The following is an 84,601-nucleotide window of genomic DNA, read 5'->3' as shown; positions in this document are numbered from 1 at the left end:
ATCGGCACTGTCGTCGCCGGGGCAACTTTCCGCTAAGGCCAGCAAACGCTCGCGCATCAGGGTCAGTTCCTGGATATGTGACTCAATTTCCGCCACTTTTTGCAGGGTTCTGGCCTTCACATCGGCGCTGTGACGTTGAGGGTTATTGAACAGCGTCACCATCTCGCCACACTCTTCCAGATTAAAGCCCACCTGCCGGGCCTGTCGCAGCAGCGTCAGCTCTTCAAGGTGTTTAGCGGTATAGCTGCGGTAGCCGTTTTCGCTGCGCAGTGGCGCAGTTACCAGACCTTTCTCTTCATAAAATCGAATCGCCTTGCTGGTCAGCCCGGTTTTTTTTGCCACATCGCTGATATTCATCTTCTCCCCCTTGACCTTCCCCTTGATGGAAGGTTTAACCTTCATTACTACTGTAAAACCCCATTGGGGTCAAACCGGATAACCAGGAGCTTACACTATGTCACAGACCACTATTTTGGCGCTGGAGGGCTTAACCTGCGGCCACTGTGTGAAAAGAGTCAAAGAGACGCTGGAGCAACGTGCAGACGTTGAACAGGCAGAAGTGTCCCTCACTGAAGCCCGTATCAGCAGCAGCGCTGAAGCCAGCGAGCTGATCGCCGCGGTAGAACAGGCCGGTTATCATGCCAGCCTGGCGCAGGATGCCAACTTCCCAAAGGCTGAACCGCTGACAGAATCAGGAACCCAGCCGGAAGCGCTGACAGCGGACTCTCATCAGCTTCCGGCAAAACAGGCTGATAAGGTCGCCAATGTTGAGGCCGTTCAGCCTGCAGAAACGAGGGTAAGCGCTGAGCCACTGACGGCCTCAGAAGCGCCCTCAGCAGAGAGTTTTCACCTGCTGATTGATGGCATGAGTTGTGCCAGCTGCGTCAGCCGGGTGCAGACTGCGCTGCAACAGGTAACAGGTGTAAGTCAGGCGCGAGTTAATCTTGCCGAGCGCAGCGCGCTGGTGATGGGTGATGCTGCGCCAGCTGCGCTGATCGATGCGGTGAAAAATGCCGGTTATGCGGCAGAAATCATTGAGGATGAGGGTGAGCGTCGTGAGAAACAGCAGCAAACTGCCCGCCAGGCCGTGCGCCGTTTTCGCTGGCAGGCCGCCCTCGCCCTGACCTTAGGCATTCCATTGATGCTGTGGGGCATGGTCGGCGACAATATGATGCTGACCGACAGCAATCGCAGCGGCTGGCTTGCCGTTGGAATAGTCACTTTGCTGGTGATGATTTTGGCCGGTGGCCATTTTTACCGCAGCGCCTGGCGCAGTCTTATGAAAGGCACCGCGACCATGGATACGCTGGTCGCGCTGGGCACCGCAGCAGCCTGGCTCTATTCGATTTCAGTCAATCTGTGGCCTGATTTTTTCCCTCATGAGGCCCGTCATCTCTATTACGAAGCCAGCGCGATGATTATCGGGCTGATCAATCTTGGCCATATGCTGGAGCAACGCGCCCGCCAGCGTTCCTCAAAAGCGCTGGAAAAATTGCTGGATCTGACGCCGCCAACGGCCAGAGTCGTCACCGAATCCGGCGAAAAAGTGCTGCCGTTAAGTGAAGTGCAGGCCGGTATGACTCTGCGCCTGACCACTGGCGACCGTGTGCCGGTAGATGGCAGGCTGACGCAGGGTGAAGCCTGGCTGGATGAAGCGATGCTGACCGGCGAAGCCATGCCTCAGCAGAAAGTGACAGGCGATGAGATTCACGCAGGTACAGTGATGCAGGACGGCAGCGTACTGTTTGAGGCCAGCGCAGTAGGCAAGAACACCACCCTCTCGCGAATTATAAATAGCGTGCGCCAGGCCCAGAGCAGCAAACCAGAGATCGGTAAGCTGGCTGACCGCATCTCGGCGGTATTTGTGCCTGCGGTGGTAGCGATTGCCTTGATCAGCGCCGCCATCTGGTACTTTGCAGGCCCGGCACCTCAGGTGGTTTACACGCTGGTGATTGCCACTACCGTTCTGATTATCGCCTGTCCGTGCGCCCTGGGTCTGGCAACGCCGATGTCGATTATTGCCGGTGTAGGCCGTGCTGCCGAATTTGGCGTACTGGTGCGCGATGCCGATGCACTGCAACGCGCCAGTACCCTTTCCACGCTGGTGTTTGATAAAACAGGCACGCTGACTGAAGGTGCTCCGCGCGTGGTGGACATCATGGTGTTTAACGGTGCCGATGAGCAGCAGGTCATCAGCTGGGCAGCCGCTCTTGAGCAGGGCTCGTCACATCCGCTGGCCCGCGCGCTTGTTGCAAAAGCGGGTGATCAAACGCTGCCTGCCATTGAACAATTCCGCACCCTTCCGGGTAAAGGTGTCAGCGGAAAGCTCACCAGCATCGAACTGTTGCTGGGTAACGCCGCGCTAATGACGGAGCAACAAATCGCCACGGAGAATCTGCAGGAGCAGATAAATAGCCAGGCCGCCAAAGGGATTACTCCGGTGCTGTTAGCCGCTGACGGCAAGGTTGTCGCTTTGTTCTCTGTACGCGATCCGCTGCGCAAAGAGAGCGTATCGGCCCTTAAACGCCTGCGTGAACGCGGCTATCAACTGGTGATGTTGACCGGCGATAACGACATTACCGCTCAGGCTATCGCTAAAGAAGCGGGACTGGATAAAGTCATTGCAGGGGTGTTACCGGAAGGCAAAGCTGACGCTATTCGTACTTTGCAGCAGCAGGGCCAGCTTGTGGCGATGATTGGCGATGGCATCAACGATGCGCCTGCTTTAGCTCAGGCGGATGTGGGGATTGCGATGGGCAGCGGCAGCGATGTGGCTATCGAAACGGCAGGCATTACCCTGATGCGCCACGACCTGAACGCGGTAGTCGATGCGTTGGCTATCGCCAAAGCCACACTGCGCAATATGAAGCAGAATCTGCTGGGGGCTTTTGTCTACAACGCCCTCGGGATCCCGATTGCTGCAGGTGTGCTGTATCCCCTGACCGGCACCCTACTGAGCCCGGTAGTTGCCGGGGCCGCAATGGCCTTATCCTCTATCACCGTGGTCAGTAATGCCAACCGGCTGATCCGCTATCAGCCCCCGACGGAATAACGGATTTTTCGCAGACGAAAGCCCCGTTTTTTACCTGTTACTCAGCCAGTTAAAGCGTTAGCATGGCTGGCTAACTGACAAGGCGGAAAGTATGGGAAAACTAATGCGTAAGGCGGCATCCCTCTGGCGAGTACTGTCGCCAGTGCGTTACGCCTACCCGGCACAGGATGTCACCACAGGTCAAAGTCAGCTGCATCTGGTAGGCAGTATTCATATGGGCACCCAAAATATGATGCCCCTGCCCGCGGCGCTTCAGGCACAGCTGGAGCGTGCGGATGCGCTGATTGTAGAAGCTGACATTACCGGCAGCGCCTCCCCCTTCAGTGAAAGCGAAACCTGCCTGCCGCTGGCAGAACGGTTGACGTCAGAAGAACTTGCCCGCCTGCATCGCCTTTGTGAAGAAGTGGCCATCAGCCCTGAAGCTATCGACACGCTGCCGGCCTGGCAGGTGGCGCTGATGCTCCAGGCGCAGCAGGCTCAGCGCCTGGGTTTACGGGCTGATTACGGCATCGATTTCCAGCTGCTGAAAGCGGCAAGAGCCCTACAAAAACCGGTTATTGAGCTGGAAGGCCCGGAAACTCAACTGGCGCTGCTGAGAGCCCTGCCGGATAACGGCCTGACGCTGCTGCAAGACACCCTGATCCACTGGCACACCAATGCCCGGCTGCTGCAAACCATGATCAGCTGGTGGCTGGAAAATCCGCCGGGCCAGAAGCAGGCCGCGCTGCCCAGCACCTTTAACAGTGCGCTGAACGATGTTCTGATGCTGCAGAGGAACCAGCGTTGGGTGCAAACATTACGGGATTTGCCGAAGGGCAGGTACGTGGTAGCGGTTGGCGCGCTGCACCTTTATGGCGAAGGCAATCTGCCTGATTTGCTTAAGAGCAGATAAAAAAAAGGCCAATATTGCTATCGGCCCGTCAAAGAGGAATTTTTTTATGATTTTAGTTATCCACCAGCAATCAGGTTGCTGACGGGGGGCAGATTGTCGCTCAAAGCCTGGAATTTCGCCACTATTATTGTTGATTAACGGTCCAGCCAGACGCAGACAGAAGGACGTGAAGTATGACACCCGCAGTAAAACTTCTCGAAAAACAAAAGGTCAGCTTTCAGCTGCATGCCTACGAGCATGACAGCAATGACACCCATTTTGGTGACGAAGCGGTGCGTAAACTCAATCAAAATGCGGAACAGGTGTATAAAACCCTGCTGGTTGCGTTGAACGGCGATGGCAAAACGCTGGCGGTTGCCGTTACGCCAGTTGCCAGCCAGCTGGATCTAAAAAACGTGGCGAAAGCGCTGGGAGCGAAAAAGGTCGAAATGGCCGATCCGCAGATTGCTCAACGCATTACCGGTTATCTGCTGGGCGGTATCAGCCCGCTGGGGCAGAAGAAACGTCTGCCGACGGTAGTCGATAGCCAGGCACAGCACTTCCCGACGATTTTTGTCTCCGGCGGTAAGCGAGGGTTAGAGATTGAACTCGCTCCTCAGGATCTGGCTCACCTGCTGAGTGCAAAGTTCGCCGATATCGCCAAACGCGAGTGACGGGCTGTTAATCAGAGGTCTGGGCCAGCAGTTGGTCAATCATCCATTGCCCAGCAGGGCCGGGAGGCGAACGGCGTGACCAGACCACATCCACCGAGATTTTTTGCGGCCAGCCGGTGACAGGCACTTCGCATAATACCTGATGGCCAAACTGCTCCACCAACCAACGCGGCAGAATACTCCAGCCAAATCCCTGCTCAGCCATCTCCAGCAGCAGCAGATACGAAGGCGCAGACCAAATCCCCTTCCCCCCTTGATAACGTTCGTTTTCAACCCAAGTATTCAGGCACAGCTGGCGCACGTTTTTCAGCTCAGCTTCTGTGACCGTTGGCTTCGTCACCAGCGGATGATCCTGATGCAGGTAGATCGCCATCTGCGCTTCAACCTGCAAGCGAGAAGTGGCGATCTCTTGCGGGTAATCGGGCTGAACGCGGATCACGCCTATATGGGCCCTGCCTGCCTGCAGCAGGTCGATCACGTCAGCATCCTCGGCAATCATGCACTCAAACTCAATGTCCGGATAACGGGCATCAAAGCGTTTGAGCAGGGATTCGTGGTAGTCCGCCTGCCAGAAGTCCGATATCGCCAGACTCAGGCAAGGTTCGACCTCGCCCGCCAGCCGCACGGCCAGTTCATCTAGCTGCGCGCTGGCATTGAGGATCTCTCTGACCTGCGCCAGCGCCCGCCGTCCATTTTCCGTCAACACCGGAGAACGGGCATCGCGGCTGAACAGTGAAAACCCCAAATCGGTTTCCAGATTCGCTACGGCGGTGCTGATGGTCGACTGGCTTTTGCGCAACGCCCGCGCCGCAGCAGAAAACGAGCCACTTTCTACTGTCTGCACAAAGGCTTGCAAGGATTCCGGTGAATAACGCATAGAAGTATCGATTTTCTAGATAGGTAGTCATTTTATCTTAGCAAAGAAAACGGGGAAAATAGCGTCCGGTATCAACTAAGGAGCATTTATGCGTACCAGAACACTGAAAGAACGTTTTTATCATGCCGCAGGCTTTGAGGTGCTGGCGATCCTGCTGGTGTCCCCTCTTGCCGCCTGGATCATGGAGAAGCCGCTGTTTCAGATGGGTGCGTTAGCCATCATGCTGTCCACCGTGGCAATGGGCTGGAACATCATTTATAACGCCGGTTTTGACCGACTGGTGCCGCCAACTAAGAAGCGCGGACTGCTGCTGCGCGTCCTTCATGCGTTAGGCTTTGAGGGGGGCTTTATCGGAATAGGGTTGCCGATCGCGGCCTGGATGCTGGGGAGTGGTCTCTGGCAGGCATTCCTGCTGGAAGTCTCTTTCTTCCTGTTCTTCCTGCCGTATACCGTGGTTTATAACTGGATTTACGACACTCTACGCGCCAGACTGATTCAGCGCAGGCAATGTCAGGTTTGACCTGCAGAGCGATAAAAAACGGCACCGCTATTCAGGGGTGCCGTTTTTTTTGCCTAGCGCTGAGCGGTTTCTATTTTAAATAACTTCCATACCCTCGGCAGCAGAGGTTGATCCTCTTCGGGCTTTTTCACTTCAGGCGCTTCTTTCTGATAGACGATCTCGCCTTTCGGCGCGAAAGCCTCAGCATCAAGCGGGGAATGGTTCTGGATGTACTGTTTCAATACTTCCGCATCGACAAAGCCAGTATTCACGTAGCTGGGTAACTGATTCACCGGCGGATAGCCATCGCCACCGGTTGCATTGAAGCTCAGCGTGGCCATGCGATACATTTTATCCGCCTGCAACGGCTCGCCTTTGATTTTAATGTCGCTGACACCGGTGCCATAAGCCACCAGGCTGACGTTAGCAAACTGCGCGTAGGCGCCAGAATCCACCTGCTTGTTCGCCACTACCGCGAGGTATTTCTCAACGTCGCTGCCTTTCATCTCGACATAGGTCAACGTGTTGCCAAACGGCTGAACCTTCAGCACGTCTTTGTAGGTAATGGTGCCGGACTCAATCGAATCACGCACGCCGCCGCCGCTCATCACGGCAAAGTCAGCTTTGGTACGCTCCATCTGCGAAGCCAGGATCACTCTGGCAAGGTTAGTCTGGACAAAACGCACCTTGCTGCGGTCGCCTTCAAGATGCCCGTTCACGCTGCCGATTTTTACGCCCAGTTGCGCCTCGCCTTTTTTCTGGAAAGGCGTCAGTAACTTCATCATCGCCGGGTTTTTCGCAATCTCCTGGGTGTAGTTAATCCAGCTGACGCTGCCGTCGGCATTGGTCACTTTATGGCGCAGGTTGATCGGCACCAGTTCGTAATGTTCCAGAGTCAGTTTGCCGTTCAGGAAGGTGAAGTCGGCACGGCCAATATACTTGCCCCACTCATGCGCCTGCACGATCCAGGTGCCATTTTGCTGATCAGGTATACAAGGTGTGCCCGGCACGTAATCCTTCTGGCTGACGTTCTCTTTCGCCATACAGACCGGATCCTGCGAATGGCCGCCGACAATCATATTCAGATAGCCCGCAGGCAGTTCACGCGCCATTTCCACATCGCCTGGCGCGTTAGAGCCGTGGTTACCGTTGTCGTAATGGCCCATATGCGTAGCCGCGATGATCACATCCGGCTTCTCATTCTTTCTCAGCCCTTCGATAACTTCTTTGGCTTCGGTCGCTGGTTTATGGAACGCCATATCGGTGAAGTATTCCGGATTGCCAATTTTAGCGGTGTCGTCCGTAGTCAGACCGATTACCGCTATTTTCAGGCCCATACGGTTAAATAACGCGTAAGGCTGGAACAGCCGTTTACCGGTGCTTTTCTGATAGATATTGGCCGAGAGCAGCGGGAACTTCGCCCATTTCTGCTGCTGGCGAAGCACCGACAACGGGTTATCGAATTCATGGTTGCCAATCGCCATCGCGTCATAGCCCACCAGATTCATCCCGCGAAAATCAGGCTCGGCATCCTGTAAGTCGGATTCCGGTACGCCGGTGTTGATATCTCCTCCAGAGAGGATCAACACCTGTCCGCCGTGCGCCTGCACATCATAACGAATTTGATCCATCATGGTTTTCTGCGCGGCAAGCCCATACTCATCGTGCTCGTTCGGCCAGAAGTGTCCATGATGATCGTTGGTGTGTAAGACGGTGAATTTATACACCCGGTCTTTGACGTAAGCCTGCGCCACCAGCGGCAGGCTCAGCATCAGTAATGTCAGGGCAGGCACCAGCCTTTTTTTCAATGAAAGCACAACGAATCTCCTTGTTATGAACCGGTCACGCGGTTTTGTGTAAACTGAATGTCAAAATTTACGGCTGTTATGTCATTTTTTTGTGACTATCTGTCGATTATGTCGCAGGATAACGGAGCGCGATACTGAGTAGTCTCACCGATCCTCCAACGCTCTGAACGAACAGGTTTTCTAATGGCAAGCCAACAAGTCCTCCCTTCATCTTCTGCCCCAGCCAAAACGTCCTTTGGCATACTGGGCGCCATCAGCGTGGCCCATCTGCTGAATGATATGATCCAGTCGCTGATCCTGGCGATCTACCCGCTATTACAAACGGAGTTTACCCTCAGCTTTGTGCAGGTAGGCCTAATCACACTGACCTTCCAGGTGACCGCTTCCCTGCTGCAGCCGATTATCGGTTACTACACCGATAAACATCCGCAGCCCTGGTCGCTGCCGATTGGCATGGGCTTTACCCTGGGCGGCCTGATCCTGCTGGCACTGGCAACGAACTTTCCCACAATTCTGCTTGCCGCGGCACTTGTTGGTACTGGCTCCTCGGTATTCCATCCCGAATCTTCCCGCGTGGCGCGTATGGCTTCCGGCGGTCGGCATGGCCTGGCACAATCCCTGTTCCAGGTAGGCGGCAACTTTGGCAGTTCGCTCGGCCCTTTACTGGCAGCGCTGATCATCGCCCCCTACGGCAGAGGCAATGTTGCCTGGTTCACCCTGGCTGCGCTGCTGGCGATGGTGGTGCTGCTACAAATCAGCCGCTGGTATCAGGCTCAGCATCGGGTAGCAAAAAGTAAGGCGATGCCAAAAGAAGTGACAACCTTACCACGCAAGAAAGTGGCCTTCGCTATCTCAATCTTGTTGGTGCTGATCTTCTCTAAATACTTTTACCTCACCAGCCTGAGCAGCTATTACACCTTCTACCTGATGCAGAAATTTGGCCTCTCGGTGCAGAATGCCCAGTTCCACCTGTTTGCCTTTTTATTTGCCGTTGCCGCCGGAACCGTCATTGGCGGGCCAATTGGTGACAAAGTTGGCCGTAAGCGAGTGATCTGGGTGTCGATTTTAGGCGTTGCCCCGTTCACCCTGCTGCTTCCTCATGTTTCGTTAGCGTGGACCGGCGTGCTGTCAGCCATTATCGGTTTTGTGCTCGCTTCTGCCTTCTCTGCGATTCTGGTCTATGCCCAGGAGCTAATGCCAGGCCGGATTGGCATGGTTTCAGGCCTGTTCTTCGGCTTCGCCTTTGGCATGGGCGGGCTGGGCGCAGCAGTGCTCGGCGTGGTGGCCGACCGCAGCAGTATCGATACTGTCTATCAAATCTGTGCTTACCTGCCACTTCTCGGCATTCTGACCATATTCCTGCCTGATAACAGGGCTAAATAACCCTTCCCGGCGCAGATAATTGCGATCCGCGCCGCTTAATTTCTGCAACAAATCAAGCCTCCTTCCCGATAAGTCACACAAATCACACTTCTGTGCCATACCGGCTAATTAATTGCAGTTTTTTGCCGTTTTAACGCTTTATATCAGGCAGCGTGATCGATTATGTTATAGGCTTAAAATTACAACCGGACACATTTTCACACAAAGGAGAGAGGCATGCACCACACCACACCGCTTATCACCACCATTGTGGGAGGGCTCGTACTCGCCTTCCTCTTTGGCATGCTGGCTAACCGCCTGCGCATCTCTCCTCTGGTCGGCTATCTGTTAGCAGGTGTGCTGGCTGGCCCTTTCACCCCGGGCTTTGTTGCCGATACCAACCTGGCACCAGAGCTGGCTGAACTGGGCGTTATCCTGCTGATGTTTGGGGTTGGCCTGCATTTCTCAATGAAGGATTTGATGGCGGTAAAGGCCATTGCCATTCCCGGCGCGATTGCACAGATTGCCGTAGCAACGCTGCTGGGAATGGGGCTTTCCTGGGCGATGGGCTGGCCGTGGTTGACCGGCCTGGTGTTCGGTCTTTGTCTTTCAACGGCCAGTACCGTGGTGCTGCTGCGCGCGTTGGAAGAACGCCAGTTAATTGACAGCCAGCGTGGGCAAATCGCCATTGGCTGGCTGATTGTAGAAGATTTAGTGATGGTGCTGGCGCTGGTGCTGCTACCCGCCATTGCCGGAATGTTTGAAGAAGGTAACGCCAGCATCAGCATGGTGTTGTTAGACCTGCTGATCACCATCGGTAAAGTGGTGGCCTTTATGGTGCTGATGATGGTGGTGGGCCGTCGTGTGGTGCCGTGGATCCTCGCCCGCAGCGCGGCAACAGGTTCCCGCGAGCTGTTTACCCTTGCGGTACTCGCTTTGGCGCTGGGGATTGCCTTAGGTGCCGTGGAATTCTTTGATGTCTCCTTTGCGTTGGGGGCCTTCTTCGCTGGCATGGTGCTGAATGAATCTGAGCTCAGCCACCGTGCAGCCCATGACACGCTGCCATTGCGTGATGCATTTGCCGTGCTGTTCTTTGTCTCCGTCGGGATGTTGTTTGACCCGATGATCCTGCTTAAAGAGCCGCTGGCGGTGCTTGGCGTGCTGGCAATTATTGTGCTGGGGAAATCCGTCGCGGCTTTGGTGCTGGTGAGGATGTTTGGCCATTCGCGCCGGACAGCCTTAACGATTTCCGTCAGCCTTGCCCAGATCGGTGAGTTCGCCTTTATCCTTGCCGGACTGGGGATCTCTCTTAACCTGCTGACTGAAGAGGGCCGGAATCTGGTGCTGGCAGGCGCAATCCTGTCAATCATGCTTAATCCAATCCTCTTTACCCTGTTGCAGGGATACCTCAATAAAGCCGAAACACTGGACGATCAGATCCTGGAAGAAGCCAGTGAGGAAGAGAAGCAGATCCCGGTCGATCTCTGTGACCACGCTATCGTGGTCGGTTTTGGCCGCGTGGGCAGCCTGCTGGGCAAAAAGTTGATTGAGGAAGGCGTGCCGATGGTGGTAGTTGAAAACAGTCGCCCAAGAGTTGAAGCGCTGAGAGCGCAAGGGATCAGCGCTGTGCTGGGCAATGCTGCGCGGACTGACACCATGGAACTGGCGCGACTGGACTGCGCACGCTGGCTGTTGCTGACCATTCCAAACGGTTATGAAGCGGGAGAGGTTGTGACGGCAGCACGCGAGAAGCGACCTAATATCGAGATCATTGCCCGCGCGCATTACGACGATGAGGTGAACTACATTCTCGAGCGTGGAGCCGATCAGGTGGTGATGGGAGAGCGGGAAATTGCCAACAGTATGCATACGTTGATGCACACGAATTTGAGCGAGTTACCAAGAGAATGCCCGGTCTGAAGTGCCTCCCCGCCGGGCTGATATTCGCTGGCGGGGAACACAGTTACCTTTCCCAGTAAGACTCTTCCAGGCTGTCTTCACGCTCTGGTAAACCGCGAGAAAGACGGGGGGAATGCTGATTAAGCACCTGATAACTGACGCGGTTGGCATATTTACACACCTGCGCCAGTGAAGAGTAAGTCAGGTAGCTTCGAGCATGTTTACTGGAGTTAGGAACATTGAGGCGGTGATAATTATTGGCGGTGATATCGTGTAGCATCGCCGCCAGCGCACCGTCCCCTGCTCCATTGGTGTTCATGATCTTCTCCGGCCCGCCCATATAAGGCGCAATGTGCGAGAAAATCTTTAACGGCTGCTCACAGTCCTGATGGCGCATTGCGCGGCTGAACTCGTACTGGTTAAACTCCGGGATCGTCCCCGGCAGTAAAGGATGCTGCGTAACACGTTTCCCCTCTTCTTCCGTGAACCCGGCCATAAACAAGCCGTTCGGGCCCGCCGTACACAGCACCAAATCAACCCAATCCAGCGCCATATTCGAGGCCATCAAGGGATCGTTCAACCCGGTCAGCGCTTCCGCTTCGTCTTCATTCATCGCCAGTATTGACACGTGTTCACGCAGGAATTGCTGCCAGAAAGCCGGATTGTCGCCAATCACATATTTCGTGCCAAGCGTCAGCACCACCGGAACGTTATGCTTTTTGGCAAAGCCAATCGCTTCCATGGTCGCTTCAGGCATCGGTTCACCGGGCGCACAGCGGACTAAATACGACGTTAAAACCAGCGCAGAAGCTCCGGCAATCACTTCTTCCGGGATGCTCTCTTTCTTCAGCTGATTCATCAGGCCAGGGCTGATGGCAAAGGTACGTTCGCCATTTTCCCCGATTAACGTAAAGCAGCGGCCAATTGCGCCCTCTACGCCCTGCAGATAGTTGAGATCGGTGCGGCTGGAGGTGTTGCAAAGATAGCGGTAGGCATAGCTGCCAATCTGCACATTGCTGCACATCACGCCCAGCAAAACTGAGCGATCGTCTGCCAGCACCGAATAGTTGTGTAATGTGTTGCCGATGGTGCCACCCGCAAACTGATGGGTGATCAGGTTTTCCCGGTTTAGCTCTTCATACAGCGCTTCCGCCACGTCATCGGCTATCACCAGCGAGTGCCCACTGCTCAGGCCATAACGCTTTACAAAGTCATCATCCACTTTGGCTTCAATATCGACCAGCGTCTGATCGATCCCGACGATCCAGCTGCCCGTGACCTCCTGCTCAGGTTGAGCCTGCTGCAACAAAGGATCGCGCGCGCTGACCGGGAAGTAGTGTTTAGATTTACGCTTACCGGGAAATTTCATTCGGCTATCTCCGCCCGTTGACCAGCTCAACCATCATATCGATGTGCAATTCATCATCGTTCAGGGCAGGAATATATTCAAATTTGCTGCCGCCAGCATGCATAAAGAACTCGCGGTTTTCCTCACTGATCTCTTCCAGCGTCTCCAGGCAGTCTGATGAGAAGCCCGGACTCATAATCTGCACATGTTTGATGCCTTTCGCCGGGAGTGACTTCATCGTCTCATCGGTGTACGGCATCAGCCAGGGCTCACGGCCAAAGCGGGACTGGAAAGTAAGCATCGCGTTCTGGCTGGTCAGGCCCAGAGAGGCCATCAGCGCATTGCCAGTGTCGTGGCAGCGTACAGGATAGTCATCGCCTTCATCGGCAAAGCGCTGAGGAATGCCATGGAAAGACATCACCAGCAGATCGGGTTTGCCATGGGTGGCGAAAGAGCGTTCAACCGAGGCTTTCAGCGCCGCAATGTAGGCCGGATGCTCGGCGTAGTCGCGGATAAACTCGACGGACGGCAGGCTGCGATAGCCAGCGAACACGCTGGTGATGCCATCCCAGACGGCAGCAACCGTTGAGCAGGAGAACTGCGGATAAAGAGGCAGCACGATCAGGCGATTCACCCCTTGCGCCATCAGACTGTCCAGCGCGGTTTTCAGGCTTGGGTTGCCGTAACTCATGCCCAGTTCCACTGGCATATCCAGACGGGCTGCCAGCGCATTACGCTGCCGCTTGCTGTAAACCATCAGCGGGGAACCTTCGTCCATCCATACCGAGGCATAAAGCTTAGAAACCCGCGGTGAGCGGAACGGCAGGATCACGCCGTTCAGGATCGGCCACCATAACCAACGCGGCGTATCAACCACTCGCGGGTCGCTGAGGAATTGTTTCAGGTAGCGTTTTACAGCAGGCGTGGTGGGCGCATCAGGTGTGCCTAAGTTCACCAACAGCACGCCGGGTTTATCTTGCCGCATTATTCTTCCTTATCTGGGCATCTTGGGTGATCAAAACGAGACTTATTCTAGCGGAAAATGGCGGGGGGAAAACCAATTGCTGTAGTAGGGGCCAGACAAGGTCTGGCCCCTGGACGTTAACCGAGGATTTTAGCCAGCTCAGCGCTGACTTCAGGCACTTTACGGGTGCCGTCGATTTTGTGATAAGCGGTGTTACCTTCTGCGGCTTCTTTGCTGTAGTAAGCAATCAGCGGTGCAGTCATCTGATGGTATTCCACCAGACGTTTACGCACGGTCTCTTCCTGATCGTCTTTACGTGTGGTCAGCTCTTCGCCGGTCACGTCATCTTTGCCTTCCACTTTAGGTGGATTGAAGTTGACGTGATACACGCGACCAGAAGGGGCATGGACGCGACGACCTACGATACGCTCAACAATCAGTTCGTCTGGTACAGCAAATTCCAGCACGTTATCGACTTTGATCCCCGCTTCCTTCATGGCATCAGCCTGAGGAATAGTCCGTGGGAAGCCGTCTAACAGGAAACCGTTACGGCAGTCTTCCTGAGCGATACGCTCTTTGACCAGCGCAATAACCAGATCGTCGGTGACCAGTTTGCCAGCATCCATGATTTCTTTGGCTTGTTTACCCAGTTCGCTGCCTGCTTTCACTGCTGCACGCAACATGTCGCCAGTGGAGATTTGCGGAATACCGTATTTCTCCATAATGAACTGAGCCTGAGTCCCCTTACCTGCACCCGGTGCACCGAGCAGAATAATACGCATTGCGTAAATCCCCTTGCGAATCGCTTAAATGATCTATTTATCCAAGCCTGGAACCATACCATTATGGCCCTTTATCCACAAGGAACGCAGCGTCTAACCTGCATCGGCATAACGGGCGTGCGCCACCTGACGACGGGCCCAGATAGTTTGGGAAATCACCGCAGTTACAATCACTGCGCCGCCAATAACCGCATGAATTGTCGGCATTTCACCCAGGAATAACGCCATCCACAACGGGGCCAGCGCGGTTTCCAGCAACAGGAAAAGACCGGCATTAGCGGGGGAAACGTAACGGGTTGATAACGTGATCAAACCCATAGCCAACGGCATGATCAGCGCCCCTTCGGCCAGCGACCAGCCATATTGCGCAAAAGTCAGCGTTTTCAGACTAGCACTCAGTTCCGGTCCCATCCAAAGTGCAATCAGAATTGACGCCAGTAATCCCCCTAATGATGGGAGTCCAACCGTGCCGCCTTTTACCCTTGAAGTGAAGATAAAGGCCAGCGCCATAGACACCGCCGTGGCAAGCGCATACACATTGGCGAGAGCATGATTGCCCGCTGCATGGCCAGACATCACGATGATCACCCCTACAATGCCCGCCAGCGCGGCGATCATCACGCTACGATCGCTTTTGATCTTAAAGAACAACCGGCAGATCAAAGCCGAGATAAACGGCGTTGAGGAGATAATCACCAGCACCGTCGCGACATTTCCCCGGTTCAACGCATTCACAAAGCAGGCTGAAGCGATGCAGAAAAACAGCGTTGATAACACATTATCTTTGGTTAACCAAGGCTGACCAAGAGTGCTGCGGCTTTTGCCCCACAACGCCCAAACCAGCAAACAGATCCCCCACATGAAAACGCCCCGAAGCGCGACAATCGTCCATGAGTCGGCAATGTTCATCATGCGGATAAAGACGGAATCGGTGCTGAGGATGATCCCCCCCAGAATGCCGATCATATTGCCGTTCAGCGGTTGAGTCTGTTTCATATTATGGCTGCTCCCAAAGATGAGTCAGATCCCGTTCAACCTGCCGGCTCATATCGACCGATTTTTTGCCATCTCCCCTTTCCCAGCAAGAGAGGCGCAGGGTTTGAGAATGGGCGAAGTAGCTCGCACCGGCGGCTTTGACCTGCTTTTGCAGCGCTTCGCTCAATGGCGGTACGTTGAAGCAGCTGAACGGCAGCCCCGGATGGCTAATTGAAGTGAAGTCCATCCCCGCAATATCCTTTAACGCGATCTTCATCACTTTTGCCACGTTATACGGCTGCCAGCTGGCACTGCGAATATTGCCGATCGCTTCTTCCAGCGGTTTAGCCGAAGCGGTGGACTCTTCAAACAGGCGCAATTCGCTGCGCATCAACGTACTGAAATGCTCCGGACGCAGAGCGATGATCGCCAGGCCGACCGTCAACGAAGCGTGTTTGTGCATCGGCGCAACAAAGATAGAGCTGTGCTCAATCAGCTCGCTGTGCAGGTTGGTAGCGAAACTGTGTGAGGCATCAACCACGCCCTTTCCTTTGCTGTCGCCCAGGCTGTTAACCACGCCAGTATAAGGATTGACGTGGGTAATGATTGGCACGTTGCCAGGCCCGGTAAACTGCGAGGCAGGATGATGGAACAGCTCGCTTACCGGCTGATAATGCGCGTGTTTAGCCAGGCAGAGCGTGGTCTCCTGCTTATGGAACAGGTGAGAAAGGATCACCAGTCCAACCCGTACTGACTGGACGAAGAAAATATCGTAATCCTGCAGTTTATACAGGCGGGAAAGCTCTTCCCTTAATTCATCTCTCTGCATACGTGCTCGCTTAAAAAATTGCTCGCCGTGAACCGTCTGTAACTGGGGAGATAAGGAGGATGCGTCCATTAGTTAATCAACTCTTGCTGATAAAGCAGTGGCATGACGTTATCGCGAAAGATCGAACCCACCGCGATTTCACAAGGCGGCCTGCGGTAATTGACCCAGGCAATTTCTTCAATTTCAGATCCAGCTCGAGGCTGACCGGCGATCTCTACGTGATAAACGTGGTTCTCAATGGCCGTTGCCTCAAACTCTGCCAGACCGTGAAACAGGCCAAAAGGCCGGAAAACTTTAACCTGTACACCCAGCTCTTCGTGCAGCTCTCGCTTCAGGCAGGCCAGATGGTCTTCCCCCGCCAGCGGTTTGCCGCCAGGAGAAATAAAAATGGAGGTACCGCGTTTGCGGGTCAGCAGCAATGACCGCTGCCAGATAATGATGGCCGCACATTTCACGATGATTTTCATATCAGGCTCCGAAAAAGGACGTAACCCGAAGGTTACGTCGCGTAAAGAAACCGTCTCAGGCTGCGGCACTGGTGGTTTTACCCGTCAAGTGAGTGGTCAGGGTTTCGCCCGACAGGAAACGCACAATGTTGAGGGCCAGCGGGGTTTTGTCTTTCAGATAAGCGAGGATCACTTCGTCACTCGGCGTGGAGAAGCTGTCAGCAAAGATACTGATGCCTTCCAGCGATTTGGTGGAAATCCCGAGCTGCAGCAGGCGATATTTCACATCGTCCGCTGACTGAGCGAATTCATAGATTGGCGACTGATAGTTGATATCAAATTGCGCCATCATCTCCATCAAAAACGACTTCGCTACCTGCCGCTGCTCCGGGAACTCCATCTGATAATGGGTGATGCCATCGTTAATTGTGTTGATATCGTTGCGGCGGCAAAAATCCACCAGATGCGCGTGGATAGCCAGTTTCTCCCCCAACAACACCAGATTTTTCCGGTACTTGAGAATGTCTTCTTCCAGATGCTCAATGGCGATCGAACGGAACGCGCCGCTGATATCCGCCACGGTGTGGTCAACGACCAACTCACCAAAGCGGTTTTTCAGTTCATCAACACGGTGAGATAAAATGCCACGATGCAGTGAACATCCACTGTTTCCTGACCAGAGATGCACAGGGATACCCTGTAACATCAGATAACACGCTGCCAGTGTGCTATCACGTCCACCGGTAAACATTACAAGCTGTGTTTTTACGGAATGCTGAGTAGTCATTTTCCTTTCCTTCACGTCGCTGTTGAATGTAATCGTGGGCTAATCCGGGAAGAGATGGCCGTCTCATAAGCAATAACTGAAAAATTACCGCTTCGCTTTCGGACAGACTTCCCTGTCTTCAGCATCAGAGTAGGTAAAACAGGCTGGACTTTAAAATGATATAAACAGACACTTGCTGTTAGTTTTTCTAACAGAGATCTCTCATGTCAGGACTTCCCTCACTGCGCGCCCTGCGCTATTTTCACCAGGCCGCACTGCATCAGAACTTCAGCCAGGCCGCCCAGTCGCTGAACGTGACGCACAGTGCAGTCAGTCACCAGATAAAACTGCTGGAGGAGTGGTTAGGGAAGCCGTTGTTTTTGCGGGCAAATGGACGGGTGCAGCTGACTTCTGACGGCGAGCGCCTGAAGGTGTGCTGTATGCAAACCTTTCGCGAGATTGAAACCACCTGCGAGAAAATCCGGGCAAGGAATTTAAATAGCCTGACCGTCTCCTGTGCGCCCAGTTTTCTTGCGCAGTGGCTGATCCCGAGGATCAGTCGCTTTACCGAGCGCCATAAAGATATTGCGCTGACTTTCCAGACGCATGTCGACATCGAGCGGGTACGCAACGAACAGTCCGACGTGCTGATCCTCAGCCATGAACAACCGGTTCAGGACGATATTGCCGCCACGCTGATCACCGTCGATTACATCGGCCCGGTGTGCGCGCCCTCTTTCAGCAACCGGTTCACTTACGAAACGGACTTTTCCACCCTGCCGCTGCTGCATGCGGATACCAAGCTGCACGCCTGGGCTGAATGGGCAAAGAAAACAGGTGCGAGGGGGGATTTCTGGGCTGGGAAACACTTCGACAATCTGACGCTGGCGATTCAGGCCGCGAGGAATGGTTTGGGAATTATTATGACGCCGCAGATCCTGGTGAAAAAAGAGATCCGTGAGGGATCGCTGATAGCTCCACTGGGCTTTGCCGAGGTGGACAGGGCAACCTGGATGATGGTGAAGGCGTCACGCAAGGAGGAGATGGAGATAGAACTGTTTCGCCGCTGGCTGCTGGAAGAAGCCGCTATGGCGGGATAAGCCTGTTCAGAGAATAAAAAAAGGGGCGAATTTCTTCGCCCCTTTTTGTTGCCTTACGCCAGCAGCAGCTGGTTCATGCGGCGGATAAACTGGTTAGGATCTTCCAACGTGCCGCGTTCGGCCAGCATCGCCTGATCCAGCAGCAGCTCGACCCACTCAGCAAAGTGCGTATCGTCCTGCGTGTCCGCAGTGCGTTTCACCAGCGCGTGGTCCGGGTTCAGTTCAAACAGGTATTTCACCTCCGGCACGTCCTGGCCCGCAGCGGCAAACAACTTCGCCATCTGAGTGCTCATGTCGTTGGCTTCGGTGGTCACGATGGCTGGCGTGTCGGTCAGACGGTGCGTCAGACGCACTTCCTTCACACGATCGCCCAGCAGGGTTTTCACGCGCTCAACAAACGGCTCAAGCGCCTTTTCGGCTTCTTTCTGCTCTTCGCTCTCTTCGTCAGCCAGCTTGCTCAGATCCTGATCGTCTTTGCTGACAGACTGGAACTGCTTGCCGTCGAACTCGGTCAGATAGCTCATCATCCACTCATCGATACGATCGGAGAGCAGCAGCACTTCGATGCCTTTTTTGCGGAACAGCTCCAGGTGCGGGCTGCTCTTCGCGGCGGCATAGCTGTCGGCAGTGATGTAGTAAATCTTGTCCTGACCTTCCACCATGCGGCTGACGTAGTCTTCCAGCGACACTTTCTGGGCGGAACCTTCGCTGCTGGTGCTGGCGAAGCGCAGCAGTTTAGCGATAGTTTCGGCGTTGCTGCTGTCTTCTGCCGGGCCTTCTTTCAACACCAGACCGAACTGCTGCCAGAACTGCAGATATTTCTCTTCGTCGTCCCTGGCCACTTTCTCCAGCATCTGCAGCGCACGCTTGCTCAGCGCATTGCGCAGGCTCTGGGTAATGCGGCTGTCCTGCAGGATTTCACGGGAGACGTTCAGCGGCAGATCGCTCGAATCTATCAGCCCGCGCACAAAGCGCAGGTAGTTCGGCATGAACTGCTCAGCGTCATCCATGATGAAAACGCGCTGCACGTACAGCTTCAGGCCATGCTTGTGGTCGCGATTCCACATATCAAACGGAGCCTGGGTCGGGATATACAGCAGGCTGGTGTATTCCTGCTTCCCTTCCACGCGGTTGTGGCTCCAGGTCAGCGGATCGGCGAAGTCATGGGAAACGTGTTTGTAGAACTCTTTGTACTCATCTTCGCTGATATCAGACTTGTTACGCGTCCACAGCGCCTGGGCTTTGTTGATCTTTTCCCAGCTGGTGGTGTCGTCTTCTTCGTTGTGGCTTTCAATTTCTACCGGCAACGCGATGTGATCGGAATATTTGCTGATGATGCTGCGCACACGCCAGGCATCGAGAAACTCATCTTCCCCTTCACGCAGGTGAAGGGTGATTTCGGTGCCGCGATCTTCTTTAGTGATGTCAGCAAGGGTGTATTCGCCTTCACCGGCAGATTCCCAGAACACACCCTCTTCAGCCGTTGCGCCAGCTGCACGAGTGCGGACGGTCACTTTGTCCGCCACGATAAAGGCAGAGTAGAAACCCACACCAAACTGACCGATCAGCTGGCTGTCTTTCGCCTGGTCGGAACCCAGCGATTCGAGGAAAGATTTTGTGCCTGATTTGGCAATGGTGCCCAGGTTATCAATGACTTCATCACGCGTCATACCGATGCCGTTATCGCTCAGCGTCAGCGTGCGGTTGTCCTTATCAACAGAAACCCTTACGCGTAAGTCGCCATCGCCCTGATAAAGATCGGGTGTGGAAAGCGCGCGGAAGCGCAGCTTGTCAGCAGCATCAGAAGCGTTGGAGATCAGCTCGCGCAGGAAGATTTCTTTATTTGAATAGAGGGAATGGATCATCAGGTGCAGAAGCTGTTTTACCTCTGACTGGAAGCCACGCGTCTCTTGTCCTTTCATGGTCATTGCTACCTCAACTAATATGATGGATATACGTTGAGAAGTAGAGTGGGGGCAAAAGAGAGGATTTCAAGCAGGCACGACGGATCGTGCCGTTGAATGGTCAGAATATAATCTTGTGGCGTCCGGCCAGAGAGTGCGACAGCGTGGTGCCATCGACCATTTCCAGCTCACCACCAACCGGCACACCGTGCGCGATGCGGCTGGCGTCAACGCCATACTGTCCGCACATTTCAGCAATGTAGTTGGCGGTTGCCTCCCCTTCCACCGTGGGATTGGTGGCGAGGATAACTTCCTGAAGAGATTCTTTTTCCAGCCGTTGCTCCAGCCGATCCAGACCAATGTCATTGGGACCAATGCCATCAAGCGGTGAAAGGTGGCCCATCAGCACAAAGTAGCGGCCGGCAAATTGCCCGGTCTGCTCAATGGCATGAATGTCGGCCGGGCTTTCCACGATACAAATCAGGCCATTTTGCTGGCGACGTGGATTAGCGCAGATGGTGCAGATTTCCTGCTCGGTAAAGGTCCGGCAGTCCGAACAATGACCGATTTCTGACATCGCACGCGTCAACGCCTGAGCCAGACGCATACCGCCGCTGCGATCGCGCTGCAACAGCTGAAAAGCCATACGTTGGGCCGATTTCGGCCCAACGCCTGGCAGGCAGCGCAGCGACTCCATCAAACTTTCAAGGAGCGGGCTGGTCTGCATCAGAACGGCATCTTGAAGCCAGGTGGCAGCTGCATACCGTTGGACACACCAGCCATCTTCTCTTTCTGCACTTCAGCAATGCGGCGAGCAGCATCGTTGAAGGCTGCAGCAACCAGATCTTCCAGCATGTCTTTGTCATCTTCGAACAGGCTAGGATCAACTTCAACACGACGGCAGTTGTGTGCACCGTTGATGGTGACTTTCACCAGGCCAGCGCCTGATTCACCGGTGACTTCCATTGCCGCGATCTCTTCCTGAACCTGGCCCATTTTGTCCTGCATTTGCTGGGCCTGTTTCATCAGGTTACCCAGTCCGCCTTTTCCAAACATAGTTTTTCTCTCTCAGATCGGGCCGCATACCGCCGAAGCGATGCTGCAGCGTTTCAAAGGGGGCGAATGCTCTCTTCATCCACGTCTGCATCGAAGAACCGACGCAGCGTCTGAATATGATTATCCGCAATAATCGACTGACGCGCCTGCGCCAGTTTCTCTTCGTAAATTGCCTGACGCCATTCCAGCGGCGTTAATACTGCTGGATTATCATCTTCTACCAGTGTCAGTTCAACCGGCTGACCGGTGACGGCACTCAATGCCTCAGCCAGGACTTTCTGCGCTGAAGGCGAATTCAGGTGACGCTGGCTGGAGCGAAGGTGCAGACAAATGCCGCTTTCCGTCTGCTCTTTCCACGCGTTAAGGGCCAGTTGCTGAACCAGCTTGGGTAACGTCAGCTGGGCAATTTCTGCCGCCCAGGCGTCCCTTAACAGCGATTCCGCCGCCAGCTTGGCCATCAGCTCTGGGGTTTTCTCATGCTCCAGCGCCGTGCGCAAGGCTTTTGGCGTGGCTACCGGCTCAGGAATGACATCCTCCTGAGTCTGCGCCTTCCAGCGATAAGCCTCTTGTTTTACCGGCACAGCAGGTTCAGCGGCAGTCTGCCGCTTCTGGCCGCGCTCGGTAACTGAAGCCAATCGCTCCAGCGCCGAACTTGCCGGCCGCGCACTTTGCGCCGCCGGCTCACCCTTTTTTGGTTTGGTCGCTCCCTGTTGACGCATTAACTGTGTTCGCGCCATCAGTAGCTGGTTAGTGGTTCCGGGCATATTCCCGGGCGCTTCCGCTTCCTGCACCGTATGAGCAGGTGTGGTAGCCGCCGGAGGAGTAGCCGCCGCCGCTTGCGGTGCTGCAGGTTGTGCCTGCGGCATCATTGAAGGACGAGCAACGGGCTCTGCTATCACCTGTTTAGGGTGAAAAGCCAGCGCACGCAGCAGCGTCATTTCCACGCCCATGCGGCGATCCGGAGCCAGCGGCAGCTCTTTGCGACCCACCAGCAAGGTTTGATAATAGAGTTGTACATCAACCGGAGGCAGCACGCGGGCCAGCTCACGCAGACGTTGTTCAACAGCGGCGTAATCGTCACCCAATGCAGAAGGAAGTAGCTGGATCATCGCCACGCGGTGCAGCAAGGTCAGCATTTCAACCAGCAGCGCTTCCCACTCCACGCCCCGTGAAGCCGCCTGGTTCAGCAGCGACATCACCTGCTCACCTTCCGCATTGACCAGCGCTTCGATCAACGCCAGCGGCTGCTCATCATCAAGCGTACCGAGCATGGCATTCACCGTCTCGGTGGTGACCTGCCCTTGCCCCATCGCAATAGCCTGATCGGCCAGGCTCAGCGCATCACGCATGCTGCCATCGGCCGCACGGGCCAGCAGTTGCAGCGAACGTGGCTCAGATTCAATTTTTTCTTCCTGCAGCACATGCTGAAGCTGCCCCCGGATCTGTTCAACATCCAGCGCTTTCAGATGGAATTGCAGACAGCGCGACAGGATCGTGACCGGCAGCTTTTGCGGATCGGTGGTCGCCAGCAGGAATTTAACGTGCTCAGGCGGCTCTTCCAGCGTCTTTAACAGCGCATTGAAGCTGTGACGGGAGAGCATGTGCACTTCATCAATAAGGTAAACTTTGAAGCGGCCACGCGCAGGGGCGTACTGAACGTTGTCCAGCAGATCTCGCGTGTCTTCTACTTTGGTGCGTGAGGCGGCATCGATCTCGATCAGATCGACAAAACGCCCCTGCTCGATTTCACGACAGTTATCACACTGACCGCACGGGGTAGCCGTAATGCCTGTTTCGCAATTCAGTCCTTTCGCCAACAGGCGGGCAATAGTGGTCTTTCCCACACCTCGGGTGCCGGAAAACAGATAAGCGTGATGGATGCGGCCGAGCGACAGGCCATTAGCCAGCGCTGTCAGGACATGCTCCTGACCGACGACATCAGTAAACGCTTGTGGACGCCACTTGCGGGCCAGTACCTGATAGCTCATTAATTCGCGGGATGTGTTGAGTGAACCGGAGGGTAATGCTAACACAGCCCCACCTTTACGGCGAGGCTGAAGGTTGCGGGATCAGTGCCCAGGGAAGTTGACGAGGCTGAAAGAGTCGATGCCCTGTGCCTTCAGACGGGCTTCACCGTTCAGGTCGAACAGATTGATAATGAAGGCCGCGTCTTTTACTTCACCACCGGCACGGCGGATCAGTTTCACAGTAGCTTCGATGGTGCCACCGGTGGCTAACAGATCGTCCACCATCAATACCGTATCGCCAGGGCCGATCGCGTCGCAATGCAGTTCCAGCCGATCGGTGCCGTATTCCAACTCATAGGTTTCAGCGAAGGTTTTACGTGGCAGTTTGCCCGGCTTACGCACAGGAACAAAGCCCACACCCAGGCCTAAAGCCACCGGTGCGCCGAATAAGAAGCCACGTGCTTCCGTACCGACCACTTTCGTGATCCCCATATCACGATAACGTTCCACTAACAGTTCAATGCTGAGTGCAAACGCTTTAGGGTCTTCCAGCAGGCTGGTCACGTCACGAAACAGAATGCCCGGCTTAGGGTAATCCGGGATGCTTTTGATACTGTTTTTAATGAATTCAAGCTGCTGAGCAGTCGCGGTCATAGTGTTATGCCTGGTAAATACAAATCTGACTCGCGCAGCTTCGTCAGCACTGACACTCTGTAGCAGGGCAAAATGAGAACGTCAGGGGGAAGCTACGCACGAAAACGACCAAATCTATGCAAACCGTCGGGCAATTGCAACCATACACCGTAAAATCACGGCTTTTCTTGCGGATCCTCTACCACGGGTAGCCTGAGCATAAAGAGGATCAGAATGCCGAGCAGACAGACTAACAATAGACGTACCCAAAGGATTTTGACCAGCCATAAAGAAACGGCAAAGGTGATCACCGTAAACGCCAGCATACGCCCTTTAGCTTTGGGCGGCAGCGCACGGTGCTTTAGCCAGTGGCGTAAATAGGGCCCAAACACCGAGCGATGCAAGAGCCAGTGATGAAAGCGAGGAGAAGAGCGGGCAAAGCACCAGGCCGCTAATAAAAGAAAAGGCGTGGTCGGCAGCAACGGTAAAATTACGCCAAGTGTCGCCAGGGCCATCGCTAACCAGCCAATAATCAGTAGAATGATACGCTTCATTGCTCTAAATCCCTCTCCCGCACGGGATGAGACTAGCATAATCAGGGCAATGCCTGGAGACCGAAGATGAAAAGTGCCCTTCTGCTGCAGCAGTTAGCAACCCGGCTGGAGCAACTGGCTGAAGCCGTTGAGCCTCACAGCAATAAACGGACCCCCAAAGCGCGTTTTGATGCTCAGCTGTTCCATTCTCACAGCACCCGACTGGGGGATTATCTGCTGGAGATCAGGGAAAGCCTGAACATGCTCAATCAGAGCGTTGCTGGCCAACGGACTGAACGTGTAGCCTGGCTGGCTGAGCGTGTAGTCCTGCAAATGAGCGCCCTGCAGCGCGAGCTGGCAACCCAAAAGTTGCGTAAAGGTGAAGCCGTTGCGGAACCGGTTAGCGAGAACCTTTACGAAAAGTTAGCTAAACATCAGGATTACGACCGACGCCTGCGGGAGATGATTGCGGATCGTGAGAGCCAGTTAGCGCGCTGCGAAACGCTGGTTCAGCAGCAAAATCTGCAGCGGGAAATTGCCGCATTGGAAGGACGCCTGCAACGGTGCCTGCAAGCCACCAGGCGCATTGAACGCGCCATTGAAAAACGCGAACACTAGCTATACTTGGATGAAAATTGACTCTGGGGATAAATAATGGGACTTCTCTCGTGGATTATCATCGGCTTGCTGATAGGCTTTTTAACCCGGCGTTTCTTTCCTGGGCGACCTGGCGGGCTGATCCCAACCCTGGTGTTGACGGTAGTCGGTGCGCTGATTGGCGGGTATATCGGGGTGTTCTTTAATTACGGTACGCTGTCTGAAATGGAGCCCAGAGCCCTGCTTATCGCCGTTGCTGGCGCGCTGTTGATGGTTTTGCTGGTAAAAAAACTGCGTATTTAACGGCGCATGGCGCTATCAGAGGAATTTACTATGTCACTGGAAAACGCGCCTGAAGAGGTTAAGCTGGCCGTGGATCTGATCATGCTGCTGGAAGAGAACAGTCTCTCTCCACAAACCGTGTTGGCCGCGCTGGCTATAGTGCAGAAAGATTTTGAAGCGAAAATCGCCAAAGAAAAACAGGGCTAAGTAACCTTAAACAGCCCCTGCCCTCAACGCCGGGCTGTGGTGCAGCATATCAATTAACACCTCGACTAACTCTGGCGCATCTGCTGCTAAATCAAAGCTTTCCGGCATGAAAAGCCAATTTTCCATAATCCCGGTGATGTAAGCTCGCATCACTACAGCGGCTCTTCGCGTGTCGATATTGCCTGGAAGTTGGCCGGCCTGAATGCATTCCCGGAGCACCTCTTCAATCTTCTCGTAACACTCAAGATACAGAGTTTGTTGCATCAGCTGTAAAGTGGCCATTTCACCTACAAACTCACACTTATGAAAAATTATTTCCAGAAGTGAACGTCTGCGCTGGTCCCTTGCAGTGGCTTCAAGGACATAGGTTATCATCGCACGCATAACAGAGAGTGGATCGGAAGGGTATTTTAATTGATACTCAAGCTCTAAGTCATCCAGTCCGGATTCGGACTGTGCCCAGATTTCATTTAGCAAGTCAGCTTTGTTTTTGAAATGCCAGTAAATTGCACCGCGCGTCACGCCTGCCGCAGTCGCGATATCAGCCAGTGACGTTTTAGATACGCCATGTTCGGAAAATCGGCCAATCGCCGCATCAATGATGTGATTTCGCGTTTCTAATGCCTGTTGTTTGGTTTTTCGTGCCATAGGGTGATTTTTACAAAAGGGTGGACTTACATACATTAGCGAATGTATGTAACATACCACGACCATAATTTAAACGCAGCAATGGGTTTATGGGTTTGTGATCCATTGAACAATCGATATCGGACACTCGAGGTTTATTTATGAACAAAAACAGAGGGTTAACGCCTCTGGCGGCCGTTCTGATGCTTTCAGGCAGCATTATGCTGACAGGATGTGATAATAAAGAAGCGCAGCAGGCCGGACAGCAACAGGCACCCGAAGTGGGTGTTGTAACGCTTAAAAACGCGCCATTGCAGATCACCACCGACCTTCCAGGTCGCACCTCTTCATTCCGTATTGCAGAAGTTCGCCCACAGGTTTCGGGCATTATTTTGAAACGTAATTTCGTGGAAGGGAGCGACATCAAGGCAGGGCAATCTCTTTACCAGATCGACCCCGCGACCTATCAGGCAGCGTATGACAGTGCCAAAGGTGATTTAGCGCAGGCAGTAGCCAACGCGCAGATCGCTGCTGTAACCGTCAAACGTTACCAGCCTCTGTTGGGGACTAAATACATTAGTCAGCAGGATTACGACACCGCGAAAGCGACCGCCAGTCAGACTGCAGCTGCTGTTCAGGCGGCTAAAGCCAACGTTGAAACGGCTCGTATTAACCTGGCCTACACCAAGGTGACCTCCCCTATCAGTGGTCGCATTGGCAAATCTTCCGTTACGGAAGGGGCTCTGGTTCAGAGCGCACAAACGACGGCACTGGCTACTGTGCAACAGCTTGATCCTATCTATGTAGACGTCACCCAGTCGAGCGAAGACTTTATGCGCCTGCGTGATGAACTGAACTCCGGCAAGCTGCAACAGGCTAACGGCAAGGCTCAGGTCAAACTTCTTCTGCAAAATGGTAGCGAATACGCTCAGGGCGGAACATTGGAATTCTCTGATGTCACCGTTGACGAGACGACAGGTTCTATCACGCTGCGTGCCGTGTTCCCTAATCCGGACCACTCGCTGCTGCCTGGAATGTTTGTCCGTGCCCGTCTGGAAGAGGGAACCAACCCAAGCGCTCTGTTAGTGCCACAGCAGGCGGTAACCCGCACGCCAACTGGTCAGGCAACCGCGATGGTGGTAGGGGCAGATAACAAAGTAGAAGTCCGCAGCCTGACAGCTGATCAGGCTATCGGCGATAAATGGCTGGTAACCAGTGGTCTGAAAGAAGGCGACAAAGTGATTACTGTAGGTATTCAGCGTGCCAAACCTGGTGTTCAGGTCACGCCACAGGAAGTCACTCCAGATGAAGCCAAACAGGCTGGTTCTGAACAACCTAAGTCTTAAACAGGAGCCGCTGATACATGGCTAAGTTCTTTATCGATCGCCCCATTTTTGCGTGGGTTATCGCCATCATCATCATGCTGATGGGCGTGCTGTCGATTCTAAAACTGCCGATTGAGCAATATCCTAATGTTGCTCCGCCGGCCGTTCAGATTCGCGCTGTTTACCCTGGTGCCGATGCGAAAACACTGCAGGACTCCGTCACGCAGGTTATTGAACAAAACATGAATGGTATCGATGGCCTGATGTACATGTCATCGAACAGTGATTCTTCCGGTACGTTGCAGTTGACGCTGACTTTCCAGTCAGGCACTGACCCGGATATCGCACAGGTTCAGGTGCAGAACAAACTGCAGCTGGCCACACCATTACTGCCACAAGAAGTGCAGCAGCAGGGGATTCAGGTTCAGAAATCCTCCAGCAGCTTCCTGATGGTGGCCGGTTTTGTCAGTAAAGATGGCAGCATGACGCAGAATGATATTTCTGACTATGTGGCCTCTAACATCAAGGATCCGATCAGTCGTACTCTTGGTGTCGGCGATACGCAGATCTTCGGTGCGCAGTATGCGATGCGTATCTGGATGGATCCTCACAAGCTGAATAACTATCAGTTGACCCCGGTAGATGTGATTAGCGCTATTGACTCACAGAACTCCCAGGTTGCAGCTGGTCAGTTAGGTGGCTCTCCGCCTATGCCTGGTCAACAGCTGAACGCCTCGATCATTGCTCAGACCCGTCTGACCTCGACCGATGAGTTTGGCAAGATCCTGCTGAAAGTGAATGCTGATGGTTCGCGTGTTCTGCTGAAAGACGTGGCGAAAATTGAACTCGGCGGTGAAAACTACGAGATCATTGCGCGCTACAACGGCAAACCGGCTTCCGGTATCGGTATTAAACTGGCTACGGGGGCTAACGCCCTGGATACCGCTGCGGCGGTAAAAGCAGAGCTGGCGAAACTGGAACCGTTCTTCCCTTCCGGGATGGAAACTGTCTATCCGTACGACACCACGCCGTTTGTTAAAATCTCGATCATTGAAGTGGTGAAAACCCTGATCGAGGCGATTGTGCTGGTGTTCATCGTGATGTATCTGTTCCTGCAGAACTTCCGTGCCACGCTGATCCCGACTATCGCGGTTCCTGTCGTGCTGTTGGGGACTTTCGCCATTATCAGTGCCTTCGGGTATTCGATAAACACCCTGACGATGTTTGGGATGGTGTTGGCGATAGGCCTGTTGGTGGATGATGCCATCGTCGTGGTCGAGAACGTCGAACGCGTGATGGTTGAAGAAGGCCTACCGCCGAAAGAAGCAACCAAGAAGTCGATGGAGCAGATTCAGGGCGCCCTGGTGGGTATTGCACTGGTTCTGTCTGCGGTATTTATCCCGATGGCCTTCTTTGGTGGCTCGACCGGGGTTATTTACCGTCAGTTCTCAATCACCATCGTTTCGGCAATGGTGCTGTCGGTCATTGTGGCTCTGGTCCTGACGCCAGCACTGTGCGCAACCATGCTGAAGCCGGTTAAAAAAGGCGATCATGGTAAAACCACCGGGTTCTTCGGCTGGTTTAACCGCATGTTCGAGAAGAGTACCGACCACTATACCAATAGCGTAGGTCACATCATCCGCAGCACGGGTCGCTACCTGGTGATTTACCTGGTGATCGTGGTGGGCATGGCGTACCTGTTCGTCAAGCTGCCAACCTCCTTCCTGCCGGAAGAAGATCAGGGTCTCCTGTTGGCACAGGCACAGTTACCAGCGGGTGCCACTCAGGAACGTACTGAGAAAGTGCTCGACCAGGTGACTGACTACTTCCTGACCAAAGAAAAAGACAACGTTAAATCCGTCTTTACCGTTAACGGCTTTGGTTTTGCAGGACGTGGACAGAACACCGGTATTGCCTTCGTCAGTATGAAACCGTGGGATGAGCGCTCAGGCGCGGAAAACAAGGTTGACGGGATTGCCGGACGTGCCATGAAGGCGTTTGGTTCAATCAAAGATGCCATGGTTATTCCGTTTAACCTGCCAGCGATTATCGAACTGGGTAATGCTACCGGCTTCGACTTTGAACTGATTGACCAGGGTAACCTTGGACATGAAGCGCTGACGCAAGCCCGTAACCAGCTGTTGGGCATGGTTGCCAAACATCCTGATGTTCTGGCTGGTGTGCGACCGAACGGTTTGGAAGATACACCGCAGTACAAGCTGATGATTGACCAGGAAAAAGCTGAAGCCCTTGGCGTCTCTATTTCCGACATCAACACCACGCTAGGCGCGGCCTGGGGCGGCTCTTACGTCAACGACTTCATCGACCGTGGTCGTGTGAAGAAGGTGTACGTGATGGGCGTAGCGGATTCCCGCATGTTGCCAGATGATATCAATAAATGGTTCGTCCGTAACAGCAGCGGAACCATGGTGCCGTTCTCTGCGTTCTCTACGGCTAAATGGCAGTACGGTTCGCCACGTCTGGAACGTTATAACGGTCTGCCATCGATGGAAATCCTTGGTCAGGCTGTACCAGGCAAGAGTTCGGGTGAAGCAATGGGCCTGATGGAACAGCTGGCTTCTCAGCTACCAACAGGAATTGGCTACGACTGGACGGGAATGTCTTATCAGGAACGTCTGTCTGGTAACCAGGCTCCGGCGCTGTACGCCATCTCGTTGATTGTGGTCTTCCTCTGTCTGGCCGCCTTGTACGAGAGCTGGTCAATACCGTTCTCGGTGATGCTTGTGGTCCCACTTGGGGTTATCGGCGCCCTGATCTTTACCACCCTTCGCGGCCTCAGCAATGACGTCTACTTTGTGGTGGGCCTGCTGACAACCATTGGCCTGTCGGCGAAGAATGCGATATTAATCGTAGAATTCGCCAAAGATCTGATGGAGAAAGAAGGGAAAGGTCTGGTTGAATCGACGCTTGAAGCCGTTCGTATGCGTCTGCGTCCAATCCTGATGACCTCGCTGGCCTTTATCCTTGGCGTATTGCCGCTGACTATCAGTACCGGTGCAGGTTCCGGTGCGCAGAATGCGGTGGGTACCGGGGTAATGGGCGGCATGGTGACCGCGACAATCCTGGCTATCTTCTTCGTGCCGGTGTTCTTTGTGGTGGTTCGCCGCCGCTTCGGCAAGAACAAAGAAGAGCTGGAACAGGGTCACCCTGTAGAGCACAACCAGCACTAATCAGCATCTGATTGCTGTACTGAGAGGCCGCTTATGCGGCCTCTTTTTTTTTGTCCCTCCCCCCCCCTGCCCACTTTTCCAGTTGCAATCCGTTCTCAGCACGCGCATAATTATTGTTATGTTATAACATTACTTATTTGAGTGAGGATTTATGAAACAGGGTATACATCCGGCTTACCGTACCGTGGCCTTCCACGATACCAGCGCAGACACGTACTTCGTCGTCGGCTCAACCATCAAAACCGATCGCACCATTGAACTGGAAGGCAACGTTCTGCCTTACGTGCCGCTGGACGTCTCTTCCGCCTCGCATGCTTATTACACCGGCAAGCAGAAAGATTTTGCTAAAGAAGGCAGCGCGCACCGTTTCAATCAACGCTTTGGTCGTTTCTTCACTTCACCTTCGGATAAATAAGGAGTCCGTATGCAGGTTTTAAGCTCTCTGGCTTCCGCCAAAAAACGCCACAAGGACTGCAAAGTGGTCCGTCGTCATGGTCGGGTCTATGTGATTTGCAAAAGCAACCCACGCTTTAAAGCGGTTCAGGGTGGGAAGAAGAAGCGCTGATTAATCAACGGTGAAAAAGCGGGCCTTTGGTAAAATGGCCCGCTTTTTTTATGCCCGAAATGGACGGCCAGCAAGCTGGCCGTGGCATCACTATTTCATGCTGGCTATCATTGCCTCGACGTTATGTTTGAAGGCAGCAACATAGGTATCCGCTGCGCCTCCTTTTTTAGTCAACGCTTCCGGGTAGAGTTCACCGCCTGACTTAGCCTCTGAAGCTGAAGCAATCTGTTTCACCAGACGGGGATCGGTCTGGTTTTCAATAAAGTAGCGGTGAATATGCTCGGTTTTTAGCTGGGTGATCAATTTTGCCACGTCAGAAGCACTGGCTTCGGACTCGGTAGAGAAGCCCACCGGCGACAGAAAACTGACGCCATAACGCTGGCCGAAATAGCCAAACGCATCATGGCTGGTCAAGACTTTACGTTTGGCCTGTGGGATAGCAGCAAAGCTTTCCGCTGCCCACCTGTCCAGCTTGTTTAACTGAGCAATATAGGCTGCACCGTGCTGGCGAAAGTACGCGGCGTCGTCTGGATCTGCGGCAATCAACGCATTCATCACGTTGTTGGCATAGACCACGCCATTCTTCATGCTGTTCCACGCATGCGGATCGGTGAGGGTTTTGCCCTCTTCTTCCATCGAACGGGTCTCAATTCCCTGTGAAGAAACGATCACTTTGCCTTTGTATTCAGACGCACTAATCAGGCGGTCCATCCACCCTTCCAGCCCCAGGCCGCTGACAAATACCACATCTGCTTTAGCCAGCGCCTGACTGTCTTGCGGAGTAGGTTCAAAGCTGTGCGGGTCTCCATCCGGGCCAACCAGACTTTTCACCTTAACGTGTTCACCGCCCACTTCTTTTACGATGTCTGCCAAAACAGAGAAGCTGGCCACGGTGTTCACCGTTTTTGCCATCGCCATTGGGGTAAGTAACACCCCAGCCAGTGCCAGCGCTACAGGTAACTTCTTCATACTTTCTCCTTACCAACAGAAAACGGACGCTGACGAAAAATTCCGCCGCACGGCCCCACTAAAATCGAGATAAAAAACAAAATAGCGGCACTCAGCACCACCGCCGGTCCGGCAGGCAGTGAGAGACAGAAGGAGGCAATCAGCCCGCTAAAGCTGGCAATAAGGGCGAGGAGCATTGCTGAAGCAATCATTCCCGGCAGACCTTTCCCCCAAAAACGGGCCGCAGCGGCGGGAAGCATCATCAGGCCTACGCACATCAGGGTGCCCAGAACCTGGAATCCAGCCACCAGATTGGTCACCACCAGGATCAGAAACAGACCATGAACCAGGGGAGCAACCCAGCGGTTCTGCGCACGTAAAAAGCCGGGATCAAAAGCATCGATAACAAGGGGGCGATAAATCAGGGCCAGCACCAGCAGAGAGACCGCTGAAATCACGCTAACTAACAGAATTGAGGGATTATCGACGGCCAGCAACGATCCGAATAACACATGCAACAGATCCACACTCGAGCCTCGCAAAGAGACCAGCGTTACCCCAAGCGCCAGCGAACCAAGGTAAAAACCGGCAAAACTGGCGTCCTCTTTCAGCGGCGTATAACGACTGACTGCACCAGAGAGCAGTGCAACAGAAAGACCGGCGATGATTCCGCCGGTTCCCATAGCGACAAGCGATAAACCAGAAATAAGGTAACCAATAGCCGCACCGGGAAGCACGGCGTGTGAAAGCGCGTCTCCTACCAGACTCATTCTGCGTAACAGCAGAAAGACGCCTAATGGCGTGGCGCTGAGGGAAAGCGCTATGCAGGCAACCAGCGCGCGGCGCATAAAGCCGAACTCGATAAAGGGATGTAATACCGTCAGCATCAGGATGCTCCCGGGTTACGGTTAAAATTAAGCTGAGTAACGGGGGAGCCAGAGCCAGACCATTCGGCATGCCTGCTCTTAAGACGAAGCGTTTGCGGGAAGTATTTTTCGACGGTCGCCATATCATGCAGCACGACAATGAGCGTGCAGCCAGCCTGATGCCGTTCCTGAAGCAACTTAAGCAACAGTTCGGTTGTCTCGCTGTCGACACCGGCAAAAGGTTCGTCCAGCATCAGCAAGTTGGCATCCTGAACTAACAGGCGGGCAAACAGAACGCGCTGTAATTGTCCGCCAGATAAGGTTTCTGGCTGGGCGGTAGTAAACTCCAGCATCCCCACCTTATCCAGCGCTGTCATAACTTGCTGCCGCAGGGTGCGATTGATCGCGCCAAACCAGCCACACTTTTGCCAGCAGCCCATCGCCACCAAATCAAAGACGTGGATCGGAAAGGTCTTCTCTATTTCTGATTGCTGTGGCATCCAGCCAAGGTTGGCGCGAGGAAGTGGCAAACTTAATGAACCGCTCACCGGTCTTAATAAACCGGCCAGCGTTTTAAGCAGCGTGGACTTACCGGAGCCATTAGCCCCAACCAGCGCAGTCATCGATCCACGAGTAAACTCCCCTTGCAGCGCTGGAGTTACCGCCCGGCCCCGATACCCTACGGTCAGTTGATTAAGGGTTATCATCCGGTAACGGCCCAGTAGGTTAGCGCTGCCAGTAGAAGTATTACTGCAGCAGATAACAGCAGGCGCACCAGCGCTGAATGGGTAAGTAAGGTGCCGTAGCGGAGAAAGACTAAAGGAGAGGACATCGGTTGCGACCATCATTATGTTATAACATAACAATATCATACAATCTCTTGCTCCGGGTGGAACGGACAAAGTGTATCTAATTATTACTTAATTAATGCCATTCATTACCCAGGGTTATATAAAATTTTTTCAACTTCTTTGCTTTTACTGTCGCGGGATAGGGTTTTATCAACTAAGATAATTAAGAGATAAATCATTAAGATAGTTAAGAGAACATTAAACGCCCTTGCTTATTTTGTTCGGCAGACCAATTATCTCTATAAGCGCTAATTAACACTGTGGGGGAAAAATGCGCAAAACCATTCCCTTTTCTTACTCAGGCAATGAAGACAATCTGTTAACGCTATCAGATAACCTTCAGCGGATTATTCCCAAAATAGAAGTAGAGTTAACGGGTTCGCTGTTATGGTATTCACAGAATGCGCAATATGTTCCCGCAAGTACTAAAATTATTTCTATAGAATATTCAGGTGAATCGCGTTATAAGATGACTTACAGCTTTCGCTGGAACGTATTCAACGCCTGTCTTGATATAGACGCAGACCAGACCACAACGGAAACGGTCAATTTTGAATGGCATCCCGGCCAACTCACGTTTGATTTTATAGACAACCAGCAGACCAGTACGGCAGATGAATTGTAATATTGCGTAATAGCATTACAAATACAGCTTTATTACGTTATATTTATTAATATATTTAGGGTAAAGTTAATTATCGCTCCTGGCACACCACTCGCTGAAAGCCCGCGCTAACGGCATCTTTCACTCGCTATGGAGGGGAAAAAGATGGACGAATACTCACCAAAAAGGCATGATATCGCCCAGCTGAAATTCTTGTGTGAAAATTTGTACGATGAAAGCCTCGCCACTTTAGGCGACAGCCATCACGGCTGGGTCAACGATCCGACTGCAGCGGTCAATTTACAGCTCAATGATTTGATTGAGCATATAGCTGCCTTCACCATGAATTACAAAATCAAACATATCGAAGACAGTGATCTGATTAGTCAGATCGATGAATATCTCGATGATACGTTTATGCTCTTTAGTAATTACGGCATTAATGTTCAGGATTTGCAGCGCTGGCAAAAATCAGCAAAACGCTTGTTTAACATTTTCGCAGAGGAATGCGCTCTCGTGCCCATACAGACGAGCCATTCATTTTAGCAACCCATTATTTTTTCAACGGTTTAACAATGACAGATAAACTTCTTACTAAAACTGATTATCTGATGCGTTTAAGACGGTGTCGGTCAATCGACACCCTCGAGCGCGTAATCGAAAAAAACAAATACGAATTATCTGATAATGAACTGGCTGTGTTTTATTCTGCGGCTGATCATCGTCTGGCGGAACTGACGATGAATAAACTCTACGATAAAATCCCGGTAGCTGTCTGGAAGTTTGTTCGATAAGTTTGTGTTTGAAAGGACGAATGGAGTGGCTGGCATACTAAAGCAGAATTGGGTGGGGGCCCTGCCAGCTACATCCCGGCACACGCGTCATCTGCTACGGCTGCTTCCTTCCGGATCTGACCGAGTTCACAAATTAGCATTGCGGGAGAACCAACAGGGCCCCCATTGAGTGCTCCATCAGATGGAGCGAGGGCATTATCAATGAACCCCCAGGCAATTGCAAGCCTGCGCCTGATGACCGTTGCTTTCTTGTTCAAGTCCGTTAAAAAATCCTATCTGATTGTTTTCAAAGCCTATCCGACCTCAGCCGTCGGTTATCTTATAACATCATGAAATCGCTTCAGATGTTCCACGCTTTCGATTACTGTTGAAGCCAACAGAGGGAGATCTGATGGAACACTTTGACAGCTTTCAACAACGTATTTACCAAATCCTCGCCGCCATTCCTTACGGTAAAGTCACCACCTATGGGGATATTGCCCGGCTGGCAGGCTCCCCAAGAGCCGCTCGTCAGGTTGGTGGTGTGCTGAAGCGACTCCCGACAGGCAGTAAGCTTCCCTGGCATCGGGTGATTAACCGGCTGGGCGAAATCTCGCTGGTGGGTGATGACCTTGATCGTCAACGTTGTGCGCTGCTGGAAGAAGGGATTGAAGTCAGTCCTGAAGGAAAAGTGCCGCTGAAGCTGTATCGCTGGGAAGGATAACCGCCCCGGGCAGGGGCGGCTGTGACTACATTGAGGTCGGGGCTGGAACAGACGCTGAAGGATTAACCTGCGTCGGCGACGTTGAAGGCACGGTTGTAGCAGCACCGTTTTGTGTAGGCATTGCCATTGATGGCACCGGGACTAACAACAGCTCCTGCTTATTCCCGCCATTATTAATGACCGGTTTTACCGTATCGGTAATGAACATCATTTTGCCGTCTACGGTAATAGCCGCGCTCAACAGAATGCGTGCGTTAGGCTGAATGTCTGCCGGGTTGTACGGCAGAATAAAGCTGAACGGTGCCTGCTTACCCTCCGTTCTTACTACACGCTGTGAGATGACTTTGGAAGGCGCATCGGCCATCGAAGCATCAGACAACGTTACAGTCAGCACCGCATCAGGCGGTAACGCCACACGTTGGCGAATATAGACAGAGCCACTAACATTTGGCTGACGGAGGGTAGCCTGCTCACCTGCCACCTGTGAAGCCAGCGTTGCCGTCGGCACATCTTTTCCTTTATCAGCACATCCTGAGAGTGCAACCGCCAGCGCGGCGCCAGTTAACATTGGCCAGACTTTCATTGATGTATTCTCCTTAAGATCAATGGTGCTATTGAGGTCTCAGTTAGCCTGCAAACAGTGAATCACTGTTCCGTTAGTTTTAATTCTGGCACAACTTACTGATTTCTGCCTGGAAGCGCCCCCCTTCTCTCTTTTCAACCAAAGATAATTGCCTTGCCCCGTTGACGGTAACTGGTCGGATCTCGCAAACTGTAAACGAGATGATCACTGAGGATTCGCTATGAGCCAGGCCCTGCAAAATTTGTTAAACCTGTTGGATTTGGAAAAGCTTGAAGAAGGCCTTTTTCGTGGCCAGAGTGAAGACTTGGGGTTACGTCAGGTCTTTGGTGGTCAGGTAGTTGGTCAGGCGCTGTACGCCGCTAAGCAGACCGTTCCTGCCGATCGCATCATCCATTCGTTTCACAGCTACTTTTTGCGTCCTGGTGATAGTCAGAAGGCGATTATTTATGATGTAGAAACGCTACGTGATGGCCAGAGTTTCAGCGCCAGAAGGGTTAAAGCGGTACAGAACGGGCAGCCTATTTTCTATATGACCGCCTCATTCCAGGGGCCTGAAAGCGGTTTTGAACACCAAAAACCGATGCCAGAAGTACCAGGCCCGGAGAATTTGCTCAGTGAAGCCGACTATGCGAAGCAGCTGGCCAGTTATATCCCGGAAAAAGCCCGCGAGAAGTTTCTATCAGAAAAGCCTTTTGAGATCCGGCCCGTTAAGTTTCACAACCCACTGAAAGGCCACGTGGATGAACCAACCCGCCATGTCTGGTTCAGGGCCAATGGCGTGATGCCGGAAGACAAGCGTATTCATCAGTACCTGCTGGGATATGCTTCCGACTTTAACTTCCTGCCAGTCGCGCTGCAGCCGCACGGAAAAGGGTTTCTTGAACCGGGTATGCAGGTAGCCACTATCGACCACTCAATGTGGTTCCACCGCCCGTTCGACCTTAACCAATGGCTGCTGTATAGCGTGGAGAGTACCTCTGCCTCCAGTGCTCGAGGTTTTGTTCGCGGTGAGTTTTATACTCAGGATGGCACGCTGGTCGCGTCCACGGTGCAGGAAGGGGTTATGAGGGTTCGCAAAGTTAACTAAACCGAATGGCGAAAACAGCAACGGCTCCCGAAGGAGCCGTTTTTTTTTAATTTTAGCGCACTACTTTTCTTGATACTCGCTTACTGGTTGTAAGCATTCTCGCCATGGCTGTTGACGTCCAGACCTTCGCGTTCCTGATCTTCCGGAACACGCAGACCCACGATCATGTCAGCAATTTTGAAGGCTACGAAGGCAACCACACCCGTCCAGACGATGGTCACACCCACACTGAAGATCTGGATCCAGACCTGATGGCCCATCGTCACGCCAGGCGCATAACCCACGCCACCCAGTGAAGAAGAGGCGAAGACACCTGTCAGAATGCACCCTACAATGCCGCAGACGCCGTGAACACCGAACACATCACATGGGTCATCCACACGCAGCCATTTCTTCAGGATGGTCACACCCCACAGACCAGCCAGACCGCCGACGATGCCGATAACCAGCGCACCACCCACACCAACATAACCACAAGCCGGGGTAATCGCGACCAGACCTGCAATCACACCAGAGCAGACGCCCAGCAGTGAAGGTTTGCCACGCAGAGCCCACTCACCGAAGGTCCAGCTCAGCATCGCGCCAGCGGTTGCCATTACGGTGTTCAGGAAGGCCAGACCAGCAATTTCGTTGGCTGCACTGGCTGAGCCAGCGTTGAAGCCAAACCAGCCAACATACAGGATCGCCGTTCCCATAAAGACCATTGGCAGGTTGTGCGGTTTGAACGCTTCTTTACCGAAGCCCGCACGTTTACCTACCAGGTAAGCCCCTACCAGACCAGCAACAGCGGCGTTGATGTGCACTACGGTACCGCCAGCGAAGTCCAGCGCGCCGTCCTGAGCCAGCAAACCGCCTGACCAGACCATGTGGGCAATCGGCAGGTAAGAGAAGGTCAACCAGATAGCAACGAAGATCAGCACTGCTGAGAAGCGGACGCGTTCAGCAATAGAACCGACAATCAGACCCACGGTGATACAGGCGAATGAAGCCTGGAACGAGACATGGATGTACTGGTAGAAGCTCCCTACCAGTGAAGTCAGCTGGATGTTTTTCAACATCGCCATGCTGAAGCCACCAAAGAAGGCATTACCTTCACTGAAGGCCAGTGAATAACCGTAAAGCATCCACAGTACGCAAACCATCGCAAAGGTCACAGAGACCTGAGTCATCATCGAGAGCACGTTTTTCGCGCGGAGCAAGCCGCCGTAAAACAGGGCAATGCCTGGCAACGTCATGAACAGCACCAGCGCGGTGCAAATCATCATAAAGGCGTTGTCAGCTTTATCAGCCACTGCCGGAGCTGCAGCCATCGCAAGCGAAGGTAACAGAGCCAGACTGGCGAGGCCAAAGAGAGCAAGTTTTTTCTTCATTTTATCCCATCCCATCACAATTCTTAGCCCCGAGATTACAGTGCTGCTTCGTCAGTTTCGCCAGTGCGAATACGGATAACTCGCTGCAGTTCCGCAACAAAAATCTTACCGTCACCAATTTTGCCGGTGTAGGCAGCTTTGCTAATCACATCAACCACTTCATCAAGCTGGTCGTCTGCAATCGCAATGTCTATTTTTACTTTTGGCAGGAAGTTAACGCTGTACTCAGCACCGCGATAAAGTTCTGCATGCCCTTTCTGGCGACCAAAGCCTTTCACTTCGGTCACGGTCAGCCCTTGAATCCCGATAGAGGAAAGTGCTTCACGCACGTCTTCCAATTTAAACGGTTTAATCACCACGGTAACCAGCTTCATACGATCCCCTCCAGGTATTGAATATGGTTGTTTCGCCCAACACGAATGGATTAAAGCAAAGGCTGTGCCATAAATTAAAAATTGGCATTTTTCAGATGATTAGTCAGTCCGGCTCAGTGTTGCTGAGCCAACCCGATAAATGTGAGGAGCAGACAATGCCGCAAGCGGACAACAAAAACGCACCATAAAGGTGCGTTAAGCGAGAATGATGTGCAAAAACGGGAATTCAGGGCTTTATTCGCCTGTTTCTGGTGCAGCGAAGCGGCAGCTTTTACAGTGCCTCGCCCGCTTCCAGTTCATCACCGACCTGCTGTAACTGGTACATTTGCCAGTATCGGCCCTGTTTTTCCAGTAGCGCCTGATGGTTCCCTTGCTCAACAGCACGGCCACGGTGCAGAACCAGGATGGTATCTGCGTCGATAATCGTCGAAAGTCGGTGAGCAATGACGACCAGCGTAGTCTGTTCACGAACCGCTTTCAGCGCTTTTTGAATAGCCTGTTCAGTGCCTGAATCGATATTGGCTGTGGCTTCATCGAGGATCAGAATTTGCGGCGAGGCCACGAGCACCCTCGCCATCGCCAGCAATTGCTTTTGCCCCACTGAGAGGTTATTCCCCTGTTCGCCCAGGCGAGTGTGGATGCCATCAGACAACCCTCGAGCCAGTTCAGCCAGCTGGACCGTTTCCAGCGCCTGCCAGACGGCATCTTCAGAGATATCACGCCCCAACGTCACGTTAGCGAAGAAGGTTTCAGCCAGGACCACCGGATCCTGTTGAACCATCGCCACGCCCTGACGTAACACGCTGTGGCTGAGAGTACTCAAAGGCCGGCCATCCAGACAAATTTCACCGTGCTGAACCGGGTAATAGCCCATCATCAGATTCGCCAGCGTACTTTTACCGCTGCCGGTATGCCCGACCAGCGCCACAAAGTTTCGTGAAGGAACCTCAAGGCAGATATCACTGAGAACATCACGATCGTCCCGGTAAGCGAAAGTCAGATCCTTGATGGAGATAGTGCCCGAGGTGAGAGGCTTATCATCCTTCCCATACTGCTGGCGGGGAGCGTCAATCAATTCAAAGATGCGTTCACCGGCTACCACCGCTTGTTGCAGCATGGACTGCTGCGTGGTGAGCTCGATCAGCGGTTCATTCAGCCTGCCGAGGTAGTTAATAAAGGCATACAGGACGCCCACCTCAATACTGCCAGCCGAGGAAAAGCCAAACAGCAGCATCAGCCCGCAGAGGATCAGCGCCGAGAACAGGCTAAGCAGCGGCCGCAGCAGGAAACCATCAAGCCTTAATGTCTCCATCCGTGCCAGATAATGCGACCGGCTAGCTTCGCCCATGCGCTCGCCAAAGCGTGCCTGCTGGCGGAATTGTTGGATCACGCTCATGCCGTTAATGACTTCGTTGAAGCCATTATTTATATCAGCAAGATAGCTACGCATACGGCGGACAATTGGCGTGCTGTAGCGCTGATAAATGAGCATCACTGTCAGCACTGCCGGGAAAATAGTAATGGCCACCAGCGCCATGCGCCAGTCCAGGCTAAACATCGCCACCAGCATGGCACCTATCAGCGCCGCACTGCGTAACACCGTGGCGACAACCGTGACGTACAAATCGCGCACTACCTCAGTATCATTGGTCACGCGTGAGATAATTTGCCCGACAGGCTGGGTATCGAAGGCGCTTAGCGGCTGTCGCAAGGCTGCATCCATCACGTCCATACGCAGTTGCTGAACCACGCCAACCGCGGCCTGATTAAAGAGCAGCGCCTGCCAGTAATGCAGGGAGGCGGCAAGAATTTGCAGCAGAATAAAACTGACTGCCAGGCCGGACACCAGCGCTAGCGGCAGAGTGTGTTTGGCTACCATATTGTCAATAAAGTAGCTGACAAGGATTGGCCCCATCACCTCTGCTGCGGCGGCAATCCACAGCAGCAGCACAGCAAGACTGAGTGATTTACGCCACGGCGAGCCATATTTCAGCAGCCGCTTCAGGGTGGGCCAGAGTTGGGCCAGATTAGCCATGTGGCACCCCCTTTTCACTCTCTTCTTCGTCCAGAGCCGCTTCCAACTGTTGATAACGGTACATATCCTGATACCAGCCGGATTCTGCTGCCAGCTGCTCATGCTCACCGCGTTGCGTGACGGCCCCTTTTTGCATCACCAGAATTTCGCTGGCCTCTGTTAAGGCGGATAAGCGATGCGCGCTGATGATCACCGTTCTTCCCTGTCCCCAACGCCGGAGGTTGTGCAGGATCTGATGCTCTGTGCGACCATCCACCGCCGAAAGAGCATCATCAAGGATCAGGATCTCGGCATCCAGCAGCAGTGCCCGTGCGATAGAAATGCGTTGCTTCTGCCCGCCAGACAGCATTACGCCACGCTCGCCTACTTCTGTGTCATACCCTTTTGGCAGACGTAAAATGTCTTCGTGAACGTTAGCCAGCTTTGCCGCCTGTTCAATATCCGCTGGTTTTGCCGTTGGACGGCCAAGCGCGATGTTATTGGCAATAGTATCCGAAAACAGGAAAGGCGTCTGACTGACGACCGCCAGACGACCGCGCCAGCTATCAAGACGAAGCTGTGGCAACGGAATACCGTGGTAGCGAATATCGCCCTGAGCAATATCGAAGTGCCGCTGGATAAGGCTTAGCAAGGTACTTTTACCGGACCCCGTTGGACCACAAATGCCCAGCATTTGCCCTGGTTTCAGGTGCACATTAACGTGCCGGAGTGAGGGACTCTGCGCACCGGGATAACAGAATTCGCGAATCGCGATTTGCAATGCCCCACGCTCTGCTGGCAGGGTCTTAGTGCCATCTTCAACCGCTGGCGCTTCTGAAAGCAGGGAGCGAATACGGCTCCAGGCTGCGCTACCGCGCTCGACAATGTTAAACATCCAGGCCAGTGCCAGCATCGGCCAGATCATCAAGCCAAGGTACATCACAAAACTGGTCAATTGCCCCAGCGTCATCTGATCGTGCCAGACCAGCCAGCTTCCGCCACCGATAGCCAACAGGTTGGACATGCCGATAGCGATATAAATCGTCGGATCGAACCGGGCGTCGACTCTCGCTACCCGCATATTTTTTCGGCCAGTATCTTTAGCAATCTCCGCAAACTGGCCGGACTGGTGATCTTCCAGCCCAAAAGCTTTGATCATCCGGATGCTGGTTAAGCTTTCCTGGGTTTGGTCATTCAGCGAGGAGAAAGCAGCCTGAGCCAGTTTAAAGCGGTTATGCAGCTGATCGCCGTAGCGTTTAATCACTATTGCCATGACTGGCATAGGCAGCAGCGCCAGTAAGGTGAGCTGCCAGCTGATCTGCGTGCTCATCACAAACAGCACTACCAGCCCCATCACCAGCGAATCCACCAGCGTCAGTACGCCTTCGCCAGCGGCAAACACCACGCGATCGACGTCGTTAGTCGCGCGCGCAATCAGGTCGCCAGTTCGGTGGCGCAGATAGAATTCGGGATGCTGTCGGCTGAGCTGACGATAGAAGTCCTGACGAAGTTCAACCGCCAGCTGGTAAGAAGCGCCGAATAGCAGCACACGCCAGACATAGCGCAGCAGGTAGACAACAATGGCGGTGACCAACATCACGCCAATCCACATCATCAACTGCGAGGTGTTCATCTGCTGATGAGAAACGCCATCCACCACCATGCCGACCACTTTTGGCGGCAACAATTGCAGGATGGCAATGACAATCAGTAACGCAACGGCCCCAAGGTAGCGGCGCCACTCACGAATAAAATACCAGCTTAATTGGCTAAACAGTCGCACAGAAAACGTCCTGGTTAAGATTGAGCAGGGTTAATGCCGGCGCCTTGCTCATTTTAATGGCAGCGCAGTGGTGTATTTTATCTCTTCCATCGCAAAGCTCGAAGTCACATCCAGCAAACCTGGAACCCCGTTCACTAAACGTTTATAGAAGGCATCATAGGTTTTCATGTCGGCCACCTGAATACGCAGCAGATAATCATATTCTCCTGCCATACGATAACAGCCCATCACTTCAGGCATCGCCTGGACCACGTCGACAAATTGCTGATACCAGCTGCTGCTGTGTTGCTGGGTTTTTATCAGCATAAAGGCGGTCAATGACAGATCGAGTTTATCGGCATCAAGCAGCGCGACCCGGCCGCGAATATAGCCTTCATCTTCCAGCCTTTTCAACCGTTTCCAGCAGGGCGTGGTGGTCAGATGCACCGCATCGGCCAGTGCCTGAAGGGATAATGTGCAGTCCTGTTGCAGGAGCGCCAGCAGTTTAAGGTCAGTTTTATCTATCATTGCCGTTTCCAGGAGAATAATTTTCTCTTAAGAGGCCATTTTACAGGAAAGAGAGTAAACTTTTTTTCCGATTTATGCCGTACTCTTTAACAAATTGTGCCGGGGAAAAAACATGTCAGATTTATGGGTATCGCACGCTATTAAAGAGATCAATGCCGACGTTCAACGTTCGGCAGATACGCATCTAATCCGCTTACCACTGGCCGCCTATCCCGGGATCTGGCTCTACCTGAAAGATGAAAGCACCCATCCCAGCGGCAGCCTGAAACACCGTCTGGCGCGTTCATTGTTTTTGTATGGGCTATGTAACGGCTGGATAAAAGAAGGCACGCCGATTATTGAAGCCTCATCCGGCAGCACCGCCGTTTCGGAAGCCTATTTCGCCCGGCTATTAGGCCTGCCTTTTATTGCTGTTATGCCGGCAACCACCGCAAAACGTAAGGTTGAGCAGATCACATTTTACGGTGGTCGCTGCCATTTCGTCAGCGATCCCTGTCAGATGTATGCGGAATCTGAGCGGCTGGCGCATGAACTGAACGGCCATTTTATGGATCAGTTTACCTATGCCGAACGGGCTACCGACTGGCGCGGCAATAACAATATTGCTGACAGCATCTTCCAGCAAATGAAGAATGAGCCCTTCCCGGTGCCGGAAAGCATTGTGATGAGCGCCGGAACAGGCGGAACGTCGGCGACTATCGGCCGCTATTTACGCTATCAGGGCCACGCCACGCGTCTGACGGTAGTCGATCCCGAAAACTCGGTTTTCTATGATTACTGGCATCAGCGGGATAAAACGCTGCGGAACAGCAAAGGCGGAAAAATTGAAGGGATCGGTCGTCCTCGCGTAGAACCCTCGTTCATTGCTGACGTGGTGGACGAGATGATCCGCGTGCCGGACGGAGCCAGTATTGCCACCATGCTCTGGCTGGAGAAACAGCTCGGTCGCAAACCTGGCGCTTCAACCGGCACTAACGTTTGGGGGGCCTTACAGATTGCAAAAAGAATGGCTGAAGAGCAGCGGACAGGCGCCATTGTGACGCTGCTGTGCGACAGCGGCGAGCGCTATCTGGACAGCTATTACAATACTGACTGGGTTGCGGAGAACATTGGGGATATCACTCCGTGGCAGCAAATGCTCAGCTAAAACGCCGGGCTTTCCTGCCCGGCAAACTGGAAGTTTCAGTATTAAAAGCCGTACAGCCCTGTCAGGCATAATGACCTCAATATTCGGGGGAATAAGCGAGGTTCGGGGTAGAAAGCCAGTGATTGAGGTAATGAGACACGCCCTGAGTTTCGCAGTGCCCAATAACAGGTAAGTGCGGCAGTAAGGTTTTCAGCTGGCTCATCGCGTTGCCCATAATGAAGCCGCGACCCACGCTTTCCAGCATTTCACGGTCATTCATCGCATCTCCGAACGCCATACACTCAGCCAGCGTGAAGCCAAGCGAGTGAGCAAGTGCATCCAGCGCTGTGCCTTTGTTACAGCCTGGCGGCAGGACTTCAAGACAATCCCGCGCAGAGAAGCAGAGGTGCGCACGGTCGCCAAGCGCATCTCTCAACTGCCCCTGCAACCGGCAAAGCTCATTATGCTCGGCGATGAAGCAGATTTTGGTGACTTCATGGGCAGGCAGCTTTTTCAAATCGGCAAGTTGATAGCGAAAACCGCTCATCTGATGCGCATGGAGAATGTGGGGCACATCAAACTCGGTTAACCAGCCCCGATCGTTAAAAACATGCAGGCTGGCGGTGGTGTCCCAACGGGTATGAATGACCTCTTCAGCTACCTGAGGCGACAGATCGCTGGAGGCAAGTAAGTTGCCCTGCTGATCGTGCACTCGCGTGCCATTACCGGTGATCAGGTAAGCTGTCAATTTAAAATCCGCTATCAGCGGTTGCATTTCCAGCCAGTGACGGCCGGTAGCAAAGGTCAGCAACACGCCTTTTTCATCCAGCGCGCGCAGCGCAGTCAGAGTTCTTTCTCCCAGCTGATGGTCAGGCATCAGCAAAGTACCATCCATATCAAACGCCGCCAGACGAGCCATTATTTCTCCAGTGTCTATTTTTTCATCGAGCGTTGAGTATCACCTGGTATTTGCGGAACTAATAGTGAATACTTCTGAAGAAAGTGTTCCGGGTTTATGCCAATGCGCCAGTTAAACCGCCTTAATCAATACCAACGCCTGTGGCAAGCCAGCCTCGGCGAGATCCAGCTAACCAGCGTGGCGGAGATCGCCCAGCGTTGTATTTGCAGTGAGCGCCATGTGCGAACGCTACTTGGTCAGTGGCAAAAATCGGGCTGGCTTAGCTGGCAATCTCAATCCGGGCGGGGCAAACGGGGCAAGCTGGCGTTCTTTCAGTCCCCTGCTCAGCTCAGAACGGTTTTGCTTCAGCAGCAGTTGGATCAAGGTCTGTCGCACCAGGCGCTGGAATTAGTGCAGATTGCCCCGGAACAGTTAAATCAACTGTTGAAACCCTTTATGGGTGGCCAGTGGCTGGACGATCGTCCCACGCTGAGAATTCCTTATTACCGCCAGTTAGATCCTCTCGATCCGCTGGAGATGCCTGGTCGCGCTGAACAACACCTTGCCGGGCAGATTTTCTCCGGCCTGACCCGCTTTCAGGATGATCGTGTGGTGGCCGATCTGGCTCATCACTGGCAGTGCAGCGAAGATGGCTTAAGCTGGTTTTTCTTCCTTCGCCCCCAGCTTTTCTGGCACAGCGGCGAACGGGTTTCGTCTTTACAGATCCTGCAGCATCTGCAAAACGTCATCAGCAGCCCGGCAGGGGCAAAACTGTTGGCAAGCGTAAAATCCCTCTCTCTTCCTCAGTCAATGTGCCTGCAAATCGATCTGCATCGCCCCGATTACTGGCTAACCTCACGCCTGGCTACGGTGACCTGCCTGCTGACACATCCGCAGACTCCTTCCCTCGGCACCGGGCCATGGAAGTTGAGCCACTGGTCACCAGAGTTGGTCAGAATTGAAAATCATGAACGCTACCATGGCGCTCAACCATTAATGCAGATGGTTGAGTACTGGATCACCCCTCAGCTTTTTGACAAAACCCTGGGCACCAGCTGCCGCCATCCGGTGCAGATAGCCATTGGCGAACAGCATGAGCTGTCGCTGCTGCGTCCGGTGAGCCGCCGTATCAGCCTGGGTTTTTGCTATCTGGCTTTAAAGCAGAATACCGCCCTTTCCTCACATCAGGCACAAAAAATACTGGCCCTGATCCGCAGTAAGAACGTCATACAGGAACTGCCTCTCGAAGAAGGTCTGATTACGCCAAGCCAGGAGATGCTGCCAGGTTGGCCGGTGCCCGACATCGTCGCTGTTGAGGAAACGGTGTTGCCAGCCACACTTAACCTCCACTATCACCTTCCCGTTGAATTACATGCAATGGCAGAGAAACTGCAACAGGTGCTGGCCGAAGAAGGCTGTCAGCTAAGGCTGCATTTTCACCCAGGCAAAAACTGGCAGGGTTACAGCGGGTTGGAAACGGCAGACATTATTATGGGCGATCGCCTGATTGGTGAAGCACCGGAGTACACGCTGGAAAGCTGGCTGAAGCTGGATCTGCTCTGGCCGACTCTGCTGGGTGGAGAGGCTCATCAGCGTTTGCTGAAAGATCTGGAACTGATCCAGGCTAACAACGCGGAGCCCGAGCGGCTGACAGGGCTGCAACAGACTTTTCATCATCTGATGGCGGAGTCGGTAATTACGCCGCTGTTCAACTATCGTTATCAGGTCAGCGCCCCGCCGGGCGTGGAGGATATCGCGTTAAATGCCTGGGGATGGTTTGATTTTTCCCGCGCGTGGATCCCGCCGCCGGTTGCCATTCCCTGAGCAAAACTACCCTTCTGCCGCCACAGGCAGTACCATATGGCGTAACAGATGACTAAGGTGATTAAAATGAAACGTGCAGTAGTGGTTTTCAGCGGTGGACAGGATTCAACGACCTGTCTGATTCAGGCTCTGCAACAGTATGATGAGGTGCATTGCATCACCTTCGATTACGGCCAGCGCCATCGTGCGGAAATCGATATTGCCCGCGAGCTTTCTCTTTCTCTCGGGGCTCGCGCCCACAAAGTTCTCGATGTAACGATGTTAAATGAGCTGGCCGTCAGCAGCCTGACGCGTGAAAGCATCCCGGTGCCGGCTTACGATCCGAACGCCAGCGGGTTGCCAAGCACCTTTGTGCCCGGCCGCAATATCTTATTCCTTACCCTCGCCTCGATTTATGCTTATCAGGTTGAGGCAGAAGCGGTGATCACGGGTGTCTGTGAAACCGATTTCTCTGGCTACCCAGACTGCCGTGATGAATTCGTTAAGGCGTTGAACCACGCGATTGAGTTAGGGATGGCAAAAGCCGTGCGCTTTGAAACACCACTGATGTGGCTGAACAAAGCGGAAACCTGGGCTCTTGCCGATTACTGGCAACAACTGCCGCTGGTGCGTAACAAAACGCTGACCTGTTACAACGGCGTGAAAGGCGATGGCTGTGGCGACTGTGCTGCCTGCCATCTTCGCGCTAACGGTTTGCAGGAGTATCAGGCTAACGGCAGCGCCGTGATGGCTGAAATGCAGCGTAAAACCGGTTTACGCTGACAGCATCTCTTCCATTCTTCTTTTCAGTTCCCCTTCCATCGGCTGCGCTTTTTGTGAGCGCAGATCGATACAGACAAAAGTCAGCGTGGCATCTGCAACGACTTCACCGTCAGGCACAAGCGTCACAGTCTGACCAATCACCCCACTTTTCCCGCCCAGCTGAATCAATTTACTGTGGATGTTCAGCACATCGCCCATCACTGCAGGTCGGCGATAATTGATGTTAATGTTCACTACCACAAAGGCCAGTTGGTTCTCCTGCAGCCAGCTGAAGGACTCCAGGCGTTCCAGCCACTCCCAACGCGCTTCTTCCAGGAACTCCAGATAGCGGGCGTTGTTAACGTGCTGATAAACATCCAGGTGATAGCCACGGACTTTGATGGTGGTGTGCATAGTTACGCTGCCCTTATGAAAGTAGAGGTCACCCAACTGGTATGACCTCTACAGATTAGCAGCCGCAACCGGCCCGACGCAGAGAATGCGTCAATCTCGCGAGTTAAGTCACAGTTTCAGTCTTGAAAGATTTCTCTCCACCAGCGCATTGCCCATACCGGGCACTTCTTTCAGTTGTTCAATATCAGTGAAAGCCCCGTACTGCTCGCGATAGCTGATAATGGCTTCGGCTTTTTTTAGTCCTACACCGTTTAACGCGGCAGCCAGCTGCTGGGCACTTGCCTGGTTCAGGCTCACTTTCTCGGTTACTGAGGGCGTGCTTTCCGTTGCAATCTGAGCAGACGCCGCAGAAGTGTTTTCCACCGCTTTAACCGGTAATACCGTCAGGATGCTCGCGCTGATCACTGTGATAAAACATAACGCTTTAAGTGGGTGTTTCATGCTTTTTTCCTCCATGTGTTTGACAGCCACACAACCGTACAGCGGAAGAAATAGCGAAACAAATGACGGAATTCAGATATGGAAAAGGCCGCGTAAGCGGCCTTTTGGTATTGCATCTCGTTGCAGAAAATCTGCGAGGCTTATTGGGCCTGCGCCGCTGCACCGTATTTGATTTTGGCTTCTTTACGCAGGTTGCTCAGCATGGCTTCAAAGGTAATCTGCGCATTGTTTTGCGTAATTCCCTGAACCATCGCTTTCTTCTGCGCATCCGGCATAGCACCGCTACGAACCTGATCCAGCGCAACCAATAGCACGTTGCCTTCACCGTCTTCACTGGTCGCGTAAGACGGTTTGTCCTTCGCTGGCAGCGTCATGGTGAATGCGGCCTGGGTTATGGCATCCTGACCAGTGCGGGACAGTGTTTTCTGGCTGCCGAAGCTCAGGTTAGCGGCTTTCATCGCCTCATCACCTTTACCTGCTTTCAGATCGGCCAGCAGTTTGTCAGCCTGAGCTTTTGCCTGAGCCTGTGCCTTCTGGGTTTTCAGCGTATCGGTAATCTGCGCCGTGACCTGATCCAGTGGTTTAACAGCTTCTGGCTTATGCTGGCTGACACGGACCACGAACGCACGGTCGCCATCTACAGTGATGATGTCAGAGTTATTGCCCGGAGCACCGTTCTCACCGACCAGGCCGCCATTAAAGATGGCTTGCTCAACCTGCTTGAAGTTCAGCTCAGCAGGGGGATTGTCATGGCTGAACCAGCCCGTCTCCACAGCCTTAACGCCTGCAGCTTGTTCTGCGCCAGCCAGTGACTCATTGTCATTGGTTGCGGCATCACTCACTTTCTGCTGCAGTTTGTAGTAAGCATCAATGGCTTTTTCCTGCTTCACTTTCGCAGCAATGTCATCATGCACGGCAGTAAAAGGCTTAACCTGCTGAGGCTGGACATCCGTCAGACGAGCAACGATGAAACCAACCGAAGACTTGATCACACCTGACAGCTGGCCTTTCTCTTTCAGAGCAGCACTTTTCAGTTCATCTGGTGTGGTATCTGGTTCCAGCCAGCCCATGTCGCCGCCGTTACGGGCAGAAATAGGGTCAACCGATTTTTCTTTCGCCAGCGCGGCAAAATCACCGCCTTTTTTCAGCGCGTCCAGAGCCGCCTGAGCTTCCGCTTCGGTTTTGGTCTGAATAATGCTGTAACGGCTACGCTGAGGCTGAGTGTAATCGCCCTGATGCTGATCGTACCAACTCTGGATGTCAGCTTCGCTGACTGTTTCCTGCAGGGAGGCCGCATCCAGCTTGATATAGCTGACCCGGAACTGCTCAGGAGACATGAAGTTGTTTTTGTTCTGCTCGTAGTAGTTTTTGATCTCTTCAGCGCTGACGGTCTGTTTAGCCGCCAGTGCAGCCACGTTGATCGTCGCCTCACGCACCAGACGCTCCTGAGAAACCAGCTCAGCCAGTTGGTCAGTTTCACCGGTCAGCATAAAGTCGGTGTTGGTCACCGCAGCAATCAGCTGTTGAGTGGTCAACTGCTTACGCAGCGCTTCAGCGTATTGATCGGCAGAGAAGCCCATCTGATTGATCAAACCAAGGTATTTAGCATTATCAAACTTACCGTTAGTCTGGAAAGCTGCCTGCGTGAAAATAGCCTGTTTGATTTGGTCATCGCTGATGGCCAGGCCCAGATCTTTGGCATACCCGGTCAGAAGCGATTCATCAACTAACTGAGACAGGGCCTGCTGGCGGATTTGCTGGATGTAGGCAGGGTTTCCTGCGAGCTGAGAGAATTGTTCGCCCAACTGCTGCTGCTGACGTGAACGTTCGTTAGAGAAGGCGTTCTCGAGCTGTGCACGGCTGATTTCCTGTCCGTTAACCTTGGCGGCGTAATCTCCGTTACCGCCGATCAGGTAGTTGCCCACCCCGGTCAAAACGAAAGACAGAATGATCAATGCCAATATAATTTTGAGCACGACATGGTTCGACGCCGCGCGTAAATTGTCCATCATGGTGTGACAACACTCCGCTGTAGTGTGAATGTAAACCCTTGCGCTTTCGTCCCATCTTCCCAGGGACGCTCCACGCCGCTGCGTAGCAAACCGCACGCCAATATGACAACAGCAAATCGCAAATGTCATTGGAACATAAAAAAAGGCACATCAGTTTTTTTGATGTGCCCCGTATGGTACATGAGAACGCAAACACAATCCTCACTCTCCACCGAAGAAATTACATCAGTGGAATCATACCGCCATTAGTTTACGGCGTCTTTCAGCGCTTTACCGGCACGGAAGCCTGGTACTTTACCCGCTGGGATGGTGATTTCTTTACCGGTCTGTGGGTTACGACCGGTACGCTCTGAGCGCTCACGCACAGAGAAGGTACCGAAGCCTACCAGCGCAACTTCATCGCCTTCTTTCAGTGAATCTGACACTGAGCCCATGAAAGCATCTAAAACACGTCCCGCTGCCGCTTTAGAAATGTCGGCGCTTGCAGCAATTTTGTCGATCAACTGTGACTTATTCACTCAATAATCCCCTCTTTTATTATTCACTTCGTGGTCGGGCTTCCCACCCTAGACGAACGCGCATCAATTATTTGGATTCAGTATTTCTGTTATGCCCTTAAAGGCAACAGCCGTCATTGGCTTAACAGCACTCTAAATTAGCGGCACAAAAAAAAGCTGGCAAGTCCCATTTTGCTTGCCAGCCCGGCTTTTGACCTGTTTTTGCCTTAAATCACTATTTTGCGGTCGCAACCTGCATCCCATAAGGGGAATTAACCAGTGCCAGTGTCAGCACTTCTTCGATGCGCTTCACGGGATGGATCTCCAGATCGGCAATCACGTTGTCCGGGATCTCTTCCAGATCACGTTTGTTTTCATCCGGGATCAGGACCGTTTTGATGCCACCACGGTGTGCAGCCAGCAGTTTCTCTTTCAGCCCACCAATTGGCAGAACCTGACCTCGCAGCGTGATCTCACCGGTCATCGCCACATTGGCACGCACCGGGTTACCTGTCAGACAAGAAACCAGCGCCGTGCACATGGCAATACCAGCACTTGGGCCATCTTTCGGTGTAGCGCCTTCCGGAACGTGAACGTGAATATCACGCTTCTCGTAGAAGTCACCGTTGATGCCCAGCTTCTCAGCGCGGGCACGCACCACCGTCAACGCAGCCTGAATGGATTCCTGCATCACTTCGCCCAGTGAACCGGTATAGGTCAGTTTACCTTTACCTGGTACACAAGCCGTTTCGATAGTCAGCAGATCGCCACCGACTTCAGTCCACGCCAGACCCGTTACCTGACCTACGCGGTTTTCATTGTCCGCACGACCGTAGTCATAACGCTGAACGCCAAGGTAGTCTTTCAGGTTGTCAGCATTGATCAGAATATGCTTGATGGTTTTGTCCATCAGCAGCGTCTTCACCGCTTTACGACACAGTTTAGACAGCTCACGCTCAAGGCTACGTACACCGGCTTCACGGGTGTAGTAACGAATGATGCTGACGATCGCACTGTCGTCAACGGTGATTTCACTGTCCTTCAGGGCGTTACGCTCAATCTGCTTGGACAGCAAATGCTGCTTAGCAATGTTGAGTTTCTCGTCTTCTGTGTAGCCCGACAGACGGATAACTTCCATACGGTCCAGCAATGGCGCAGGAATGTTCATCGAGTTGGACGTTGCCACGAACATCACATCGGAGAGATCGTAATCCACTTCCAGATAATGATCGTTAAAGGCAATGTTCTGCTCCGGATCCAGCACTTCAAGCAGAGCTGAAGCCGGGTCACCGCGCATGTCCGAAGACATTTTGTCGATTTCATCCAGCAGGAAAAGCGGGTTTTTAACGCCAACTTTCGCCATTTTCTGGATCAGTTTGCCCGGCATAGAACCGATATAGGTACGACGGTGACCGCGAATTTCCGCTTCATCACGCACGCCGCCTAATGCCATACGCACATACTTGCGGCCCGTCGCCTTAGCGATAGACTGACCCAGCGAAGTTTTACCTACGCCCGGAGGCCCAACCAGACAGAGAATCGGCCCTTTAATTTTGCTGACGCGGCTCTGTACTGCCAAATATTCCAGGATGCGGTCTTTGACGCGCTCCAGACCGAAGTGGTCGATATCCAGCGTTTCCTGCGCCTTCACCAGGTCTTTTTTGACCTTGCTACGGGCATTCCACGGCACCTGAACCATCCAGTCGATATAACCCCGTACCACGGTTGCTTCTGCTGACATCGGTGACATCATTTTCAGCTTCTGCAGTTCGGCTTCGGTTTTATCACGCGCCTCTTTCGGCATTTTTGCCGCATCGATTTTGCGTTTCAGCGCTTCATTTTCATCAGGCGCATCATCCATTTCGCCCAGTTCTTTCTGAATTGCCTTCATCTGCTCATTCAGATAGTACTCGCGCTGGCTTTTTTCCATCTGCTTTTTGACGCGATTGCGGATACGTTTTTCCACCTGGAGCAGATCGATCTCTGACTCCATCATCGCCATCAGATATTCCAGACGCTCATTGACGTCTGACATCTCCAGTACAGATTGTTTGTCGGCCAGTTTCAACGGCATATGGGCCGCAACGGTATCAGCCAGACGCGCGGCATCCTCAATGCTGTTCAACGAAGTCAGCACTTCAGGAGGGATTTTTTTATTCAGTTTGATATAGCCTTCAAACTGATTGATTGCGGTGCGCACCAGCACTTCCTGCTCGCGCTCATCGATCTCAGGGGACGCCAGGTATTCAGCCTGCGCGGTGAAATGGTCGCCATTATCAGCAAGCGTTGTGATATGCGCACGCTGCAGGCCTTCTACCAGCACTTTTACCGTACCGTCTGGCAGTTTAAGCATTTGCAGAATAGAGGCTACGGTCCCTACAGAGAAGAGATCGTTAATGCCTGGTTCATCCGTTGAAGCTTCTTTCTGGGCGACCAGCATGATTTTTTTATCATGATCCATGGCGGCTTCAAGGCAGCGAATCGATTTCTCACGACCGACGAACAACGGAATTACCATGTGCGGATAAACCACTACGTCACGCAACGGCAACACAGGGATTTCAATGCGTTCAGAACGCTCAGGATTCATAGAGCTCTCTCTTAGTTTAATTTCCGCCAGGGTGATGGGAACCGCAACAGACCACTAAAGTGCAGTTTTACCCACAGGTAGTTGAGTATATGGGGATGAATGTAAGACATTCAATGTTATCAGCGAGAGAAAAGCAAAAGGGGGAATAAATTCCCCCTTTTAAGATAACTGACTGGAAATATGTGGTTATTTATTCACCAGAAGCCTGTTGAGCTTCCTGTTTTCCGTAGATCAGCATTGGCTCAGACTGGCCTTCAATCACTGAATCGTCAATCACCACTTTTTCCACATCGTCCAGTGAAGGGAGATCGTACATGGTGTTCAGCAGCGCACCTTCCACAATGGAACGCAGGCCACGGGCACCGGTTTTACGTGACATGGCTTTCTTGGCAATCGCCGTCAGCGCTTCTTCACGGAATTCCAGATCCACACCTTCCAGGTTGAACAACGCCTGATACTGCTTGGTCAGAGCGTTTTTCGGTTCACGCAGAATCTGGATCAGCGCTTCTTCACTCAGCTCGCTCAGCGTTGCTACAACCGGCAGACGACCGATGAACTCTGGGATAAGACCGAATTTGATCAAATCTTCTGGCTCGACCTGCTCCAGCAACTGACCTTCAGTGGCCTTCTCTGCGGTTCCCTTAACGGTGGCTCCAAAGCCAATACCCGTACCAGTATCAACACGCTGAGAAATCACCTTGTCCAGACCGGCGAATGCCCCACCACAAATAAAGAGGATCTTGGAGGTATCAACCTGCAGGAACTCTTGCTGTGGGTGCTTACGTCCGCCCTGAGGAGGCACAGCCGCCACAGTCCCTTCAATCAGCTTCAACAATGCCTGCTGAACGCCTTCGCCCGACACGTCACGGGTAATTGAAGGGTTGTCAGATTTACGGGAAATCTTGTCGATTTCATCGATGTAAACGATGCCGCGCTGCGCTTTCTGCACGTCATAATCACACTTCTGCAGCAGCTTCTGGATGATATTTTCAACATCTTCACCAACATAACCGGCTTCGGTCAGCGTGGTGGCATCGGCCATAGTGAACGGCACATCCAGCAGGCGAGCCAGGGTTTCTGCCAGCAGCGTTTTACCGCTACCGGTAGGCCCAATCAGCAAAATGTTACTTTTGCCAAGCTCAATGCCGTTGCTGGTATCACCGTTGCGCAGGCGTTTGTAGTGGTTATAGACCGCTACGGCCAGCACCTTTTTCGCCCGTTCCTGGCCGATAACGTAATCGTCGAGGTGATGGCGGATTTCATGCGGCGTCGGCAGTGCGCTACGTTCACGATGCGGCGCAACTTCTTTAATCTCTTCGCGAATGATGTCATTGCATAAATCGACACACTCATCGCAGACATACACTGACGGGCCGGCAATCAGCTTGCGCACTTCATGCTGGCTTTTGCCGCAGAAAGAGCAGTACAGCAGCTTTCCTGAACCGTCTTTGCGCTTCTCAGTCATCAGTTAACCTCTTCTGTTATCTTCGTCCGCACTGTGTTGCGGCGATGATGCCGCCTTGCGGCACCCTCATTCGTTGCTCTAGCCCATCCATAACTATAGTCGACAGATGGGCATCAGGCTTACGTGCGATGCGTCAGAACGGAATCTACCAATCCATACTCTACAGCTTCGCTCGCTGACAGGAAACGGTCACGTTCCGTGTCTCTCTCGATTTCTTCAAGAGTTTTGCCCGTATGTTCGGCCATCAGCTCGTTCATACGCTGCTTCACTTTCAGAATTTCACGCGCGTGGATCTCAATGTCAGTTGCCTGACCCTGATATCCGCCCAGGGGCTGGTGAATCATCACACGAGAGTTCGGCAGAGCGTAACGCTTGCCTTTGGTCCCTGCGGTCAGCAGGAACGCACCCATTGAACAGGCCTGGCCCATACAAATGGTGCTGACGTCTGGCTTGATGAACTTCATGGTGTCGTAAATCGACATCCCTGCAGTGATCACACCGCCAGGAGAGTTGATGTAAAGGTGGATGTCTTTTTCCGGATTCTCAGCTTCCAGAAACAGCATCTGAGCGACGATCAGGTTCGCCATATGATCTTCAACCTGTCCGGTCAGGAAAATAATACGTTCCTTGAGCAGGCGGGAAAAGATGTCGTAAGAACGCTCTCCGCGAGAGGTTTGTTCGACCACCATCGGCACTAAAGCCATATGAGGTGCAGTTTGTTCACGTTCGCCACTGTATGACATTACCGTCTCCTGGATAAATTTCATTTGGCAACACTCCGTACCAATTCTACTTGAGAGCGATCCGGAACACTATGTTTCCATTACTTTCCCCAAACTTACCGGGGACAATCAAGACAGGACTCAGTACGCCATAATAGTCTATTTGGGGATGTTGCCCCGCTGATTCAAGCATAACAACGTTTTTATCAACTGCTAACCAGGAAAAACAGCTTAGTTGATATTTTGCCGGTTTAATGAGCGAATAAACGCCATAAGGCACTTCCGGGCAACGGATAAAAGCAAAAAGCCCGCAGTCATTACAACTGCGGGCTTTTATTTAGCTAACAGAATCAGTGGATCAGGCTGGTTGCGCCTGGTTCATCAGTTCCTGGAAGTTAGTGGCTTTCTCGGTTACTTTGGCTTTCTCCAGCACAGCTTCCACTGCCTGTTCTTCCAGCGCAACGTTACGCATGTTGTTCATCAGCTCGTTATTCTTGCTGTAGAACTCAACCACTTCAGCTGGATCTTCGTAGGCGGACGCCATTTCTGCAATCAGCTCCTGCACGCGCTCTTCATCAGCTTTCAGCTCATGGGTACGAATCACTTCGCCCAACAGCAAGCCAACGACTACGCGGCGCTTAGCCTGCTCTTCGAACAGTTCACGAGGCAGCTCGAAAGCCTGCTTCTCGTTGCCGCCAAAGCGCTGTGCAGCCTGACGACGCAGCACGTCGATTTCGCCATCGATCAGTGCTACTGGCACGTCGATGTCGTTAGCGCTGACCAGACCGTCGATAGCCTGAGTCTTCACACGGTTACGCACGGCGCCTTTCAGCTCGCGCTCCATGTTTTTACGCACTTCAGCACGCAGGCCGTCGACTGAACCATCTTCAACGCCGAAACGCTTGATGAACTCAGCAGTGAATTCTGGCAGCTCGCGCTCTTCCACTTTCTTCAGAACGATTTCAAACTTCGCTGCTTTCCCTTTCAGGTTTTCAGCGTGGTAATCTTCCGGGAAGGTGACGTCGATAGTGAAGGTTTCGCCCGCTTTGTGGCCAACAACACCCTCTTCGAAGCCTGGGATCATACGACCCTGGCCCATTGCCAGGACGAAGTCAGACGCTTTGCCGCCTTCAAACTCTTCGCCGTCTACAGAACCGTTGAAATCAACAGTGACACGGTCTTCAGCTTCTGCTGCGCGGTCGGTTTCTTTCCAGGTGGCCTGCTGCTTGCGCAGGGTGTCCAGCATGGTGTCAACGTCTGCATCAGTCACTTCAACAACCGGTTTTTCAACTTCGATTGCGTCCAGACCTTTCAGCTCAACTTCCGGGTACACCTCAAATTCAACAGCGAAAGTGAAATCTTCACCTTCTTTGTATTCGCCTGGCACGTAGTTAGGTGCGCCAGCCGGATTGATCTTCTCTTTGATGATGGCGTCAACGAAGTTGCGCTGCATCAGTTCGCCCAGAACGTCCTGGCGAACAGAAGCACCGTAGCGCTGTGCTACGACAGTCATCGGCACTTTCCCTTTGCGGAAACCGTCGATACGTACCTTTTTAGATACATTGACCAGCTCACTTTTCACCGCGTTTTCGATCACATCTTTAGCAACGGTAATCGTAACGCGACGGCCCAGGCCCTGAGTTGTTTCTACTGAAGCTTGCATCTTATTACCTCAAAAAATCACGTGCTCGGTCAACTTCAGACCCTCTCTGCTCCGCAAGAAACAGAGTGAGACTAAGAACCGGGATGGCCTCTGGTGGCAGAATCGCATTCCCTGTACCAGAAGGGTCCCGAAGATATTCCGGAAAAAAATAGACGCAGCATTATAGCGACAACGTTAAAGGGAGTCGAGGCTGCTCAACCCTCACATTTCGCTAACTTCGTCGCTTTTCTCCTATAAAAGGCAGAAAACGGGGGTAGGCCAGGGATTTAGCGGCAGAAATGACAAAGCGGCCCGCAGGCCGCTTTGGGTGAAAAATGCACGATCAGGCTAGCGTTCCTGCTCCGCGACAGTTTGGTGAAGAAGGAACCGTGTCCTGTAACCCCTCCCATTCTTTAACGGTGTAGGTATGTAAAGCCAGCGCGTGAACGCTTCCAGCCAGCTCTTCCGCCAGCGCACCATAGATAGTGCGGTGACGCATCAAAAACCGCTGGTTGATAAAATGGTCACTGACAATAACCACTTTAAAATGACTCTCTGCACCCGCTGGGACGTTATGACGGTAACTTTCGTCATGAACTTCCAGATGAACAGGCGCTAACGCCGTTCTTAACTTTTCTTCTATTTCTTCGCGGATCATACCTGGACTCCTCTAAGACGGTGGCCCCATCTCTTTAAATATTAGCTGGTTTTTTACCTTACCCGGCTCGATGTGATAAAAATTTCCGCCGCTTACTGCCCGCTACTGTGCATTTTCAGCTTTGCTGCTGCAACCTCTCTGTCAATAAAAGGTCGAAGTCCGCACGCCTGGAGCCAGCCGCAAAAGTGCAAGGCGATGAATTTACGCGCGATCGGGGCTTCCTCTTGTTTCAGGCAATGCTATGATGACCGCAGTTTTGTCAGCACTACCACCTTAGTCATAGAGAAAATAAGCATGTTAAAAAAATTATTCTTCCCTCTGCTGGCCGTCTTTATTCTGGCTGGCTGTGCAAGCAACAGCAACACACTTAACGTTTCGCCAAAAATCCAGCTGCCCCAGCAGGATCCCAGCCTGACCGGCATCACCGTCAGCATCAACGGTGCAGACCAGCGTAGCGATCAGGCGCTGGCAAAAGTTAACCGCGATGGCCAGCTGGTCGCGCTAACGCCTTCACGCGATCTGCGCTTCCTGTTGCAGGAAACGCTGGAGAAGCAGATGGGCGCTCGTGGTTATATGATTGGTCCAAACGGCGCTGTTGACCTGCAGATCATCGTAAACAACCTGTATGCAGACGTGACTCAAGGCAATGTTCGCTACAGCATCACCACCAAAGCAGACATTTCCATTGTTGCCACGGCTAAAAACGGCAGCAAACAGGTGAAAAACTACCGCCAGACCTACAGTGTTGAAGGGGCTTTTACGGCCACCAACACCAAGATCACCAACGCGGTTAACGCCACGCTGACTGACGTGATCACTGATATGGCTCAGGACACCAGCATCCATGAGTTTATTAAGCAAAACGCCCGTTAATTAGCCTGTGCCCGTCGGGATCCCGGCGGGCTTAGTTTTAAGGTTTGTATGCCCAGCCACTACCTGCAGATTTTTACCCAACGAAACGCCGCCCTTCTTCTGCTCCTTGGTTTTGCCTCCGGTCTGCCCCTTGCGCTGACATCGGGAACGCTGCAAGCCTGGATGGCCGTCGAAGATGTCGATATCAAAACGATAGGCTTCTTCTCTCTGGTCGGGCAGGCCTACGTCTTCAAATTCCTCTGGTCACCGCTGATGGACCGCTATACGCCGCCGTTTTTAGGCCGTCGTCGTGGCTGGCTGCTGGTGACGCAGATCCTCTTAATTGTCGGCATTGCCCTGATGGGATTTATGGATCCCTCACGCAATCTGACGATGCTCGCTGCCCTTGCGGTGTTGATCGCCTTCTGTTCGGCGTCCCAGGATATTGTTTTTGATGCCTGGAAGACGGATGTGCTGCCAGCAGAAGAGCGCGGCAGTGGCGCGGCTATCAGCGTACTGGGCTATCGACTGGCGATGTTGGTTTCAGGCGGCCTGGCGCTTTGGCTGGCAGACCGTTATCTGGGATGGCAGGCGATTTGGTGGCTGATGGCCGCGATGATGGTGCCTGGCGTAATGGCTACGCTGTTAGCGAAAGAGCCCACCGATCCGGTTGCCCGCCCTCACAGCCTCGAAGAAGCGGTGATTGCGCCGCTGCGCGACTTCTTTAACCGCAACAACGCCTGGTTAATCCTTTCTCTTATTGTCCTTTATAAGCTTGGCGATGCGTTTGCGGCCAGCCTCACCACCATTTTCCTGATCCGTGGTGTCGGGTTTGATGCAGGCGACGTGGGCCTGGTGAATAAAACGCTGGGATTAATCGCCACTATTATTGGCGCTCTTTACGGCGGCGTACTGATGCAGCGCCTGAGCCTGTTCCGGGCGCTGATGTTGTTCGGGATCCTGCAGGCGGTTTCTAACCTTTCTTACTGGATGCTGGCGGTGACAGACAAACATCTGTACAGCATGGCAGCAGCCGTATTTGTTGAGAATCTTTGTGGCGGCATGGGCACCGCCGCGTTTGTGGCCCTGCTGATGACGCTGTGCAATAAGTCGTTCTCCGCCACGCAATTTGCCCTGCTTTCCGCTTTGTCAGCTGTTGGCCGCGTCTATGTTGGGCCTGTGGCAGGTTGGTTTGTTGAAAGTTGGGGATGGCCAACGTTTTATGCCTTCTCTGTGGTGGCGGCTCTGCCCGGCTTGTTGCTGTTAGCAGGATGCCGGACCACGTTGGAACAGGCTCAAACCCATCAGTCATTTTTGCCACGAACTCGTTTCGCTACAGGCTACGGCTGGGCATTACGCGCCTTAAAGTTGGGAGCAACGCTGGTTGTGGTGGGACTGGTTCTGCTGGCTTTACGCGCAACAGACCTGCTGGATGCGGGCTCACTCATTAGCGTTCTGTTTGAATCCGGCGTGATTCTGGCGTTGCTGGGCATTGTCACCGGCAGCTTGTTGGACTTCCTTGCTCAACGTCCCGCGCCCCTGCCAAAGTAAAGTTGTGTGAGCAGAAGCAAAACAATCAGCGTCTTAGCCCGGTGCAAACATTTAACAATACCGCCGTTTTTCTCGGGCAAAAAAGCGGCGGCATTGAGTGAAAAATCGCCTTTTTTTAACAATTAGTGCATTGTCACATTTCAACGTGTTCCGTTATTTCCTAAAAGGTTTTCACCTTTACATTTCTCCTTTGCACTATATTAAAACCCGGTACGTTATTATTATTGTATAAACTAAATCACACGAATGATGCGGGTATGTTAAATAATTGAGTGCCAAATTCGCTGTTTATAGCAGAGACCTGCCGAAAAGCGGGGTTATCATTGGTTTTTGTTATATTAGAGGCAAACCCTTGCTGTCATTCATATTTTGTCACCTTCAGCAACATCTGTGACAGTGTTTGCAAAAGGTGTCAACACTGCGCTGACACAAGATGTTGCTGGTTTACAGTACTGAAACGTTCCCGTAAAATGCCGCCACACTTAAACGACAATAGAGCCCTTGTCATTGAGGTCGTTAAATGAGACTCAGGAAATACAATAAAAGTTTGGGGATTTTGTCATTAATTGCAGGCACTTTATTGTTAAGTGGCTGTGATAGTGCATTGTTAAGTCCCAAAGGACAGGTTGCACTGGAGCAACGTTCGCTGATACTGACAGCCTTCGGCTTGATGATGATCGTCGTTATTCCCGCAGTCTTGATGGCAGTGGTGTTCGCCTGGAAATATCGGGCATCCAATACCAATGCAAAATACAGCCCTAACTGGTCACACTCTAATAAAGTGGAAGCCGTGGTGTGGACTGTTCCCATTTTGATCATTATCTTCCTTGCTATTCTGACGTGGAAATCTTCCCACGCGCTGGATCCAAGCAAGCCTTTGGCCTCCGATGTGAAGCCAATTGAGATTGATGTGGTTGCATTGGACTGGAAATGGCTGTTTATCTACCCTGAACAGGGTATTGCCACAGTTAACCAAATCGCATTCCCTGCGAATACGCCGGTCAACTTCAAGATCACGTCTAACTCCGTTATGAACTCCTTCTTCATTCCTACCCTCGGTAGCCAGATTTACGCTATGGCGGGTATGCAGACTAAACTGCATCTGATTGCGAATGAGCCAGGCACGTTTGACGGTATCTCCTCCAACTTCAGTGGTCGCGGCTTCTCTGGTATGAAGTTCAAAGCGATTGCCACGCCTGATCAGGCTTCATTCGATCAGTGGGTAGCAAAAGTGAAAGACTCATCCAATACGCTGACAACCATGGATGACTTCGAGAAACTGGCAGCGCCAAGCGAAAACCATCCGGTTGAGTTCTTCTCAAGCGCAGATCCTGAATTGTTCAAGCAAGTGATTGGCAAATTCAAGATGAGCCACGGGAAAATGAACATGTCTGAACACGAAGGCATGGACATGAACGAAGCCCCTAAAGCGGGAGCCGAGGAATAATACGATGTTGGGAAAATTAACCCTTGATGCAGTACCGTATCACGAGCCAATTATCGTGGTTACGGTCGCCGCCATCCTACTTGGTGGTCTGGCTGTCGCCGGAGCAATCACTTACTTCGGTAAGTGGAAATATTTGTGGTCAGAATGGCTGACGTCTGTTGACCACAAACGTCTCGGTATCATGTATATCATCGTGGCTTTCGTCATGTTGCTGCGCGGCTTTGCCGATGCAGTGATGATGCGTAGCCAACAGGTACTGGCCTCGGCCGGTGAAGCCGGGTTCTTGCCGCCCCATCACTACGACCAGATCTTCACCGCCCACGGCGTGATCATGATCTTCTTCGTAGCGATGCCGTTCGTTATCGGTCTGATGAACATCGCTGTTCCTCTGCAGATTGGTGCGCGCGACGTGGCCTTCCCGTTCCTGAACAACCTGAGCTTCTGGTTCACGGCTGTTGGTGTGGTGCTGGTTAACCTGTCACTGGGTGTGGGCGAGTTTGCTCAGACCGGTTGGCTGGCTTATCCACCGCTTTCCGGCGCTGAGTACAGTCCGGGGGTCGGCGTCGACTACTGGATATGGAGTCTTCAGCTGTCGGGGATTGGTACGACATTAACCGGGATTAACTTCTTCGTTACTATCCTGAAAATGCGTGCCCCTGGCATGACCATGTTCAAGATGCCTGTTTTCACCTGGGCTTCACTGTGTACTAACGTTCTGATTATCGCTTCCTTCCCGGTTCTGACCGTGACGCTCGCGTTGCTGACCCTGGATCGCTATCTGGGCTTCCATTTCTTTACCAATGATATGGGCGGCAACATGATGATGTACGTAAACCTGATATGGGTTTGGGGACATCCGGAAGTGTATATCCTGGTTCTGCCGGTCTTCGGTGTGTTCTCCGAAGTGGTGGCAACCTTCTCTAAAAAGCGCCTGTTTGGTTACACCTCACTGGTTTGGGCAACGATTGTTATCACCATCCTGTCCTTCGTTGTGTGGCTGCACCACTTCTTCACCATGGGCGCCGGTGCGAACGTTAACGCCTTCTTCGGTATTATGACGATGATTATCGCCATTCCTACCGGCGTTAAAATCTTCAACTGGCTGTTCACCATGTACCAGGGCCGCATTCAGATGCACTCTGCTATGTTGTGGACCGTAGGCTTCCTGGTCACCTTCTCTGTGGGTGGTATGACCGGGGTTCTGCTGGCGGTGCCAGGTGCTGACTTCGTGCTGCACAACAGCCTGTTCCTGATTGCTCACTTCCATAACGTGATTATCGGTGGTGTGGTCTTCGGTTGCTTCGCTGGTGTGACTTACTGGTTCCCGAAAGCGTTCGGCTTCTGCCTGAATGAAAAATGGGGCATCCGTGCCTTCTGGTTCTGGATCATTGGTTTCTTCGTTGCCTTTATGCCGCTGTACGCACTGGGCTTCATGGGGATGACCCGTCGTCTGAGCCAGGACATCGATCCACAGTTCCACCCACTGCTGGTTGTGGCCGCCTTTGGTGCTGCTCTGATCGCTTGTGGTGTGCTGTGCCAGCTCACTCAGTTCTGGGTTTCAGTACGTGACCGTGAGCAGCTGCGTGATGTGACAGGTGACCCTTGGGGCGGTCGTACGCTGGAGTGGGCAACCTCTTCACCCCCTCCGTTCTACAACTTTGCCGAAGTGCCTGTTATCCATGAGCGCGATGCGTTCTGGGAAATGAAGGAAAAAGGCGAAGCGTACAAACAGCCTGCACAGTACCAAGAGATCCACATGCCGAAGAACAGCGGCGCTGGTGTGGCGATCGGTGCTTTCAGCCTGGTGTTTGGTTTCGCTGCTATCTGGCACATCTGGTGGCTGGTTGGTCTGACGTTCCTCGGTATGATCCTTACCTGGATCATCAAGAGCTTTGACGAAGACGTTGATTATTACGTTCCCGTTGCCGAGATCGAAAAAATCGAGAATCAGCACTTTGACGAAATTAGCAAAGCAGGTCTGAAAAATGTCGACTGAAACTCTGACTAAACACCACGACGCCCATGCGGAGCATGGGCATCACGATGCAGGAGCCAATAAAGTCTTTGGCTTCTGGATCTACCTGATGAGCGACTGCATCATCTTTGCCACCTTGTTCGCAACCTTCGGTGTGATGGTTAACAACACCGCGGGTGGCCCGGCTGGTAAAGATATTTTTGAACTGCCGTTTGTCCTGGTTGAAACCGCCCTGCTTCTGTTGAGCTCCATTACCTATGGTTTTGCAGTGATCAACATGAACAAAGGCAGCAAAGGCGCCGTTATCGGTTGGCTGGTGCTGACCTTCCTGTTCGGTGCAGGCTTCATCGGGATGGAAATCTATGAATTCCATCACCTGATTGTGGAAGGTTTCGGTCCGCAGCGCAGTGGCTTCCTGTCAGCATTCTTTACGCTGGTTGGGACTCACGGTCTGCACGTTACTTCTGGCCTGATCTGGATGGCGGTACTGATGTACCAAGTCTCCAGGCGTGGTCTGACGCCTACTAACCGTACTCGTATCCTGTGCCTGAGTATGTTCTGGCACTTCCTGGATGTGGTCTGGATTTGTGTATTCACCATTGTCTACCTGATGGGAGCCATGTAATGAGTCATTCAGCAAACGATCATGGTGCCGCTCACGGTAGCGTGAAGTCTTATATGATCGGCTTTATCCTGTCGATCATTCTGACAGCAATACCTTTCTGGATGGTCATGGACGGCGGCGCATCTAAAGCCACCATCCTGGGCGTGGTCATTGTGTGTGCGATTATCCAGGTGCTGGTGCATCTGGTGTACTTCCTGCACTTAAACGCCTCCTCTGATGAGGGATGGAACCTTGTGGCGATTGTCTTCGCCGCAATCATCATTTTGATAGTTGTTGTTGGCTCGCTGTGGATCATGTGGAACCTCAACTACAACATGATGGCCAACTAACCGAGTTACCCGTGATGATTAAGCAATACCTGCAAGTAACGAAACCAGGAATTATTTTCGGAAATTTAATTTCTGTAATCGGGGGATTCCTGCTGGCCTCTAAAGGCAGCATCGACTATGCCCTGTTCCTCTCCACCTTAGTCGGCGTTTCGCTGGTGGTCGCATCAGGTTGTGTTTACAACAACTTTATTGACCGTGACATCGACGTAAAAATGGAGAGGACCAGAAATCGAGTGCTGGTTAAAGGCCTCATTTCTCCGACAGTCTCTCTGGTTTATGCAACCGTTCTGGGTATTGCTGGATTCGCGTTGCTGTATTTCGGAGCAAACCCGCTGGCCATGTGGCTGGCGGTGATGGGCTTTGTGGTTTATGTCGGCGTTTACAGCCTGTACATGAAGCGCAATTCTGTGTACGGCACCTTGATAGGCAGTCTTTCTGGCGCCGCGCCGCCAGTGATTGGCTACTGTGCAGTAACCAGCCAGTTTGATGCTGGCGCGTTGATCCTGCTGGCTATCTTTAGCCTGTGGCAGATGCCGCACTCCTATGCGATTGCCATCTTCCGCTTTAAAGATTACCAGGCCGCGAATATCCCGGTACTGCCGGTGGTAAAAGGCATCTCCGTGGCAAAAAACCATATTACGGTGTACATCATCGCCTTTATGGTTGCCACGCTGATGCTGACGCTGGTCGGTTATGCGGGCTACAAATATCTGGTTGTCGCTGCCGCAGTCAGCGTGTGGTGGTTGGGGATGGCGCTGAAGGGGTATAAAACGCAGGACGATCGCGTTTGGGCCCGTAAGCTGTTTGTCTTCTCCATTGTCGCCATTACGGCACTGAGCGTGATGATGTCGGTTGATTTCATGACGCCGGCCTCGAAAGACCTACTGACCATGGTCAGGTAACACAGACCTCATCATAAAGGGCGCGATTATCGCGCCCTTTCTTTTTGTTACCACTTCGCGATAAGTATTATTTTACCCGCCCTGCCCCGCCGCCTAAAATACGTCGACCAGATAAACTGAGGTAGTAATGAACGATAATAAAATGACTCCAGTCGAGTTGCGTGCGACATGGGGTTTGGGGACGGTATTTTCCCTGCGTATGTTGGGAATGTTTATGGTACTGCCCGTCCTGACGACTTATGGCATGGCATTGCAGGGAGCAAGTGAAGCACTGATAGGACTCGCCATTGGCATCTACGGTTTAGCGCAGGCCGTTTTCCAAATCCCCTTCGGATTATTGTCGGACCGCATTGGCCGCAAACCGTTAATCGTGGGTGGATTACTCATTTTCGTGCTCGGCAGTGTGATTGCCGCGTGCACCACGTCCATCTGGGGAGTGATTCTGGGCCGCGCCTTGCAAGGCTCTGGTGCCATCGCCGCCGCCGTCATGGCACTCCTTTCCGATCTGACCCGTGAACAGAACCGAACCAAAGCCATGGCCTTCATTGGTATCAGCTTTGGCGTAACCTTTGCCATCGCAATGGTGCTGGGCCCGATCATTACTCACGCACTCGGCCTGCATGCACTGTTTTGGATGATTGCCGCGCTGGCCTCGGCAGGCATTTTGATTACCCTGTGGGTTGTCCCTTCCACGCCGAATCATATTCTGAACCGTGAATCGGGCATGGTTAAAGGCAGTTTTAAAGCCGTACTGACCAATCCCCGTCTGGTTAAGCTGAACTTTGGCATCATGTGCCTGCATATTCTGCTGATGTCGAGCTTTGTGGCGCTGCCAGGTGAGTTTGAGCGTGCCGGTTTCCCTGCGGAGCAACACTGGAAAGTCTATCTGGTGACGATGCTGGTCGCGTTCTGCGGCGTGATCCCGTTTATCATTTACGCTGAAGTAAAGCGCCGTATGAAGCGGGTGTTTGTCAGCTGTGTAGCCTTGATGCTGATTGCTGAAATTGTGCTGTGGGGAGCCGGAAGCAATTTCTGGACGCTGGTGGTCGGTGTTCAGCTGTTCTTTATTGGCTTTAACCTGATGGAGGCTATTTTACCGTCGTTGATCAGCAAAGAGTCACCTCCGGGCTACAAAGGCACGGCGATGGGCTTGTACTCCACCAGCCAATTTTTGGGCGTAGCGATTGGCGGCAGCATGGGCGGTTGGGTATTCGGTCATTTCGATGCGCAATCCGTGTTCCTGGTGGGCGCTCTCGTTGCGGCAGTCTGGCTGGTGGTGAGCTGCACGATGAAAGAGCCGCCGTACGTCAGCAGCTTACGTATCATGCTGAACGACAGTCCGTTGGAAAAGGGCGAGCTTGAGCAGCGTCTTAAAGCGCAACCAGGCGTGGCAGCGGTGTTTATCGTGCCAGAAGAGAAAAGTGCTTATGTGAAGATCGACAGCAAGGTAACAAACCGCGCCGAGATCGAGAAGCTGGTAGCCGAAGCGGCCTGACAGGTTCAGATAACCAGACAGCGTGGCCCTGAAAAGCAGCGCTGTCTGGGATCACTTAGTCGCGGAAGTTTTTGAACTGGAACGGCTGCCCCAAATCTCCACCACGCACCAGCGCCATTGCGCCCTGCAGGTCATCACGGGATTTCCCGGTCACGCGTAACTCTTCACCCTGAATCTGGGTCTGAACTTTGATCTTGCTGTCTTTGATCAGCTTAACCAGTTTCTTAGCCACATCTGCTGGAATGCCTTTTTTCATCTTGGCTTCCACGCTCCAGGTTTTCCCGCTGTGCTCAATCTCTTCCGGAATTTCCAGCGCAGCGCCTTCAATGCCACGCTTAAGCAGCCTCTCACGCAGGATATCAATCAGCTGTTTTACCTGAAAGTCAGACTCGCTTAACACCTTGATGGACTCGTTTTTCTCAATCAGCTCATAGCTGGCGGTCACGTTACGAAAATCGAAACGAGTCGAGAGCTCGCGGTTGGCATTTTCCACCGCATTTCGGACTTCCTGCATGTCAATTTCTGAAACGATATCGAAAGATGGCATGATGTATTCTCCTGAATCTAAAGTGACGTGCATAATACCCACTTAGCGCCGTTAAAAAAACCATCGGCGTTGAAAGCTATAATAAGGATATCAAACCTGCGCGGCGTCTGTTTCGGGCTGACAGCAAGGTGGTACTAACGCAACCCGCACGCGGGGAGGACGCATGAAGATTACCGTACTGGGATGCGGTGCATTAGGGCAAATCTGGTTAGCTGCCCTCGACGCTCAGGGCCATGATGTGCAGGGCTGGCTGCGGGTTCCGCAACCTTACTGCTCGGTCAACGTCATCGATCTGACTGGCACAACGATCAACAAGACCTACATAGCCAATGATCCCAAGTTCTTAGCGGAAAGTGACCTGCTGCTGGTGACCCTTAAAGCCTGGCAGGTTTCTGAGGCGGTGAAGAATTTGCAGTTTATTCTCCGGGATGACTGCCCGATTCTGTTGCTGCATAACGGCATGGGAACGCTTGATGAGCTGAAAGCATTGCAGCAACCGCTGCTGCGGGGCATCACTACGCACGCCGCTAAACGAGACGGCACGGTGATTGTTCACGTTGCAGCAGGGATAACCCATATCGGCCCAACCTCCGCAGACGCTGCGGCATTGAGCGAACTGGCCGAAGTTCTACAACAGGCGCTTCCTGACGTTGCCTGGCACAACAATGTCGCCTCCGCCGCGTGGCAAAAACTCGCCGTAAACTGCGTGATCAACCCGCTTACCGTGCAGTACGACTGCCCAAACGGGGATCTGCTGAATCATCTGGATGAAGTGTCGGCACTGTGCAATGAAGTGGCAATGGTGATGGAGCGCGAAGGCCAGCATACCTCACGGGAAGGGCTGCTCGATTACGTGCTGGACGTGATAAATTCTACCGCTGCCAATACTTCTTCGATGCTGCAGGACATCCGCGCCGAACGCCGCACAGAGATAGATTACATTACCGGCTACGTCATCCGACGAGCACGGGCACAAGGCCTGGCAACGCCTGAAAATAGCCGACTTTATGAATTGATTAAGCGAAAGGAACAAGATTATGAGCGTGAACGCATCGGTGCTGGTTTGCCTGGCACCTGGCAGTGAAGAAACAGAAGCGGTCACCACCATCGACCTGTTGGTGCGTGCCGGGCTGAACGTCACCACCGCCAGCGTAACGGACGATGGCAGCAGAGAAATTCTCTGCTCACGCGGCGTCAGGCTGATTGCCGATGCCCCATTAGTAGAAGTTGCGGATAATGATTTTGCCGCCATCGTACTGCCGGGCGGCCTGAAAGGCGCTGAAGCATTTCGTGACAGCCCGCTGTTGGTGGAAACCGTTCGCCAGTTTCATCTCTCCGGCCGCATTGTTGCGGCTATCTGTGCCGCGGCTGGCACCGTGCTGATCCCGCATGACCTGTTCCCTGTCGGCAATATGACCGGCTTTCCAGGACTGAAAGAGAGTATCCCGGACGAAAAGTGGATGGATAAACGGGTGGTCTGGGATCCTCGCGTCAATTTACTGACCAGCCAGGCTCCGGGAACCTCCATCGACTTCGCGCTGAAGTTAATTGATCTGATTGTTGGCAGAGACAAAGCCCACGAAGTGGCGAAACAGCTGGTTGTGGCTGCCGGAATTTACGATTACCGCGAATGGATTGAGTAGGCGAAGCGAAGGGAAGAGTGAATGGCCAGCAGGCGGGGAAAGTGCCTGCTGGCAAGTGTGAAGCAATAAAGGATGACTCAGCTCATCCCTGCCCTTTAAGGGCGATAGACCTTCACATTTTTAAAGCCCTGCTCATGCAGGTAAAGTGCCTGCAGTCGGCTCATTACGCCGCGATCGCAGTACAGTAACCAGGTTTTACTCTGATCCAGGTTACCAAACTGGGTGCTGAGCTTGTAGAACGGCAGGCATTTCACTTCCACACCTTCCAGCTCCAGCGGACGATCGTCCTGCTCATCCGCAGAACGGATATCCAGCACCATATCGTCCGGGCCGAATGACACCACCGTTTCAACTTCTACCACTTCCTGCTCAGTGTCTTCCGCAATCCGGCGGATATCGACGTTGGTAGCTTCAGCCACCATCTGGTCAAGGATGGCAAAATCGAAGTTCTGCTCTTCCGCTTCGATCTTGGCTTTAACCGCTTTCACGGTTGGGCTCTTGGAGATCACACCGCAATATTCCGGCATGGTACGGGCAAAATCTTCCGTCCCGATATGACGCGCCAGATTAATGATGTGCTCTTTATCATGGGAGATTAAAGGACGCAGGATCAGCGTATCGCTGGCGTTGTCGATCAAGCGCAGATTTGTCAGCGTCTGGCTGGAAACCTGGCCCAGCGCTTCACCGGTCACCAGCGCCTGTACGTCATAGCGCTCGGCGATTTGGGAGGCTGCACGCACCATCATACGCTTCAGCACTACGCCCATCTGACCGTCTTCGACTTTCTCCAGGATCTCACCCACTACCGGCTCGAAGTTGATCGCCACAAAACGAACTTTATGGGAACGACCAAAACGGTTCCAGAGATAATGCGCCACCTGACGAACGCCGATTTCATGCGCCGCGCCGCCAAGGTTGAAGAAGCAATAATGCACGCGACAGCCGCGACGCATCAGCATATAGCTGGAGACGCCGGAGTCAAAACCACCCGAAATCAGTGACAGCACATCTTCCTGTGTGCCGATCGGGAAGCCGCCGATGCCTTCATGACGGCCCGTCACTAACAGCATGCGGTCGTCATCAATTTCCAGATTGACCGTCACTTGCGGATGGTTAAGCTTCACCTGGGCGCTGGCCACGTGCTGGTTCAACCCGCCGCCAACGTAACGTTCCACATCCTGAGAGCTAAAATCATGCTTACCACGGCGCTTCACGCGGACAGCAAAGGTTTTCCCTTCAATACGATCGCGGTTTAGTTCCAGCGTTTGTTCAAAGATATCGTGCATATCGGTGTAAGCACGATCTTCAACATCCAGCACGTGGTGAATGCCAGGAATGCGCTGTAAGCCTTCAATCAGCACGGCACGCTTGCTGTCGTCCTTTGAACGGACTTCGATATGGTCCCAGTGACGAACCACGGCTAGCGTTTCATCACTGTCTTTCAGCACATTACGGATATTCGTCGTCAGGATTTTGATAAAACGCAGGCGAACACTCTGACTTTTGATGGTAATTTCGGGGAATAACTTAATGATAAACTTCATGTCGGCATGGATTCGTTGAGCAATTAAGTGCTGAAATGGAACGCACTTAGCTGGTAAAATGAGGGTATTGCAAAGCAGCTTGTAGCCCTTTACATTCAGTACTCGAGTGTATCACACCTGTCCGCTCACTGCTTCTTCATCCGTTATCAGCATCATTATTTTGCTAATCATTTCCAGTCGGCTACCATGGGCGGCTTCACGCTAAAAAAACGACTGAGCAGAACGCCATTATGCCTAAAAAAGCCGAACAGCCAGCCAGCTTCGAAACCTCCCTGCAGCAGCTGGAGCAGATTGTATCCCGACTTGAAAGTGGTGACCTGCCGCTGGAAGAGGCGCTGAATGAATTTGAACGCGGCGTGCAGCTTGCCCGTGCGGGCCAACAGAAACTGCAGGCTGCCGAGCAGCGCGTGCAGATCCTGCTGAGCGACGATAAAGAAGCTGACCTGCAGCCCTTCACGCCGGAAAATGAGTAATGGATTTTAGCGATCTCCTTACCGCGCATCACAAGCGGGTCAATCAGGCTCTACAGCGTTTTATCAAACCTTTGCCGTTTCAGAATTCCCCGCTGGTTAATGCCATGGAATATGGGGCATTATTAGGGGGTAAGCGCTTACGACCTTTCCTGGTGTATGCCACCGGAGAAATGCTTGGCGCTGATAACGAAGCCTTAGATGCGCCAGCGGCCGCCGTTGAGTGCATTCATGCCTACTCATTAATTCACGACGACCTGCCAGCAATGGATGATGACAGTCTCCGGCGCGGCCAACCGACCTGCCATATTAAGTTTGGCGAGGATACCGCAATCCTGGCCGGTGACGCATTGCAGACGCTGGCGTTCTCTATTCTGGCCGATACCCCCATGCCAGGTGTTAGCGCTGACTATCGCGTAGCGATGCTTTCAGAGCTGGCTCAGGCGAGTGGCGTCGCGGGAATGTGTGGCGGACAGGCATTGGATTTGGCGGCAGAAGGCCAGCAGGGTGACCTGGCTGCGCTTGAGCAGATTCATCGCCATAAAACCGGTGCGTTAATTCGCTCCGCCGTTCGCCTGGGCGCTTTAGCCGCCGGAGAACGAGGGCGTGAAGCCCTACCCGCACTGGATCGTTATGCCAATGCTATTGGCCTGGCATTCCAGGTGCAGGACGATATTTTAGATGTGGTGGGCGATACCGCCATTATCGGCAAACGGCAGGGAGCCGATCAGCATTTAGGCAAAAGTACTTACCCGGCCCTGATGGGACTCGAAGGAGCACGGGCCAAAGCGTGGGACCTCTATCAGGAGTCACTCAGCGCATTAGAAACACTTGCCGCGCAGTCTTTTACTACAACATCACTACAGCTGCTTGCAAGTTACGTAATTGAACGCAATAAATAACTTCCACAATGAGTCTCTGATGAGTTTTGATACTGCAAAATACCCGACGCTGGCGTTAGCCAGCACGGTACAAGAATTACGATCGCTCCCCAAAGAGAGCCTGCCAAAACTTTGTGATGAGCTACGTCAGTATTTACTCGACAGCGTAAGCCGCTCCAGCGGCCACTTTGCCTCTGGTCTGGGCGTGGTGGAGCTGACCGTCGCGCTGCATTATGTCTATAACACGCCTTTTGATCATCTGGTGTGGGATGTTGGCCATCAGGCTTACCCGCATAAAATCCTCACCGGACGGCGCGACCGCATTGGCACCATTCGCCAGAAAAATGGCCTGCACCCGTTCCCGTGGCGCGATGAGAGTGAGTTTGACGTGCTGAACGTTGGGCACTCCTCCACCTCGATCAGCGCCGGTCTGGGCATGGCCGTTGCCGCAGAGAAAGAAGGCAAAAATCGCCGGACAGCTTGTGTGATTGGTGATGGCGCACTGACTGCGGGTATGGCTTTTGAAGCCATGAACCACGCGGGCGACATCAAAACCGATCTGCTGGTGGTGTTGAACGACAACGAAATGTCGATTTCAGAAAATGTCGGCGCACTGAACAATCGCCTTGCTCAGATCCTGTCCGGCAAAACCTATTCGCGCCTGCGTGAAGGGGGCAAAAAAGTGCTCGGAAGCCTGCCGCCGATCAAGGAACTGGTGAAGCGCACTGAAGAGCATCTGAAAGGAATGGTCGTGCCCGGCACGCTGTTTGAAGAGCTTGGCTTTAACTACATCGGTCCGGTTGATGGTCACGATGTGCTGGCTTTGGTGCAGACGCTGAAGAACATGCGTGAGCTGAAAGGCCCGCAGTTCCTGCATATCATGACCAAAAAGGGCAAAGGCTACGCCCCGGCAGAAAAAGATCCGATCTCCTGGCACGCGGTGCCGAAGTTCGATCCTGCCAGTGGCCTGTTGCCAAAAGCGGCTGAAGGGCTGCCAAGCTACTCAAAAGTGTTCGGACAGTGGTTAAGCGAAACCGCAGCGGATGACAGCAAATTGATGGCCGTCACGCCAGCAATGCGTGAAGGGTCAGGCATGGTCAGCTTCTCACGCGATTATCCTGGGCAGTATTTCGATGTTGCTATCGCGGAACAGCATGCCGTTACCTTTGCTGCCGGGCTGGCAATTGGCGGCTATAAGCCGGTTGTGGCTATCTACTCCACCTTCCTGCAGCGCGCCTACGATCAGTTAATCCATGACGTGGCAATCCAGAAGCTGCCGGTGCTGTTCGCTATCGACCGTGGCGGTATTGTAGGGGCAGACGGACAGACCCATCAGGGCGCGTTTGATATCTCGTTCCTGCGCTGCATCCCGAACATGGTGATCATGACGCCGAGCGATGAAAACGAATGCCGTCAGATGCTTTACACCGGCTATCATTACTCGCACGGGCCAAGCGCAGTTCGCTACCCACGCGGGACAGGAACCGGCGCAGAGCTGAAGCCTCTGGCATCTCTGCAGCTGGGTAAAGGTCTGGTGAAGCGTGAAGGCGAAAAACTGGCCATCCTCAACTTCGGCACGCTGTTGCAAGAAGCGACTGCCGTTGCTGAAAAGCTGAATGCCACGCTGGTTGATATGCGCTTTGTGAAACCGCTGGATGATGCATTAATCATTGAGCTGGCCGCGAGCCATGAAGCCCTGGTTACGCTGGAAGAAGGCGCCATTAAAGGCGGTGCAGGCAGTGGCGTAATCGAACTGCTGATGGCGAAGCGCCTGCTGGTGCCGGTCCTGACTGTCGGGCTGCCTGATGAGTTTATTCCTCAGGGCACCCAGGACGAGATCCGCCATGACTATCAGCTTGATGCTGAAGGGATTGAGCAACAAATCAGCGACTGGCTGGCACAGTAATTCCGCACAATGTGGTGGGCTTCGAGTAAATAAAAAAAGGGCGGCTGTTGGTAACAGTCGCCCTTTCTCACTTCACCGACTCAAAAGACAAAATGATGGCCGGCGTAATACAGAATGCCTGCTGAGAGGATCCCGGCGATAATATCGTCGACCATAATCCCCATGCCGCCATGCACATTGCGATCGAACCAGCGGATCGGCCACGGCTTCCAGATATCCAGAATACGGAAGATAACAAATCCGGCTAGTACCCATTGCCAGCTGTTAACGGGGATGGCCATCAGCGTGATCCACATCCCGATAAACTCATCCCAGACAATGCTGCCGTGGTCGTGAACGCCCATATCTTTCGCCGTTCTGTGGCAAAGATACACCCCGATACAGATGCCGAACATCACCACCAGAGAATAAATATCCTGGGGTAAAAAGGTCATCAGATACCAGAATGGGATGGCAGCCACCGACCCCACGGTACCCGGCATATAAGGGCTGAGTCCGCTGCCAAATCCGGTGGCCAGCAAATGCCAGGGATTGCTCATTTTCAGGCGGCTTTTGGCCACATCTTTATCGCGCGTCAAAATGGTCAAATCCTTTCAAATCTTTTTCGACTGGCTTGCCATCCTGCAACAGCACCAATCCTTCGGATTGCGGCGCGATCTGACCAATACAGGTAAACGGCACGCCATAATGCCCCAACGCCACGTCTAATGCGCCACGGTTGATCTCAGGGACGGTAAAGCACAGCTCGTAATCTTCGCCGCCGCTTAACGCCCAGCGGATCGCCTGCTCTGGCTCAAAATGCTGTTTCATCACTGCAGAGAGCGGCAGGGTTTCCAGATACAGTCGCGCACCGCAGTCGCTGGCTTTCAGGATGTGGCCCAGGTCAGAGATCAATCCATCGGAAAGATCGATAGCCGAACTGGCCAGATCGCGCAGCGCCTGTCCTTGCAGAATACGCGGCATCGGACGCAGATGGCGTTTAAGCAGGAGCTCATGGGCAACAGGATCGTTGATCTTCACCCGATGTTGCAGCAGTGCCAGACCGGCCGCACTGTCACCCAGGTTGCCGGTGACATAAATCCAGTCTCCGGGACGGGCACCAGAACGCTTCAGCGCCCTGCCCTTAGGCACCAGACCATGAATACCCAGCGTCAGGCTCAGCGGCCCACGCGTGGTGTCACCGCCAATCAGCTGCATGTCGTAGTAGTCCAGCAGCTCGAACAGGCTGTCGCTGAAGTCTTTCAACCAGGCTTCGTTAACGGAAGGAAGCGTTAAGGCCAGCGTCAGCCAGGCTGGATCGGCTCCCATTGCCGCTAAATCACTGAGGTTAACCGCCAGTGCTTTATAGCCAAGATCGGCAGGATGGATATCACGCAGGAAGTGAACGCCTTCTACCAGCGTATCGGTGCTGATAGCGAGGGTCTGTTTTTCAGACAGCGTCAGTAATGCGCAGTCGTCGCCGATGCCCTTTTCCACATCGCGACGGGAGCTTGTCACACGATCAAAATAACGCGCGATAAGTTCAAATTCGCCACATGCCATACAATGCGTTCCGAGTTTGAAAAATGAAGAAGGCCGGTGAAACCGGCCTTGGAGGATTACTTCTTATTGGGGCGGATGTAAGGAGCGGCTTTATCCAGCACGCCATTGACAAACTTATGGCTGTCTTCGGCGCCGAACACTTTCGCCAGCTCAATGCCCTCATTGATGGCCACCTTGTAGGGAACATCGGCACGCTTGCTCAGCTCAAACAGCGAAATACGCAGGATGGCTTTTTCTACCTGGCCCAGCTCTTCGAGCTGACGCGACAGGTACGGCTTCATCAGGCCATCCAGATATGCGCTGTTGGTTGCAACGCCGATCAGCAGCTCACGGAAATAGCTGATATCAACGTCTTTGACGTCTTGCTCCGCCAGAAACTGATATTCGACATCAGAGATGTCGTTTTTAGACAACTGCCAGGAGTAAAGCGCCTGGACAGCACATTCACGGGCGCGGCGACGAGCAGCAGGTTTCACGAAATTCCCCTTAAAATCAGGCTTTGATGGCTTTCAATACGTTAATCATTTCAAGTGCGGTCAGGGCAGCTTCTGCGCCTTTGTTACCCGCTTTGGTTCCGGCACGTTCAATGGCCTGTTCGATGTTTTCCGTCGTCAGGACACCAAATGCTACCGGAATATCGCTGTTCATCGCGACGCTGGCCAGGCCAGAGCTGGCTTCACCAGCGACATATTCGAAGTGGGCAGTCCCGCCACGAATAACGGTTCCGAGGGCGACAATAGCGTCGTGCTTACCGGCTTTCGCCAGCGCACGTGCGGTCATTGGCATTTCATAAGCGCCTGGTACCCACACCACGGTGATGTTTTCATCTTTCACCTGGCCGATGCGTTTTAACGCATCAAGGGCACCGCTCAGCAGGCTGTCGTTGATAAAGTTGTTGAAACGCGCAATGACAATGGCAACGCGCGCGTCAGGAGTAGCAACAGCAGCTTCAATAACGTTCATAATCTTCCTTTCAGGGTTCAGTTATGGCCCCGCAGGGGGGCGGATTCTATCATACTCTTCACCGCTCTGCTCCGCTTTTAAAAGCTAAGATGCAGGGGTCAGCGTCAGGCGAATATCTGGCCCAACCTGACGACTATCGCTGAAGGTAAAGGCTGGCGCGTCAGCAAGTTGTGCTATACCCGGTAAATGGCACAGACCGCGTGCATTATCGCCCAGCAATTTAGGTGCCAGATAGACAATCAACTCATCCACTACGCCAGCGGTAAGCAGTGCACCAGCCAGTTTTGCCCCGGCTTCCACCCAGACCGTATTGATCTGTCGGCGGCCCAGCAGCATCATCAGCGACACCAAATCGGTGTGATCATTATGACGGGGAACGGTGAACTGCTCCACATTCTCCGGCCAGCACAGGCTGTCTGCCTGCTGGCGTGCCAGCCAGGTCTCGCCGGGCTGAGAAATTAAACGGTGTTCAGGCGTCACCTGATTCTGGCTGTCGATCACTACGCGAACCGGCTGGCGCAGGTGCTCTTCAGCGTAAGCGGCCTGAGTATTAGCGGCAAAATCCTGCCAGCGAACGGTCAGCGAAGGGTTATCAGCCAGCACGGTAGCGCTGGTACTGAGAATAGCCGAACTTTGCGCACGCAGGCGCTGAACATCCCGTCGGGCTTCTGGCGAGGTAATCCACTGGCTTTCACCGTTTGCCATTGCCGTGCGACCATCCAGAGAAGCGCCGAGTTTCAGCTGCACCCAGGGGAAACCGGTACGCATTCGCTTCAGGAAACCCCGGTTAAGCGCTTCGGCTTCCTGCATCATCAGCCCGTGGCTGACTTCAATGCCCGCCTGCTGCAGCCGATATAATCCCCTACCGGCGACTTCAGGGTTCGGATCCTGCATTGCAGCGATCACCCGGCTCACGCCAGCGGCAATCAACGCATCACAGCAAGGTGGCGTGCGACCATGGTGGCTGCAAGGTTCGAGGGTGACATAAGCCGTGGCCCCTTTCGCCTTGTCGCCTGCCATGCGCAGCGCGTGGACTTCAGCATGAGGTTCACCGGCACGAAAATGGTAGCCTTCGCCAACCATCACGCCGTCACGGACAATGACGCAGCCTACATTCGGATTGGGCGTGGTAGTAAACCGGCCACGACGCGCAAGCTCAAGGGCTCGCGCCATCCAGATTTCATCGCTCATGGTTTAATCCTGTAAACGGGCAATCTCTTCACCAAACTCACGGATATCTTCAAAGCTGCGATAAACGGAAGCAAAGCGGATATAGGCGACTTTATCCAGTTTTTTCAGCTCGTCCATCACCAGGTTGCCGATCATTTTGCTCGGCACCTCACGCTCGCCGGTGGAGCGCAGCTGGCTTTTGATATGGCTGATGGCGTTTTCCACGTCGTCAGAGCTGACCGGACGCTTCTCCAGCGCTTTCATCAAGCCGCTGGCAAGCTTGTCTTCATTGAAGGGTTCGCGGACATCATTACTTTTAACAACCCGAGGCATCACCAGTTCAGCCACTTCAAAAGTGGTGAAACGTTCATGGCACACCAGACACTGGCGACGACGGCGCACCGAAGTGCCTTCCCCAACCAAACGGGAGTCGATCACTTTGGTATCCACAGCAGAACAGAACGGGCAATGCATGATGATTCCTGATAATCCTGGAAATTGGCCCACAGTGTAGCGCGAAGTGGCTACCAACAAAATAACGGCTTAGCCCTTTCCGTGACTTTGGCGAATATTGAGATCTTGCTTTGATCCAGCACAGCTCATACCCTGTCCCGGCGCTTTAGCGACTATAATAAGCGGGTTGTGTAGCGTTATTTCTTCTCTAATCAAGGATAAACCGGAGGATATATGGGATTGTTTAACTTCGTAAAAGAAGCAGGTGAGAAATTGTGGGACTCCGTAACCGGAGGCGATGACCAGAACAAAAAGCTGCAGGAGCATATTACCAAGCTTAACCTGCCCGGCAGCGACAAGATCGACGTGAAGGTTGTTGATGGCAAAGCCAGTATCAGCGGCGATGCCCTTTCACAGGAGTTGAAAGAGAAAGTGTTGATCGCGGTCGGTAACGTCGCCGGGATCACCGCGGTTGAAGACAACGTAAAAGTCGATCAACCCGCGCCGGAAGCGACGTTCTACACGGTGAAAAAAGGCGATACGCTGAGCGCCATTTCGAAAGAAGTCTATGGCGATGCTAATAAATACAATAAGATATTTGAAGCTAACAAGCCGATGCTGTCTGATGTGAATAAAATTTATCCCGGGCAGACATTGCGCATTCCAGAATAAATGACGGCAAGGAGCTCTGAGCGGTGATGGCGAAAGACAGAAAGAAGAAACCTCTGCTGCTGGTTGCAGCGTTGATGCTGGCAGGCTGTGCAGCTCCTGAGCAGCAGCCGGAGCTGAACAAACTGCATAATCAGGTGGGTAAGCTCAACATTGAAATGCAGCAGCTCACTCAGCAGGCTTCCAGTCTCGAACAGCAAAATATGCTGAACAGTACTTCAAACCAGGGGGCCTGGTTGCTGCCCGCCACCAAAACGGCTGTGGCACTGAAAAGCCAGGCTGGCGAAGTCCGCCTTTCCCTGAGTCAGATTGAAGGTGATGCTAATGGCACGCGCGCCACACTGCACATCCGTTCGGCTGCAGATAACACGATACCAGCCTTTACCGCTCAGGTTGAGTGGGGCGAAATGGATCCCACCACCGGGAAACCGTTGCCGGTAGACAGCCAGAGTCAGTCACTGAACGTGAAGGACTCGCTGCTTTCCCGCAGTGAAATTACCGTGCCTTTGCGCCTGAGCAATATCACGCCTGAGCAATTGGGCTACATCAGGGTTCACGATATCGTGCTGCAAAACTCGCCCAAACCGACCACCACGCCATAAAAAAAGGGCCGCTTTCGCGGCCCTTTCTCTTAGCAGTTTCTCAGCTTACGGCATAATCGAAGGCTGATCTGCGCCCTCTTTTTCCACTTTCGTTTGCAGCATGTGCTCACGCTTCATGCCGAGTTTCAGCGCCAGCGCTGAAGCAACGTAGATAGAGGAAACCGTACCGATGGAAACACCGATCAGCATCGTCAACGAGAAGCCTTCCAGCAACGCACCGCCGAAGATGAACAGCATCAGCACCACCATCAGCGTAGTGGCTGAGGTCATGATGGTACGGCTCAAGGTCTGCGTCAGCGAGACGTTAACGATATCGTAAGGCGTGCCGCGACGGATTTTGCGGAAGTTCTCACGAATACGGTCCGATACCACGATGCTGTCGTTCAGCGAGTAGCCGATAACCGACATCAGTGACGCCACGATGGTTAAATCAATCTCAATATGGAACAGAGAGAGAATCCCCATGGTGATGATCACGTCATGTGCCAGTGCCAGCACGGCGCCTAACGCCAGTCGCCATTCAAAGCGGAAACCGACGTAGATCAGGATCGCAATCAGCGCTATCAACAGCGCCATGCCGCCGGCTTGCGCCAGATCGCTCCCCACGCTAGGCCCAACGAATTCGATACGCTTAACCGTGGCATTCTGCTGGGTGGACTGGTTGATGATGCTCACCACCTTAGTTCCCAGCTCCTGGCCCGCATTGCCCTCGTTAGGGGACATACGCACCAGCACGTCACGGCTGCTGCCGAAATTCTGTACCTGAGGATCCACGAAACCTGACTTCTCCAGCGCACCGCGCAGGCTGTCAATATCCGCTGGTTTCTCCAGGCTGATTTCAATAACGGTACCGCCAGTGAAATCCAGACCCCAGTTAAACCCCTTCAGACCCATGATCGCAAAAGAAGCGATCAGCAGGATGCCGGAAAGGGTAAAGGCCAGTTTATCCCAGCGCATAAAGTCATGAACTTTACGCCCGTAGTTTAGTTGTTCAACGCTATAGTCCTGTGCCACAACGCACTCCTCAGATAGACAGCTTGGTGATGCGTTTGCCGCCGTACAACAGGTTGACGATGGCACGGGTACCGACAATGGCGGTAAACATCGAAGTCACTACGCCAATGGCCGTAGTAATGGCAAAGCCTTTGATCGACCCGGTGCCCACCGCATACAGAATAATCGCGGTGATCAGCGTGGTGACGTTGGCATCGATAATACTGGAGAACGCGCCTTTATAGCCCTCATGGATAGCCTGCTGAATGGAACGCCCATTCTTCAGCTCTTCCTTGATACGCTCGTTAATCAGTACGTTCGCATCCACCGCAACCGCCAGCGTCAACACGATACCCGCAATACCAGGCATGGTCAGCGTGGCGCCAGGCAGCAGCGACATGATACCGACAATCAACACCAGGTTAGCGACCAATGCTGAGGTAGCGATCACACCGAACTTACGGTAGTAAACCACCATAAACACGATAGAAGCGATCAGGCCCCACAGACAGGCTTCCAGACCCTGAGTGATGTTCTGCGCACCCATAGTTGGACCGATGGTGCGCTCTTCAACAATCTGAATAGGCGCAATCAACGCACCGGCACGCAGCAGCAGTGACAGCTGACGGGCTTCATTCGGGTTGCTGATACCGGTAATACGGAAGCTGTTACCCAGTCGAGACTGGATATTCGCCACGTTAATCACCTCTTCCTGCTTCGCCAGGATCGCACGGCCAGTAGCATCTTTCTTACCGCTGTCTTTGTATTCAACAAACAGCGTTGCCATCGGCTTACCGATATTATCCTTGGTGAAGTTGGACATGATGTTGCCACCCGCGCTGTCCAGCGAGATGTTCACCTGGGCCTGGTTGTACTCATCCTGGCTCGACGTAGAGTCAGTGATGTGGTCACCGGTCAGGATCACGCGCTTGTACAGCGTCACTGGCTGGCCTTCACGGGTGTTTTTCACTTCTGAATCACCAGGGACGCGGCCATTAGCAGCAGCGGTTGGATCAACAGTGGTGTTTACCAGACGGAATTCCAGCGTGGCAGTAGCCCCCAGGATTTCTTTCGCACGGGCTGTATCCTGGATACCAGGCAGCTCAACCACGATGCGGTCAGAACCCTGACGCTGAACCAGAGGTTCGGCAACGCCAAGCTGGTTTACACGGTTACGCAGGATATTGATGTTCTGCTGAACCGCATATTCACGCGCTTCACGCAGACGATCGTCAGTCATCACCGCTCGCAGGGTATTACCGCTGGTTCCGCTGATCACCAGATCGCGGTGGCGGTCCGACAGATAGCTGACGGCAGCATCACGCGAAGCGGCATCACGGAAACGGATTTCCATACCGTAATTGTCGGTTTTGCGAACGTTGGTATAAGGAATGTTTTTGTCGCGCAGATCGCTTCTGAGGTTATCGATGTTCTGCTCCTGGAGTTTACCCAGAGCGGTATCCATATCGACTTCCATCAGGAAGTGTACGCCGCCGCGCAGATCAAGACCGAGTTTCATCGGCTCTGCGGCAAGCATGCTCAGCCAGGTTGGCGTAGCAGGGGCAAGGTTAAGCGCTACAACGTAGTCTTCACCCAGCACTTTGGTAATGGCATCACGGGCACGCAGTTGCACGTCACCGTTTGCGAAACGCGCCAGAATTGCGCCATTTTCCAGAGCGATAGATTTGCTCTGAATATTGTCTTGCTTCAAGGCTTCTTGGATCTGAACCAGCGTCTGCTCACTGGCGGCGCTTCCGCGCGCGCCAGTGATCTGAACAGCCGGATCCTCACCATACAGGTTGGGAAGTGCGTACAGCAGGCCGCCGATTAACACGACGATCAGCATGATGTACTTCCACAAAGGATAACGGTTTAACACGGCAGTTCCCTTAGGGAAAACAAAAAATTAAAGCGCCTTCATCGTACCTTTCGGCAGAACGGCAGCCACGAAATCACGTTTAACTACCACTTCAGTAGTTTCGTTCAGCGCGATAGCGACATAACCGGTGTCAGCCACTTTAGTGACGCGGCCAACCAGGCCTCCGGTGGTCAGCACTTCATCACCTTTGGAGATGGAGTCCATCAGCTTCTTATGCTCTTTACCGCGTTTTTGCTGCGGGCGCAGGATCATGAAGTAGAAAATCAGACCAAAAACCACCAGCATAATAACCAGTGAATAAGGACTTCCCTGAGACGGCGCGCCAGCTGCTGCCACTGCGTCAGAAATGAACAAGCTCATTAAATTTCCCTCATTGTTTAATTATCAACGGATAATGGCGGAGCCGTGTTACCCGTCCGGTCGTAAAATTCAGTCACAAAGTGCTCTAATTTACCTTCTTCAATCGCCTGACGTAAACCAGCCATCAAACGCTGGTAGTAGCGCAGGTTATGAATTGTGTTCAGACGCGCACCCAGTATTTCGTTACAACGATCAAGATGATGCAAGTAGGCACGGGTGTAATTGCGACAGGTGTAGCAATCACAGTCCGCATCCAGCGTTGCGGTGTCATCTTTATACCTGGCATTACGGATTTTTACGATGCCGTCGGTCACAAAAAGGTGGCCGTTACGCGCATTGCGGGTTGGCATTACGCAGTCGAACATATCGATACCGCGACGAACGCCTTCCACCAGATCCTGAGGTTTGCCAACGCCCATCAGGTAACGAGGTTTGTCTTCCGGGATCTGCGGGCAGACATGCTCCAGAATACGGTGCATATCTTCTTTTGGCTCACCGACCGCCAGGCCGCCCACAGCGTAACCATCAAAGCCAATCTCTACCAGTCCTTTTACGGAGACATCTCGTAAATCTTCGTAAACCCCGCCCTGGATTATGCCGAAAAGCGCATTTTTATTCTCAAGAGAATCAAAGCGATCGCGACTACGCTGCGCCCAACGCAGTGACATCTCCATCGAGCGCTTGGCGTAATCCCAGTCCGCAGGATAAGGCGTGCATTCATCGAAGATCATCACGATGTCAGAGCCCAGATCGTACTGGATCTCCATGGATTTTTCCGGGTCCAGGAAGATCGCATCGCCGTTGATCGGGTTACGGAAATGGACGCCAGCCTCGGTGATCTTACGAATATCGCCCAGGCTGAAGACCTGGAAGCCGCCGGAATCGGTCAGGATCGGCCCTTTCCAGTTCATAAAGTCATGCAGATCGCCGTGCAGCTTCATCACTTCCTGGCCAGGACGCAGCCATAAATGGAAGGTGTTGCCGAGGATGATCTGGGCACCGGTGTCGATAACTTCTTCCGGCGTCATGCCTTTTACTGTGCCGTAGGTGCCCACAGGCATAAATGCCGGGGTTTCCACCACGCCGCGATCAAAGATCAGACGGCCACGGCGCGCGCGCCCGTCAGTAGTGTCTAATTCGAACTTCACAT

At 53.1% G+C, this 84,601-nt stretch carries 85 protein-coding genes, 1 other RNA gene and 1 other annotated feature; of the genes, 37 read left to right on the top strand and 49 right to left on the bottom strand.

Going from position 1 to position 84,601, the window contains the following annotated elements:
* Nucleotides 1-357 (bottom strand): Cu(I)-responsive transcriptional regulator (cueR, locus tag WCC56_RS08690; protein ID WP_424691989.1); only part of this gene is annotated, 357 nt, incomplete at its 3' end.
* Between the two features lie 97 nt (nucleotides 358-454).
* On the opposite strand from cueR, the gene copA reads away from it, so the two are divergent.
* The 3 genes from copA to ybaK all read left to right on the top strand — a co-directional run bounded on the left by copA (nucleotide 455) and on the right by ybaK (nucleotide 4,597).
* Complete coding sequence (copA, locus tag WCC56_RS08685; RefSeq protein ID WP_424691988.1) at nucleotides 455-3,052, top strand: copper-exporting P-type ATPase CopA; 2,598 nt, start codon at nucleotides 455-457, stop codon at nucleotides 3,050-3,052.
* 91 nt (nucleotides 3,053-3,143) lie between these two features.
* Complete coding sequence (locus tag WCC56_RS08680; RefSeq protein ID WP_424691987.1) at nucleotides 3,144-3,944, top strand: TraB/GumN family protein; 801 nt, start codon at nucleotides 3,144-3,146, stop codon at nucleotides 3,942-3,944.
* 173 nt (nucleotides 3,945-4,117) lie between these two features.
* Nucleotides 4,118-4,597 (top strand): Cys-tRNA(Pro)/Cys-tRNA(Cys) deacylase YbaK, encoded by a 480-nt coding sequence (gene ybaK, locus WCC56_RS08675; protein ID WP_424691986.1) that lies wholly within the window; start codon nucleotides 4,118-4,120, stop codon nucleotides 4,595-4,597.
* Between the two features lie 7 nt (nucleotides 4,598-4,604).
* Here the strand turns inward: ybaK and WCC56_RS08670 are convergent, their stop codons facing one another.
* Complete coding sequence (locus WCC56_RS08670; protein ID WP_424691985.1) at nucleotides 4,605-5,474, bottom strand: LysR family transcriptional regulator; 870 nt, start codon at nucleotides 5,472-5,474, stop codon at nucleotides 4,605-4,607.
* A gap of 88 nt (nucleotides 5,475-5,562) precedes the next feature.
* Here WCC56_RS08670 and WCC56_RS08665 point away from each other — a divergent pair, with 88 nt between their 5' ends.
* Complete coding sequence (locus tag WCC56_RS08665) at nucleotides 5,563-5,994, top strand: multidrug/biocide efflux PACE transporter (RefSeq protein WP_424691984.1); 432 nt, start codon at nucleotides 5,563-5,565, stop codon at nucleotides 5,992-5,994.
* A 53-nt stretch (nucleotides 5,995-6,047) separates the two neighbouring features.
* Here WCC56_RS08665 and ushA read toward each other — a convergent pair whose 3' ends face one another.
* Complete coding sequence (gene ushA, locus WCC56_RS08660) at nucleotides 6,048-7,745, bottom strand: bifunctional UDP-sugar hydrolase/5'-nucleotidase UshA (RefSeq protein ID WP_424691992.1); 1,698 nt, start codon at nucleotides 7,743-7,745, stop codon at nucleotides 6,048-6,050.
* Nucleotides 7,746-7,964: 219 nt separating this feature from the next.
* Here ushA and WCC56_RS08655 point away from each other — a divergent pair, with 219 nt between their 5' ends.
* A complete protein-coding gene (locus WCC56_RS08655) occupies nucleotides 7,965-9,164 on the top strand; it encodes an MFS transporter (RefSeq protein ID WP_424691983.1) in 1,200 nt (399 codons plus the stop codon).
* Nucleotides 9,165-9,380: 216 nt separating this feature from the next.
* Nucleotides 9,381-11,063: a YbaL family putative K(+) efflux transporter gene (ybaL, locus tag WCC56_RS08650; protein ID WP_424691982.1), complete on the top strand. Its 1,683-nt coding sequence runs from the start codon at nucleotides 9,381-9,383 to the stop codon at nucleotides 11,061-11,063.
* 43 nt (nucleotides 11,064-11,106) lie between these two features.
* Here the strand turns inward: ybaL and WCC56_RS08645 are convergent, their stop codons facing one another.
* From WCC56_RS08645 to WCC56_RS08615, 7 genes are all read right to left on the bottom strand, one after another.
* Nucleotides 11,107-12,411, bottom strand: a complete 1,305-nt coding sequence (locus WCC56_RS08645; RefSeq protein WP_424691981.1) for an inosine/guanosine kinase — start codon at nucleotides 12,409-12,411, stop codon at nucleotides 11,107-11,109.
* Nucleotides 12,412-12,415: 4 nt separating this feature from the next.
* Nucleotides 12,416-13,375, bottom strand: coding sequence for a ferrochelatase (gene hemH, locus WCC56_RS08640; RefSeq protein ID WP_424691980.1), 960 nt, complete (start codon nucleotides 13,373-13,375; stop codon nucleotides 12,416-12,418).
* Between the two features lie 116 nt (nucleotides 13,376-13,491).
* A complete protein-coding gene (adk, locus tag WCC56_RS08635; protein WP_424691979.1) occupies nucleotides 13,492-14,136 on the bottom strand; it encodes an adenylate kinase in 645 nt (214 codons plus the stop codon).
* Nucleotides 14,137-14,229: 93 nt separating this feature from the next.
* Entirely contained in the window at nucleotides 14,230-15,132 is a 903-nt protein-coding gene (locus WCC56_RS08630) for a DMT family transporter (RefSeq protein ID WP_424691978.1), read from the bottom strand.
* 1 nt (nucleotide 15,133) lies between these two features.
* Complete coding sequence (locus tag WCC56_RS08625; RefSeq protein ID WP_424691977.1) at nucleotides 15,134-16,009, bottom strand: DUF6024 family protein; 876 nt, start codon at nucleotides 16,007-16,009, stop codon at nucleotides 15,134-15,136.
* A complete protein-coding gene (locus tag WCC56_RS08620; protein ID WP_424691976.1) occupies nucleotides 16,009-16,407 on the bottom strand; it encodes an NUDIX hydrolase in 399 nt (132 codons plus the stop codon). The genes WCC56_RS08625 and WCC56_RS08620 overlap by 1 nt, the downstream gene beginning before the upstream one ends.
* A gap of 55 nt (nucleotides 16,408-16,462) precedes the next feature.
* Entirely contained in the window at nucleotides 16,463-17,173 is a 711-nt protein-coding gene (locus WCC56_RS08615; RefSeq protein ID WP_424691975.1) for a hypothetical protein, read from the bottom strand.
* A gap of 203 nt (nucleotides 17,174-17,376) precedes the next feature.
* Here WCC56_RS08615 and WCC56_RS08610 point away from each other — a divergent pair, with 203 nt between their 5' ends.
* Complete coding sequence (locus WCC56_RS08610) at nucleotides 17,377-18,252, top strand: LysR substrate-binding domain-containing protein (protein WP_424691974.1); 876 nt, start codon at nucleotides 17,377-17,379, stop codon at nucleotides 18,250-18,252.
* A gap of 53 nt (nucleotides 18,253-18,305) precedes the next feature.
* Here WCC56_RS08610 and htpG read toward each other — a convergent pair whose 3' ends face one another.
* From htpG to WCC56_RS08580, 6 genes are all read right to left on the bottom strand, one after another.
* Complete coding sequence (gene htpG / locus WCC56_RS08605) at nucleotides 18,306-20,180, bottom strand: molecular chaperone HtpG (RefSeq protein WP_424691973.1); 1,875 nt, start codon at nucleotides 20,178-20,180, stop codon at nucleotides 18,306-18,308.
* Between the two features lie 97 nt (nucleotides 20,181-20,277).
* Nucleotides 20,278-20,883, bottom strand: a complete 606-nt coding sequence (recR, locus tag WCC56_RS08600) for a recombination mediator RecR (protein WP_424691972.1) — start codon at nucleotides 20,881-20,883, stop codon at nucleotides 20,278-20,280.
* On the bottom strand, nucleotides 20,883-21,212 hold the full coding sequence (locus WCC56_RS08595) for a YbaB/EbfC family nucleoid-associated protein (RefSeq protein ID WP_424691971.1): 330 nt from the start codon (nucleotides 21,210-21,212) through the stop codon (nucleotides 20,883-20,885). The genes recR and WCC56_RS08595 overlap by 1 nt, the downstream gene beginning before the upstream one ends.
* 53 nt (nucleotides 21,213-21,265) lie before the next feature.
* Nucleotides 21,266-23,200, bottom strand: a complete 1,935-nt coding sequence (gene dnaX / locus WCC56_RS08590) for a DNA polymerase III subunit gamma/tau (RefSeq protein ID WP_424691991.1) — start codon at nucleotides 23,198-23,200, stop codon at nucleotides 21,266-21,268.
* Nucleotides 21,863-21,924: a sequence feature (DnaX frameshifting element), on the bottom strand. (Overlaps the previous gene by 62 nt.)
* Before the next feature lie 81 nt (nucleotides 23,201-23,281).
* Complete coding sequence (gene apt / locus WCC56_RS08585; protein WP_424691970.1) at nucleotides 23,282-23,833, bottom strand: adenine phosphoribosyltransferase; 552 nt, start codon at nucleotides 23,831-23,833, stop codon at nucleotides 23,282-23,284.
* A 155-nt stretch (nucleotides 23,834-23,988) separates the two neighbouring features.
* Entirely contained in the window at nucleotides 23,989-24,366 is a 378-nt protein-coding gene (locus WCC56_RS08580; protein WP_424691969.1) for a DUF454 family protein, read from the bottom strand.
* Between the two features lie 66 nt (nucleotides 24,367-24,432).
* Here WCC56_RS08580 and priC point away from each other — a divergent pair, with 66 nt between their 5' ends.
* From priC to rsmS, 3 genes are read left to right on the top strand one after another with little or no spacing between them, the layout of a single operon-like run.
* Nucleotides 24,433-24,963, top strand: coding sequence for a primosomal replication protein PriC (gene priC, locus WCC56_RS08575; RefSeq protein ID WP_424691968.1), 531 nt, complete (start codon nucleotides 24,433-24,435; stop codon nucleotides 24,961-24,963).
* 36 nt (nucleotides 24,964-24,999) lie between these two features.
* On the top strand, nucleotides 25,000-25,245 hold the full coding sequence (locus tag WCC56_RS08570) for a GlsB/YeaQ/YmgE family stress response membrane protein (RefSeq protein ID WP_424691967.1): 246 nt from the start codon (nucleotides 25,000-25,002) through the stop codon (nucleotides 25,243-25,245).
* A 30-nt stretch (nucleotides 25,246-25,275) separates the two neighbouring features.
* Nucleotides 25,276-25,431, top strand: a complete 156-nt coding sequence (rsmS, locus tag WCC56_RS08565) for a pleiotropic regulatory protein RsmS (RefSeq protein ID WP_424691966.1) — start codon at nucleotides 25,276-25,278, stop codon at nucleotides 25,429-25,431.
* A gap of 6 nt (nucleotides 25,432-25,437) precedes the next feature.
* Here rsmS and acrR read toward each other — a convergent pair whose 3' ends face one another.
* Nucleotides 25,438-26,079, bottom strand: coding sequence for a multidrug efflux transporter transcriptional repressor AcrR (acrR, locus tag WCC56_RS08560; RefSeq protein ID WP_424691965.1), 642 nt, complete (start codon nucleotides 26,077-26,079; stop codon nucleotides 25,438-25,440).
* Between the two features lie 140 nt (nucleotides 26,080-26,219).
* Between acrR and WCC56_RS08555 the strand changes: the two genes are divergently transcribed.
* The 4 genes from WCC56_RS08555 to ykgO all read left to right on the top strand — a co-directional run bounded on the left by WCC56_RS08555 (nucleotide 26,220) and on the right by ykgO (nucleotide 31,139).
* Nucleotides 26,220-27,404, top strand: coding sequence for an efflux RND transporter periplasmic adaptor subunit (locus tag WCC56_RS08555; RefSeq protein WP_424691964.1), 1,185 nt, complete (start codon nucleotides 26,220-26,222; stop codon nucleotides 27,402-27,404).
* A gap of 17 nt (nucleotides 27,405-27,421) precedes the next feature.
* Nucleotides 27,422-30,574 carry an efflux RND transporter permease subunit gene (locus tag WCC56_RS08550; RefSeq protein ID WP_424691963.1) on the top strand — a complete coding sequence of 1,051 codons (3,153 nt, stop codon included), beginning with the start codon at nucleotides 27,422-27,424 and terminating at the stop codon, nucleotides 30,572-30,574.
* Between the two features lie 151 nt (nucleotides 30,575-30,725).
* Nucleotides 30,726-30,989 carry a type B 50S ribosomal protein L31 gene (locus tag WCC56_RS08545; RefSeq protein ID WP_424691962.1) on the top strand — a complete coding sequence of 88 codons (264 nt, stop codon included), beginning with the start codon at nucleotides 30,726-30,728 and terminating at the stop codon, nucleotides 30,987-30,989.
* Between the two features lie 9 nt (nucleotides 30,990-30,998).
* Entirely contained in the window at nucleotides 30,999-31,139 is a 141-nt protein-coding gene (ykgO, locus tag WCC56_RS08540; protein WP_013201062.1) for a type B 50S ribosomal protein L36, read from the top strand.
* Nucleotides 31,140-31,229: 90 nt separating this feature from the next.
* On the opposite strand, the gene WCC56_RS08535 is transcribed toward ykgO, so the two are convergent.
* The 3 genes from WCC56_RS08535 to WCC56_RS08525 are packed head-to-tail and all read right to left on the bottom strand — an operon-like array spanning nucleotide 31,230 to nucleotide 33,801.
* Entirely contained in the window at nucleotides 31,230-32,108 is an 879-nt protein-coding gene (locus tag WCC56_RS08535; protein ID WP_424691961.1) for a metal ABC transporter substrate-binding protein, read from the bottom strand.
* Nucleotides 32,105-32,971, bottom strand: a complete 867-nt coding sequence (locus tag WCC56_RS08530; protein ID WP_424691990.1) for a metal ABC transporter permease — start codon at nucleotides 32,969-32,971, stop codon at nucleotides 32,105-32,107. The genes WCC56_RS08535 and WCC56_RS08530 overlap by 4 nt, the downstream gene beginning before the upstream one ends.
* A 2-nt stretch (nucleotides 32,972-32,973) precedes the next feature.
* Nucleotides 32,974-33,801, bottom strand: coding sequence for a metal ABC transporter ATP-binding protein (locus tag WCC56_RS08525; RefSeq protein WP_424691960.1), 828 nt, complete (start codon nucleotides 33,799-33,801; stop codon nucleotides 32,974-32,976).
* A gap of 274 nt (nucleotides 33,802-34,075) precedes the next feature.
* On the opposite strand from WCC56_RS08525, the gene WCC56_RS08520 reads away from it, so the two are divergent.
* The 3 genes from WCC56_RS08520 to WCC56_RS08510 all read left to right on the top strand — a co-directional run bounded on the left by WCC56_RS08520 (nucleotide 34,076) and on the right by WCC56_RS08510 (nucleotide 35,202).
* The gene (locus WCC56_RS08520) at nucleotides 34,076-34,429 is read left to right on the top strand and encodes a hypothetical protein (RefSeq protein ID WP_424691959.1); all 354 of its coding nucleotides are present in this window, start codon (nucleotides 34,076-34,078) and stop codon (nucleotides 34,427-34,429) included.
* A 144-nt stretch (nucleotides 34,430-34,573) separates the two neighbouring features.
* Nucleotides 34,574-34,954: an Hha toxicity modulator TomB gene (gene tomB / locus WCC56_RS08515; protein ID WP_424691958.1), complete on the top strand. Its 381-nt coding sequence runs from the start codon at nucleotides 34,574-34,576 to the stop codon at nucleotides 34,952-34,954.
* Nucleotides 34,955-34,983: 29 nt separating this feature from the next.
* Complete coding sequence (locus WCC56_RS08510) at nucleotides 34,984-35,202, top strand: HHA domain-containing protein (RefSeq protein ID WP_013201057.1); 219 nt, start codon at nucleotides 34,984-34,986, stop codon at nucleotides 35,200-35,202.
* A gap of 59 nt (nucleotides 35,203-35,261) precedes the next feature.
* Here WCC56_RS08510 and ffs read toward each other — a convergent pair.
* Nucleotides 35,262-35,358, bottom strand: an RNA gene (gene ffs / locus WCC56_RS08505) — signal recognition particle sRNA small type.
* Nucleotides 35,359-35,593: 235 nt separating this feature from the next.
* On the opposite strand from ffs, the gene WCC56_RS08500 reads away from it, so the two are divergent.
* Entirely contained in the window at nucleotides 35,594-35,905 is a 312-nt protein-coding gene (locus WCC56_RS08500) for an MGMT family protein (RefSeq protein ID WP_424691957.1), read from the top strand.
* Nucleotides 35,906-35,930: 25 nt separating this feature from the next.
* On the opposite strand, the gene WCC56_RS08495 is transcribed toward WCC56_RS08500, so the two are convergent.
* Nucleotides 35,931-36,488: a YbaY family lipoprotein gene (locus tag WCC56_RS08495; protein WP_424691956.1), complete on the bottom strand. Its 558-nt coding sequence runs from the start codon at nucleotides 36,486-36,488 to the stop codon at nucleotides 35,931-35,933.
* Nucleotides 36,489-36,708: 220 nt separating this feature from the next.
* Here WCC56_RS08495 and tesB point away from each other — a divergent pair, with 220 nt between their 5' ends.
* On the top strand, nucleotides 36,709-37,575 hold the full coding sequence (gene tesB / locus WCC56_RS08490; protein WP_424691955.1) for an acyl-CoA thioesterase II: 867 nt from the start codon (nucleotides 36,709-36,711) through the stop codon (nucleotides 37,573-37,575).
* A gap of 80 nt (nucleotides 37,576-37,655) precedes the next feature.
* On the opposite strand, the gene amtB is transcribed toward tesB, so the two are convergent.
* From amtB to WCC56_RS08465, 5 genes are all read right to left on the bottom strand, one after another.
* A complete protein-coding gene (gene amtB / locus WCC56_RS08485; protein ID WP_424691954.1) occupies nucleotides 37,656-38,960 on the bottom strand; it encodes an ammonium transporter AmtB in 1,305 nt (434 codons plus the stop codon).
* A 20-nt stretch (nucleotides 38,961-38,980) separates the two neighbouring features.
* Nucleotides 38,981-39,319 (bottom strand): P-II family nitrogen regulator, encoded by a 339-nt coding sequence (gene glnK / locus WCC56_RS08480; RefSeq protein ID WP_007886947.1) that lies wholly within the window; start codon nucleotides 39,317-39,319, stop codon nucleotides 38,981-38,983.
* Nucleotides 39,320-39,590: 271 nt separating this feature from the next.
* A complete protein-coding gene (locus WCC56_RS08475; RefSeq protein WP_424691953.1) occupies nucleotides 39,591-41,354 on the bottom strand; it encodes a SmdB family multidrug efflux ABC transporter permease/ATP-binding protein in 1,764 nt (587 codons plus the stop codon).
* Entirely contained in the window at nucleotides 41,347-43,116 is a 1,770-nt protein-coding gene (locus tag WCC56_RS08470) for a SmdA family multidrug ABC transporter permease/ATP-binding protein (RefSeq protein WP_424691952.1), read from the bottom strand. The genes WCC56_RS08475 and WCC56_RS08470 overlap by 8 nt, the downstream gene beginning before the upstream one ends.
* Before the next feature lie 48 nt (nucleotides 43,117-43,164).
* Nucleotides 43,165-43,623, bottom strand: a complete 459-nt coding sequence (locus WCC56_RS08465) for an Lrp/AsnC family transcriptional regulator (RefSeq protein WP_424691951.1) — start codon at nucleotides 43,621-43,623, stop codon at nucleotides 43,165-43,167.
* A 112-nt stretch (nucleotides 43,624-43,735) separates the two neighbouring features.
* Between WCC56_RS08465 and WCC56_RS08460 the strand changes: the two genes are divergently transcribed.
* Nucleotides 43,736-44,770, top strand: a complete 1,035-nt coding sequence (locus WCC56_RS08460; protein ID WP_424691950.1) for a PLP-dependent cysteine synthase family protein — start codon at nucleotides 43,736-43,738, stop codon at nucleotides 44,768-44,770.
* Nucleotides 44,771-44,846: 76 nt separating this feature from the next.
* Here WCC56_RS08460 and cof read toward each other — a convergent pair whose 3' ends face one another.
* On the bottom strand, nucleotides 44,847-45,668 hold the full coding sequence (gene cof / locus WCC56_RS08455) for an HMP-PP phosphatase (protein WP_424691949.1): 822 nt from the start codon (nucleotides 45,666-45,668) through the stop codon (nucleotides 44,847-44,849).
* Nucleotides 45,669-45,770: 102 nt separating this feature from the next.
* Here cof and WCC56_RS08450 point away from each other — a divergent pair, with 102 nt between their 5' ends.
* Together WCC56_RS08450 and queC are read left to right on the top strand one after the other, a co-directional pair.
* On the top strand, nucleotides 45,771-47,471 hold the full coding sequence (locus WCC56_RS08450) for an SgrR family transcriptional regulator (protein ID WP_424691948.1): 1,701 nt from the start codon (nucleotides 45,771-45,773) through the stop codon (nucleotides 47,469-47,471).
* Between the two features lie 66 nt (nucleotides 47,472-47,537).
* Nucleotides 47,538-48,233, top strand: a complete 696-nt coding sequence (queC, locus tag WCC56_RS08445) for a 7-cyano-7-deazaguanine synthase QueC (protein WP_424691947.1) — start codon at nucleotides 47,538-47,540, stop codon at nucleotides 48,231-48,233.
* Here queC and WCC56_RS08440 read toward each other — a convergent pair.
* The 9 genes from WCC56_RS08440 to bolA form a co-directional block, all read right to left on the bottom strand.
* Nucleotides 48,225-48,626, bottom strand: coding sequence for an acyl-CoA thioesterase (locus WCC56_RS08440; RefSeq protein WP_424691946.1), 402 nt, complete (start codon nucleotides 48,624-48,626; stop codon nucleotides 48,225-48,227). The genes queC and WCC56_RS08440 overlap by 9 nt on opposite strands.
* 108 nt (nucleotides 48,627-48,734) lie before the next feature.
* A complete protein-coding gene (locus WCC56_RS08435; protein ID WP_424691945.1) occupies nucleotides 48,735-49,067 on the bottom strand; it encodes a helix-hairpin-helix domain-containing protein in 333 nt (110 codons plus the stop codon).
* A 140-nt stretch (nucleotides 49,068-49,207) separates the two neighbouring features.
* Entirely contained in the window at nucleotides 49,208-51,079 is a 1,872-nt protein-coding gene (gene ppiD, locus WCC56_RS08430) for a peptidylprolyl isomerase (RefSeq protein WP_424691944.1), read from the bottom strand.
* 245 nt (nucleotides 51,080-51,324) lie between these two features.
* Nucleotides 51,325-51,597 (bottom strand): nucleoid-associated protein HU-beta, encoded by a 273-nt coding sequence (gene hupB, locus WCC56_RS08425; RefSeq protein ID WP_013201042.1) that lies wholly within the window; start codon nucleotides 51,595-51,597, stop codon nucleotides 51,325-51,327.
* 214 nt (nucleotides 51,598-51,811) lie between these two features.
* On the bottom strand, nucleotides 51,812-54,166 hold the full coding sequence (lon, locus tag WCC56_RS08420) for an endopeptidase La (protein WP_424691943.1): 2,355 nt from the start codon (nucleotides 54,164-54,166) through the stop codon (nucleotides 51,812-51,814).
* Between the two features lie 190 nt (nucleotides 54,167-54,356).
* Entirely contained in the window at nucleotides 54,357-55,631 is a 1,275-nt protein-coding gene (gene clpX / locus WCC56_RS08415; RefSeq protein WP_424691942.1) for an ATP-dependent protease ATP-binding subunit ClpX, read from the bottom strand.
* A gap of 119 nt (nucleotides 55,632-55,750) precedes the next feature.
* Entirely contained in the window at nucleotides 55,751-56,374 is a 624-nt protein-coding gene (clpP, locus tag WCC56_RS08410) for an ATP-dependent Clp endopeptidase proteolytic subunit ClpP (protein ID WP_424691941.1), read from the bottom strand.
* Between the two features lie 337 nt (nucleotides 56,375-56,711).
* Entirely contained in the window at nucleotides 56,712-58,016 is a 1,305-nt protein-coding gene (tig, locus tag WCC56_RS08405; protein WP_424691940.1) for a trigger factor, read from the bottom strand.
* A 322-nt stretch (nucleotides 58,017-58,338) separates the two neighbouring features.
* Nucleotides 58,339-58,653, bottom strand: coding sequence for a transcriptional regulator BolA (bolA, locus tag WCC56_RS08400; RefSeq protein ID WP_424691939.1), 315 nt, complete (start codon nucleotides 58,651-58,653; stop codon nucleotides 58,339-58,341).
* Between the two features lie 294 nt (nucleotides 58,654-58,947).
* Between bolA and WCC56_RS08395 the strand changes: the two genes are divergently transcribed.
* From WCC56_RS08395 to WCC56_RS08360, 8 genes are all read left to right on the top strand, one after another.
* Nucleotides 58,948-59,526 (top strand): lipoprotein, encoded by a 579-nt coding sequence (locus tag WCC56_RS08395; RefSeq protein ID WP_424691938.1) that lies wholly within the window; start codon nucleotides 58,948-58,950, stop codon nucleotides 59,524-59,526.
* Nucleotides 59,527-59,574: 48 nt separating this feature from the next.
* Nucleotides 59,575-61,056 carry a muropeptide MFS transporter AmpG gene (gene ampG / locus WCC56_RS08390; protein WP_424691937.1) on the top strand — a complete coding sequence of 494 codons (1,482 nt, stop codon included), beginning with the start codon at nucleotides 59,575-59,577 and terminating at the stop codon, nucleotides 61,054-61,056.
* A 520-nt stretch (nucleotides 61,057-61,576) separates the two neighbouring features.
* The gene (gene cyoA, locus WCC56_RS08385; RefSeq protein ID WP_424691936.1) at nucleotides 61,577-62,503 is read left to right on the top strand and encodes a cytochrome o ubiquinol oxidase subunit II; all 927 of its coding nucleotides are present in this window, start codon (nucleotides 61,577-61,579) and stop codon (nucleotides 62,501-62,503) included.
* Between the two features lie 4 nt (nucleotides 62,504-62,507).
* Nucleotides 62,508-64,499: a cytochrome o ubiquinol oxidase subunit I gene (cyoB, locus tag WCC56_RS08380; protein WP_424691935.1), complete on the top strand. Its 1,992-nt coding sequence runs from the start codon at nucleotides 62,508-62,510 to the stop codon at nucleotides 64,497-64,499.
* Nucleotides 64,489-65,103 carry a cytochrome o ubiquinol oxidase subunit III gene (locus WCC56_RS08375; protein WP_424691934.1) on the top strand — a complete coding sequence of 205 codons (615 nt, stop codon included), beginning with the start codon at nucleotides 64,489-64,491 and terminating at the stop codon, nucleotides 65,101-65,103. Before cyoB ends, WCC56_RS08375 begins: the two co-directional genes overlap by 11 nt.
* Nucleotides 65,103-65,432 (top strand): cytochrome o ubiquinol oxidase subunit IV, encoded by a 330-nt coding sequence (locus WCC56_RS08370; protein ID WP_424691933.1) that lies wholly within the window; start codon nucleotides 65,103-65,105, stop codon nucleotides 65,430-65,432. The genes WCC56_RS08375 and WCC56_RS08370 overlap by 1 nt, the downstream gene beginning before the upstream one ends.
* A gap of 14 nt (nucleotides 65,433-65,446) precedes the next feature.
* Nucleotides 65,447-66,334, top strand: coding sequence for a heme o synthase (gene cyoE / locus WCC56_RS08365; RefSeq protein ID WP_424691932.1), 888 nt, complete (start codon nucleotides 65,447-65,449; stop codon nucleotides 66,332-66,334).
* Nucleotides 66,335-66,461: 127 nt separating this feature from the next.
* On the top strand, nucleotides 66,462-67,829 hold the full coding sequence (locus WCC56_RS08360; RefSeq protein WP_424691931.1) for an MFS transporter: 1,368 nt from the start codon (nucleotides 66,462-66,464) through the stop codon (nucleotides 67,827-67,829).
* Nucleotides 67,830-67,884: 55 nt separating this feature from the next.
* On the opposite strand, the gene WCC56_RS08355 is transcribed toward WCC56_RS08360, so the two are convergent.
* A complete protein-coding gene (locus WCC56_RS08355) occupies nucleotides 67,885-68,376 on the bottom strand; it encodes a YajQ family cyclic di-GMP-binding protein (protein ID WP_424691930.1) in 492 nt (163 codons plus the stop codon).
* A 163-nt stretch (nucleotides 68,377-68,539) separates the two neighbouring features.
* On the opposite strand from WCC56_RS08355, the gene panE reads away from it, so the two are divergent.
* Nucleotides 68,540-69,460, top strand: coding sequence for a 2-dehydropantoate 2-reductase (panE, locus tag WCC56_RS08350; RefSeq protein ID WP_424691929.1), 921 nt, complete (start codon nucleotides 68,540-68,542; stop codon nucleotides 69,458-69,460).
* Entirely contained in the window at nucleotides 69,414-70,019 is a 606-nt protein-coding gene (gene yajL / locus WCC56_RS08345; RefSeq protein ID WP_424691928.1) for a protein deglycase YajL, read from the top strand. The genes panE and yajL overlap by 47 nt, the downstream gene beginning before the upstream one ends.
* A gap of 95 nt (nucleotides 70,020-70,114) precedes the next feature.
* Here the strand turns inward: yajL and thiI are convergent, their stop codons facing one another.
* Nucleotides 70,115-71,563, bottom strand: a complete 1,449-nt coding sequence (gene thiI / locus WCC56_RS08340) for a tRNA uracil 4-sulfurtransferase ThiI (RefSeq protein ID WP_424691927.1) — start codon at nucleotides 71,561-71,563, stop codon at nucleotides 70,115-70,117.
* A gap of 230 nt (nucleotides 71,564-71,793) precedes the next feature.
* Between thiI and xseB the strand changes: the two genes are divergently transcribed.
* Genes xseB through dxs form a run of 3 tightly spaced genes read left to right on the top strand, consistent with a single transcriptional unit; the run spans nucleotide 71,794 to nucleotide 74,820 of the window.
* Entirely contained in the window at nucleotides 71,794-72,036 is a 243-nt protein-coding gene (xseB, locus tag WCC56_RS08335; protein ID WP_424691926.1) for an exodeoxyribonuclease VII small subunit, read from the top strand.
* A complete protein-coding gene (gene ispA, locus WCC56_RS08330; RefSeq protein WP_424691925.1) occupies nucleotides 72,036-72,935 on the top strand; it encodes a (2E,6E)-farnesyl diphosphate synthase in 900 nt (299 codons plus the stop codon). The genes xseB and ispA overlap by 1 nt, the downstream gene beginning before the upstream one ends.
* Nucleotides 72,936-72,954: 19 nt before the next feature.
* Nucleotides 72,955-74,820: a 1-deoxy-D-xylulose-5-phosphate synthase gene (dxs, locus tag WCC56_RS08325; protein ID WP_424691924.1), complete on the top strand. Its 1,866-nt coding sequence runs from the start codon at nucleotides 72,955-72,957 to the stop codon at nucleotides 74,818-74,820.
* Nucleotides 74,821-74,900: 80 nt separating this feature from the next.
* Here the strand turns inward: dxs and pgpA are convergent, their stop codons facing one another.
* From pgpA to nrdR, 6 genes are all read right to left on the bottom strand, one after another.
* Nucleotides 74,901-75,407, bottom strand: coding sequence for a phosphatidylglycerophosphatase A (gene pgpA / locus WCC56_RS08320; protein ID WP_424691923.1), 507 nt, complete (start codon nucleotides 75,405-75,407; stop codon nucleotides 74,901-74,903).
* Nucleotides 75,385-76,362 (bottom strand): thiamine-phosphate kinase, encoded by a 978-nt coding sequence (gene thiL / locus WCC56_RS08315; protein ID WP_424691922.1) that lies wholly within the window; start codon nucleotides 76,360-76,362, stop codon nucleotides 75,385-75,387. The genes pgpA and thiL overlap by 23 nt, the downstream gene beginning before the upstream one ends.
* A gap of 56 nt (nucleotides 76,363-76,418) precedes the next feature.
* Nucleotides 76,419-76,838 (bottom strand): transcription antitermination factor NusB, encoded by a 420-nt coding sequence (gene nusB / locus WCC56_RS08310; protein ID WP_424691921.1) that lies wholly within the window; start codon nucleotides 76,836-76,838, stop codon nucleotides 76,419-76,421.
* 16 nt (nucleotides 76,839-76,854) lie between these two features.
* The gene (gene ribE, locus WCC56_RS08305; RefSeq protein ID WP_424691920.1) at nucleotides 76,855-77,325 is read right to left on the bottom strand and encodes a 6,7-dimethyl-8-ribityllumazine synthase; all 471 of its coding nucleotides are present in this window, start codon (nucleotides 77,323-77,325) and stop codon (nucleotides 76,855-76,857) included.
* A gap of 84 nt (nucleotides 77,326-77,409) precedes the next feature.
* The gene (gene ribD, locus WCC56_RS08300) at nucleotides 77,410-78,516 is read right to left on the bottom strand and encodes a bifunctional diaminohydroxyphosphoribosylaminopyrimidine deaminase/5-amino-6-(5-phosphoribosylamino)uracil reductase RibD (protein WP_424691919.1); all 1,107 of its coding nucleotides are present in this window, start codon (nucleotides 78,514-78,516) and stop codon (nucleotides 77,410-77,412) included.
* Between the two features lie 3 nt (nucleotides 78,517-78,519).
* The gene (gene nrdR / locus WCC56_RS08295; protein ID WP_013201016.1) at nucleotides 78,520-78,969 is read right to left on the bottom strand and encodes a transcriptional regulator NrdR; all 450 of its coding nucleotides are present in this window, start codon (nucleotides 78,967-78,969) and stop codon (nucleotides 78,520-78,522) included.
* Nucleotides 78,970-79,182: 213 nt separating this feature from the next.
* Between nrdR and lysM the strand changes: the two genes are divergently transcribed.
* Nucleotides 79,183-79,620 (top strand): peptidoglycan-binding protein LysM, encoded by a 438-nt coding sequence (gene lysM, locus WCC56_RS08290; protein WP_424691918.1) that lies wholly within the window; start codon nucleotides 79,183-79,185, stop codon nucleotides 79,618-79,620.
* Between the two features lie 26 nt (nucleotides 79,621-79,646).
* On the top strand, nucleotides 79,647-80,219 hold the full coding sequence (locus WCC56_RS08285; RefSeq protein ID WP_424691917.1) for a DUF3251 domain-containing protein: 573 nt from the start codon (nucleotides 79,647-79,649) through the stop codon (nucleotides 80,217-80,219).
* A gap of 45 nt (nucleotides 80,220-80,264) precedes the next feature.
* Here WCC56_RS08285 and secF read toward each other — a convergent pair whose 3' ends face one another.
* Genes secF through tgt form a run of 4 tightly spaced genes read right to left on the bottom strand, consistent with a single transcriptional unit; the run spans nucleotide 80,265 to nucleotide 84,599 of the window.
* On the bottom strand, nucleotides 80,265-81,233 hold the full coding sequence (gene secF / locus WCC56_RS08280; protein WP_424691916.1) for a protein translocase subunit SecF: 969 nt from the start codon (nucleotides 81,231-81,233) through the stop codon (nucleotides 80,265-80,267).
* A 10-nt stretch (nucleotides 81,234-81,243) separates the two neighbouring features.
* Nucleotides 81,244-83,091, bottom strand: coding sequence for a protein translocase subunit SecD (gene secD / locus WCC56_RS08275; RefSeq protein ID WP_424691915.1), 1,848 nt, complete (start codon nucleotides 83,089-83,091; stop codon nucleotides 81,244-81,246).
* 27 nt (nucleotides 83,092-83,118) lie between these two features.
* Nucleotides 83,119-83,451 (bottom strand): preprotein translocase subunit YajC, encoded by a 333-nt coding sequence (gene yajC / locus WCC56_RS08270; RefSeq protein WP_013201011.1) that lies wholly within the window; start codon nucleotides 83,449-83,451, stop codon nucleotides 83,119-83,121.
* Between the two features lie 17 nt (nucleotides 83,452-83,468).
* A complete protein-coding gene (gene tgt, locus WCC56_RS08265) occupies nucleotides 83,469-84,599 on the bottom strand; it encodes a tRNA guanosine(34) transglycosylase Tgt (protein WP_424691914.1) in 1,131 nt (376 codons plus the stop codon).
* Nucleotides 84,600-84,601 lie beyond the last annotated feature (2 nt).

Origin of the sequence: Erwinia sp., from assembly GCF_049696395.1 — a bacterium.
GTDB lineage: Bacteria > Pseudomonadota > Gammaproteobacteria > Enterobacterales > Enterobacteriaceae > Erwinia.
The sequence above is the reverse complement of the archived record's forward strand: the minus strand, read 5'-3'. Positions and strand labels throughout refer to the sequence as shown.

Excerpts from the sequence above, each read along its gene's own strand:
- WCC56_RS08680 (WP_424691987.1), top strand. The coding sequence starts at position 3,144 with ATGGGAAAACTAATGCGTAAGGCGGCATCCCTCTGGCGAGTACTGTCG.
- amtB (WP_424691954.1), bottom strand. The coding sequence starts at position 38,960 with ATGGGATGGGATAAAATGAAGAAAAAACTTGCTCTCTTTGGCCTCGCC.
- ybaK (WP_424691986.1), top strand. The coding sequence starts at position 4,118 with ATGACACCCGCAGTAAAACTTCTCGAAAAACAAAAGGTCAGCTTTCAG.
- WCC56_RS08460 (WP_424691950.1), top strand. The coding sequence starts at position 43,736 with ATGTCAGATTTATGGGTATCGCACGCTATTAAAGAGATCAATGCCGAC.
- adk (WP_424691979.1), bottom strand. The coding sequence starts at position 14,136 with ATGCGTATTATTCTGCTCGGTGCACCGGGTGCAGGTAAGGGGACTCAG.
- WCC56_RS08555 (WP_424691964.1), top strand. The coding sequence starts at position 26,220 with ATGAACAAAAACAGAGGGTTAACGCCTCTGGCGGCCGTTCTGATGCTT.
- recR (WP_424691972.1), bottom strand. The coding sequence starts at position 20,883 with ATGCAGACCAGCCCGCTCCTTGAAAGTTTGATGGAGTCGCTGCGCTGC.
- WCC56_RS08570 (WP_424691967.1), top strand. The coding sequence starts at position 25,000 with ATGGGACTTCTCTCGTGGATTATCATCGGCTTGCTGATAGGCTTTTTA.
- ribD (WP_424691919.1), bottom strand. The coding sequence starts at position 78,516 with ATGAGCGATGAAATCTGGATGGCGCGAGCCCTTGAGCTTGCGCGTCGT.
- xseB (WP_424691926.1), top strand. The coding sequence starts at position 71,794 with ATGCCTAAAAAAGCCGAACAGCCAGCCAGCTTCGAAACCTCCCTGCAG.
- WCC56_RS08355 (WP_424691930.1), bottom strand. The coding sequence starts at position 68,376 with ATGCCATCTTTCGATATCGTTTCAGAAATTGACATGCAGGAAGTCCGA.
- lon (WP_424691943.1), bottom strand. The coding sequence starts at position 54,166 with ATGAATCCTGAGCGTTCTGAACGCATTGAAATCCCTGTGTTGCCGTTG.
- WCC56_RS08550 (WP_424691963.1), top strand. The coding sequence starts at position 27,422 with ATGGCTAAGTTCTTTATCGATCGCCCCATTTTTGCGTGGGTTATCGCC.
- apt (WP_424691970.1), bottom strand. The coding sequence starts at position 23,833 with ATGACCGCGACTGCTCAGCAGCTTGAATTCATTAAAAACAGTATCAAA.
- WCC56_RS08375 (WP_424691934.1), top strand. The coding sequence starts at position 64,489 with ATGTCGACTGAAACTCTGACTAAACACCACGACGCCCATGCGGAGCAT.
- hemH (WP_424691980.1), bottom strand. The coding sequence starts at position 13,375 with ATGCGGCAAGATAAACCCGGCGTGCTGTTGGTGAACTTAGGCACACCT.
- nrdR (WP_013201016.1), bottom strand. The coding sequence starts at position 78,969 with ATGCATTGCCCGTTCTGTTCTGCTGTGGATACCAAAGTGATCGACTCC.
- queC (WP_424691947.1), top strand. The coding sequence starts at position 47,538 with ATGAAACGTGCAGTAGTGGTTTTCAGCGGTGGACAGGATTCAACGACC.
- acrR (WP_424691965.1), bottom strand. The coding sequence starts at position 26,079 with ATGGCACGAAAAACCAAACAACAGGCATTAGAAACGCGAAATCACATC.
- WCC56_RS08665 (WP_424691984.1), top strand. The coding sequence starts at position 5,563 with ATGCGTACCAGAACACTGAAAGAACGTTTTTATCATGCCGCAGGCTTT.
- priC (WP_424691968.1), top strand. The coding sequence starts at position 24,433 with ATGAAAAGTGCCCTTCTGCTGCAGCAGTTAGCAACCCGGCTGGAGCAA.
- thiL (WP_424691922.1), bottom strand. The coding sequence starts at position 76,362 with ATGGCATGTGGCGAATTTGAACTTATCGCGCGTTATTTTGATCGTGTG.
- yajL (WP_424691928.1), top strand. The coding sequence starts at position 69,414 with ATGAGCGTGAACGCATCGGTGCTGGTTTGCCTGGCACCTGGCAGTGAA.
- clpX (WP_424691942.1), bottom strand. The coding sequence starts at position 55,631 with ATGACTGAGAAGCGCAAAGACGGTTCAGGAAAGCTGCTGTACTGCTCT.
- ppiD (WP_424691944.1), bottom strand. The coding sequence starts at position 51,079 with ATGATGGACAATTTACGCGCGGCGTCGAACCATGTCGTGCTCAAAATT.
- ribE (WP_424691920.1), bottom strand. The coding sequence starts at position 77,325 with ATGAACGTTATTGAAGCTGCTGTTGCTACTCCTGACGCGCGCGTTGCC.
- WCC56_RS08395 (WP_424691938.1), top strand. The coding sequence starts at position 58,948 with ATGTTAAAAAAATTATTCTTCCCTCTGCTGGCCGTCTTTATTCTGGCT.
- WCC56_RS08625 (WP_424691977.1), bottom strand. The coding sequence starts at position 16,009 with ATGGACGCATCCTCCTTATCTCCCCAGTTACAGACGGTTCACGGCGAG.
- copA (WP_424691988.1), top strand. The coding sequence starts at position 455 with ATGTCACAGACCACTATTTTGGCGCTGGAGGGCTTAACCTGCGGCCAC.
- dxs (WP_424691924.1), top strand. The coding sequence starts at position 72,955 with ATGAGTTTTGATACTGCAAAATACCCGACGCTGGCGTTAGCCAGCACG.
- WCC56_RS08545 (WP_424691962.1), top strand. The coding sequence starts at position 30,726 with ATGAAACAGGGTATACATCCGGCTTACCGTACCGTGGCCTTCCACGAT.
- WCC56_RS08495 (WP_424691956.1), bottom strand. The coding sequence starts at position 36,488 with ATGAAAGTCTGGCCAATGTTAACTGGCGCCGCGCTGGCGGTTGCACTC.
- ykgO (WP_013201062.1), top strand. The coding sequence starts at position 30,999 with ATGCAGGTTTTAAGCTCTCTGGCTTCCGCCAAAAAACGCCACAAGGAC.
- cyoA (WP_424691936.1), top strand. The coding sequence starts at position 61,577 with ATGAGACTCAGGAAATACAATAAAAGTTTGGGGATTTTGTCATTAATT.
- cyoB (WP_424691935.1), top strand. The coding sequence starts at position 62,508 with ATGTTGGGAAAATTAACCCTTGATGCAGTACCGTATCACGAGCCAATT.
- WCC56_RS08580 (WP_424691969.1), bottom strand. The coding sequence starts at position 24,366 with ATGAAGCGTATCATTCTACTGATTATTGGCTGGTTAGCGATGGCCCTG.
- WCC56_RS08285 (WP_424691917.1), top strand. The coding sequence starts at position 79,647 with ATGGCGAAAGACAGAAAGAAGAAACCTCTGCTGCTGGTTGCAGCGTTG.
- WCC56_RS08440 (WP_424691946.1), bottom strand. The coding sequence starts at position 48,626 with ATGCACACCACCATCAAAGTCCGTGGCTATCACCTGGATGTTTATCAG.
- WCC56_RS08435 (WP_424691945.1), bottom strand. The coding sequence starts at position 49,067 with ATGAAACACCCACTTAAAGCGTTATGTTTTATCACAGTGATCAGCGCG.
- clpP (WP_424691941.1), bottom strand. The coding sequence starts at position 56,374 with ATGTCATACAGTGGCGAACGTGAACAAACTGCACCTCATATGGCTTTA.
- WCC56_RS08645 (WP_424691981.1), bottom strand. The coding sequence starts at position 12,411 with ATGAAATTTCCCGGTAAGCGTAAATCTAAACACTACTTCCCGGTCAGC.
- tesB (WP_424691955.1), top strand. The coding sequence starts at position 36,709 with ATGAGCCAGGCCCTGCAAAATTTGTTAAACCTGTTGGATTTGGAAAAG.
- dnaX (WP_424691991.1), bottom strand. The coding sequence starts at position 23,200 with ATGAGCTATCAGGTACTGGCCCGCAAGTGGCGTCCACAAGCGTTTACT.
- WCC56_RS08615 (WP_424691975.1), bottom strand. The coding sequence starts at position 17,173 with ATGACTACTCAGCATTCCGTAAAAACACAGCTTGTAATGTTTACCGGT.
- cyoE (WP_424691932.1), top strand. The coding sequence starts at position 65,447 with ATGATTAAGCAATACCTGCAAGTAACGAAACCAGGAATTATTTTCGGA.
- WCC56_RS08520 (WP_424691959.1), top strand. The coding sequence starts at position 34,076 with ATGCGCAAAACCATTCCCTTTTCTTACTCAGGCAATGAAGACAATCTG.
- lysM (WP_424691918.1), top strand. The coding sequence starts at position 79,183 with ATGGGATTGTTTAACTTCGTAAAAGAAGCAGGTGAGAAATTGTGGGAC.
- cof (WP_424691949.1), bottom strand. The coding sequence starts at position 45,668 with ATGGCTCGTCTGGCGGCGTTTGATATGGATGGTACTTTGCTGATGCCT.
- WCC56_RS08670 (WP_424691985.1), bottom strand. The coding sequence starts at position 5,474 with ATGCGTTATTCACCGGAATCCTTGCAAGCCTTTGTGCAGACAGTAGAA.
- WCC56_RS08630 (WP_424691978.1), bottom strand. The coding sequence starts at position 15,132 with ATGAAACAGACTCAACCGCTGAACGGCAATATGATCGGCATTCTGGGG.
- ushA (WP_424691992.1), bottom strand. The coding sequence starts at position 7,745 with ATGCTGAGCCTGCCGCTGGTGGCGCAGGCTTACGTCAAAGACCGGGTG.
- WCC56_RS08370 (WP_424691933.1), top strand. The coding sequence starts at position 65,103 with ATGAGTCATTCAGCAAACGATCATGGTGCCGCTCACGGTAGCGTGAAG.
- tomB (WP_424691958.1), top strand. The coding sequence starts at position 34,574 with ATGGACGAATACTCACCAAAAAGGCATGATATCGCCCAGCTGAAATTC.
- thiI (WP_424691927.1), bottom strand. The coding sequence starts at position 71,563 with ATGAAGTTTATCATTAAGTTATTCCCCGAAATTACCATCAAAAGTCAG.
- WCC56_RS08535 (WP_424691961.1), bottom strand. The coding sequence starts at position 32,108 with ATGAAGAAGTTACCTGTAGCGCTGGCACTGGCTGGGGTGTTACTTACC.
- WCC56_RS08655 (WP_424691983.1), top strand. The coding sequence starts at position 7,965 with ATGGCAAGCCAACAAGTCCTCCCTTCATCTTCTGCCCCAGCCAAAACG.
- bolA (WP_424691939.1), bottom strand. The coding sequence starts at position 58,653 with ATGATCCGCGAAGAAATAGAAGAAAAGTTAAGAACGGCGTTAGCGCCT.
- WCC56_RS08595 (WP_424691971.1), bottom strand. The coding sequence starts at position 21,212 with ATGTTTGGAAAAGGCGGACTGGGTAACCTGATGAAACAGGCCCAGCAA.
- WCC56_RS08475 (WP_424691953.1), bottom strand. The coding sequence starts at position 41,354 with ATGGCTAATCTGGCCCAACTCTGGCCCACCCTGAAGCGGCTGCTGAAA.
- WCC56_RS08510 (WP_013201057.1), top strand. The coding sequence starts at position 34,984 with ATGACAGATAAACTTCTTACTAAAACTGATTATCTGATGCGTTTAAGA.
- glnK (WP_007886947.1), bottom strand. The coding sequence starts at position 39,319 with ATGAAGCTGGTTACCGTGGTGATTAAACCGTTTAAATTGGAAGACGTG.
- ybaL (WP_424691982.1), top strand. The coding sequence starts at position 9,381 with ATGCACCACACCACACCGCTTATCACCACCATTGTGGGAGGGCTCGTA.
- panE (WP_424691929.1), top strand. The coding sequence starts at position 68,540 with ATGAAGATTACCGTACTGGGATGCGGTGCATTAGGGCAAATCTGGTTA.
- tig (WP_424691940.1), bottom strand. The coding sequence starts at position 58,016 with ATGCAAGCTTCAGTAGAAACAACTCAGGGCCTGGGCCGTCGCGTTACG.
- WCC56_RS08465 (WP_424691951.1), bottom strand. The coding sequence starts at position 43,623 with ATGATAGATAAAACTGACCTTAAACTGCTGGCGCTCCTGCAACAGGAC.
- WCC56_RS08500 (WP_424691957.1), top strand. The coding sequence starts at position 35,594 with ATGGAACACTTTGACAGCTTTCAACAACGTATTTACCAAATCCTCGCC.
- WCC56_RS08610 (WP_424691974.1), top strand. The coding sequence starts at position 17,377 with ATGTCAGGACTTCCCTCACTGCGCGCCCTGCGCTATTTTCACCAGGCC.
- WCC56_RS08620 (WP_424691976.1), bottom strand. The coding sequence starts at position 16,407 with ATGAAAATCATCGTGAAATGTGCGGCCATCATTATCTGGCAGCGGTCA.
- WCC56_RS08360 (WP_424691931.1), top strand. The coding sequence starts at position 66,462 with ATGAACGATAATAAAATGACTCCAGTCGAGTTGCGTGCGACATGGGGT.
- WCC56_RS08525 (WP_424691960.1), bottom strand. The coding sequence starts at position 33,801 with ATGATGGTCGCAACCGATGTCCTCTCCTTTAGTCTTTCTCCGCTACGG.
- ampG (WP_424691937.1), top strand. The coding sequence starts at position 59,575 with ATGCCCAGCCACTACCTGCAGATTTTTACCCAACGAAACGCCGCCCTT.
- WCC56_RS08450 (WP_424691948.1), top strand. The coding sequence starts at position 45,771 with ATGCGCCAGTTAAACCGCCTTAATCAATACCAACGCCTGTGGCAAGCC.
- htpG (WP_424691973.1), bottom strand. The coding sequence starts at position 20,180 with ATGACCATGAAAGGACAAGAGACGCGTGGCTTCCAGTCAGAGGTAAAA.
- rsmS (WP_424691966.1), top strand. The coding sequence starts at position 25,276 with ATGTCACTGGAAAACGCGCCTGAAGAGGTTAAGCTGGCCGTGGATCTG.
- yajC (WP_013201011.1), bottom strand. The coding sequence starts at position 83,451 with ATGAGCTTGTTCATTTCTGACGCAGTGGCAGCAGCTGGCGCGCCGTCT.
- ispA (WP_424691925.1), top strand. The coding sequence starts at position 72,036 with ATGGATTTTAGCGATCTCCTTACCGCGCATCACAAGCGGGTCAATCAG.